The sequence below is a fragment of the Hassallia byssoidea VB512170 genome (assembly GCF_000817785.2).
GTDB lineage: Bacteria > Cyanobacteriota > Cyanobacteriia > Cyanobacteriales > Nostocaceae > Hassallia > Hassallia carrinoi.
This window is the reverse complement of sequence record NZ_JTCM02000005.1, coordinates 57,672-173,014: the sequence shown is the minus strand read 5'-3', so window position 1 is coordinate 173,014 and position 115,343 is coordinate 57,672. Positions and strand designations below refer to the sequence as shown.

The 115,343-nt window shown below is 40.7% G+C and carries 100 protein-coding genes and 7 pseudogenes (2 of these 107 cut by a window edge); 50 read left to right on the top strand and 57 right to left on the bottom strand.

Going from position 1 to position 115,343, the window contains the following annotated elements; genetic code table 11:
* The 14 genes and pseudogenes from PI95_RS04465 to PI95_RS04405 all read right to left on the bottom strand — a co-directional run.
* Positions 1-252: the 5' portion of a hypothetical protein gene (locus PI95_RS04465; protein ID WP_163518602.1), read on the bottom strand. 201 nt of this gene lie to the left of the window's left edge; the window shows 252 of its 453 coding nt (coding positions 1-252); it begins with the start codon at positions 250-252; the stop codon falls past the left edge of the window.
* Positions 253-355: 103 nt separating this feature from the next.
* Positions 356-703 (bottom strand): annotated as a pseudogene (locus PI95_RS37420) (relaxase/mobilization nuclease domain-containing protein); the annotation flags it as partial.
* A gap of 2 nt (positions 704-705) precedes the next feature.
* Positions 706-2,475, bottom strand: a complete 1,770-nt coding sequence (locus PI95_RS04460) for a type IV secretory system conjugative DNA transfer family protein (RefSeq protein ID WP_039744467.1) — start codon at positions 2,473-2,475, stop codon at positions 706-708.
* 131 nt (positions 2,476-2,606) lie between these two features.
* Complete coding sequence (locus PI95_RS04455; RefSeq protein ID WP_039744465.1) at positions 2,607-4,010, bottom strand: hypothetical protein; 1,404 nt, start codon at positions 4,008-4,010, stop codon at positions 2,607-2,609.
* A 6-nt stretch (positions 4,011-4,016) separates the two neighbouring features.
* Entirely contained in the window at positions 4,017-4,838 is an 822-nt protein-coding gene (locus PI95_RS04450) for a hypothetical protein (RefSeq protein WP_052324939.1), read from the bottom strand.
* Positions 4,835-6,619: a TrbI/VirB10 family protein gene (locus PI95_RS04445; protein WP_039744462.1), complete on the bottom strand. Its 1,785-nt coding sequence runs from the start codon at positions 6,617-6,619 to the stop codon at positions 4,835-4,837. Before PI95_RS04445 ends, PI95_RS04450 begins: the two co-directional genes overlap by 4 nt.
* Before the next feature lie 26 nt (positions 6,620-6,645).
* A complete protein-coding gene (locus PI95_RS04440; protein WP_039744460.1) occupies positions 6,646-7,428 on the bottom strand; it encodes a hypothetical protein in 783 nt (260 codons plus the stop codon).
* A gap of 12 nt (positions 7,429-7,440) precedes the next feature.
* Entirely contained in the window at positions 7,441-8,619 is a 1,179-nt protein-coding gene (locus PI95_RS04435) for a hypothetical protein (protein ID WP_052324938.1), read from the bottom strand.
* Between the two features lie 70 nt (positions 8,620-8,689).
* Entirely contained in the window at positions 8,690-9,442 is a 753-nt protein-coding gene (locus PI95_RS04430; protein WP_039744762.1) for a hypothetical protein, read from the bottom strand.
* 72 nt (positions 9,443-9,514) lie between these two features.
* Complete coding sequence (locus tag PI95_RS04425) at positions 9,515-12,376, bottom strand: putative type IV secretion/conjugal transfer ATPase (RefSeq protein ID WP_039744459.1); 2,862 nt, start codon at positions 12,374-12,376, stop codon at positions 9,515-9,517.
* Between the two features lie 6 nt (positions 12,377-12,382).
* Positions 12,383-12,748: a hypothetical protein gene (locus tag PI95_RS04420; RefSeq protein WP_039744457.1), complete on the bottom strand. Its 366-nt coding sequence runs from the start codon at positions 12,746-12,748 to the stop codon at positions 12,383-12,385.
* Between the two features lie 71 nt (positions 12,749-12,819).
* On the bottom strand, positions 12,820-13,494 hold the full coding sequence (locus tag PI95_RS04415) for a hypothetical protein (protein WP_236116928.1): 675 nt from the start codon (positions 13,492-13,494) through the stop codon (positions 12,820-12,822).
* Positions 13,495-13,820: 326 nt separating this feature from the next.
* A complete protein-coding gene (locus PI95_RS04410; protein WP_039744455.1) occupies positions 13,821-14,348 on the bottom strand; it encodes a DUF192 domain-containing protein in 528 nt (175 codons plus the stop codon).
* 153 nt (positions 14,349-14,501) lie between these two features.
* Positions 14,502-16,139 (bottom strand): ATP-binding protein, encoded by a 1,638-nt coding sequence (locus PI95_RS04405; RefSeq protein ID WP_039744453.1) that lies wholly within the window; start codon positions 16,137-16,139, stop codon positions 14,502-14,504.
* A gap of 265 nt (positions 16,140-16,404) precedes the next feature.
* Between PI95_RS04405 and PI95_RS04400 the strand changes: the two genes are divergently transcribed.
* A complete protein-coding gene (locus PI95_RS04400) occupies positions 16,405-16,980 on the top strand; it encodes a hypothetical protein (protein ID WP_039744450.1) in 576 nt (191 codons plus the stop codon).
* A 182-nt stretch (positions 16,981-17,162) separates the two neighbouring features.
* Here the strand turns inward: PI95_RS04400 and PI95_RS04395 are convergent, their stop codons facing one another.
* The 3 genes and pseudogenes from PI95_RS04395 to PI95_RS04385 all read right to left on the bottom strand — a co-directional run.
* Positions 17,163-17,468, bottom strand: a complete 306-nt coding sequence (locus PI95_RS04395) for a hypothetical protein (RefSeq protein WP_039744448.1) — start codon at positions 17,466-17,468, stop codon at positions 17,163-17,165.
* A gap of 613 nt (positions 17,469-18,081) precedes the next feature.
* Entirely contained in the window at positions 18,082-18,381 is a 300-nt protein-coding gene (locus PI95_RS04390; protein WP_039738403.1) for a hypothetical protein, read from the bottom strand.
* A gap of 125 nt (positions 18,382-18,506) precedes the next feature.
* Positions 18,507-19,214 (bottom strand): annotated as a pseudogene (locus PI95_RS04385) (RNA-guided endonuclease InsQ/TnpB family protein); the annotation flags it as partial.
* Positions 19,215-19,469: 255 nt separating this feature from the next.
* On the opposite strand from PI95_RS04385, the pseudogene PI95_RS04380 reads away from it, so the two are divergent.
* Positions 19,470-20,641: pseudogene (locus PI95_RS04380) on the top strand (transposase); the annotation flags it as partial.
* Here PI95_RS04380 and PI95_RS35570 read toward each other — a convergent pair.
* The 10 genes from PI95_RS35570 to PI95_RS04330 all read right to left on the bottom strand — a co-directional run bounded on the left by PI95_RS35570 (position 20,618) and on the right by PI95_RS04330 (position 29,201).
* Positions 20,618-21,013, bottom strand: a complete 396-nt coding sequence (locus PI95_RS35570) for a transposase (RefSeq protein WP_236116931.1) — start codon at positions 21,011-21,013, stop codon at positions 20,618-20,620. The pseudogene PI95_RS04380 and the gene PI95_RS35570 overlap by 24 nt on opposite strands.
* A gap of 1,087 nt (positions 21,014-22,100) precedes the next feature.
* Positions 22,101-22,475 carry a hypothetical protein gene (locus PI95_RS04365; protein ID WP_039738407.1) on the bottom strand — a complete coding sequence of 125 codons (375 nt, stop codon included), beginning with the start codon at positions 22,473-22,475 and terminating at the stop codon, positions 22,101-22,103.
* 535 nt (positions 22,476-23,010) lie between these two features.
* Positions 23,011-23,610, bottom strand: a complete 600-nt coding sequence (locus PI95_RS04360) for a siphovirus Gp157 family protein (RefSeq protein WP_039738408.1) — start codon at positions 23,608-23,610, stop codon at positions 23,011-23,013.
* Between the two features lie 87 nt (positions 23,611-23,697).
* A complete protein-coding gene (locus tag PI95_RS35030) occupies positions 23,698-23,844 on the bottom strand; it encodes a hypothetical protein (protein ID WP_201280292.1) in 147 nt (48 codons plus the stop codon).
* 117 nt (positions 23,845-23,961) lie between these two features.
* A complete protein-coding gene (locus PI95_RS04355) occupies positions 23,962-25,200 on the bottom strand; it encodes an AIPR family protein (protein ID WP_039738409.1) in 1,239 nt (412 codons plus the stop codon).
* 468 nt (positions 25,201-25,668) lie between these two features.
* Complete coding sequence (locus tag PI95_RS04350) at positions 25,669-26,586, bottom strand: DUF5131 family protein (protein WP_039738411.1); 918 nt, start codon at positions 26,584-26,586, stop codon at positions 25,669-25,671.
* Positions 26,587-26,662: 76 nt separating this feature from the next.
* A complete protein-coding gene (locus PI95_RS04345) occupies positions 26,663-26,914 on the bottom strand; it encodes a DUF3155 domain-containing protein (RefSeq protein WP_039738413.1) in 252 nt (83 codons plus the stop codon).
* Between the two features lie 32 nt (positions 26,915-26,946).
* On the bottom strand, positions 26,947-27,270 hold the full coding sequence (locus tag PI95_RS04340) for a GIY-YIG nuclease family protein (RefSeq protein ID WP_052324701.1): 324 nt from the start codon (positions 27,268-27,270) through the stop codon (positions 26,947-26,949).
* A gap of 47 nt (positions 27,271-27,317) precedes the next feature.
* The gene (locus PI95_RS04335; RefSeq protein WP_039738414.1) at positions 27,318-28,502 is read right to left on the bottom strand and encodes an Alr2735 family protein; all 1,185 of its coding nucleotides are present in this window, start codon (positions 28,500-28,502) and stop codon (positions 27,318-27,320) included.
* A gap of 105 nt (positions 28,503-28,607) precedes the next feature.
* Positions 28,608-29,201: a hypothetical protein gene (locus PI95_RS04330; RefSeq protein WP_039738415.1), complete on the bottom strand. Its 594-nt coding sequence runs from the start codon at positions 29,199-29,201 to the stop codon at positions 28,608-28,610.
* 305 nt (positions 29,202-29,506) lie between these two features.
* Between PI95_RS04330 and PI95_RS04325 the strand changes: the two genes are divergently transcribed.
* From PI95_RS04325 to PI95_RS04225, 21 genes and pseudogenes are all read left to right on the top strand, one after another.
* Positions 29,507-30,502, top strand: coding sequence for a hypothetical protein (locus tag PI95_RS04325; protein WP_039744757.1), 996 nt, complete (start codon positions 29,507-29,509; stop codon positions 30,500-30,502).
* 20 nt (positions 30,503-30,522) lie between these two features.
* A complete protein-coding gene (locus tag PI95_RS04320; RefSeq protein ID WP_039744755.1) occupies positions 30,523-31,317 on the top strand; it encodes a hypothetical protein in 795 nt (264 codons plus the stop codon).
* A 14-nt stretch (positions 31,318-31,331) separates the two neighbouring features.
* Entirely contained in the window at positions 31,332-32,183 is an 852-nt protein-coding gene (locus PI95_RS04315) for a hypothetical protein (RefSeq protein WP_039744752.1), read from the top strand.
* Between the two features lie 150 nt (positions 32,184-32,333).
* A complete protein-coding gene (locus tag PI95_RS04310; protein ID WP_039744749.1) occupies positions 32,334-33,578 on the top strand; it encodes an AAA family ATPase in 1,245 nt (414 codons plus the stop codon).
* 302 nt (positions 33,579-33,880) lie between these two features.
* Positions 33,881-34,178: pseudogene (locus tag PI95_RS04305) on the top strand (four helix bundle protein); the annotation flags it as partial.
* 16 nt (positions 34,179-34,194) lie between these two features.
* Positions 34,195-34,782, top strand: coding sequence for an HNH endonuclease family protein (locus PI95_RS04300; protein WP_039744747.1), 588 nt, complete (start codon positions 34,195-34,197; stop codon positions 34,780-34,782).
* A gap of 391 nt (positions 34,783-35,173) precedes the next feature.
* Positions 35,174-35,572, top strand: a complete 399-nt coding sequence (locus tag PI95_RS04295) for a hypothetical protein (RefSeq protein ID WP_039744745.1) — start codon at positions 35,174-35,176, stop codon at positions 35,570-35,572.
* Between the two features lie 22 nt (positions 35,573-35,594).
* Positions 35,595-36,146 (top strand): hypothetical protein, encoded by a 552-nt coding sequence (locus tag PI95_RS04290; RefSeq protein WP_039744829.1) that lies wholly within the window; start codon positions 35,595-35,597, stop codon positions 36,144-36,146.
* An 8-nt stretch (positions 36,147-36,154) separates the two neighbouring features.
* Entirely contained in the window at positions 36,155-36,415 is a 261-nt protein-coding gene (locus PI95_RS04285; protein ID WP_039744742.1) for a hypothetical protein, read from the top strand.
* 61 nt (positions 36,416-36,476) lie between these two features.
* The gene (locus PI95_RS04280) at positions 36,477-36,722 is read left to right on the top strand and encodes a hypothetical protein (protein WP_039744739.1); all 246 of its coding nucleotides are present in this window, start codon (positions 36,477-36,479) and stop codon (positions 36,720-36,722) included.
* Positions 36,723-36,732: 10 nt separating this feature from the next.
* On the top strand, positions 36,733-37,575 hold the full coding sequence (locus PI95_RS04275; RefSeq protein WP_039744735.1) for a phage terminase large subunit family protein: 843 nt from the start codon (positions 36,733-36,735) through the stop codon (positions 37,573-37,575).
* Positions 37,576-37,579: 4 nt separating this feature from the next.
* Complete coding sequence (locus PI95_RS04270) at positions 37,580-38,149, top strand: hypothetical protein (protein ID WP_039744732.1); 570 nt, start codon at positions 37,580-37,582, stop codon at positions 38,147-38,149.
* Between the two features lie 22 nt (positions 38,150-38,171).
* Positions 38,172-38,663: a hypothetical protein gene (locus tag PI95_RS04265; RefSeq protein ID WP_039744729.1), complete on the top strand. Its 492-nt coding sequence runs from the start codon at positions 38,172-38,174 to the stop codon at positions 38,661-38,663.
* Positions 38,660-39,004, top strand: coding sequence for a hypothetical protein (locus PI95_RS04260; protein WP_236116927.1), 345 nt, complete (start codon positions 38,660-38,662; stop codon positions 39,002-39,004). Before PI95_RS04265 ends, PI95_RS04260 begins: the two co-directional genes overlap by 4 nt.
* Positions 39,005-39,008: 4 nt before the next feature.
* Complete coding sequence (locus PI95_RS04255) at positions 39,009-39,659, top strand: M23 family metallopeptidase (protein ID WP_039744724.1); 651 nt, start codon at positions 39,009-39,011, stop codon at positions 39,657-39,659.
* 7 nt (positions 39,660-39,666) lie between these two features.
* Positions 39,667-40,470 (top strand): glycoside hydrolase family 24 protein, encoded by an 804-nt coding sequence (locus PI95_RS04250; RefSeq protein WP_039744721.1) that lies wholly within the window; start codon positions 39,667-39,669, stop codon positions 40,468-40,470.
* 5 nt (positions 40,471-40,475) lie between these two features.
* Complete coding sequence (locus tag PI95_RS04245) at positions 40,476-42,440, top strand: DNA translocase FtsK (RefSeq protein ID WP_052324953.1); 1,965 nt, start codon at positions 40,476-40,478, stop codon at positions 42,438-42,440.
* Positions 42,430-42,852 carry a RusA family crossover junction endodeoxyribonuclease gene (locus tag PI95_RS04240; RefSeq protein ID WP_039744715.1) on the top strand — a complete coding sequence of 141 codons (423 nt, stop codon included), beginning with the start codon at positions 42,430-42,432 and terminating at the stop codon, positions 42,850-42,852. Before PI95_RS04245 ends, PI95_RS04240 begins: the two co-directional genes overlap by 11 nt.
* Positions 42,853-43,026: 174 nt before the next feature.
* Positions 43,027-43,524, top strand: a complete 498-nt coding sequence (locus PI95_RS04235; RefSeq protein ID WP_336507021.1) for an ATP-binding protein — start codon at positions 43,027-43,029, stop codon at positions 43,522-43,524.
* 556 nt (positions 43,525-44,080) lie between these two features.
* Positions 44,081-45,391: a hypothetical protein gene (locus PI95_RS04230; protein ID WP_039744707.1), complete on the top strand. Its 1,311-nt coding sequence runs from the start codon at positions 44,081-44,083 to the stop codon at positions 45,389-45,391.
* 384 nt (positions 45,392-45,775) lie between these two features.
* A complete protein-coding gene (locus PI95_RS04225) occupies positions 45,776-46,252 on the top strand; it encodes a hypothetical protein (RefSeq protein WP_039744703.1) in 477 nt (158 codons plus the stop codon).
* Between the two features lie 294 nt (positions 46,253-46,546).
* Here PI95_RS04225 and PI95_RS04220 read toward each other — a convergent pair whose 3' ends face one another.
* From PI95_RS04220 to PI95_RS04210, 3 genes are all read right to left on the bottom strand, one after another.
* Positions 46,547-46,768 carry a divalent metal cation transporter gene (locus tag PI95_RS04220; protein WP_336507023.1) on the bottom strand — a complete coding sequence of 74 codons (222 nt, stop codon included), beginning with the start codon at positions 46,766-46,768 and terminating at the stop codon, positions 46,547-46,549.
* Between the two features lie 217 nt (positions 46,769-46,985).
* Positions 46,986-47,753: a TIGR03943 family putative permease subunit gene (locus tag PI95_RS04215; RefSeq protein ID WP_039744698.1), complete on the bottom strand. Its 768-nt coding sequence runs from the start codon at positions 47,751-47,753 to the stop codon at positions 46,986-46,988.
* Between the two features lie 247 nt (positions 47,754-48,000).
* Entirely contained in the window at positions 48,001-48,174 is a 174-nt protein-coding gene (locus PI95_RS04210) for a hypothetical protein (protein WP_163518600.1), read from the bottom strand.
* A 42-nt stretch (positions 48,175-48,216) separates the two neighbouring features.
* Here PI95_RS04210 and PI95_RS04205 point away from each other — a divergent pair, with 42 nt between their 5' ends.
* Positions 48,217-48,384: a hypothetical protein gene (locus PI95_RS04205; RefSeq protein ID WP_163518597.1), complete on the top strand. Its 168-nt coding sequence runs from the start codon at positions 48,217-48,219 to the stop codon at positions 48,382-48,384.
* 468 nt (positions 48,385-48,852) lie between these two features.
* On the opposite strand, the gene PI95_RS37415 is transcribed toward PI95_RS04205, so the two are convergent.
* From PI95_RS37415 to PI95_RS04190, 4 genes are all read right to left on the bottom strand, one after another.
* Positions 48,853-49,545 carry an IS630 family transposase gene (locus tag PI95_RS37415; protein WP_373695677.1) on the bottom strand — a complete coding sequence of 231 codons (693 nt, stop codon included), beginning with the start codon at positions 49,543-49,545 and terminating at the stop codon, positions 48,853-48,855.
* A gap of 14 nt (positions 49,546-49,559) precedes the next feature.
* The gene (locus PI95_RS37410; protein WP_039744693.1) at positions 49,560-50,000 is read right to left on the bottom strand and encodes a helix-turn-helix domain-containing protein; all 441 of its coding nucleotides are present in this window, start codon (positions 49,998-50,000) and stop codon (positions 49,560-49,562) included.
* Positions 50,001-50,160: 160 nt separating this feature from the next.
* Positions 50,161-50,598, bottom strand: coding sequence for a heavy metal-responsive transcriptional regulator (locus PI95_RS04195; protein WP_039744691.1), 438 nt, complete (start codon positions 50,596-50,598; stop codon positions 50,161-50,163).
* Positions 50,599-50,649: 51 nt separating this feature from the next.
* The gene (locus PI95_RS04190; protein ID WP_039744689.1) at positions 50,650-50,925 is read right to left on the bottom strand and encodes a thioredoxin family protein; all 276 of its coding nucleotides are present in this window, start codon (positions 50,923-50,925) and stop codon (positions 50,650-50,652) included.
* A 442-nt stretch (positions 50,926-51,367) separates the two neighbouring features.
* Between PI95_RS04190 and PI95_RS04185 the strand changes: the two genes are divergently transcribed.
* The 8 genes from PI95_RS04185 to arsC all read left to right on the top strand — a co-directional run bounded on the left by PI95_RS04185 (position 51,368) and on the right by arsC (position 56,762).
* On the top strand, positions 51,368-51,538 hold the full coding sequence (locus tag PI95_RS04185; protein WP_236116925.1) for a TniQ family protein: 171 nt from the start codon (positions 51,368-51,370) through the stop codon (positions 51,536-51,538).
* 456 nt (positions 51,539-51,994) lie between these two features.
* Positions 51,995-52,141, top strand: a complete 147-nt coding sequence (locus PI95_RS35565) for a hypothetical protein (protein WP_039744825.1) — start codon at positions 51,995-51,997, stop codon at positions 52,139-52,141.
* A 363-nt stretch (positions 52,142-52,504) separates the two neighbouring features.
* A complete protein-coding gene (locus PI95_RS04180) occupies positions 52,505-52,834 on the top strand; it encodes an ArsR/SmtB family transcription factor (protein ID WP_039744685.1) in 330 nt (109 codons plus the stop codon).
* Positions 52,835-52,950: 116 nt separating this feature from the next.
* Positions 52,951-53,991 carry a PstS family phosphate ABC transporter substrate-binding protein gene (locus PI95_RS04175; RefSeq protein ID WP_039744682.1) on the top strand — a complete coding sequence of 347 codons (1,041 nt, stop codon included), beginning with the start codon at positions 52,951-52,953 and terminating at the stop codon, positions 53,989-53,991.
* Between the two features lie 29 nt (positions 53,992-54,020).
* Entirely contained in the window at positions 54,021-55,088 is a 1,068-nt protein-coding gene (arsB, locus tag PI95_RS04170) for an ACR3 family arsenite efflux transporter (RefSeq protein WP_039744679.1), read from the top strand.
* A 31-nt stretch (positions 55,089-55,119) separates the two neighbouring features.
* Positions 55,120-55,578 (top strand): phosphatase domain-containing putative toxin, encoded by a 459-nt coding sequence (locus PI95_RS04165; RefSeq protein ID WP_039744676.1) that lies wholly within the window; start codon positions 55,120-55,122, stop codon positions 55,576-55,578.
* Positions 55,523-56,326 (top strand): arsenical resistance protein ArsH, encoded by an 804-nt coding sequence (gene arsH / locus PI95_RS04160; RefSeq protein ID WP_268896638.1) that lies wholly within the window; start codon positions 55,523-55,525, stop codon positions 56,324-56,326. The genes PI95_RS04165 and arsH overlap by 56 nt, the downstream gene beginning before the upstream one ends.
* A 40-nt stretch (positions 56,327-56,366) precedes the next feature.
* On the top strand, positions 56,367-56,762 hold the full coding sequence (gene arsC / locus PI95_RS04155) for an arsenate reductase, glutathione/glutaredoxin type (RefSeq protein ID WP_201280291.1): 396 nt from the start codon (positions 56,367-56,369) through the stop codon (positions 56,760-56,762).
* A 685-nt stretch (positions 56,763-57,447) separates the two neighbouring features.
* Here arsC and PI95_RS04150 read toward each other — a convergent pair.
* The 3 genes and pseudogenes from PI95_RS04150 to PI95_RS04140 form a co-directional block, all read right to left on the bottom strand.
* Positions 57,448-58,083 (bottom strand): hypothetical protein, encoded by a 636-nt coding sequence (locus tag PI95_RS04150; RefSeq protein WP_039744671.1) that lies wholly within the window; start codon positions 58,081-58,083, stop codon positions 57,448-57,450.
* Positions 58,084-58,443: 360 nt separating this feature from the next.
* Positions 58,444-59,628: pseudogene (rppB, locus tag PI95_RS04145) on the bottom strand (two-component system sensor histidine kinase RppB); the annotation flags it as partial.
* A gap of 140 nt (positions 59,629-59,768) precedes the next feature.
* Positions 59,769-60,805, bottom strand: a pseudogene (locus PI95_RS04140) (IS701 family transposase).
* Positions 60,806-60,932: 127 nt separating this feature from the next.
* Here PI95_RS04140 and PI95_RS04135 point away from each other — a divergent pair.
* The 7 genes from PI95_RS04135 to PI95_RS04110 all read left to right on the top strand — a co-directional run bounded on the left by PI95_RS04135 (position 60,933) and on the right by PI95_RS04110 (position 66,108).
* Positions 60,933-62,714, top strand: coding sequence for a copper-translocating P-type ATPase (locus PI95_RS04135; RefSeq protein WP_236116924.1), 1,782 nt, complete (start codon positions 60,933-60,935; stop codon positions 62,712-62,714).
* A gap of 11 nt (positions 62,715-62,725) precedes the next feature.
* Positions 62,726-63,247: a cupredoxin domain-containing protein gene (locus PI95_RS04130; RefSeq protein ID WP_236116923.1), complete on the top strand. Its 522-nt coding sequence runs from the start codon at positions 62,726-62,728 to the stop codon at positions 63,245-63,247.
* 135 nt (positions 63,248-63,382) lie between these two features.
* Positions 63,383-63,796, top strand: coding sequence for a heavy metal-responsive transcriptional regulator (locus tag PI95_RS04125; RefSeq protein WP_039744668.1), 414 nt, complete (start codon positions 63,383-63,385; stop codon positions 63,794-63,796).
* A gap of 354 nt (positions 63,797-64,150) precedes the next feature.
* Positions 64,151-64,531, top strand: coding sequence for a helix-turn-helix domain-containing protein (locus PI95_RS35560; protein ID WP_039744666.1), 381 nt, complete (start codon positions 64,151-64,153; stop codon positions 64,529-64,531).
* A gap of 32 nt (positions 64,532-64,563) precedes the next feature.
* Positions 64,564-65,049, top strand: a complete 486-nt coding sequence (locus PI95_RS35555; RefSeq protein WP_063842342.1) for a transposase family protein — start codon at positions 64,564-64,566, stop codon at positions 65,047-65,049.
* A gap of 171 nt (positions 65,050-65,220) precedes the next feature.
* Positions 65,221-65,421 (top strand): hypothetical protein, encoded by a 201-nt coding sequence (locus tag PI95_RS04115; protein ID WP_052324949.1) that lies wholly within the window; start codon positions 65,221-65,223, stop codon positions 65,419-65,421.
* Positions 65,422-65,466: 45 nt separating this feature from the next.
* Entirely contained in the window at positions 65,467-66,108 is a 642-nt protein-coding gene (locus PI95_RS04110; protein WP_163518595.1) for an IS630 family transposase, read from the top strand.
* 144 nt (positions 66,109-66,252) lie between these two features.
* Here the strand turns inward: PI95_RS04110 and PI95_RS04105 are convergent, their stop codons facing one another.
* The 8 genes and pseudogenes from PI95_RS04105 to PI95_RS04070 form a co-directional block, all read right to left on the bottom strand.
* Positions 66,253-66,732, bottom strand: coding sequence for a hypothetical protein (locus PI95_RS04105; protein WP_039744659.1), 480 nt, complete (start codon positions 66,730-66,732; stop codon positions 66,253-66,255).
* 138 nt (positions 66,733-66,870) lie between these two features.
* Positions 66,871-66,948: pseudogene (locus PI95_RS04100) on the bottom strand (hypothetical protein); the annotation flags it as partial.
* Between the two features lie 437 nt (positions 66,949-67,385).
* Entirely contained in the window at positions 67,386-68,759 is a 1,374-nt protein-coding gene (rppB, locus tag PI95_RS04095; protein ID WP_039744811.1) for a two-component system sensor histidine kinase RppB, read from the bottom strand.
* Positions 68,749-69,450, bottom strand: coding sequence for a two-component system response regulator RppA (gene rppA, locus PI95_RS04090; protein WP_039744657.1), 702 nt, complete (start codon positions 69,448-69,450; stop codon positions 68,749-68,751). Before rppA ends, rppB (PI95_RS04095) begins: the two co-directional genes overlap by 11 nt.
* A 31-nt stretch (positions 69,451-69,481) precedes the next feature.
* Complete coding sequence (locus PI95_RS04085) at positions 69,482-69,967, bottom strand: DUF2808 domain-containing protein (protein ID WP_039744653.1); 486 nt, start codon at positions 69,965-69,967, stop codon at positions 69,482-69,484.
* A 465-nt stretch (positions 69,968-70,432) separates the two neighbouring features.
* Complete coding sequence (locus tag PI95_RS04080) at positions 70,433-71,356, bottom strand: cation diffusion facilitator family transporter (RefSeq protein ID WP_039744649.1); 924 nt, start codon at positions 71,354-71,356, stop codon at positions 70,433-70,435.
* A gap of 45 nt (positions 71,357-71,401) precedes the next feature.
* Positions 71,402-71,938: a hypothetical protein gene (locus tag PI95_RS04075; RefSeq protein WP_039744648.1), complete on the bottom strand. Its 537-nt coding sequence runs from the start codon at positions 71,936-71,938 to the stop codon at positions 71,402-71,404.
* A gap of 135 nt (positions 71,939-72,073) precedes the next feature.
* Positions 72,074-75,193, bottom strand: a complete 3,120-nt coding sequence (locus PI95_RS04070; RefSeq protein ID WP_039744645.1) for an efflux RND transporter permease subunit — start codon at positions 75,191-75,193, stop codon at positions 72,074-72,076.
* 193 nt (positions 75,194-75,386) lie between these two features.
* Here PI95_RS04070 and PI95_RS04065 point away from each other — a divergent pair, with 193 nt between their 5' ends.
* Both PI95_RS04065 and PI95_RS04060 read left to right on the top strand, forming a co-directional pair.
* Entirely contained in the window at positions 75,387-75,806 is a 420-nt protein-coding gene (locus PI95_RS04065) for a XisH family protein (RefSeq protein ID WP_039744643.1), read from the top strand.
* Positions 75,794-76,129, top strand: coding sequence for a XisI protein (locus PI95_RS04060; protein ID WP_039744642.1), 336 nt, complete (start codon positions 75,794-75,796; stop codon positions 76,127-76,129). The genes PI95_RS04065 and PI95_RS04060 overlap by 13 nt, the downstream gene beginning before the upstream one ends.
* A gap of 32 nt (positions 76,130-76,161) precedes the next feature.
* On the opposite strand, the gene PI95_RS04055 is transcribed toward PI95_RS04060, so the two are convergent.
* The 4 genes from PI95_RS04055 to PI95_RS04040 form a co-directional block, all read right to left on the bottom strand.
* Positions 76,162-79,332, bottom strand: a complete 3,171-nt coding sequence (locus PI95_RS04055) for an efflux RND transporter permease subunit (RefSeq protein WP_039744640.1) — start codon at positions 79,330-79,332, stop codon at positions 76,162-76,164.
* A gap of 247 nt (positions 79,333-79,579) precedes the next feature.
* The gene (locus tag PI95_RS04050) at positions 79,580-81,280 is read right to left on the bottom strand and encodes an efflux RND transporter periplasmic adaptor subunit (protein ID WP_039744638.1); all 1,701 of its coding nucleotides are present in this window, start codon (positions 81,278-81,280) and stop codon (positions 79,580-79,582) included.
* A gap of 231 nt (positions 81,281-81,511) precedes the next feature.
* Positions 81,512-83,464, bottom strand: coding sequence for an efflux RND transporter periplasmic adaptor subunit (locus PI95_RS04045; RefSeq protein ID WP_039744634.1), 1,953 nt, complete (start codon positions 83,462-83,464; stop codon positions 81,512-81,514).
* A 452-nt stretch (positions 83,465-83,916) separates the two neighbouring features.
* The gene (locus PI95_RS04040) at positions 83,917-84,321 is read right to left on the bottom strand and encodes an ArsR/SmtB family transcription factor (RefSeq protein ID WP_039744632.1); all 405 of its coding nucleotides are present in this window, start codon (positions 84,319-84,321) and stop codon (positions 83,917-83,919) included.
* 148 nt (positions 84,322-84,469) lie between these two features.
* Between PI95_RS04040 and PI95_RS04035 the strand changes: the two genes are divergently transcribed.
* A complete protein-coding gene (locus PI95_RS04035) occupies positions 84,470-87,010 on the top strand; it encodes a heavy metal translocating P-type ATPase (RefSeq protein ID WP_039744809.1) in 2,541 nt (846 codons plus the stop codon).
* A 544-nt stretch (positions 87,011-87,554) separates the two neighbouring features.
* Here PI95_RS04035 and PI95_RS04030 read toward each other — a convergent pair.
* From PI95_RS04030 to PI95_RS04020, 3 genes are all read right to left on the bottom strand, one after another.
* Complete coding sequence (locus PI95_RS04030) at positions 87,555-88,454, bottom strand: transposase family protein (RefSeq protein WP_039744629.1); 900 nt, start codon at positions 88,452-88,454, stop codon at positions 87,555-87,557.
* Between the two features lie 95 nt (positions 88,455-88,549).
* The gene (locus PI95_RS04025; protein WP_039744807.1) at positions 88,550-89,539 is read right to left on the bottom strand and encodes a GntR family transcriptional regulator; all 990 of its coding nucleotides are present in this window, start codon (positions 89,537-89,539) and stop codon (positions 88,550-88,552) included.
* Between the two features lie 1,020 nt (positions 89,540-90,559).
* Positions 90,560-91,039, bottom strand: coding sequence for a helix-turn-helix domain-containing protein (locus PI95_RS04020; protein ID WP_039744622.1), 480 nt, complete (start codon positions 91,037-91,039; stop codon positions 90,560-90,562).
* Between the two features lie 510 nt (positions 91,040-91,549).
* On the opposite strand from PI95_RS04020, the gene PI95_RS04015 reads away from it, so the two are divergent.
* The 6 genes from PI95_RS04015 (at position 91,550) to PI95_RS03990 (ending at position 101,197) form a co-directional block, all read left to right on the top strand.
* Complete coding sequence (locus PI95_RS04015; protein WP_039744620.1) at positions 91,550-92,734, top strand: ParB N-terminal domain-containing protein; 1,185 nt, start codon at positions 91,550-91,552, stop codon at positions 92,732-92,734.
* 4 nt (positions 92,735-92,738) lie between these two features.
* Positions 92,739-96,356, top strand: a complete 3,618-nt coding sequence (locus tag PI95_RS04010; RefSeq protein ID WP_236116922.1) for a hypothetical protein — start codon at positions 92,739-92,741, stop codon at positions 96,354-96,356.
* A 1,227-nt stretch (positions 96,357-97,583) separates the two neighbouring features.
* Positions 97,584-98,567, top strand: a complete 984-nt coding sequence (locus PI95_RS04005; protein ID WP_039744616.1) for a hypothetical protein — start codon at positions 97,584-97,586, stop codon at positions 98,565-98,567.
* 56 nt (positions 98,568-98,623) lie between these two features.
* Positions 98,624-99,511 carry a nucleotide-binding protein gene (locus tag PI95_RS04000; RefSeq protein ID WP_236116921.1) on the top strand — a complete coding sequence of 296 codons (888 nt, stop codon included), beginning with the start codon at positions 98,624-98,626 and terminating at the stop codon, positions 99,509-99,511.
* A 299-nt stretch (positions 99,512-99,810) separates the two neighbouring features.
* A complete protein-coding gene (locus PI95_RS03995) occupies positions 99,811-100,566 on the top strand; it encodes a hypothetical protein (protein WP_039744615.1) in 756 nt (251 codons plus the stop codon).
* A 25-nt stretch (positions 100,567-100,591) separates the two neighbouring features.
* Positions 100,592-101,197 carry a DUF6753 family protein gene (locus PI95_RS03990; RefSeq protein ID WP_039744612.1) on the top strand — a complete coding sequence of 202 codons (606 nt, stop codon included), beginning with the start codon at positions 100,592-100,594 and terminating at the stop codon, positions 101,195-101,197.
* A 151-nt stretch (positions 101,198-101,348) separates the two neighbouring features.
* Here PI95_RS03990 and PI95_RS35025 read toward each other — a convergent pair whose 3' ends face one another.
* The 3 genes from PI95_RS35025 to PI95_RS03980 form a co-directional block, all read right to left on the bottom strand.
* Positions 101,349-101,729, bottom strand: coding sequence for a transposase (locus tag PI95_RS35025; protein WP_201280290.1), 381 nt, complete (start codon positions 101,727-101,729; stop codon positions 101,349-101,351).
* Positions 101,730-101,946: 217 nt separating this feature from the next.
* A complete protein-coding gene (locus tag PI95_RS35020) occupies positions 101,947-102,444 on the bottom strand; it encodes a helix-turn-helix domain-containing protein (RefSeq protein ID WP_236116920.1) in 498 nt (165 codons plus the stop codon).
* 193 nt (positions 102,445-102,637) lie between these two features.
* Positions 102,638-103,348, bottom strand: coding sequence for a response regulator transcription factor (locus PI95_RS03980; RefSeq protein ID WP_163518593.1), 711 nt, complete (start codon positions 103,346-103,348; stop codon positions 102,638-102,640).
* Between the two features lie 1,166 nt (positions 103,349-104,514).
* Between PI95_RS03980 and PI95_RS35550 the strand changes: the two genes are divergently transcribed.
* Positions 104,515-104,814, top strand: a complete 300-nt coding sequence (locus tag PI95_RS35550; RefSeq protein WP_039744610.1) for a hypothetical protein — start codon at positions 104,515-104,517, stop codon at positions 104,812-104,814.
* On the top strand, positions 104,811-105,074 hold the full coding sequence (locus tag PI95_RS03975; protein ID WP_039744608.1) for a hypothetical protein: 264 nt from the start codon (positions 104,811-104,813) through the stop codon (positions 105,072-105,074). Before PI95_RS35550 ends, PI95_RS03975 begins: the two co-directional genes overlap by 4 nt.
* A 12-nt stretch (positions 105,075-105,086) precedes the next feature.
* Here the strand turns inward: PI95_RS03975 and PI95_RS03970 are convergent, their stop codons facing one another.
* Together PI95_RS03970 and PI95_RS35545 are read right to left on the bottom strand one after the other, a co-directional pair.
* Entirely contained in the window at positions 105,087-105,827 is a 741-nt protein-coding gene (locus PI95_RS03970; protein WP_039744607.1) for a restriction endonuclease subunit S domain-containing protein, read from the bottom strand.
* 1 nt (position 105,828) lies between these two features.
* On the bottom strand, positions 105,829-115,343 hold the 3' portion of the coding sequence (locus PI95_RS35545; protein WP_236116919.1) for a YpsA SLOG family protein. It continues 481 nt past the right edge of the window; only the last 9,515 of its 9,996 coding nucleotides appear in the window; the start codon falls outside the window, past its right edge; its stop codon occupies positions 105,829-105,831.

The window sequence follows — 115,343 nt, the reverse complement described above, 5'->3', positions numbered from 1 at the left end:
TTGTTTGACCTCTGTTGATATCAATAGTTCTCTTATGAGAATAATTTCTTGACTTAATTTTTGATGCTTTGTATTAACTTCTTCACAAGTCTCATGCCATTTCTCTAAGAACTTGCTTAACTCTATTAATAGCGTTGTTGAGTTGTATGCAGTAGTTTGAGAGTCGCTGAGAGTCTTCAACAACCAATCTAATTTTTCGGTCAATATTTCTTCTGTACTCAAGTTTTTCTCTTTCTGCTCTGTAGTATTCATTGATAATTGCCTCGTAGGAATATTTTACTTGATATTCAGAGTTACAATAGCTGTATGACGGATATTTGCAATCAATTAAGCAAATTGTGTGTTCAATTTTTTTGATACGATTGAAGATAATATGCAGGTGTTTTTTCTTTAAGCAACGTAGGTATGCTATGTATTGACAATCTTTTAATCCCATTATTTTTACATGAATTTCTATTAATTTTTCATATCCTTCTTGTGTTATTTCTATTTCGATTTCATTAATTTGAATATGCCTATATAATCCAGCATATTTGATTCTAAGGTTGAGATTCCATTGTCTCTCAAATGATTCAATTATTAAACTTGCATTATTTATATTTACATTATGACTCCCTATGATAATTGCTTCTTGTGAAAAACGTTTGAAAAAATTGATTGTTTCTGAATGACTGATATTTTTGTCTGTTACCTTAGATTTCATATTTAGAAAAATGATTTATATGCATCAACGGGTAAAGGCGCATTACCTGCTTGTACGGGTGCTTGTGGGATGGGGAAGCGCTTGTTTACTTCCGACACTCGCATATCCAAATCGTCTTGTGTGGGTTTTTTCTGGGTACTTTTACGAGCGAGTTGCTTGATGAGTTTATCCCAATTATGACCATTTTCTGACTCTAGTCCGATGAGATATTTTGGAACTTTAATATTCTTTAATAGGGGAACTGAACCCTCATTTTTATTACTATAAGCAGGGTTAATAAATAAACATTTACCAGGTGGTAATTTGAGGAATTGAGCAGGCTCGAACAGCTTGCGAGTGCGTTCCTGCTCAGAAATACTTGTGCTGGCTTTACCGCCTCCCGTTGACCGAGATTTTTGCTTATACTTAATTTCTTCTTCACCGAGGTAAGCAGAAAATAATCGTGCAGATTCTTCTTCACCAGGATTAAATACAAATTTTGTACCACACGCACCAAGAATTGCTTTGGAGATTTCTTTACCGTAAATTTTCTCTAACTGTCCCATGTTTTGCCATCCAAGGATACCGCAGAATCCTTCACTTCGGGATTCGTTTAACCATTTAAATAGGTCAGGTAGGAAGATTGAGGGTAATTCGTCAACGCTAACTACCAACGGACCAGTCTCAAACCGCTTTTTAGCAATACTTCTGGCGACAGTCATGTGCATTATAGAGGTCATCAAGGGACCAACTGCATCGCGGCGTTCCCTATCCAGACCAAAGATAATCATTTGCTTGCGCTTGATTTCAAGTGGTAAGGTGGTTTTACCGATAAAGCAGCCCAGTGTACCCCTTGCCATAAACCGGGTGAACATTAGTGAAGCAGTACCGGCGATACCTGCTATAGTTTTTTCAGAGCCGGATGAGCTAAATAATTGACCAAAAGCAATCCGTATCCAAGGGTTTAATTCGGCAGCCATTAAGCGTTCGACCATCTTTTCACTTGACAAAATTGCCGCAGCAGTCATAATATCTGCTAGTTCACCGAATTCCTTAGTGAGCATGAGGATTGCTTGGGTTAGCTGGTCGCCCGCAGGACCGAAGAATGCGTCTTCCGAACCGCCGCCAAGCATACGGAAGTTCTTGTTGATCACAGTAGCCAATTGACGTGCCGTTTCAGCATCGCTACTATCGCGTAAGAAATCGATTGGATTGCATACCTCAGATTCAGGAAATCCCGGTGCAAATACGTGTACTTCGTAACCTTTAGACTTTGCGTAACTGGCTATCTTAGCCTGTGACGGGTACTTAAAATCATACAGGCAAATCCCAAACCCCTGGTCAATTGCCGAATAGAGCATAGGGTTGATAGCCGAGAATGATTTACCGCTACCTGGTGCGCCAATTACGGCAGTTCCACGTTGAACATCGGGTACGTAAACTGGGACTCCCCCACTTCCCTTGGGTAATTTTTGACCTTGGTATCTGTGTACTCCAATATACAAGCTGGCGCTATCGCACTTAGGAGAGGTAATTTGTTTCAAGGCTTTTTTCTTGGCTTGGGCAGTTTCCTTTGCTCCGCCCCAATAGCTAGTAGCAAGTTTGCCCTTCTTCCCCCCAGATAACATTTGCAGGAGAAATAGTGCTAATATCCCTCCTGCGAGTGCTAGTCCTTGAGGGGACATCAGTTGCTTGGTATACTTGCTGAAATCTAAGCTTGAAGTAGAGGGTTGAGCTTCTTGGGTTTGTTTAACTCGGACGGTCTTAGCTGTAGCAAAGTATAAATTATTCATAAAAGTTGGTGAGAATAAACATTGTTGCGATAAGCCGGAGGCTTGACGCGCTCGTCCTTCGGACACGCTGCTTGATGTGCGTATCGCATACTTCACGCCGAAGTGTGGTATCTGAGAAAACTTGATCCGGCTTAAGGGATTACCTTTTTAGGTACAGTCAGAGGTGTACCAAGGATGATGGGGTCCATTTCTTTGTACGTAAAAAATGGCACAGGACCAATGAAGTAGGGCGAGCATCCCAAATCAATAAAGCCGCCGCGCTTGCAGATGCGGAAGAACATAGCTGTAGTAATGCTACCGGATGCTTCGTTAATGTCCCAGATTACTTGCTTGAAAGCTTTGCCAAAGGGGTGGCGACCAGTAGGTTCTTTGCCGCCGTTGAGGTTGCCAAGTATCCCGAAGCCCCCCTTAACTTTTTGGAACTTGCCGGACATCCACTGCGCCCCGGTAAGGTTATCACTGCCTGCAACTTCTATGTGAGCGCAATTTTTGGTACAGGGAACGTTAAACCCTTCCTGGTAGCTGCCCGAAATTGACTTCCATCGGTTGGCTTCTACTTCCCGCAATGGTAGGTCAACCTTGCCAACAAAGCTCATGTCGGGGATGAGAATGCCGGGGAATTGATCAAAAGGCACATCAGCTAAACCTGGAACTAGACCAATTGTTGTATTCTGCCAGTTGTAAAATTTTTTGAGAGGGGCTGACTCGATGCCGGGGATGTCTGTAAGATTGTAATCGGAAAGTTTGATGTATTTGCCCAGTTCTGCTTGTTCCAGTTCGGGAAAAGTTTCAATTGCACTGCTGATTGTGCCGGAATATGGGCTTCCTGTTATTTCTTGGATGGCATCGTTAATAGGTGGGACATCGCTAACAAGCATATCGCCCAAGTCTGGAATGGAATCACTCAAGTTGGCGATAGTTTGCCAGTTGGTTAATTCCAGGCTATCTAATTTTAACTCTTTAAGGTCGATGCCAGTAATTTTTGCAATGTCTTTAAGAGATAGCTCTTCTATTTTGAATTCGGTAGCTTCAAAATCACCAAGTTCCATAACATCAGCCAAGCTTTGTCCTGCTTCCCAACTGCGTGTTTCCTTCATGCCTGGGTTTTTGATGTTGGGGAATTCGACGCTACCAGCTTCCCCAAATTTCATGTCTTTGAATGTTATGTTGATCCAATCAGGGGTTGGTGTGCCGTTAACGTATTTAGTTGCAAGGGATTGAGGCTTATTGGTTTGTTTTGTTTTATTTGTCGAAGTATTCAAATTTGAATACTTCGTGGGCACTGTTTGGGCTACTACTTTCTCTCCAAATAGGAGACTACCAATATTGTAGCTACCTCCAAACCGGATTAGTCCGTGTAGGGCGAGTCCTGCAACAAGTCCTGCTGCCATTAGGTAGCGTAAGGTGTTTAATTTTTTTATTCGATACTGAAGCGCTCGGTTGGGGACACCTGTGGTAATTTGCCCCTTTAAGGATACGACTGGTACGATTGCAGTTACTTCGGTTACTTCTGAAATTGAATTCAAGTTATCCATAGTTAGTTACTTAAAATTTTGATTTGAAATAAAGTCTGTTTCGGCTGTGGTTGGTGTTGTAGGTGGGTTATCGCGTCTTGCTGGTGGTAGTTCCAATCTTGCTTTTCCACCCAGTGACATGAGTTTTTCAACCAATTGCATTGATACTCCGGCGGTGCTGGCGGCGACGACAAGTTCCTCTCCAGAGGAACGTAACTCAACAAGTTGATTTAGCCGTTTCCAAAGCTTGCTATCAGTAGTAATCCACTGTTTTGAAACGGCAACTTGCATTCCTTTGGAAATATACTTGCTGTCGGATCTCGCTGCGTAATCAACTTTTGGTCTGACAATTTCTTCTTTAACTGCAGTATCATTAATAATTTCTAGTTCGCTGTATTCTGGTGTGCCGTTACCCAGTACTATGCGAAAATGATAGGTTTTTCTTTGCGACCCAGATTCTGTTATTACCGTCATGTGTGCGCCGTAGGGACTCTCAGGCAGACCTGGAATTTTTACTTTCTCAATTTGCCGGATATGAATGAGTCCTGCGCCAGTGTTGTTCTCTGAACACCTGCCTAACCCTTCGAGACATCCATCTACGTCAAAAACAAACCTTGACGGGTCATCTAACCAAATTTTTTTGATAATTTCTCTGGTGCTCAAGAACGAGATAGATACTCCATGTCCGGGCCACACCTTCACTGAAAGCAATTGAGCAGTTTCTCCCGATACCTGAGAAGCTGCGATTTGACGGACAGTATTTGCCAACACAGCTTGGTTTGGTGTAGCGAGTTGTGCGATTGCGCAAGGGATGATTAGACCGAAACAAACTATATATTTAGATTTCACAGTTTTAACGACCTATCGACTTTGACGGTGATTTTGGTATTTTTAGGAACATACCAGACTACAGTCCGGTTCATAATTTCATCAGTGGCACGCTCTGTACGCTTGCCAATTGTTTCGCCTAGTTTGCCGAATGCGCCTTGAACAAAAGCAGCTCCAATGTTACGTCTGTTATTACTGCTGCGTGTTACTGTTCCACCAAAAGGTATGTATTGTGTTACCTGTTCATCTGGCTTGTTGATGATTTCTCCTACCTTGGCAATTCCTGCTATTGCACCAAGAGTGGTATCGTACTTTGCGATTTCTGGCCCTTTGTCCTTATAAGGTCTGGCAATTAAAGGTTCACCACCTTCACCCAGGACAGAAATAGTTCCAGGAGATACTGGATATTCAGTTTCATCTTTGATAATCGCTGTAACTTCAGCATTGACACTGGACGACCCATCTACTGAAGTTATGGTTACAGTAAGAAGCGTACCTTTCTCAAGTGCGATTTCATCAGTATTGCTGTAAATTGGTTCGTCAAGTTGAGCGACAAAGCGCTGTGAAAGCTGTTGACGGCTGCCAGCTAATGTCTGGGGTAGTACTAAGGGGGTGACTAGCGTAGCACGGGCGAAAGAACCAATTACTAGATATTGTGCTTTCTTCTCCTCTAAAATTTGGGATTCTTCGGAGAGGTAATTATGTGCTACTTGCTGTCTGCCCTGATTTTCAGCTTGGCTTGTTGGTTGCCAACGGGGACGCAACTCTTCTACTTGATTGCTTGTATCGTTGCCATTGTTAATATTTTCCTGGTTAAAAGAGCTATTTCGGCGGCGACGGGGGGAGGGAGATGAGAGGGGGCGAGAAGTACTAGTATCATCTTGTGCAACAGTTCTTTCAGTTGTTGAAGAAGCAGTAGTTGGTGTTACTTCTGTATTTTTAGTGCTTACATACTGTACTCTACCCACACTGCCGAGATTACGCAGGCGTTCAATTTCTGCCAGTGGGTCTAATGCGACTTCTTGATTTTTTGTTAATTGAGGGTTTATTGTAGAAGCGACAAGTCTATTAGAACGGTTGCTGACATCACTTGCTGGTTGAGGACGCTCTTGTTGAACTTGTTGAATTGGTCGAAATGTCACCTGACCGTGCCTGGAGGAAGTAGCTATGGCAGGTTCTCGGTAGATGGTGCGTTGCTGTCTTGGTGGTGGTTCTGTGACTTTCGCGACGACAACGCGCTGGGAGGCTTCTCTTGGGGGAGCCGAATTTTTAGTTGTTTCTCTGGTTGGGTTATCTTTTCCTTTAACAGTAGATTTTTCTGTTGGTAATTCCTGTTCTGGCTTCTTCTCTTCTTTATTTTTTTCCTTACCATTGAGAGCCTCTAATTCTTCTTGTTGTTTAGCAAGAGCCAATTTAGCGTAGACATCCCCATCTTTTTGCTCAAAGGTGGTACTGGTGGGAGTGGGAGTGGGGGTAACTTCTGGTTTTTTGGCGGTTTGATTACCGCCGTTCATCATGCCGTTGAGGACAATGAACACGACTAGGAATGCTACTCCAAATGCGCCACCAATGATTCCTAAACGCGACCAAGGTGAAGTAACAAAATCGTGTTTATTGTTAACTGTTGCGGGGTCTTCTTCAGTTTCTAACTCTGGTACATCGGTATTTTCAGGATTTTTTAAATTTTCTTCTTGCTGTAAAAAAGTACTATTTATAGGCAATAATTCATCAACGTATTGAACTTTATGTTCGTTATGATTATTGCCATTGCTATTACCATTATTTTCTAATACTTGTGACATGGTATGAATATTTATAGAGGATAAAATTATTTTCTATTTTTCCCAAGGTCTAGCTCGACTATTTGGGTAATTTCCAATCCAGACTCTCTAGCAGAGTAAATTTTTTCTGCTAGCTCGGTTGTTTTTGGTGGTGATTGGGGAGTATCGATTGCTTCAACAGTAATCGTTTTATTAAAAGTAACGCCCCCACCTTGATTTTTATCGCGGTCAAATGTAACTAACGTAGCGATGAAATCTACTTCCCATTTACCATCACTAATTTTTCTTGGTTCAGACATGTGTCTGGGTATAAGAGATACTTGCGCGTTCCCATTAAATATTCCTTCTGGTATCATTAGAGCAAGCTTTTTGAGGAAGCTAGCGCGAAAGTCTTGACGTTCGGATAATGCAAATGCTGCTGACCAAGTTAGAGTTGGAATTCTTTTCCTAACGCCTTTATCAGTTTGAATCTCGATACCTTTATCAGGTTTGGTGAGAATTTCACCATTTTCTTTTGTTTCAATAAGTCCATTCCAATTGAAGATTTTTATCAGGCTGCCAGAGACAAACGTTTTAATTGTTTTGTCTGTACGTTCGTTAGGACCAAGTGACTTAGCTCTTCTAGTAGAACCGTCTTCTAGTTGTACAAAAGTCATTCCTTTGACATAACGGTTAATGCTAGATATCATTCCGAAGTTAATAATTAGTATTAAAAAAGTTAAAATTTGAGCTGATAGTAATCCAACAATTGCAATAGCAACTAGTGCAGGAACTGTCTCACCGTAACTAAGAAGTCGTGCAGGTTGGGATTTAGATCTTGATTTGAGCATAATAACTATTTATTATTTTTTAAGACTTTTAATGGCATCGACTATTTGTTGGGTTTGTGCGGTTTGAGTGGCTTGTGCGGCTTGAGCTTGTCTAGCGTTTACGTATGAGCTTGCAGTGGCGCTAAGTGTGTTGGCAGTGAAAATAGCTGTTGCAGCAGCTGCTTTACCTAGTCCAGTCCAAACAGCGAGTCCACCACCTGCAGCTAATGCGGATGCAAGGATGGGGGATACCAACCCAACAAAAAGGAGAAATATCATCGGTTGGTTTTCTTGGGAATTAGCAATTAACTGTCCGCACAAACCGACAATAATGTTGAAGCAGAGTTTTGCCATTCCGACTGAGAAATAGCCAGTTAACCAAGCGAAAATAGGTTTAGCTCCGAAGGGGAGTAGGGAACCGCCGACTGCCAGGGGACCAAGTAGGGCAGTTAGCAGCATGGTGAATTCTATTCCCCACTGGTAGGCGTTATTGAGGGCAAGTAACAGCGCGGCTACAAACCCGGTTATCATCGCACCGATCGCACTGGTGATAGAATTACCTATTTTTTCAGCGATTTGTCCGGGGGAAAGATTTGAGAGCGATCCTGCTGCATCTGATAGACTTTTGAGGGGGTCAAACTCCCAACTGTTGCTATCGGGTGCCTCTCCTTTAAATAGTTTAGGTGCAGAGGATTTGAGTTCGGCTTCTGCTTTCTGCAAGCACGTTATTGAGTCATTTGTGCTACCTGGAATTGAGCGGCATCTTTCCATTGCTGCTCCAACTTGTTGCTGTAGGGCAATATTGCCGACTGCTCGATTAAATGCTACTTCTAGGTTGGCTCCGGCAGCAGTAAATTCTAAAACATCATTATTGACAGTATTGATATAACCTCGTATGGCCAATGTCCCGCTTCTGAGGAAGGTGCCATTATTGGTTAGCAGCCCGATAACTATAATGGGCCATATCCAACTGGATAGGGCTTTCATGTCCTCTTGATTGATCCAGTTTTTACCCAATTCCACCATGTACAAGGTGAGTGTAGCGACTGCAAAGAACTGACCAACCTTGCACATTGAGCCATACAAGTTGCCGTTGAGCGTTTGTTCCCAGAGATTCTTAAATCCTTCAGCTGTTAATTGCGCTCCGGCGGCGGCATTTTCTAAAATGTCTTTTCCAAAATACGGGTCTGTTGCAATTACGAGGTCTAACATGTCATGCGTGGTATACCAGATGGAGGTTTGGTCATCTCTGTAATTGAGATGACCAATTGGTTAGGGTGAATTATTTATCGGCAGTAGTTTTGAGAGAGCTAAAGCCAGCAATTTCCATGTACTGAGCAGTTATACCGTCCAACATTAGGTTTTGACGGCGGCGATCGCTTGCCCCTTGTTCTGCAATTTGACTTAGCATCAAGTTAGTCTGCTGCGCGTCGTGTCGTTGTTGCAGTCCATCAGTACGCGATTGCCCAAGCATCGAGACAATTTGGGCGTTTTGGGCGGCAATTACCTTAAGGATGTTTTGCGAAGCATCCATGTCTTGAGCGCCCTTAGCTAAGTCTTGTGCATCAGCTACTGTTTCTTGGGTTGCTTCAATTTCATTTTTGGTACGTTCCTGACCTGCTTCTCCCAAAATGCTTTCAACTGTAGCCCGAGTGGTTTCGCGTTCCAGTTTGTTACCTGCTGCAACTGCACCCTCAACAGTATTGCTTTCGTTCCAACTACCCTTGTCTTTAAGTTGGTCTTTTAGTAGGTCTGCACCGCTAACGGGGTCTGGTAAACCCATAGTTCCGGTCGAGGTATTAGTAGCAGTTTTAGCTTCGTTTTTTAGTCCTCCCCACTTTTCATTTATTGCTGCGGTAAGTTCGCTTTTGGTTTCTTCAAAGTAACTGTTGAACTTGTTTAATACAGAGTTAAAGAAGCTGTTGATATTAAGCGAAATGGCATAACTAGGGGTTGCACTTAGTAGGGAAACCAGGACAATTGTTGACCCGATTATTACTCCCTTTTTTGGTGGAAATTTGAACAATGATTTCATACTTTTATCTGGAAAAATTAACCAATGTGGCAATTGAAAATAAGCCACTTATTTATGAATTATTGATAGTTGTCATGTTGATACTTTACTTTTTGTTAATATTCCTTCTTTACTAGGTACTAGTTTTAATTGCTTATTGTTATTTTTATCCAGTAGTTCTTTAGCTTCTTCGCTTAGTTCATCCCCTCGAATCATCTGTACGTAGCTTTCTGAAAATCTCACCATTCCCAGCATTGGATTAGCAGCATATTTATTGAGGAACAGAGTGCGTAATTCTTGCTCGTTCGGGTTGTTTGCTACTGCGGCAAGTAAGCAATAAGCAGGGTAATACCTACAGAAAGTGAGCTTGCCATTGTCATCAAGTAACCACTGAGAGTAGATACTTTCGCGTTTGGGGAAAAATGCTTCGGTTGAGTTGCATGAGATAATTTCATAGGGATACTTAAATCTAGCTACAAATGGGTCAACAGCTGATGTTTGAATTCGACCAATAAGTCGAGTGGTGAGGTTAGCAAATATTTTGGGAGCAGACTTACTTTGGAAAATACTTTCAGGTTCTTGAGCAGATAAAATCACACGAATACCAGCTTTAGCACCGTTAGCGCAAAGTCTACCAATTAGCTCGGCTATACTCTCGAAAGAAAAGAGAATCGGTGCTTCATCCAGGAAGAAGATACTTACTTTAGATGACAATGCTCTACGTAAAGCTGCCGCATAGGCGCTTAGTGCGAGAACTGCTGCATCGGCTTCGCTACCAAGTGAACGTAGAGCAAATACGAGTAGTCGAGCATCAGTTCTAAAACTAGAAGGACGGGCGATTGATTGCCCTACTCGTGAGTTTAACCAGAACTTTAATCGTAAACGTATTTGGTCTAATGCGTCAAGAATCTCTTTACTATTATTTGTAATTGAATCAAGCTTGATAAATCCAGGTGAACAGTAGTTGTAAAAATCTTTGAGTGTTGGGATATCGTTCCACTCGCTTGTACCTACACCATTTTCTAGGGCAAGTTTGTATCTGAGTTTGATGTCCGAGTCGTTAAAGAAAGTCTCTATGGTTATAGTGATAATACTTTCGATATTTGAGATCATTATGGGACTAACACCAATTGGATTAGTGCCTAGTACCATTGTCATAAGAGTAGATTTTAAGAATTCCTTAAAATCTGTCATTCTTTCCTTAATAACTTCTGGTTCATACCCCCTTAAATCAGGTAACTCAAATAGGTTATTCGACTCTTTTGAAATATCAAAATACGCCCCTTCAGATCCCATAAATTTGGTATAGTCGGTAAATGTGGAACTACCATCAGGTTTGGGATAATCGAGCGCAATCACGGGAATACCCTGAGCAAGAGCTGGTGTTAATAAACCTGCTACCAGTACAGATTTACCAGCCCTAGTTGTACCAAATACGGCTAGGTTTTTATGTTGGTTGTAGAGGTCGATATGTACGGGGGTACCACCTTCTTTTGCAATGAGTTCAAACCCGTGTTTATCTCCTGTTGCTGTTCGTACCAGGGGCGCAAGTCCTGGTACTTCAGATGAGAAATAGGGAAGCCTGCGATTGAAGGGTTTAGTAAGCAAGTTTTCCCATATAATAGGAGTAGTTTGCAACCAAGTTTTCCAGGCGTATTCGAGTTCTCTATCAACAACGGCGGGGCGTAAGAAGCAGCTAGAAAGATATTTGCAAGCTTCGTCAAGTGAGGATCGGCTATCTCGGTGTACGCAAAAAACGACGGCGGTGTGGATGGGGATGTTACCTCTGAGGATGGTTTCTTGAGCCCGCACTGCTTCCGAGATGTTCATGTTAGCCTTTACATCGATGCTGCCTTTATCACTGGACATGGCGCTTGATGTAATTGACTGTTTGGTGATGCGCTGGAGGGCAGTTTTGGCAAGTGCCTGGTTAGCTTTTGTAAGTTGGCAGATGATTTCGGTGTCGGAAATTTTCTCTTTGGAGAGAACTTCCCAGAGATAGCGTAGCTGGGCATATTCATCTACCCAGCCTTGGGGCTTCTCGCTAAATTGGAGTACGCCGGTATACTTGTCTTGTAGCTTTACCCAATTGCGATGAAGAAAGGGAATAGATTTTTCGTTCAAGAGCATCAAATGACGAATGTGGAAATCGCTAGTTTGAATTTCTCGAAGTCCCTCTTCATCTAATATTAGAGGGTTAGGAACTTTGGGGGCATCGCTACGGTTAAACTGATTCCAAAGAATTGACCATACTTCCTCACTTGTGACTGGTTGTACTGAAAGTCCCATTGAGTTGGTAAAAAGTTGCTCCCACCTTTGGAACCCGGAGGTAAAACTATCTCGTAGGATTGTTTCGATTCGTTTTTGCCGGACATCGTGAATTTGACCTGTAAACTGGAACCAAGCGTTTTGCAACTGTTTGATAGTTTTTTCAATCGCGTCATTTGAGCGACTGTCAAGAGAAGCGAGAACGCTATAGGTACACCAGAAGCGTAAGAACTTATTTTTACGGGTTCCTGTTTTGGTGAGTTCTTTTGCTCGCAGGCGTTCCGATCGCACTAGCAGGGTTAGTTGCTCTAGGTCACATTTATCTTCTATTTTCTTGAGTTCTTGCTGGCGGAGGAAGTCATCAGTAAACGAGCCAAGGTGAATTGTCAAGGTTTCGCGTTCGGGTAGTTCCTTGAGTCCTCCTTCAATATTTTCAAAAATGGGGATAATTTGTTCTTCTGGCAGAGATGGGTGAATTCCTTGTACGTCGAAGCAAAACTTGATTTGGATATCTTCTTTTTTTTGTAGGATGAGTGCGCCAATATCCTTGCGTCCACCCAGCGAAATGCTTGCTATTCCTGCTATGTGGGTGATATCTTCAAAGGGTGTAAGGTTTTTGACTACTCCTAATTGTTCTGTATCTAAAGACTTTTTGCCAACTTTGTTTTTGGGCTGAGTCGAAGTCATAGCAGTCTATCTGCGATAATTACTGGAATTGATTAGGGTGCGTTTTTTGGGTTTACGCTTTTTCTTGGGTTCAGACCGTGGCGGGTTAACTAGAGACTCAAAGGGTTTATAACCGCGAGATAGTCTAGGAGTACCAACAAATTTACCGAAGAAGGCTTTATTGGAACTTACAGTCCACCAGGTTGCCCATCCCCAGGCGATCGCTATTCCTGTAGCAAACCAAGATTGTTGCATAAAGCCCTTGACTACCATGTACATGATTAAGGCAATGGCGGACCAAGGGACAATTTGATCGGCAGGAAACGGTCCGAGGCGCGGCTGTTCTCCAAGGATGCGGTTGACAGTACGGAATTCGTATCGTGGCTTGTCCATTTTTGTTTTTTTTATAGGAGCGATCAAGCGATCGCTCCTATCAATTTCAAATAGACGTTTCGTTGTTTTGCTTAACCGCCAGCACCGCCAGTGCCGACTACTAATCCAGCAAGAATGTCACCAACTACAACAGTTATAGCCACAATAATTGGTGTTCTAGCTATGGTTTGCCAATCTTCATCGTTTCTTGCTGCTTGCACAACCCTTACTAAACCGATTCCCAAGTAAATGAGGAACAAACCTCGTAATACAGCAAAGATAAAACCGATAACTTGGGTGTCAATGTTCGGAAAGTAGGAAGCGTTTTTGAAAAACGTTTCTGCGTTATTCATAAACTGGGCATTGGCGGGAGCAGTTGCAAAATCTAACATGAAGATTGTACCCACCAAGCAAAATAAAACGGTGTAGATATTCACGCCGTATTTGCGCTGCATACGCTCGAAATTGGTAAGCAGGCTGTTTGCTTCTTTCGGTAGCAGTGCAATGATTGCAGTTCCAAAAGCCAGTGATGCCATTAACATATTGTTGATGGAAATATCGACAATCATCAAGCCAGTGCCAACTACCATTAATCCGGCAATTGTACCACTTTCTTTCCAAGTTCTCTTGCGGCGAACGGGAACAGAATAACCATATTCTTCTTCATAGCTAGGTACGCGATCTGCCTTTGGCAGCAGCGCTTCCGCAGAGCGGACGCTATCGCGAACGCTATCGCGTTCAAAATCTGGTTCGTAGTGCATTTTCATAGGTAAGTGCTTCTAAAAAAAGAGTGCTTCTTCTGCTGAAAGAACTATTTTCTAAAGCTTTGAAGCTTGTGTGTTTATTCTATGTGTTTGATACTCGTGTATACATCTAATCAATTTCTGATTTTTAGTAATTTTTAGGTTATAAAAAATCTCAATACTTATCAGAAAAATGTTGATATATAATCAATAAAAACTAAAGCAATACACTTTTTTTAAATGTTTACCCCCGGTAGAATTCCTACCGGGGGTTATATTTACGCTTTTATATTTGAAGGTGAGTAAAATGCAGTAATTTTTACCTTGCACTAAGTAGTACTGCTCTTGATTCACTTAACAAAGGTCAAGTCAATTTTTTTACCTACTTGTAGATCGAGCGTTTTGATACTACCTGCTGGTAACTCGATTACCTGGTTAATTGGATGTATTGAACTATACTTTTGACATTCTTTATGACAGGGAGGAGCGTTGGTGACAATGTTTTTAACTACTCCATCTTTTAGAAATATCATATCTAAAGGTACGTAGGTATCTTTCATCCATAATTTTACTTCTTCTGGTTTATTAATTACAAACAACATTCCGTGATTTTGCGGTATATGGGAGCGAAATTTTAGTCCATATGCAAGTTCCTTCTCACGACGAGCTACTTCTAATTGAATTGTTTGGTTTTTGGCTTTGAAGATTGCGCTAATGGGGAGTTTTTGTGGTTGGCAAGACCAAAAGTGCAGCGCTAAAGGTAAAGCTGCAAGGGCTATGCCAGCTACAGGACCAATAAAATTGAGTGTTTTGAGAAATATTGGAATATTGTTTTTAAAGACTGCTTGTTTGCCAGTCTGATGATTTGTTGTTTGCATGATTTAAAATTAAAAATTGTTACAATTACAGGTAAATAAGTTGAGGAATTAAGGTGTTTTAGAGTTGTTCTAATGGATAGCGTTTGGTCAACGTGAGGCAGTAGAGTTAGTAAAGAACTTTACAAGCCAGTAGAACTCTTTTGGTGGTGAACACTAACTGAAAATATCGATGTTTCCAACAGCAAACTTGCTTTCATCAAAGGGGCTAGATGGTAAGGCTTGCTGGTCTGCTTTGTTACGCATAGATTCGACTCTATCAGCTTCTCTAATGGCAAGTGGGTTAATCTGCCGACGTTCTTCCAGTATTGCTTCAATAGTAAGTTCTAAGGGTGGGATATCTTTATTGGCATAGGTGTCTTCGGCTACTGTATCGCAAAAAATGGTGGCTGCGGCACGCTCGACAATTGTTTGGATTTCTGCTCCCACACAGCGGTTGGTGGCTTTGAGGATACGCCGCCATTGTTCTTCATCCCAAGGGTCGCCGTCGTTGTGGAAGCGCTTGTCGAACCGAGCAGCATGAAGCTTAAAGATGGTATGGCGTTCGCCGTTGTTTGGCAAATCAACTTTGTATAGGTAGTCGAAACGTCCGGCGCGGGTAAGTTCTGGGGGCAACCATTCCATGCGGTTGACGCTGGCAATGACGATCGCATCGCTCGTGCGCTCCTGCATCCAAGTTAAAAGCTGACCTGCAAGGCGTCTTGCTAAGTCATCGTCTCCGGCAAAACCCTTATCAAAGTCGTCAAAATAAAGTATAATTTGATTTAATCTATCAACTAAGTGTAAGAGGCGTTTTAGTTTAATTTCTGCTTGGTTGCCAAAGCTTCTGAAGTTACCCCAATCGACCATGATCAGGGGAATGCCCATATTTTGGGAACAGGCTTTAGCCGAGTGTGATTTTCCCGTCCCTGGTGGTCCTACAAGCATGATACCCTTGGGTACGCGTAAATTGTATTGTTTGGCACGCGGGGAGAGGAGGCGCTTGAACTTCTTGAATGATTCCTGCATGAGTTCTAAGCCTCCTAACTGGACTTTTGGCGGTGGTAAGAACTCAATGTTGTACAGGCGATTAAGTAGTTGAACTTTTTGCTGGAGGAGTAATTTGCCTACTTCTTCTGAATTTGAAACCGAACAGCTTTTTTTGATTTTTTTAAGGCAGGAAATAATATCTGATATATAGAGTCCCATTCCAGATTTGGCAACCTGTAACCAATCTTGCGCTGTACAATTTAGGTTTAGTATCTTGCTGTCTTTTAAAGCTTGAGTAATTTCTCCTACATCAGGTAATTCCTGTATCCACAATGGGATTTCTGCTGCTATTTCGCTTGCTATCTCGGCGTTTGGTCCCAGCATTATAGTAGTTTTACCGCTATCTTCGTTATAAAGCTTGAGGTTAATTAGCGACGACTTAATCCACTCCGATACAATAAAAAAATCGGTTTCTTGATGATTATTTTCTTTTATCCAAGGGTAGATATTCTCAACGATTAATATCCCTTTACCAGAATAATCCTTCCAGAAATTGAGTACTTTAAAATAGTCTTCTTTATTTTGTTTGACGGTAGGTTTGTAGTCGTCGAACTCCCGCAAAACGAGATTTTCTTTCGTGTTGACGGTTAATTCTTTAATACTGTCCTCATTTAGATTCCATATGTAAGCTTTTTTACCTGCTTGCTGGCAGTAAGCAGCGAGCCGGGTGAGGAGGCGGTAGCGTTCTTGGAGAGGGGATTCACAGGCGATTAGTGGGTAGTTGTCTCCAAGGAGTTCTTCAAGGTAATTGAAGCTTGATTGCATTAACGGGTTTGCATAACGTGACTATCCGTGCATCTTATATAAATGACACTGAAAATGCATCGAACTCAATTCTGATTTTTAACTTCATAAAAATCAGAAAAATGTTGAGGGAGATAAGCAGTAGTTAGTAACAAAAATCTAAATCTAGTTAGTTGTCTTGAATAATGTTGAGATGGCAAGATGATGTGACTAAGAAGTAAAGTGTATCAAGCTTTAATAAAGTTTTTTCCTTTAGATGTAAAGTTTTTTATTTTGGAAGTAGCAAATGGCGGTAACTCCTATATTCCCTATCTTGATAATTCCTGAACTAGTAACTACTCGTTCTGAGTTTGCACCTTTAGTGTACCCATCCGGTACTGGTAATGCTCCTATCGGCGCGAGTGAGGGGTTGTTTGGTAATGTCCTAGCTCATTACTTTGGACAGATAGTTTTCCCGCAGCAGCTGATGCTACCACCAGGACACGAACTTGCATATACGGCTGATTTCCTGGTAGTTGAGCCATCTTTGGGATTGCATCTGGACATTGAAGTTGATGAACCTATCTCGTTTGCAACTGGTAAACCCACCCATTTTATTGGGGACGACGATTACCGCAACAAGTGCTTCAAAGAAGCTAATTGGGTTGTTGTTCGATTAGCGGAAGAACAGGTTTCCAGTCAGCCGGAGCGATGCTGTCGTTTCATCGCCAACGTGATAGCTCAATTAACCGGGAATAAAACTTATTCCTCAAAATTCAAAGATATCCCGAAGTTAGATACTATCAAACAGTGGTCGTACCGTCAAGCTTTGAATCTAAAGAAAGGTAACTACCGCCAAGGTTACTTAGCAGCGAGGAAGTAGTAGAGTTTTTATTTTTTATCTTTGGATTTGAAACATGATTCAATATTTTGCTGGAGCGGAAGAAAACTGCAATCTTCTGTGCGATCGCTCTTAAGCCAAAGGTAGCCTTCCGTAAGGAAAGGCTCTTCGGCTGTGTGCAAGAGCGATCGCCTGTAGTGCGGTATCTTTTTGGTAGCGGAGTTTCAAGATAACAATCCTACTTCTTTTAGTTTCAATTCATAATTGGTAATATTTTCCTTGCTTTCCCATAACTTTTGCATTGCCAAGTAAAATCTTTGGAACATTGCGGGATTTTCTTCTTGAAGTTGATTTAGCTTTGTTTCTAGACTATCTGCTAAAGTGTCTGTATCTATATTTTGTAGTTCAATAGTGTTGAACCCTACGCCACAAACTATTTCCCTAATTAGAGAGTTCAATGAAGGAAAAGTTTCATTATTTTTCAAACTTAGACCAATTATACTTAATTCTTCTCTGGTAAACTTTTCCATATTTTATGTTATTGATATTACTTTATAATATATTCGATAAGTTTTCCTTTGTCATCGAAAAAAAAATAAAGTATCGTGCATATAATCTGATATAAACAAACCGTTGAAATAGTTGAGTATTTGAGGAATGGTTGCTTTTTGCTTGGGCGTGAACGGGTGGTAGGCTTTTGCAGTTTTCTGTTTGCTCATACCTGTTAACTATACGCAAAAATCAGCTTTGTTGCTTTCATCAATAAAGAAAGCTACCCCGGAGGCGAGGTAGATGCGTGGAAACATTAGTTAGCCTAAGAAGGAAAGCATATACTCCCCTACTCTGTCAAAATCTTGTTCTTCTAACAATGGTTCACCGTTGGGACAAGTGGTAGAAACATTATTTCTTTCTTTGTAGTGGTATTGTGATTCATAACTAGCTGTAGTACAAAGCGACTCAAAGTCTTTACATGGTGTACTACAAGGCGTACAGTAACTAGGATTAACAGCACAGTAAAAAGCAAAATCATTAGAGAAGAATTTACAGCAACTACAAGTCAGCATAACTTTACCTAACAACTACGTCTTGAGGAGCGAATCAAAGCTTTAATTTCATCCAATGTGACTGCTTTATTATTTCCCATCATGAGAATCCTTGTCCTGCTTTAATACAAACCCACTTGTTGTCAGAGTGCCTTTCCCAAGTTGCATCCCATAAGGGTGCTTCCATTACTAGTTTCCAATTTCCTGGTTCTTTCTGGGCAATTTTCTCAAACTCGGCAAGTGTTTTTGGTTCACAAACTTCAATCTCACCATCGTAGTAAGTTTTCCCGTTTTTAATGATTTTGGCTGTTCCAAATCCTACTTGAATTACTGTATCTAGGGGGCAAATACTACCGATTGGATTGCGAGAAGTGCCAGTTGTGTTTAGATGATAACTCATTGTAAAAAACTTATGAACGTTTCTTTATAATGAGCATTAGCTATTGGTCGTGGTCTAACTATTTGTGCATACTTGAACTACCGTGACCAACAAGAGTCGAGGTATGGACACGGATTCCAAGAGTCTTAGCTAGTTGACTCTTGGACATCCCGATCAAAGCTATCAAACAAGTTCAACTGCGTATATGATGGTACTTGAGTCTTGCGTTTTGGTTTAGCCTTTGACTTCACCTCTACAAGGACACTTTTCACCGTCAGTAGTCGTAATTGTCGATGTTTGACTGTTGAATTAGCTGGGTTGCTAGGCTCATCCCTCGATTCGGATGATGCTTGCGGTTTTTCAACCGTTTCCTTAGCCGTTACTTCCGGGCTGACCACCCGTAGGGAGTCGATTCCAAGCTTTTCTTTGCCACGATGACCCTGATTAAGAGCGCCCGTGGTGTCTGCGTCGGCGGAATATGAGCATTCCTCGCATACAAACTTTTCTTTGTCCCGGTTATCCTTTGAAGTGTGGTGGCATTCAGGACATTCAAGCGATGTGTACTTGGGGTCAACCTCAATAACATGGTTGCCCAACTTTGCTGCTTGATGCTTCGTTTTTTGACGTAGCGAATACCACGAGGCATCACTAATCGCTTTATTCAAACCTGCCTTTGCCGCCTGCCCATTTTTAACGTACCTACCCGTCTCTGGGTCAATTTTGGGCTTGCAGCGCAACTTCATCGCTTTAATGTTTAAGTCTTCAAATGCTGTAATATCAGCGTTTCCAGCTATTTTTTTGGCAGCCTTCCACTGATAATCTTCGCGTTGTCTGCGTATTTTTTGATGAGTGTGCGATAGTCGCTTAGCTCATATCTTGCACCTCACAGGAAAAACCACTAATACCCAAATAGGTGTGTAAGAAATTAACACTGTTATCAGGAATGAGCTTACGCCATAAAGAGTAGTTTTTATTACTTAATTAATGATGGTATTACGGAAAAGAGAAGAACACGGGCGATCGCCAACTTGGGAAAGTACCTGGATTTGCACTCATGACCCGAAATATGAGAAAAAAGGGCGTGAAAAGCATATAGAAAAGCAAGAACAATGGAATCAATTCTTGCCCACGCCCAAGGGCTAGTTTACACCCTGCTATCGTTGATGCCTTCTACATACCAACAACAAAACCTAGAAGCGATGTTGGGGCTATTTTTGGAGGCGCAAGGACATCCGCTACCTGAACATAGTAAAAGTAAGTCACCTAGCGCATTAAGCCGATTTCTTAATGTCTACGATTGGTCAACTACGGATGTGATTCGCACCGCTCGCAACCGTGTCCCTCGCGGAGATTTTATCTGAGCGAACATTGGGGCGCAAACCATTTTTGCAAGTGATTATTGACCTGACAACGAGGCGAGAAGTTTGGAAAATTTAAGGAATTTGAAAATTTAATCCGCGTATACAACGGAAAACGAGGTTTACACTTGGTTGTGATGTATTTGGTTGTTGGTCGGTGGCGAATTCCTTCTCCTTACGGAGACGCTACGCGAAGGAATTTCCGTGTATGGAGAGGTAAAGGAACTTCTTCCCCAGCACAATTGGGATTAAAGTTGGTCAAATGTTTGCCTAAAAAACTAACCAAACACTTCCAGGTAATGATTCTTGTAGATACAGCCTTTGGGAGTGTGCAATTTATACATGGTGTCCGAAAGCGAAAATACCACGTAATTGTTGGCATTGCTTGTACCCGTAAGTTGGTTGATGGGCGCTCTGTTGCTCAATTACACAAGCGAGGACAACAGCTTCGCCTTCAGGGTTTGAAGTTTCCTGTCTACGTATCCTGGTACTATTTTAAACGTCATGATGGCAAGTATAAAAAACGATTTGTCATTTCAACCAAAGCTCTTAAAGCCAGCACCATTTCTTGGTGGGGCAAACGACGTTGGCAAATAGAGGGTTGGTTTAAAACTGCAAAACACCGTTTCGGCTTGCACCGTTTTGGTGAGTCAGCGCTGCAGGAGGGTTTCCCTCCGTAGGCGACTGCGAACCCGAAGGGACAAGGAACACTTTTAGGTGTTTATCGTTGGTTGGTATTGTCCCTTATTTCTTATGTTTTAGCGCATTGGGCTTATTTATCCACAGCGTTGGCGGAGCGTGCCCAAAGGGCATTCGCCTCTACAAATCTACCTGATTGGGGACAAGCCGCAGAAATCGCGTTCCAAACTATATTTCCACACTTCGTGGTGTTACTTCTTTTACAAGACATTGAACGCCTGAGAGATTTGGCACTTAGTCAAGGAATTGACATTCAACTGAACAGGTGCAAGATCTGAGTTAGCCGCCTTTTTGCGATTGTTGGAGCCTTTCTTTTTACGAGACACGCGACGCTGCCTAATCCTAAGAATGCGCTCTGATTTCTTGAGAAACTGGGGATTCCCAATCATTGTCCCATCACTTAAAGCGACCAGCTTCTTGATACCTACGTCAGCCCCTTGAATTGTCTGGCATTCTTGTAAGGGTTTGACAGGAATATCGGGGACAGTCTCATCTCTAAGCAACACCGCAACATACCACCCATCGGCATCACGGCTAATAGTTACTGTTCTGACTTCCCAACTATCAGGAATTTCACGAGACTTAAAAAACCGCATTGTTCCCAACCCAGGAAACTTAATATAATTATTATTAATTACAACAGTTCCAGGCGGAAATTCAAACGTCACATCCTTATGTGGCTTGAAGTTTGGGTATCCAGCTTGACCCGAAAAAAACTTGTTAAAAGCCGCATCAACATGCCTTAAAGACTGTTGCAATACATTGGCGTTGACCGCTTGATACTCCAGATTTTCTTGCTTAAACTCTCTCAACCAATTGCTGTGCATTTCAAAAGCACTTCTTTTTGGCTGAAAGGGCTTCAACTTTCCATCCTTCCCTGGTTTAGCTCGGCGGCGAGAGGGAATATCCTCTTTCCAAGGATTGCCCAGTGATGCTGATTTACTTACGGAGCAATGTAATGGGCTGGTTAAAGTCAGTGTTGTTAAATCACAGTACAGAAACTCAGCACTAATTTCTCGTTTGGTGTACAAGTCACAGTAATTCCCTTCAACGAAAGTATTGCTATAAGCCGCTATTCTGTCGCCTAAAGAGCGGTTTTGGATATAACCAATTTTGTACTGCCAAGAGTCCATTGTTGATTCTTGCTCTTTATTGGGACGCAACTTAAACTTATAAGCTATCTGCAACTTGCTCACCTACTTGAATTCTTACTTAATATACTATTTAGTATATCAGTATCTTCTATTTTATGGAACCAGGAATCGGAAAAAAAAGAACAAGAGATCAGCCCGTCTTCTATGACGAGAAAAAGCAGAAATATACAATAACCCTAACCCCAAAGACTTGGAAAAAATTGCAGGCATTGGCTGTTGATACGGGAGTAAGCGCCAGCGAGTTTATAGAGCGCACCATTCGAGCGATTGACAGTGATGACTCGGAGATTTGACCTAAGCTAAGCTGCCTCATTACCTGTTCGACCTGGGGTCAAAATTGGTAATGAGGCGTTTCGTTTTTGTCTCGCAATTCACCTACAACCACAGCGATGCCAAGGTTGCAGGTGAATTGCGGCTTCCAAATAGGCGACTTGCCGACTAGTAGTTCTAGCTGTCCAACAGTATTTGTTCATTTATATCCCTCTTTAGACTACTGGTAGTAATGTATTATACTACCAGTAATAATTGTTTATGCCGACTGTTTAATTTGGGTTAAAGCTATTAACATTTCTTGTCGGTTGAGATGTCTTTTCTTACCTGATTGGGGTTCTTGTATGGCATAACTCCATTTTATTCCTGTCTGCGAACATTTTTTTCTTAGTTGTTGAACAGTTGGTTGTTTGCTTGTATGTGGTAGATTAACGTTGGATTTGGATATTTGGGAATTAGATTTTTTAGCTACTGTTTTGGTTGTTGCTACTGCGCGTGATGTAGATGTACTATAGTTGCAGTGTTTCTCAAAAGCAACAGAGATTTCTAGTAGGAATAGGAAAATAAAGATAGTAGAAAAGCCATAGATAAGGATGTAGAGAATTTCTGTTAGGATCGATTGTGCTAATTCCATTGTTTTTACTCCTGTTAATATAACTTTAAACTGGTGATTAATGAAGCGATATACCAGTTACTGCTGCTTGTATTTAACGTTAGCTTTTGTGTTAGTTGTCAAGGTTGCCGTTGGTGTAGAACTTACCACTATTTTTGAAGTAAATGAGGCGGATTTTTGAAGAAGTTTGTATGTTTGAATTCATCTCTAATGCGTGAATTTAATTTTATCCTCCTTGAAGGTGTAACCTTCGTTGTGGGTTGCTTTTTGGTCAATTGTTTGAATAATTTTGTCACCTGTGGAGTCGCGAACACTTGTACATGGCGCTGCACCAAAGCGACTGCGAGTAACCCCTTCACTGTCGTGGCACTGCTTTTTATGAAGTGTGCTGTTGTGAAATAGTCTGAGCTATTTTATAGAGTGCAGGTGATTTTCTTTCAACCCAATCAAAAAGTAACCTAAGTCGTTATAAAATGACTTGGGTTATTTTATCTTTCATGTTGAGTGTTCAATAATAATGCCGCCAGGTTTTGAGATAGACGGCTGAATGTTGCTGTTAGCTGTTTTTCTTACTACGAGTTTTTCTGACTGATTTCACCTTAAACCGTACCTGCTTCCCAATAGTTACAGAGGCAATATTGCTGACATCCTTACCAGATTTGTATGCTTCGAGGATTGCCTTGTTATTAGCTTGGTACTTGATAGTTCTGAATTCCGAAGGGAAATCTTCATCATCTACCTCTACTAATAAGTTAGCCACTTTAGGCGGGTTGTGCCTAATTTCGATTTCTCTTTCCCTGCCGATATTTCTGTCGTTAATTAATCCTATTTCATGTAGGTGAATTAATGTGCGCTTAATTTCCTCAAGTTGAGTTTTGCGTCTAGTGATAACAGAGTCGTGAAGTTCTACAACTCGTGCTTTCCTCTCCTCCCAGGTTTCGATGTCCACGTTTAACTGATCAACAACCCAGGCGATCGCATCGATTTTGTTTTCAATACCATCCTGGACGGACATTAGCTGTTGGACGAGTTCTTCTACTTTCCCTTCTTCTCCTAATTCTGATAACTCTTCAATAAGAGACCAGAGTTTAGCAGCGTCAAGGCATAATTCTCTTAGGGAAAGTTGGTTGATTTCTCTTTCGATTGCTTGAGTCATGATTTACTCCTAATATGAAAAACCAGTCTTCAGTAACAGAAGACTGGTTATTGACAATGAAGAATTGATGCTGTGAGGAAGATTGACTTAGTACCCATACTGCATATGGTAGTAGTCTTGTTTTTCTTGCGCCAGTTCTGCCTCGTAGTCGTAGTATTGTGCTTCAGTAACTATTGGTTGCTGTTTTTGTTTTGACATTTGAGGAGTTGTTGTATAATTAACTGATGTATTCATGTTGCAACTTCTAATTAGGTCATAGAAGTTGTGCGTAGCACTTGATGCTATTTAAAAATAGCCGAGGGAAATGTGTTAATTTCCTTCGACTATTTAGGTTTAATGGGATAAGGGTTTTTACGTTAGAATCAGTTCTTTGGGCTTAGTTTTAGAGTTGCGATCGCTTGCTTTCTCGTTGATAATTTTCCTATATAATTCGTTAAGGTAAAGAGAAGCGCAAGTATATAGATTTTCCCACACTTCAATATTGCGGCTTATTTTGGCACCTACCGAGTTACCAGCTGCTTTTTCTTCTTTGAGGTAGTCTAGGAAGTGTTTTTTCCATAAGTGTTGTAGAAGGTTTTCGCTAAATTCTTCAAAAGGTAATACCCACTTGTATTCCTTGTCTAGGAAGACGCGAAATGCTGCTACTACAGGAAGAGCCAAATCAGCTGGTGCGCCAAATCCGAACGAGTATTGACTGTCAGGAAGAAGGGTGTTTTTTTTGGTGTCGATGGATGCGAGGTTATTGTTACCTTTTCTTTGGGGATTGCTTAGATATTCGTAAATGATTTCGTAGAGGCGCTGTTCTACCCACAAGCTTTGGGGTAGCAGGTGCAAAAGTCTGCTTATCCTCTCCTTTTCAGAGTCAGTTATTTCAGTTGGAATACTAAGACTTGTAGGGTGTTTTCCTCTTTTTTTCTCATTATCAGGGTTGTAGCGGTTACAGTCCAAACACGTAAGAAGCTTGTAGATGTGGTTGACCGAACAGTGCGAATCTTTGGGAGCGCTACTTTGGTTTTGGTAGTAAGCGATGCGGAATTTTTTCTTTTCTGTACGCTCCAGCTGGGTGATATAGTGTTTAATAAAGTCATAATCACCTCGGGCGTTGATTTTAGACCGTGCGTCAACAGGGGAGTTGGTATTGGCGGCCAGACTAATATCTCGTGCCTCCTCTTCGCTTAAACCAACATGGATAATTACTTTGACCTTTGCGTTTTTGAGTTTGTAATCGTACCTTATAGCATTCTCAAAGGCTAAAATGGAATGCCCACCGTTTAAAATGCCGTGGTGGGTATAACCTTCCGAGTACTCTAAAATTTCTAGTTCCAGTTCTTGTTCGTTTATTACCTTGATCTTGTTAACTGATATTGTAATACCACTGTGTTTCTCTACGAATTTTTCTGGAGCAACAAAGAGCGAGTCAAGTATTTGCTTGTAGACTGAGCTTTTGCGATTTGGCTCTCTAATGTTAGGTGTAAGAGGTAATTCGTAGGGGAAGTCTTTTATATGTGCACAGGCTATGATACACTGCGGTTTGGGTGATGATATTAAGTATGAATAGTTGTCTACCTTAAGTTTGTAGGTTTTTGGCATGTTCCTTGTTAACTAATAGTTGGGACTTTGTTGGTTAGCTTTATATTTTTATCATTTTTACTAGTATCTCAGTACAATTGTTAAAGATTGTTACTTTAAATGCCGATTTTTTGATTTTTTATCTTTGAGGCTAAGGCTCACTAAAGCTTTAGACAAATAACGCAGGGATACCGTACCACTGGTATAATAACTCTAGAAAGCGCTCCAGGCGATCGATTGCGTTACCGAACTGATAAGAGTGGGTTGTTTATTGGCAGCATTTGTGACAGGTTAAGACAGTGATACGTTTGTCAATAAGCATTATTGCTTAAATATTTAGGGCAAGCTGAGGTGTCAAACTAACCGAGGAGGAGTTTGATTAACACCATGCCCAAGCGCACAAACCGCAATCAAGATCGCGTACAGAAGCACAACCGACAAGCGTCCTAATGATGAGGCGCTGATTTAAACATGGGCAAACTTAAGGATTTAAGGCAGGAGAGCGTCAACAAATGGAAACTCTCTAACTTTAAGTTGTTTGGGAAATTCATTGATATCTCCCCCTTGAGGATGTTTTGTTTTCCAGTTGCTATTTTTTCCTAACTGTTTAACAAATACTGGAACATTGTATTTGTGGCACTGGTTGACAATATCCTCAATCCATTCAAAGTTACATGAACGCGATCGCAATCCAGATTCACCGCCGACAATTACCCAATTGATAAGGTTTTTACCTTGTTCATCGCGCCAACCTAAGTAATGGGTAATATCAATTTTCTCAAGCAGCGGTTCGCAACTGAGGAAGCGTACAGCAGCTTTTGTATTAATAAGGGTAGGAATTGCGCTATCAGCAGCTTTTTGATTTTCTACCGATACTCCCATCCAGACATTTGAAAGTGGTATTGTAGGGTTTATTCCATCAAATGTACTTTCAATCCGCCTGCGGATAATATTGCTCTTTGAATCATCTAATTCCCACTGTAATCCGTATTGTCTTGAGATAGCCTTATACCATTTTTCCAGTAATACCAAACGTGGTTGATTTAGGTATTCTTGCATTCTGGCATCACGTTTGGTGATAATTTGAAAAGTGTGTTGCGGACACATTGCCATGATTCCAAACCCCATGTCTATCCATTCTTCAGGTACATTTTCGTGGTATAAATCGCTCATTGAATTAACAAAATAAACGCACGGTTTTTTACGGAGGAGTGGGAGATCAATTGCTTTGTTAACTAACACTACAGTTCCATCCCATTCTTTGACGGCTTGATATTGAGGGAACTTAGCAAGACGTGGTGATTGTGCCAATTGTTTGGCATAACAGTTATTACATCCAGCCCGAATTTCTGAACACCCGACTATATAATTCCAAGTTTCGGTTGTCCATTGAATTTTAGTGGTCATACTATTCCAGATTTTGGGTACGAAAGTTTTTAGCCTGCCATGTTTGACAGGCTGTGATGCAAGTTGTACGCCTTTTTTAACTAGCGACTGGTAGTATTTCTGGAAGGAAATGTTTGTAGTTCATGACGGCGTATTTGTAGTCCCATAAACCGATTTGGGAAAGGAAGAATTTGTCCTCAATGAGAGATGGTTTAATAACTGTAATTACTGCTGGTGCAGTGATTTTGTTAGATGTTATATACTTTCTGGCTGTTGTACAGGTTTTCTGTTTTGGGTTTGTGTGAACTACGCGCTCATTGCGGTATTCTTGATAGAGTTTTCTTTCCATCTGAGCGAGTTCTCAGCACAAATCTTATTTTTTTAGCTCTTGGTAGTCTTTCCATCTTGCACTCTCCTTAATAATTTGGCGTGGTTTTTCTGACGTTTAAGTTGAATTTCAAGCTGGCGTGCTTCTTGTTTGCTTGAGGTCCTCCAAATATGGACAATTTTGAATTGAATACCCCTCTTTACTGCTGCGCGGGTAAATGCGGCTCCTGTCCCCTGTAAGTGCTGCTGGAACCTTTTCTTAAGATTGGCGCACGAACCTAAGTAGTAACGAGCCGAATGTTTCTCATTACCGAGTTTTTCGGATAGCTCGATGAGATAGCAGCACGGTAGTCCGGGTATTTTCTCTCCTAATTCCATTGTTTTGGTTGATTTTTGGGGTTGAAGCGTGAGTTATTAGTGGTGGTTTATACGATTACAGAGGTAATACTCTCTTGCTCTTTCAACCAATCAAATACATTCGACTTACTCACAATAATTGGCGTATCTACCCCATGTATAAATATTTGAAACCAGCCAGTTTCTAACTCATAAAAATCTACAATCAACCCTGAATTTCTTGCTTCGTTTAGGGCTAATACTTCTTGTGGGAGTAGTTTCTCAATTCTTGATTTTTCTTCGGGAGAAAGTAGCTCCCACGCCTGGTCTTTAACGTTGAAGTGTCTGTATAAAGAGCAACGGATTTGATAGTAGCTATCTACGGAGCGGAGTTTCTCTGCTAGTATGAATGCTTCCTCTACTTCAACTGGCTGCTGTTCGGTAGCACTACTGGTGGGGGAGTTGCCGTCCTGGCGGTTTCCGTCAGTGGCAAACTCCCGAACCTGGAGGGTGATGGCTTGCTCGTTTTGCTCTACGCTGGAGATAACTTCTTTTTTAGTTTCTTCACTGTCTATAGGGGATATTTCCACTTGTGGGGGTATCTCCGAATCAACCACAACCATTTCAGATTCAGCAGTCTCTTGGGACTGCTCTTTTTCCTGGGTAAGTTTGGCGTGGTAGTCTGCGATCGCTTCACGCAGTATAGCTTGTGGGAGTAGCCCGTATTCGTCAATTAGTTCCTGTGCCAGTACCCCTGTCTGGTGATTTTCTTCCCACAGGGGTGGAAATTGCACAAATCTCTCCCCTCTGGGGGTTCTGCGCCAAATTGATGGTTTTTCTTCAAAGCTATTTTGAGAAGTTTCTTTCTCAGCTTTAAGTAAGGCTTTGCGTTCCTCAATCAATTCCAGTACCACTTCGCAGGTTAATCCACCGATAGGGTAATCCTGAAGTTGGTTGATAATTGGTTGGTATTTTTTAGAACATAGTTTCAGAAGTATCGTGACTGGAATGGGTGCTAAATGCTGCGGACAAGTTGCAAATTCTTGAAAGTTTTCGGCTATCTTGAGCGCTCGTCTCTCTTCCGCAGTACCCTTATCCCATCCGTAGGTATCAAGTAATGTTCGGTACTCTCTCTTGCTGTAAACACATTTATACTCCCAGAGTAGGAAAACAACGTGCAAATACTCCAGAGTGCTGGTTTCGATATGTGCAGTTGGATTTAGGTCTAGTTGATGTTTTTGGGAGTAGGGGGTTGCTGTGAGAGTAGTTTCCATGATAAAATCCCATTTGCTTTAATTTAGTTGGTCTTGATAGACCATTATTTCTTGGTCTTGAGAGGCTACTTCTCTATTCGAGTCAGTATGAATAGTTGCAGTAACTCAAGCTGCTTGTTTGTCCCATGTTTTTGGTTGGGATTTTGAAATGGCAGCGAGGGCATAGCCCAAGGTGTGTTTGTGAATTTTGGGCATTTTGCGAAACGACATATCCTGACCCCAGTCTTGAACTGACTTGCTGCCAATATGCAAAACTTGTGTGAGAGTTTTGACACAAGTTGCGCGAAAATTAGCATGGGAAACAGTTTGTAGTACTTGTTGTTCGCTTAACCCCTCAAGAAGTATTTTTTCTAGAAACGTTTGGGCATCTACTTCCGGTGCGTTGTATTCTCCTGTGAGGATACTTCTTAGCTGCTGTGGCACGATTTCGGCGGCGTGAATGTAAGCAAGTGCAATTTTGCAGTAGTTGGGCATCCCGTCAAAGTTGAGATCGCTTCCCCATTTGCGAACTGTTGGTCTTTGTACACCTAAGACTGCACATAGTACAGTGATACATTTTTTGCGGTATTGCGAGTCAGTTTCTTCTTCGAGAAGTTCTGGGGGACTGAGTTCAGCGATATCAAAACAGTGGCGTAAAAATTGCCTTGGTTCTAGTCCTTGTTTTGGTAGTACTTCTAGTATTTTGTAGTTCTTTTGCATCTTTATTAGCTCTTGGACGATTTTTACCGAGTTAGCTCGATTTATCTCAAGCCCTTCTTTTGTGCTTTTTAGGTAAAGTTTACAGATTTGCCGAGTTAGTGATGCATTAAATTAACATTATTTAATATTTAGTGATGCATTAGTTTTATTTAGTGCATCACTAAAATTACAAGGTTTATTGATGGTGAGGTGTTTATTTGTTCTAGCGATATAGGTTTTGATATAAAACTTAAGGTTTGTAACTAAAACCCCTGTTGTTTCTATAAACTGAAGAGAAATCTCTATAAACCAAGTTCAAAAAACGTGTGTCAAATCAGCGCGAACGCTTTTCTGGAGGGGATACTGACCGAGTATCTTTTACCCTTGCGCCCGGTGTGCGGCAAAAGGTAAATGATTTACTGCCGATATTGGGTGGCACTTTGGCGAAAGCTTTAAGGCGTTTAGTTGATTTGGGTTTAGATTTAGTTGACCTAGCTCAAAAAAGTGGTAAGCCAGTTCCTCAACCGGGTAGTTTGGAGCAGATGTTTTCTGGTTATACCTCTTTGGGCATAGAACTGATATTTGCGTGCGAATCCTTGGGTTTATCAGTACCAGAAGTGGGCCAGGTAGGGGTTTGGTTTGTAGATAATCTCTCCCTTGGCTTGGGTGATATTGAGGGTATCAAGAAAGACAATGATTTTCCGGCATCACGTATATTTCGCTTAAGTCGAGAAATTCAAAAGTTTTTTCAGCAGCAGCTTAATGTCTTATCGGAAGACGAGTATGCTGCATTTCTGAAAAATTTGCATAGGGAAGCTGTTATTGGACAAGAGTTTGTAGCTGCTTGTCAGACGCTGGGTTGGCGACTGCCAGAGACAGGAAAGCTACAGGAGTGGTTGCAGGATTTGGTGGTGCGATCGCGCAGCGTCTCCGCAGGAGAATCGCCTTTGGCGGCTCCTCAAGGAGCATCGCGCAGCGTCTCCGCAGTAGAATCGCAATTATCAAACGAGTTATTAGAAGAATGCGATCGACTGGGGATAGAGCCGCCAAAACCTGGTGAGGTTGTAGCGTGGCTGCAAAATACCCGCCCTGCGGTATTTGAGCAGTCAATGCACGAACATAGGTTACCTTTTACGGATGATGGTTTGCCTTTAGGGGGGTCGCAACCTTTTTTGGAGCATTTACTTACACTAAATGCACCGCCAACTGAAGATGAGGAGTACGACATTGCTCATAGGTTTGGTGTAGACCCAGCGCATCTTAAGGATTTAATATCCCGCATGAGGTTTGACAAGAACGGACAGACAAATAATTGTCATTAATAAGCTTGGGGCATAAATGCATGGATGCCATTGAAGATTCTTCTGCGTTATGGGCTTTACTATGCAAGCCTGGATGGGAAATTAAACCCAATCCAGTAAAGCATCTACTCAAAATTAAAGCTCCTGATTACCAGGAAGCATTAATGCTTTATAACAACTATCGAAAATTTCTAGCAATGTGGGCGGCATCCCTCGATTGTACCTGTGCTTTGATTGGAATTCAGGGAATGCGTGGGTCTGCATTTAAAATTATTGCAGCAACGCCAGCATCGCAGCAGAAGTTATATGAAGACTTGATTTTTGCAAGCTTACGAAAGTCGGTTAGTTGTGATTCAGAAAGACTAGTTAATCGGGAATTTGAGAATGATATCAGCAAGTATTCAGGGTTTTACATTGCCGAAACTTGTTTGCACCCTGAGCTTAGACCAATTGTTGATGAAATATTCTCAAACCCAGACAAGAAACTTGCTTTAACGCGAATGTCTGACAATTTGCAATTGATCGTGTCCGCATCAGCAGCACGGGCTATGAGTTCTGACTCACAAGATGTGGTGCGTCGCCGAACAACTGATTTTTGGCACGCTAGAGACTACGAATTTTTTTTGCGGATGTTCAAGCAAGATGGGGGAGCGGGGTTTGAAATTACTTACCAAGCAACAACCAATCTCCCAAAAATTAATCCTTTGGCACCGTGGGCGCGGTTTACTACAAGCTATCGGTTTTTTGAAATTGATGTTGGCGGGCGCACAGAAGTGTACCGTTTGGGCGAAGGTAAAGATATCACCCTAATCAGTCGTCCCAAGGTTGTTTCATAATATAACGAGGTTTTATGGCAGTAAGATTCCTAGAAAACAAGGGCAGTGGCAATATCTTAGAAATTAGTCGAGCTAGGCTTTTAGAACTTACCCCCAATGTTTATCCCCTCACCTGGGAAGCAATTCTTTCAGGTAATGGTGATAGTGCAGCTATCTTGGGTGCAGGTTTTGCCGAACGTGAAGTTTTTTTTGGTTTTGAGGGAGTTGACTTAACGCGCTACCAACTTCCGACAATCGACTGTTACGACATTGCTACTAATCCGCCAGAAAAGTTTTTAGCTTTACGCAGCCAATATCCAAACCTACAGTTAAATTATTTTTGCGATCGCAATTTAACGAACTTAGAATTGACAAAGCTTTATCCTCCTAAAACTCTGCGGTTGGTTTCGGTTCATGGGGTGTTAGATTATTTACAACCAGATGCCGTTATACGGTCATTGTATGATATTGTAATGGTACAACCGGAAGCAATATCGGTGCGGCTATTTTTAATTGGCAACCCGTGGTCGTGGAATTTTGCTACTGTAGACCAGTTGGCTACGGAACTAAAATCGATTGAAATAGCAACAAGTGGTTCAATTGAGCCGATTGATTTTGATGTATTTTGTCGTACAGGTATTATTCAATTAGATATTTCATCTGAAGATAAGATTGCACATAATTTGTTACCAACTTATGGTGCATCCCATGTAATGCCTGATAAGTTAGTTGGATATTTAACGAGTCAGGGATATCAACTTATAGCAAGCGATGTATACTCACTTACTAATCAAGATTTACAAGGAGATAAATTACACAACTATAATATGAATGAAGATGCATATATGAATTATCCACACGGAATACTGTTATTTTTTAAGCAATGAAATAGCTGGTTGGATAAAACTCATAGGCGTAACTAGGTGAATTCATCCATCTAAAAGCGCAGTTGAAGAAATAATGTTAATAATTAAGGTAACGGTTGTCTAATTTCTAAGAGGTAATTTGATAAGTATAAATTTGTTTGGGAGAGCCAAATGTTAAAAGAACTTCACCTCCAGCAAGTTGGTCCTGCTGCCCATTTTGATGTTGCATTTACCAACAGGCTCAATATATTTACGGGTGATAATGGTTTAGGTAAAAGTTTTTTACTCGATATCGCTTGGTGGATGATGACTACAAATTGGGCAGAGCAACCAGCGTACCCACAGCAAGTTAGAGGTGAAAATCCACAAATTACAGGCGTAGTTAGCACTAAAAAAAATATAAGAGAATATCAGAGTTACTTTGATTTTTATGAACAACAATGGCGTAGTTTACAAATGCCTCCTTTATTAAAAGAGGTAGTTATTTATGTGCGGGTTGATGGTAGTTTTTCTGTTTTTGACCCGGCTCGCCAACGCGATATTGCTTATAATTTTAATCCAAATACACTTTGGAATGGATTAAAGTCAAAAAATAAAGTTCTTTGTAATGGTCTAATTCAAGATTGGGTAACATGGCAAAATCAACCAAATAAATATCCATTTAAACTATTTTCTCATGTCATTAAAAAACTTGCACCTCACCCCTCAGAATGGATAGAAGTGGGAGAACCAACGCGAGTTTCTATTGAAGACGTGCGCGATATTCCTACAGTTAATCTGCCTTATGGGAATGTTCCTGTCACTCAAACATCAGCCGGAATGAAGCGTATTCTGGGACTAGCTTATTTACTAGTTTGGACTTGGTACGAACATAAAAAAGCTTCGGAATTACGGCAACAAAAGCCAGTAAATCAGATAATTTTACTAATTGATGAAATTGAATCTCATTTACATCCTCGTTGGCAGAGAGTGATTTTACCAGCTATTTTAGCTGTAGTGAAAGAATTACAACCCAGGATGAAGATACAGGCTTTAGTAACTACTCATTCTCCACTTGTTCTTGCTTCCTTAGAGCCAAATTTTAATGAGCAAGAAGATAAACTATTTTTATTTAAATTACAAAATAGAGAGGTTAGCCTTGACGAAGTACCTTGGTCAAAACAAGGGGATACAGTTGGATGGTTAACCTCAGAAATTTTTGGTCTCAAACAAGCCCGTTCCAAAGAAGCAGAAATTGCAATTGAAGCAGCAGAGGCTTGGATGCGTGATGATGATATGAATGCGTTTCCAGAAAATCTGAGAATACCAACACAAATCCAGACCGAACTTCAAAGAGTTTTACCAGGACATGACCCATTTTGGCCCCGTTGGATAGTTACAACGGAGAAAAGAAATTCTGGGTTATCAGAGGTATAACACAGATGATAAGTAAGGATTCAGAATTCAGGAGTCAGGAGTCAGAATAAATGAGACAACAAGCCTTGCACATTCCAAGATTTGATAGTTTGGCAAAAAGCACACCAGTTTGTTTTATCGAACAGAATTCAGGAGTCAGGAGTCAGAATTCAGAATGAATTCTGTACGACTGGCAGATGAATAATCGGGTTTAAGACCCCCACCAAATTGAAAATTTGGTGGTCTTCAATCAGTCGCGGGTCTGAATCCCCGACTGATTGATTCTGACTCCTGAATTCTGACTTCTGAATTCTTCTTCAATGGTATATCAATTTACAGGCCAATTTCCTAAAACGGAAATCTATGGGCTTACCTCTCAGTTTAGACGAGCAGCAATTTCTATTCCAGCAAATATATCTGAAGGATTCAAGAAAAAGGGAGCAACAGACAAAGTACGATTTATGAACATTGCACAAGGCTCTGTAGAGGAATGCCGCTACTATCTAATTCTTTCACTCATACCTTGATTACGGTGACACATCAGGATTAATGCTTCAACTTGAGGAGGTTAGTAAATTACTAACAGGTTATGCTAATTCTATTTTGAATTCTGACTCCTGACTCCTGAATTCTTGCGATGATGCCATTTAATCCTCCTCCAGAACCGCCTGATTTTAATAAAAAAGTGCGACAACCAGGAAATACTTGGTTGAGAAAAAATCCAGATCCCAAAAAAGGAACCAGAGATTATTGGTCGCCTTTCAAAAGTTATTTAGCTGATGGATTTAATAATCTTTGTGGCTATAGCGTTATGTACGAACCAGTTGGTACGGTAGAGCATTATCGCAGCCGTGAAAATTATCGCAATCTCGCTTACGAATGGAGTAATTTACGCTTTGCTTCTGCTTGGATTAATAGTAGTAAAGGTACACTTGACGACCAGATACTTGATCCTTTTGATTTGGGAGAAGATTGGTTTGAAATTTTACTTCCTTCCCTACAATTAGTATTAACAGATAAAGTTCCTCCGCAACAACGTCAAAAGGCAGAATTTACTTTGAAACGGTTGCGGTTACGGGATGATGAAAGAGTCTTGCGTCAGCGTCAACAATGGTATCAACTTTATTTGGATGGGGATTTGACTTTACAAGGATTAGAAAAAAAAGCTCCTTTGATAGCGCGTGCGATAAAGAAACAGCAGCAGGCTATTTCTCAACAAGAATAAGCTTTGCAGTCATCAGATTGTGAAGGCAAGTATTTTCATAACACGATACTGCAAGATAAACGGGTAAAAGTCCGATGAACTTGTCATAGGCTATTAAGGCGCATATCTCGTTATATATTTCTGTTAGAGTGCTTTTTTAGTAAAAGAGTAATTTTTATATTTTTTTTACTCATATATATGAACGTGCTTGCATTCTTAACAGGCAGTATGTAACTTGGCAAGTATGCAGTTTAATAGGAGAGGAACTGAAGTTTAGTTGTATTTGAGTTGAGCTATACCTGTACTAAATTGACATAAATTGTAAATTACTTTTTAATTTGCAATAAATTTTGTAAGGTCTTAGTTTAATTCGCTTTCAATTGATGTTGTCTTTCAGTTGGAATTGAGTTTGATGATATGTGAGAACGTTATCTACACCCAAAAAACACTTGCCGAAAGATATAGGATTTCGATCGCCGCTTTACAACGGTGGTATCCCTATGCCGGTATAGTAAAACCGCGAAAGCGGGGAGGATATTTTGATGCAGCAACAGTTGAGATTGCTGACATTTTCTACGTTGCTATCAAAATTCGGCGATTGACTTGTGAAGAATACTTACAACAGGTAATTCCTGCTGGTGGCTTAGATGCTTATTTACAAAAAGTCAATGACATAACCCTTTATGATTTTTTGACCAAGCATATATCAGAGTCAGAAAAAAACAACCCGATTGTGCAAGCAGTTATTAGGAGAATTGAACGCAATGAAGCATATCAACAAAGTGGCAGAGACTTTGCAGGTGTCGCCTGATGTGGTACGTACCTGCTGTCGGTTGTTGAATTTAGCTTTGGAGCCAAATGATACGCTTGACGAAACTGTTGAGCAGCAGCTAGTTCAACTCAAAGAGATAGCTTCTCGTGAAGGTATGTCCCTTGAAGAAGCTGCCCAGCACTTGATTGCAATGCGCGATCGTAAATCAGAAGTAGGCGAACATAAGTTCGACAAGCGCGAGTATATCAAACAGCGATTTGGTGTAGACCCAGAACAAGCTTTGCCCGACAGCTTTGTAGGAATACTTTACCGGGATGCAGATAGGGGTATTCAGTTAGGGGAATTACGCCATAAGGTGGTGCTTGAATCTTCGACACTTGCTCTAGAAGAATTTGTTTTTCATGGCAGCAGTTCGCTTCCAGGAGGTGATACTTCCGTTCCGGCTGGTTACGACCAGGCGCAAGAGCGAATTAACTCGCGCATCGATAACGATTTTTTCGGCAAAGTGAACTGGGGGGAAGAAACTCATCCACTGTTGGTCGGTACATCGATACAACAGCCCTTGCAGTTGAAGTCCTCGCAGCCGAAAACCGCGCAATCTCCGAAGAAATAGTCAGTCAGATGCTACCCATCTGCTATCAAATACGGGATGAGAGTTTACTCAACTTGAGAAAGACATCCACCCAAGCAGTTGGTATAAATTTGCTTTCGGTAGTAGCTGGTACTGTTATTGGGACGTGGGTAGCAGTTCCCCCAACTCAAGAGAGACAGGAAATTCCGAGTATTCAGCCAATTTTGATTGGTGTGGGTATAGGTGAATTAGTTGGTTTAATTTTGGCACTAGTAATAATTTGGTTTACCAGGGACGAACAAAAAACCTAATCAACTTTTCTCTCATCAAGGTAATTACTCATTTTAGTCGCATTATTGCCAGGGAGCAGGTATGAGTGCAGCATTTGACTTTTTGGTTAACACAGCGGGTGGTTTGTTGATGAACCTGGGTGTTTCTGGGATGGTGGGACAACTGTTGGGAGTGGGGGCAACCCTTGCCTTGCATCCTCTGTTGCTACTAACCGGGATAGTTGTAGGTGGTGCGGGAATTGCGATGGCGCGGAGCGCCCGCCAAGAGGCGATCGCACGCCAATTAAACAAGCGCCCTCAGTTGCAGTTGGTTGTTAATAATACGTGAGGGGTAAATGATGTTTACTCCTACACCTGTACGAAATAAACAATCAAGTCGCAGAAAGAAAAAGGTAAATGTCACCTTGTGGACGGTTTGTTCGACTGTTAGTGCGCTGTCTGTTATTGGGGCGGTTGCATTGATGGTTGGGTGGAAGCAACAAGTTCCAGGTAATCAGATATCGGAGGTACAGCAGGTAAAGGCACAAGTTGCCCAAATTCGGGAGGTGTACTTAGAGAAGCTTTCCCGTACTGACTACAATATAGACCATTTTTCTAGTTACTCCTCAGTAGAGGGTGCGCCTACTCTTACGGGCTGGCGACAACTAGCGGCGGCGTTGTGGGGACAGCAACTGCGGGGTGAAATATCCAGGATGCAGGCTAATGAGAAATCTGGGTTTTACCGCCTTCACTATATGCCGGCACTGGAGATAGTTAAGTTCAACTCGCTGGATGTTCTACTAGAAGCGGCTTCTGGAAATAATACTTTTTATTGGGGATACCGCAAAACGGATGGTACGAAAGTTGAGGAGAAGATACCAACTGGGGCTGCTGCTGTTTTGATTTTGGGTAAATTAGAGGCAATTGATTACGCTCAAAACTTGGAATCTCAACCATCAGTTGATCTGAATCAAATGCTAATTCAGATTAAGAATGCTCAAGAACCATACTCACTTGCACAGGCGCAGTTATTACGGGCGCGGGGGTATTTAGATCCAGTAGAGCAGATGGCACAGGTGGCAGACATCCGCGAGAGAATACGCCAGAGGGAGGAGCAAAGGCGGATGTATATCCAACTTTTGAAGAAGCAATTACCTCAGCCAGTTCCTAATAAACAGCCTGTTAATAAATCGAGGGGGTGATGTCATGTATGTCAAGTTTGCTGCTGCGATAATTTGCATAGCTTTGTGTTCGCTCAATGTTGTAGCGGCAGTCAAACGTACCCCTATTCGTACTACCCTCTCAGGTTCAACTCGCACGACAGTTGAGATGATGCCATCTCCCAATACATCCGTGCATTGGATGAGTGCAGTTATATTTCTGGCTGGATTTGCTTGTTTTTTGGGCTGGGGAATTTCTGACTATAACAATGCAGTTGAAGAAACAGATGAAGTGTCTGATAAATTGCCTAATCCCGGCAATCAACAACTTCATGTTGGTGTTTCTGATACTGATATTCAACCTTCTTTAATCTCACCAGTTTCACCTACTCCTGGGATGAGATTAAATAGCGAGTTCTCTGCTAAAAATGTAGTCCAATTTTCTCCTCGTTCTAGTGTTTCTGGGTTAGGGCGAGTACATAGTAGCCAATTTGTTGAAGATGGAGTGCAAAATCAACCTGGAATGTTATCTCCAGAGGAGTTTTACGCCCAACTTCAGGATGAAGATTTCTGGGAAGATAATAACTCCCAGGTAAATGATAAACCTGCCAGCTAGTTACTTAATTTGAGATCATATTATGAGCAGAAATCAGCGCCGCAACTTTGATGTTGATTATTCTGAAGGTGGAGCAATTGTGCCTGCAAACCGCTTGCAAAATATGTTGCAGCAGGTACAGCAAGGAGGAATAGTAAATCAGCAACAAGGAAATGTTTCTCCCATGACTACTTATGAGACTCAGCCAGTAGAAGTTAGGTATATCAATGCACCTACTGCCTATAAGCCGAGGGTTCCTCAGATAGAGATTCCCTACATTGAGATTTGGAAAGCACATCGGTTGCACCCGCAAAACCCCTGGAGATTTGGCTGGTATCCAGTATATTTTTTATCTGATGTAATTAAATCTCCTGTGGGTGTAGCTGGTGTGGGAGTGTGGTTGTTAATAATGCTGTTGAATTTTTTCCTAAATGGCAGTTATACCGGGCCTGGGTATGCGTCTGGGAAGAAGATTGAAGTTGTACCCAAGGAAGTTCCTTCTTTTGCTCTGCCTGTGGTTAAGCAATTGGAATGATGTCGGTAAAGGCAATTTTTTGGTTCGTACTGCTGGTATGGATTGCAGATATTTTGCAACCGGGATATTTGCAATTTTATAACTGGCGTAATGCTGTGGTGTTGGCACAGAAACTTCAGTTTTCATCGCCGGCGGTTGTCCCTACTGCTGCACCTGGCGTGAATATATCTTCTACTCCTGTTCCTAAACGCTATTCTCCTCAAGTTAGAGAACTTGCAACATCTGGGGATGGCCTAAATTCTCCTGATTGCCGTGTGGCTAGGAATGATTTTGAGGAAGTATTGAGTACTGCAAAGATTGGTTGTTGGCAAGTTTCTCCTGCTAATACAAGAAGGCGTTGAGGCAATGCGAATAATCTTTGAAACTGACGGTAAAAAGGAGGTTAGTAATTCGACTGTAACTAGTTTGGATGAGACAGCCGATACTAGTTCGAGTGGAAATTGGAGATATGCGATCACAACCTCAGTTTTGATTGCAGCTATGGTGGTTCCCCAGATTTCTGGGTGGGTTGAATCTCAGTTATTAGTTAAATTTCTCCAGGGTTTGGTGCTACCTAGAACTGTTGGTACTAATAAGGTTTTAAATAATGGTTCAATTGCCTTTCCAACTGCGGCTGGTACTCCTGTAACTAGTGAGTTTGGTTGGCGAACCCACCCCATTACAGGCGATCGCAAGTTTCATACTGGTATTGATTTTGGTGCGGCGCAGAGTACACCAATTTATGCAGTTGATGCTGGCCGAGTGATTTTTGCTGGTAACAAGGGTGGTTATGGGAATGCAGTTGTTATCAAGCACAACGAAAAGTTATCTACTCTTTACGGTCATGCTAGTAAGCTTTATGTCCAACAAGGTGACTCTGTTGTACGTGGTCAAATGATCGCGGCAGTAGGTAGTACCGGTTTTTCGACAGGACCGCACTTGCACTTTGAGGTACGAGTTGATGACGTAGTGCAGAACCCTCGTCCTTACTTGCGGGAATATTTAGCAAATCGTTAATTTTGATATGCTAGGGCGTGTTTTAATTTCAGGTTTGATTGGTGCTGCTGTAACTGTTGCTACTTCCTACGGCATAGCTTCATTTCCGTGTGGGTTGGCTTCAACAGGTGCAGATGTTGTTTGCCATGCACGTACTTTTGGTAAGGTACTGGATAATTGGAAATTTGGTTTTATTATTGGTGGGTTAGTGGGATTGGTTGGTTTTTCTCGCCATCAGAGAATACCGCGCTTGCAACCAGTTCACTTGTCAGCAACTTCACTAATAATTTTGGGCATACATTTAGCAGGTACTCAGAGTAATACTTATGAAACTGCAAATAATAATCTTTCATTTGGTTTATCTAATAATTCAAGTCAATATTCTCCTCAGATGCAGGCTTTCTTAGCTACAATACGTTGGGCGGAAACAGGAACTTCTGGTAGTGAAAGCTATCGAAAGTTGGTTTTTAAAGGTAATTTTGATAATTTTTCTACTCATCCATTAATCAAACAATGTGCACCGATTAATGGTAGGAGAGTTTGTTCAACTGCGGCGGGTGCATACCAGATGTTGGATAAAAGCTGGTATGACCTTCAACCCAAATTACAACTTGAAGATTTCAGCCCGCGATCGCAAGATAAAATGGCTGTTGAATATATTCGCCGTAACAATGCTTTAAGTGATATTGAAGCGGGCAATTTTGATACTGCTGCTTGTAAAGTAGGGCGAGTTTGGGCAAGTCTAGTTTGCAATGATTATTCACAAAACCCAAAAACTTTAGAGCAGTTAAGAAAACATTATCAGCAAGAGCTATTAGCTATAAGGAAGTGATTTATTTGGATGAAACTCAATATAATAACGAGCAAATATATCAAGCACTTGTTTGTTTGAAAGCTGAAGGTTTATCGAATCAGGAAATTTCTGGTTATGCCAAGGAATCATTTGGTTTTGAGCAACAAAATTATGTTAATGCTGTTCTTCACGAGCTGGAGTTTGCAGAAAAGCTTAATCGGACAATTACTAGCTACGACCATCAATATTTATTTCAACTTATTTATCAAGCAGTTATTTCGGGTATGGGTGAAGCTAAGATATTAGAAGTATGTCAGAATTTCTGTAATTTATCTGATTTGGCTTTTGCTAAATTATGCCTAAGATATATATTAATTAATAGGATTCCTGGCGAATACGAAATTCAGGTTTTTGAGCAAGATTTATATCAAATGTATCGAGAGGGTAAATCCTACCTCGATTTTGTTCAATTAGCAGAAAATACAGAGAATATGCACTTCAAACAGTTGGGTTACCGTGCAGCTAATTTGGTTGCTAAGGCTACGGGAGAAAAAATCTCTTTACCAGCAGCCACTCAAATTCAGCAGCAAGGGTTATCAATCTCTAATGAGGCTTCAAACACCCAATCTACCTCAATTACTGGAAATGTTCTTGTGGGTGTTCTCCAGGACTTTGGAATTGATTGTAAATATGTTGATACGAAAACTGGACCTACTTTTAATCGGGTAAAGGTAAAACTAGCCAAGGGAGTAAGTTTCAAGAAAGTCCAGGGCTTGGGAAATGACTTGGTACAGCAGCTAGGGGATGAACTCAAAATAGAAAACCCTCCCATGATATCAGTAGTACCGGGGGCGGTTGTGTTTGACATCCCTCGTTTGGATAGAAAAAAAGCATACTTTGCTGATTACGTCAAGTTTTCAGAGGAATTTGATATTAACTTTATTGTGATTCCTGGTGGTGTAGATGTGGACGGTACTTATGTTGAAATACCCCTCTACGATGAAAATGTAACTCATATTTTAGGTGGGGGACGCACTCGTGGGGGTAAGAGTCAGTTTGAGCGGGCTGCTGTTCTGTATTTAGCGCGGCGGTATCCCCCAGGAGTAGTTAGGCTGGTTTTAAGTGATGTTAAGCGCGTGACATTTGGCTGCTTTGACAGGCTACCTCATTTGATTGCTCCGGTGGCAAAGGACGCGATCGCTACTTTAAAATTGCTGGAATATCTTGTGGCAGAGCAAGAATTTCGTTACCAGGAGTTTGAACGAGTCTCTGTGGAAAAGGTAGCGCAATATAACCAAATGTTTCCTGCTGCGCCAATGACTCGAATAGTTTGTCTGATTGACGAATGCTTTGACTTGTTGTCTGACCCCAATTGTAAAGACCAAATAGAACTGATGTTGATGAAGCTGCTGGCAAAGGCAGGGGCGGCAGGAATACACATTTTGCTATTCACCCAGCGTCCTGACAAGGACGTGATAAAACCCCTTATTCGGTCTAACTGTCCTGCTAAGGTAGCTTTTGCGACTTCTCGACCGGAAGATAGTGGAATTATTCTGGGCGACCCTGACGACAACCGGGCGGCTAGCTTGTTGGGTTTTGGCGATATGCTTTATAAGTCACCTTTGGGTGTAATTCGCCTTCAAGGGGTGTATTTGGGAGATGAGAAGAAGGATTTTGAGCAGTATTTAGAAGAAGCAAAAAATCATGCTTCTTCGGTTACTCCTTGGAATTCAGGATTAGATTTTGCTAGTTTTAATAGCTCCATTACACTGGAAAAATCGACTAGACTTGTTACCAAGGTTGATCAATTAGAAGAATTTAGTTCAAACATTACCTTTGATGAGGCGACTAAATCCAGCATTATTTCTTTGCACAAACGCGGGTATGAACTACATGAAATAGTTCAAGAATTGTTTGAGTTATCGCGTGCGGATGGTAGGAGATATAAGCGGTTGCGCGATGCTGTAGCTGAGTTTATATCTGGTTTGGAGTCAAGTGATGATATTTGAGCTCACACTAAGTCTACCACCGACGCTTAACGACAAGATAAATTTTGCTCGACAAGGTTGGCAAGTTAGTGCAAGACATAAGAAACATTGGACGGATATAATCTGCCAGTTTGCTTGTACTTGTGATGTGAAGTTTAAAGATAAAGTTTGGTTGGAATTTCACTGGTATTTGAAGACTTTTGCCCGCGACCATGATAATGTTGCAGCAGCTAGTAAGTACATCATGGACGGTTTAATACAAGCAGGGGTGATTAAAAACGATAATTTGTGTACCATCCAGTCGCCCGTGCTTCATTACTACTATCGCAGTAAAAAAGATGAAGCATGTTTACGGATGGCAGGAAGTCCTGAGTTCTTGCTAGAGAATTTTTGTAAGTCAAATCAGTTTTATGATAGGCGCGTATGTACATAACAGCTCTGGTTTTCATAGCAGTTTTGTATGTTTCGTTTGCGAGCGCGATCTTTGGAATGTTTTGGATATAACAAATACGATTATTGCTGCCGTGGTTGTGCATTATTTCTTTGATTTTGCTGGAGTAATTATCTATTTACCAATCAGTATTATTGTATTAATGATTGAGTATTTGTGAATCAAAAGCTGGTGAAAATGATGTTAAAATATCAAGATTACAAACACTTGCTATGTCAGACAAATAATGGTAAAAATTTCAATTTATGGGGGCGTAGCACAATAGGTAAAACTTACGTTATTCAGCAGGCTTTACTCAAAGATACTAGTTGCGAAGCCCTATATTTAGCTCTTGATTATCCTTTTGATATAGATAGTATTTTTTTAGCTATATCTATGGGTTTTGAGTTATATGCAAGTGCAAGTTGGCAGCAAATTGTACAAAGTTTGTCAAGTGGTTCAAATAAACTTTTAGTATTGGATGATTTTGATAGATTGCACTGTAGCACTGACGATTTGAGTAGTGACTTGTCCAAACTAAAAATGCTGGCTAACTTGGATAACTTGAGCTTGTTGACAGTATCTCGTCAACCCTTGCATTATTTTAATTTTCAAAGTTTTGCTGATTTATTTGAAGATTTTCAAATGGACGAGTCTAACACTCACGTTTTTTAACGAAACGAGGTTTTATGAAAAACAACTTTCTCAAAATGCGGACTGTATATCTACTGCAAAAAATTAATTATCACTCTTGTCTTATATTTTCGTTTACCATGATTTATTCGGTGGGGTTATTTCTAACAATTTTAGTGGGGTTAAAAATGTTGATGCTGGAGTGTAAATAACTAATAAACCTGTCTACAAATTTATGACCAACTTTATAGCTATCATTGGATTTGTTGGATTAGTTGATACCGTTTCTACTGCTACTATTGCTGGTTTGGTTTTGGCTGATAGTAAAAAGTCCTGAGTTAATAATTGAATTTTTATTACAGGATATTTCCTGATTTGGCAGTACCACGGGTGTGGTTTAAATAATTAAGTTCGAGTCTTTGCTACTGCCATTGGGAATTGTGCTGAAGCCGAATCCGAACGTCTAGGTTGTTTGGAACTTTTAACAGTGTCTCCGAAACAATTGAATGCAGTAGGGCAGTAGGCAAAGTGCGGTTCCCATAATCCCCTACAACGCTGGGGCTACTTACTGGTTGTTGTAATCAAAGGGGAGTTCATAATGAACACAAACATGAAGAGAAAATTGCTCAAAACAGTACAACGCATTAATTCAACTGCTGGTTGTTTGGCTTTATCTGTCGTTTTTGCTAGCGCTATATCTGCTTTATTGAGCGGTGGAGCAGAGCAACTGATTGGTGGTGGTTTTAATATTGGCGATAAACGTGCCTACCAGCGGCTGAGTAGCTTAAGTTATGCTAGCGTACTTTTAGGTACGGCTGCTATCGCGCTTACATCCTGCGTTGGTGCTTCTTTGAGCTATCTTGATGAGGAGGAAAAAGATAAACAAGAGAAAACTGTTGATCTGCTTGAAGAATCTGCAATTATTCAGTTGTCTGATGAATCGGCTTTAGTTGAGAGTGAAGAAATTCAACAGATGTTTGTAGTGGAAAAACCATCAAGAGTATTTTCCTACTACATTGTTAAAATTCAGGGTTGTCCTTCTATTGGAGGATTACATTTATTTCGCTTCAGTTCTCACAAAGGACTAGGCGAAGATTTGAATACAGTAGTTTCTGCCAGAATTGATAATAGCCAAATTCCAGATTTAGCTGTGATTTTTGAGGTTCGGTATCCTAAACAAGAAAATTTAGTTGGCAAATCCTTTAGCTCAGATTGTGCTGATCCAAAACAAGCACTTTCTAGATATTTGCAATTCCACTATAAGTGGATACAAGCAAAGCGCCACAGTCGTTTTCAGGCATCAAAAATTGATGACTGTAAGGGATGCTGCTATTTTCACGGTGATAATCGTGTTGTCTGCGGCATACACGCCGACGGCTGGGACGGATTGGATTGTCCTGACAAACAGCTGATTGAAGGTTTGGTACAACGAAAGTGGGAAGATTGGAAAACAGTTGAAGCTTTAAACGAGGGCTTGGTTGAAGCTGAAATTTCTAGACACGAGACTAGTATCTTTCTTAAGGACAAGTATTCTGGTCGCCACTTTAGCTTTGATTTTGATGGCAATTTGCTGCCGTATTCAGACTCTATTCCTGGGTTTATTAACAGTCTGTTGGCATATGTGACTTATTTCAAAACTCGCGTGATTGAGGAGAAAGATTTTAGTTCTCCAGAAAAGATTGCTGAACTAAATAAGGGTTTAGTGAATGCATCGGTGCGTGTTGAAGGACCAAATATTGTGGTGATTGACCGAGATACACGTAAAGACCATTTTTTTCGACATGATGGTTTTCCAATTAACCCTTATTGCAGTGAAAGACCATTAGTACTTTGTCATCACGACTATAATTTAGTACTTTTGGTTGATTATCTAAGAACTAAGAATTCCAATAATATTTCGGAGGTTTGAAATGAATTACGCCCAACTAATTCAATATCTCAGATATTTGGGATGTAAAGCTATGAGGTCGGGGACTTGGATAGTGTTGTCTCAATTCCTTGTACTGTCGAGCATAAAATCCTACCAAAAATCAGAAACCTGTTGTTTTTGCAGATACAGGCTGCGGTAATTTCTGACAATCTTTTTCAACCAATAGAAATACCAAGAGTCTCTCTTATTTGGTTCATTTGGTGTCACAGCCAGATGCATAGTTCATAGAACTTCCTGCTCCTAAAAGTGGGTATTGTTTGGGTTTGGAGGCATTCGTTTAGTACGGGGGAGTATTCCCCCACTACTGGGCGAATCGCTTCTAAATAATGCTCAGACTTTACTTATAACATTAGGAGAACTACGATGTCTTCGGGAATTGAATTAGTTTCCACAGTTATTAATTTTCTGTTTCCCATTTACTTGTTTAGTGTCATTTTCTCTTTTATCTGCTGGCTTTTCTATATTCCTGCTGAAAAGTCTCTACCTGACGATACAGTATTGGAAGAACCTCCTATTACGGTATCAGAATCGTTGTCTACATCTAAACTAGAAATTGATAGTACGCAACAGTTGGAAGAAACCCTATTGCCTGAAAGCTGGGCAGATGTAATACTGTCCTCAGCAGTAGAAGAAGTACAAAAAGCACAATTGGTATTAGTAGGCGTGACTGAGACAGAGAAAATGATGGGAATAGGTGCTGCGAAGCTGCGAAAATACTGCAAAAAAAATCACATTAAGCGGTACTCTGCTATCTATAACAAAGATGGTAAAGCAGGTCTTGTGCAGTATTTGATAGGAATGGGAATTACATCAAGTAAAATCGTGGATTTGACAGCTTAATACTTATGTCAGTAGTCCTGGTTCGTTTGGGGACAAATAATGCATATAAGGGTTTTCACATGATATAATTAGTGTGAATTTTTATTTTTAGTATAGTTATCTAGCTCCGTATAAAGGGACTTTGATGAAGGCGATCGCTTATAGTTTTGTTTCCTTAGTCGAACTACTTATCCAAATTGTATATCGCATAAGCACAAATGCTGAAAAACGTGTAGATAGAGAGCTTTTAAAAGATTTTAAACGGGTTCATGGGAAGAATAATCTGTTATGTCAAATGGCAGAAGCTTCTTGAAATCAACTTGCTGCACTCTGACAGTCACTATGACTTAAATTTACGAGGCTTTGTAATAGTAACCAAACATTTAGTCCAACGATAACAGAAGCAACTTCCCAAGCTAAAGATTTGAGCCATAACGGATTTACAAATTCACCCATGAAGCGACGCTTACTTGTAAATATCACCAAACGAATCACTGCAAACGGTAACTGCAAACTGAGGATAACTTGACTTAGAATTATGAGGCGGCTTGTACTATGTTACCCAGGCCCAGCATAGGCAAGCATTTTGCGCCAAAACCTGCTGCCATTGGGGACTTTGATGCTGCGATGGACTTCCGGCAAGCTGGGTCGATTTTTTCGGTTAGCCATTCTTTTTTTTGTTCAGTATTCTCATAATGTGGAAATGAGCGTAGAATTCTCTGTCAGACAAGTCGCACCATTTTGTTCTCAGTACTCAATACTCGTAAGGATTCTTGGGTGCTGGAATTGGTTTAATAGACTTGGCTTGAATCGTCAGTTCGCGCTTACCTTCCAATTCTGCTGTCATCATTTCACCTTCGATTTCCAACCAAGTATCTGGTGGATAGGCTTGACGGCTAGTAGTTAATTTAACAGGTAATCCCATTGGAGTGGCATCTATGGCACAATGGGTAATCACAAAACGCGTAATCATCAAAAAGTCATCTGGCAGTGATTTTAGGTGAATCACAAATCCTTGAACTTTAGCTTTCTGACCTATATAGCTATCTGGTTCAGCATAGGTTGTCAGTGTTTTCACCCAATCAACCAGCGAACGGTCTTCTGGTCGAGTAGAAGCGCGGAATGCTTGAGGTTTAACGCGGCTAGTGGCAATCGAAAAATCAGTAACTTCTTGTTGGGTCGCGGCTTGGCTTGTTAAAGGTTGAGGACTTATTACTAGACCCAAAAGAGCAATGACCAAAAGCAGCCCACTTCCCCAACCTGGGGGAAACAGCGACAAATGCTGAGTCTTTGGTAGAGTAGGATGCTTTCGCCAAAGTCCCCAAGCTTTAAAAAGGGCAACAAATAAGAGTAAAAACCCGTTAGTAATGACTAACCAAAAGTATTTAGGGTGAACTAGCAAGACGAGTTTCTCAGTCAGCCAGTATTTTAGTAGTAATACTGCCCAAGCAGTAATTCCAAAAACGTCTAGCCAGTCTAGAAAATGGGAAAACTTAAAAAAGTGAGGTGATTTTTTGGTCATTTAATGTACAAAGTAAAAACTTGTTTACTGAAACTAGTAGTCCACCAAGCTAAAGAACGCCTGGTACTAGCCGATGCTGGTAAGCTACTTAATATAGAAGGAATCAGGGTAGCATCATGGCAAAAAAATACCGAAGTGGATTTAAACTTGATCGGAGTTATCACATTTACAATCGCGCTCCTAAAACGGGTAAGCATAAGGCACGAACTATTACCCGTGCGAACATTCTTCTGATGGCGAGTGAGAGTTATCCAGATAACGCGATCGCTTCGACCCTAAGAGTTAATGTTTCGACCGTCGAGCGTGCATAATGTGAAAAATTTGTGGTTGGGGGACTGGAGTATGCACGCTTATGACCGTCCCCATCCCCCAAAGCCTCGTAAACTTGCAAGTCTAGCAATGCCGCTTTTTTGGTAGCCACCGCTTGTTCGACTGCACCCTTTATGACGAACTCGCATTTTCAATGCAGCATGAGCGCAGAGCAGTTGGTAAATCTTGGTATCGGGGAATTCGATTTAGTAGCGAAACAGTACGTCAAACTTTAAAAAAAAACGCTCGTTTAACCGTGGTTAAAGGAACAGTGGTGCATACAAAGCGCGTTGATTGGATGTATGTTTTGCGATCTGGTTGATGTATTGGATTTATACAACGAGCCCTGTGCGTTCCCAAGCGTCCAGTAATTTGTTTTGATGAGACTCCATACCAACTCATAGAGGAAGTTAGACAACCATTGCCTCCAGAACCTGATCAACCAGAGCGTTACGACTATGAGTATAAGAGAAACGGAAGTGTTAATTAGAATGCGTATTTCCAACCATTGGCGGGTTGGCGGCACATCGAAGTAACAAAACAACGCACGCTCGTTTGATTTTGCAAAACTTCGGAAGGACTTAGTAGATATTTATTGCCGGGAGGCAGACGTTATTCTATGGATAGTTGATAACCGCGCACATACACAATCCTGCCGCATTATATGAAGTTTTTGATCCGCAAGAAGCTCGTAGAATTGTTCAAAAACTAGAGTTTCACTATACCCCTAAACACGCGAGGAACGTTAAATCAGGTTGAAATTGAATTTTCTATTTTATCTCGCCAATGTTTAGACAGACGAATTAGCGTTCGCGCAGCGTGTCCCGAAGGGACTCTCGCTCGCAGTTGGAGGCGCGAAATTTCCGCTTGGGAGAAACAGCGTAATTCCCTGTCCGCAAGTGTAGACAGCATTCCGTTGTCGTTCCCAAGTTGCAATTTCAGAGCATAATGTTTGTACGTCTTTTATCCGTCGCTCTAAACACTGTCGGGATAAAACAGAGATTTCAATCTCAACTTGATTTAACCAAGAAGCGTGTTTTGGTGTGTAGTGAAACTCTAATTTTTGGACAATTCGACGAGCTTCCTCAGGGGAAAAAACTTCGTACAAAGATGCTGGATTATGTGTGTTCAGGTTATCAACTACTAGACGAATCACTGTTGCCTGTGGGTGATAAATATCTACCAAATTCTTCATTTGAAGAGCAAAATCTACTTTTGTCCTTTGTTGTGTCACTTCCATATGTCGCCAACCCGCTAATGGTTGAAAAAAAGCAAATATATTGACACTACCGTTTCTTTTGTACTCGTAATCATAACGAAGAGGTTGTTCTGGCTCGGCGGGCAATGGTTCCCTAACGTCTTCTAACAATTGATACGGGCGTTCATCGAAACAAACTACCGGACGTTTTGGATCGTAAGGTTCGCCGTATAAATCTAACAAGTCTTCCAACCGTAAAACATACTCGGCATCAACCTTGGGGATACACCACTGTTCCTTTAACCACGGCTTGACATCGTTTTTTTTAATGTCCTACGTACCGTTTCATAACTAACTGAGTCTACAATTCCTAAATGTACTAATCGCCCTGCTAACAATCTCAATGTCCAACGTGTGTTTCCTTCCGGTGCTTTTGAACACGCTGTTGCAATTAAGAAAGCTTCTTGCTCACCATCAATTTTGCATGTCTTGGGTGGGTGTGGACGCTCGTTTAGTACTAAATCTATACCTCCGGTTGCTAATCTGTGTCGAGCGCGTTCTACTGTTGAAACATTGACCCCAAGGTTGTGTGCGATCGCTTTATCTGTTTTGCCTTCAAAGCTCATCAGGATAATACGGGCACGGGTTATAGTTCGCGCCTTGGTCTTTCCTGACCTGATAACTGTTTGCAGCTTTTGGACTTCTTCCGGTGTCAAACAGACAGTATATTTTTTTGCCATGATGCCACTCTCAACCCACCTAAAAGTAGCTTATCAATAACTGGTTAAACTCGGCAAAGTTGCTGTGACAGAGTACTAGTAGGGAACAGACCGTACCGAAACGGGAAACTTATAGGCGTTTGGCTAAAAAGTAGTCTCTTGTAAGCTTTCTGGTTAGACCTCATCCCCGCTCAATGAATTTGCAGATTTTGCCGTTATAAGTAGTGTCATTTGGGACAGCGGGTGAATCTGGGAGCCAAACCTCAATCTGCTCGTACCGCTTGACCAATTCCAGTTGAAACGCAATCAATTCCTGGATACGGCGCTCCAATTCATCAATGTGCTGCTTCACCATTGTCTTGAGGCTTCCACAGGGGGGAACGCCCTCAGCACTGATGTCAATCAACTTTTTGATTTCATCCAAGGAAAGCCCGAAGCGCTTGGCTTTCTGAATAAACTGCAAACGCTCTGCATCCTCGTCCGAATAGACGCGATATTGCGATTCCGTTCGCTTAGGTTGGTTGAGCAGCCCTAAGCGTTCGTAATAACGTATGGTCTGAGTAGAGATACCCACTTGACGGCTTAACTCGCCTATGAATAAACCTTGTTTCCCTTTCATATCGTCTCCTTGAACGGGAGGAGAGAAGTAGCTCCCCTCCTCTCATATGCTTTATCCTTGCCCGATACCAGCAGCTATCAGTGCTTCGCGGGACACTGGCTGTTGGTTAGAGCAGCACTCAGCTAGCTTGCTATTGACAACAACAGCAGGAATGCGGTGGATGCCATATTTAGTAGTTTTCTCAAGGCACTCGTTAGTGGCACACCCCTCGCGCAGGTCGTAAATCTGTATTTCACAGTTTTCACAGGCTAACTCCCTCACCAACTTAACAGTTTCATCGCACAGGGGACACCCAGCAGTAAAGACTTCAACTAGATGTTTTGTCATCTCAAATCTCTCCAAATGAATTCTGAGACTAGCCTAAACCTTATACCTGACTTCAAAGTCAAGGGGTTGGGATATAAGTAGGGAGACATTTTTAAGCTTTTGAGGACAATTAAAATTCGAGCGCGTACAATGCAACCCGTTTTGGCACGGTCTCCCCTTCAACTTTGATAACACGCGCAGGGGAGAATCAGTAGAAGTCTCAGGGCTGATGACGACTCAAGTATAATTTGGTACTGTTAGCTCGGAATCACAGTTGCTAAATCCTGATGAGTAGTCGAACAGCCCGCTCCTACGCTTTCCTGTCGATTGCAGCGGCAATCGTAACCATTGTTCTGAAGTTTGGGGCTTACCTGAAGAGCGGGGTCAGTGGGGCTGCTTTCAGATGCTATTGAGCCAATTGTGAATCTCGTGGCAGCATTGGTAGCTCTGTGGGCATTGACCTATGCTGCAAAAATCCCCGATTCCACCAAGAAGCCGTTTGTATAATCTAGAACCAATTGGTATAGGAACTCCTTATGTAGAAAGTTTAACTGGCTATGTGATTCGACTAGCTGAACAACATTGCATTACTACTAGACAACTACTCCTAAATGAAATTGCCCCACTTAAGTAGGTAAGCGGGAAAATTTATAACTATGTCATTGCGAACGGAGCGAAACGAAGTGAGGCAATTGCAAGGGTTTCAAGCGTTTTACATTTTGTAACATAGTTAGGTTTATTTGTGCCTACCTACTTATGGGTAGAGAAAGAAAATTATCAAACTCAAGAAATGAAAGTATCAGCAAAATTCTTGGAATTAATAGAGATAGAACAGCAACTAATGGAACGGGCTTAACGGCGACTAATTTAGTACATGCAATGTCCATCCTGACGAAACGAACAGACTTACACTTTCTTACCCTCAGACCTTGGGTAAAAGTGCTTTCTAAAAGGGGTTTACTTCGCCATGAGCGTGCTTGGTGTCCTTTTTGTTACCAAACAAAAATTTTTAGAAATTGTAATCTTTTCTCTTTACTCTCTAGTCTACTGGAGAGTTTATGCTATAAACAGTTTCGTACAGGTTGAATTCATGGTAATAACTAATCAGATTAAAAGACTCTCTCTAGCAGCAGTTGCAGCACTCGCTCTTACCACAGTTACTGGTTTAGCAGTCTTGGCAGCAACCCCTTGTACTACTCCTACTCCTGACTGTCCCCAGATAAATTGTGACAAATAGCTTGTCCTTAATTTATGTAAGTTCCTTTACAGATTTTAAGTAAGAGAAAGGTACTAACTCAAAACTGAGTTAGTACCTTTTGCTTTAAGATGTTTTCTTAGTAAATGTACTTACCGATAGCAAGCCTTTCCCCAAACTATCGAGTTTGATAAGTGGACTAGGAAAAAATATTCCACCTTGAAATCACTTCGCACCCACATGACCCCTTATAACAAAGTCATCAAAACCATTCCCTTGGTAGAAGGTGAGAACGCCTACTACTACGAAAAATATAATGGTGAATGTGCAAATGTATCTAATTGAAGTCTAAAGTAAATTTAGCCTAGTATGGTTAGCATGAGACTGATATTTCAATAATTCTTGATGAATTCTATTTACACCCTCACGCCAAATACCATCGTTGCTGGTTTTCACGCCTTGTCCGACCCCTTGCGGATTCAGGTCTTAGAACTGTTACGCTCTCAAGAGTTATGTGTGTGTGACTTGTGCGACCATCTGGGAACCAGTCAATCCAAACTGTCTTTTCATCTCAAAACCCTGAAAGATGCTGGCTTGGTGCGCTCTCGGCAAGAAGGACGCTGGATTTACTACAGCCTAAATCTGCCCCAATTTGTTGCCCTAGAGCAGTATCTTGCAGAGTTTCGCCGAAGAAGCCTGATGTTGCCTAGTCCGCCCTGCGCTGACGCTAAATGATGCATCAATTTTTTTTGTAACGAAATGTTAGTTTTTCGCGTTATACGGATTGATAAATCAACTTTTTTTGAAATGATGGAGATATACTTTTGATATGACCCATAGGGGTGAGGTCAATGAAAACTTTGAAATTGGCTCTCGCACTCTTGTTGTTAGCTTTTACAAGCAGTTGCACATCAACATCCAACACATCGGCTGAAATTCAGCGACCACAGAAGGCTGCTAATGTTGCGAAAACAACAATTAAAATTGATGGTTCCAGTACGGTCTATCCGATTACCCAGGCGATCGCTAAAGAATATCAAGCTGATTCAAACAATCAGGTACAGGTTACAGTAGGGATTTCCGGTACGACGGGCGGGTTTGAAAAATTCTGTGCAGGCGTTACGGATATTAGCAACGCCTCTCGACCGATTTTGAAATCAGAGATGGAAGTCTGTAAGAAAAACGGTGTGGGATATATGGAATTCCCCATTGCCTTTGATGCCCTGACCATCGCCGTTAACCCCCAAAATACTTGGGCAAAAGACATCACTGTCGCTGAATTGAAAAGGATTTGGGAACCTGGGGCTGAAGGGAAAATCACCCGCTGGAACCAGATACAAGCGTCTTACCCTGACCGCCCCCTGAATCTATATGGTGCTGGTCAAAAATCTGGTACTTTTGACTACTTTACCGAGGCGACTGTCGGTCAAGTCAGAGCCAATCGTAACGACTACACCGCCAGTGAAGATGATGAGGTTTTGGTTGATGGAATTAGCAAAGACCCTAATGCTTTAGGTTATTTTGGCTATTCCTATTACGAAAAACATCAAGATAAATTGAAAGCCCTGGCTGTTGATAACGGTAAAGGTCCCGTACTGCCCTCACGTCAAACTGTCGAAAAAGTTCAGTATCAGCCCCTTTCCCGACCTTTATTTATCTACGTGAATACCCGGTCTACGCAAAATAATAGTGCAGCATACCAATTCGTCAAATTGTATATCGAGAATGCCCCGAAAGTAGTCAGTACTGTGGGTTATGTGCCTTTACCGGAGGAAGTCAAACATCTCAATTATGTTCACTTTTACAAGGGGAAGGCAGGAACGGTGTTTGACGGACAAACGCAACTAAACCTGACCATTGGTGAGTTATTACGGAAAGAAGCCAAATTCTAACGCTTTTTAATCTACCAGCGGAATAACTGATGAAAAATAAACCTCTTTCCAAACAACTTTCTTTTCTTGACCGCTTCCTGACCTTGTGGATTTTTTTGGCAATGGCTATCGGGGTCGGTTTGGGCTATTTCTTTCCTGGTGTAGAAGGGTTTATCAACCACTTCCAGGTAGGAACGACGAACATCCCAATTGCCATTGGGTTGATTCTGATGATGTATCCCCCTCTAGCCAAGGTACGATACGAAGAGTTAGGGGATGTCTTTCGTAACGGAAAGATTCTCGGTATATCGCTACTTCAGAATTGGATCATCGGACCTATTTTGATGTTTCTCCTGGCAATTACCTTCCTGCGCGACTATCCAGAATACATGGTGGGACTAATCCTGATTGGGTTAGCCCGGTGTATTGCAATGGTTGTGGTGTGGAGTGATTTAGCGCGAGGCAATACCGAATACACGGCGGGACTGGTTGCTTTCAACAGTATCTTCCAGGTCATTTTTTACAGTCCCTATGCCTGGTTGTTTATCAGTGTGCTGCCACCACTGTTCGGGTTGAAGGGGAGCGTCGTCAACGTGAGCATTGCCGAGATTGCTAAAAGTGTTTTCATCTATCTTGGGATTCCCTTTTTAGCTGGCTATTTCACTCGTTTCTTTCTGGTCAAAGCCAAGAGCAAACAGTGGTATCATGAAAAATTTGTTCCAAAAATCAGCCCCCTGACGCTGGTTGCGTTGCTCTTTACGATTGTGGTGATGTTCAGCCTGAAAGGGAATTTGATTGTCCAGATTCCCCTCGATGTGGTTCGGATTGCAATTCCGCTCATCATCTATTTTCTGGTGATGTTTTTCATCAGTTTCTACATGGCATGGCGGATTAAAACGGATTATTCCAGAGCCGCAAGTGTTGCCTTCACTTCAGCAGGTAACAATTTTGAACTGGCGATCGCTGTGGCTATTGCCGTGTTCGGGATTAATTCAGGGGCAGCATTTGCCGCTGTTGTCGGTCCCTTGGTAGAAGTACCCGTGTTGATTGGTCTGGTAAATGTTTCGTTCTGGTTTCAGAGACGCTATTTCAGATCATCTGAATCAGAAATGTTTTAGCGCTAACAACATGAGATGAGGATTTCAATTGATGGAGCAGCAACCGATTCAGCCAATTGAGGAAAACTTGTGGTGGGTGATTCCTGACAAACTGGCAGGTGTTCGCAAGCCAATGGCAGAGGAACTGACCGCGCTACAAACTGCGGGTGTTGGGGCAATTGTCTCCGTTATGGATGACCCCTCAAACCTGGATTTGTACGAGCAGGCAAGCATCCCTCACCTCTGGCTGCCAACCAAGGGAGGCACAGCACCAAGCCGGGAACAGATTCAGGAATTACAAAACTTTGTTGAGAGCCAGAATCGCCTTAGTCATGGTGTTGCAATCCATTGTACCAGTGGCAGACGGCGAACGGGAACGATGTTGGCTTCTTACCTGATTCATGCTGGTTCGTCTTACGATTCGGCGATCCAGATAGTCCAGAAGGCAAACCCTGATGTCGAACTGCGAGAAGCCCAAAGCACCTTTTTACGAAAGTTGGCAGAAGAATAAATCTCTTACTGCTACAGATAAACCTTCAACCTGGCATAAGACAGTTCTCAAAATTTCTCACGCCAAAGATACCATTACTTTCATGATGACATTTGACCATCCGCCCCGAATTTTATTTTTGTATGGCTCCTTACGGGAGCGTTCCTATAGCCGCCTTTTAGCAGAAGAAGCCGCCCGGATGATGGAGGGGTTCGGGGCAGAAGTCCGGTTTTTCAACCCGCGAGAGCTACCGATTCACAACAGCGTACCAGATACTCATCCCAAGGTGCAGGAGTTACGGGAATTGAGCCAGTGGTCAGAGGGTCAAGTCTGGTCAAGTCCTGAGATGCACGGCAATATTACGGGTATCATGAAAAACCAGATTGACTGGATTCCCCTTAGTATAGGAGCGGTCAGACCGACACAAGGAAGAACGCTAGCGGTGATGCAAGTCAGCGGTGGTTCTCAGTCTTTTAACGCCGTGAATACAATGCGGATTTTGGGGCGTTGGATGCGGATGTTTACGATTCCGAATCAGTCTAGTGTTGCCAAAGCCTACCAAGAGTTTCACGAAGACGGCACGATGAAAGATTCGCCTTATCGCGATCGCGTGGTCGATGTCATAGAGGAACTTTATAAGTTCACTATGCTGTTACGCCCCCAGGTGGATTATCTCACAGACCGCTATAGCGAACGCAAGGAAAAAGCAGCGCAAGAAACAATCAAGATAGCCACCAGTGCGCTAGAAACAAATGCCTTACTTGGTTGATAAAAGTTCTACCAGCCATCTACCAATAAAGAATAATATCATGAAAAAAGTCATGTTTGTGTGCAAGAAAAACTCTCGCCGTTCCCAAATGGCGGAAGGATTCGCCCGCACATTAGGAGAGGGCAAAATTGCTGTTAGCAGTTCGGGGTTAGAAGCAAGCCATGTAGACCCCAAAACTGTTGATATCATGTCTGAAATCGGCATCGATATCAGCAATCAAACGTCTAAGCCATTAAGCGATTTTCAGCCCGAAGACTACGACGCTGTGATTTCTTTATGCGGCTGTGGGGTAAATCTACCGGAAGCATGGGTATTACGCTCGGTGTTTGAGGATTGGCAGCTTGATGACCCAGAGGGACAACCGATAGAAACTTTTCGCCGGGTTCGAGGCGAAGTTAAAGAACGAGTAGAAAAGTTGATTAAAGCCCTAAGTTAAGTTGTTTCTTTTGACATAAGGCACTGTATCCTGGCGATATCTACAATCGTCAGGTATTTTAAAATACTACCGGAAGACGAAAGATGAGGCACCATATTTTTATCTGGGGCTGGCTAAGAATTTTTCTCGGAATAACGCAAACCGTCCTAGCTGCCACTGGTGTTTTGATGTTTCTCACGGTCGGCTCCCGTCCGATGACATTAATAGTGGTCGGGGGCGCATTGACCGCCACTATTATTAGCCGCCTTCTCTACAAAGGAAAGTCAGACAACATGGGGTCAGAGCCAACAGATAAAGCGGTTGATGATGTTAAATGATGTAAAGTTTGAGGCAGCTTAAACGGTAAGTCCCACTGGTTCTTGGGCAGGTCGATTGCTCAAGTAGGTCAACCGTAACAATACCTTTGCCAAAAATAGTAGCAGCAAAAATTTTGCCCGTTTTGCCAAGATTGCGAAAAACAAGGGTTTGGTTGACGCGAAGGCAAAAGCTCAAAGCCTTGCTAATGCGTAAAAAACAATTAATCCTTCAGCCTGTCAATTCTGGCAGGCTTGAATATTAATTGATTTTTTGGTTAAACTTATGCAACAGTCACTATCTCTGGTGATACCAATTCTCCATGAAGATGCACTAAATTAATAGAAGTAGAAACAGGGTGTAGGGGTATGGGAAATAACTTTCGAGATCCTCACCCACCTTCTATTACTAATTGTGCTAATTGCTTAAAAATACTGAGAACTGCGTATAAATCATTCCCAGGATTAAAAATGTAGAAAAGTCGAGATAAGGCATATTTTGGAGTTTCTTGCTTGATTAATTTAACAAACAGGAAACTAGCACCATTCGTAATCAATCCATACACGGGCTTATCAGGATTAGCAATAGCCAGCATATAAGATAGAAGCTGCGGTTTACCTACCTCCACAGAAAAAGCTGCTTGCTTAGACTCGATAGCCACAACAGCTAGCCGATTAAACAAAACCAAGACATCAATATTACCTTTAACAGTCACTCCCTCGTCATCGGCAGAAATTTGTACGGATTTTTCGGATTTGATATGAAATGGAGATAGATAAAAGTCAGCTAAATCTAACAGTGGTGATAAAACCACCATTTTGACAGTGTTTTCAAGTAAAGGAGGATATTTAAGCAAATTTGAGTAACTTGCCTTAACTCTGTCAAGTCGCTGTTTTTCCACATCTGTAATTGCTGGTAAATTATCTTGCCACTCGCAGAAAAAGAAAGCATCCTCAATCATTTGGATTCTGAAATTGGTTTCCAGTTCCAGCAGAGTAATTTCCCTAGCTTGTATAGTTTGAGTCATAGTTGATATTTCTTCGATAATTGGTCGCACAACCAAAATGTTTTCATTCGCCGCTTATATTCTGCTCTTGTTGAGCGATCGCTCTTTTTGAAAACTTTTTATAAATTTTATTTTTGAGATTGAGTCAGAAAACATGATTGCAAGCATAGTCACTGTAGATGCATGAACATATATAGTTTACATTTTATGCAATTTCTGGAATTAGAGAAATATTAAACGATTTAATATCTGCCTTAGGAGCAAAAAGTGGGGGTGACTTAGTAGATGATAGTGACCCAAAGTTGCTGAAATTTTTACAGCAGCTGCATAACCGTTCACCAGAAACAAACACGGTTATATATGATTTCTTATACAAAAATATTATTTAATAATACGTACAAAGCGATGTAATACTTTAAAGGAGTAGATACGTTCGCGTAGCAGCTTACCTGAAGCATCGCTTTTCATGTGAGTCGCATTCAAAGGTAATTGAACTGTAAAAGTGCTACCTTTACCCAATTCACTTTGCACGCTCAACTTACCTTGGTGTGCTTGGACAATTGCTTGGGCGATCGCCAACCCTAAACCAGAACCGCCCATGCTGCGAGAGCGATCGCTCGAAACGCGGTAAAACCGATCAAAAATGCGAGGAAGTTCATTTTGCGGGATTCCAATCCCTGTATCCTGAACTTTAATTACAGCATAATAGTCAGTTCTATTTAAGAATACTGTGACCTCTCCACATGAAGGTGTGTATTGAATTGCATTAACAATTAAATTATAAATCAAACGATAAAGCTGGTCGGTATTGCCAATAATATTTAATGGTTGATGCACCCGCATTACAGATGTCAGCATTATTCCTGCGGCAGTTGCCATTGCTGCAAATTCTTCGATTAAATCGCTGATAATATCATTCAGGCAACATTCTTCCCGTTGTTTGATAGGTTGTTTATCTAAACGCGCCAACATTAGCAAATCAACGACTAAAGTCGTAAGTCGCTGATTTTGACGGTGTATAGTTTGCAAAATATCTCGTGTTTCCTCCTCCTCTAATTGCGGCATTAAAAGCGCTGATTCAACTGTTGCACCTGTAGCAGCTAAAGGTGTTCGTAATTCGTGTGCGGCATCGGCTGTAAACTGTTGAATTTGTCTGTAGGATTGGTAAATTGGTTTCATCGCTAATCCTGATAACCACCAGCTAGCAGCAGCAATCATTCCCATTGCAATCGGCAATCCCAATACTAAAATTAATTTCACACTATCGAGATAACCATTAAACTCTGACAAACTTCGTCCAACTTGCATATAACCCCAATCTTGATGATTTTGGGTATGCAAAACTACAGTAATTTGATGGTAATCTTTCTCCTTTGTGTCTTTGATGAATTGCCAAGTTTTTGGATTAAAAATAGTGGGTAGTCCTTGTGGGTAAGAACCAGCAGTAGCAATCAATTTTCCAGAAGTATCAAAAAAACGCATATAGTAATTTGTTTTGGTAACTATACCTAGTAAATGACGTTTAAAATCTGGTTGCTGTTGAATACAACTAACTCCACTACTACAATTACAGGACTTACGCAACTGGCACAGTGCGATCACTAACTTTTAGTACATATGTATTGCATAACTGACGCAACGGCACAGCGCGATCGCCATTTTCTCAAGCAATGGCGATGGCTGAAGGCAGCGCCTGCGCCAAACAACTAGACGATAAACATGGGAACGTCCGGACGCTTGAGTTGTTGAACTAAATAATTTGACAGCAATCCATGCTTGATTTGATAAATTGTTTGACCACTATAGTAAGCTAAATTTTTTAGTCGAAGCCAGACTAAAATAGCGCAGGCAATATGGTTTCTTTGAATACGACCCTTGCGACACTGGCATGATTCAATACCAGTCAATTGTTTTAGTTCTCTATGAAACTCCTCAACCTTCCAACGTTCGCGTTAGCGTGCCGAAGGCATACTTTACACACTTTTTGTACAACGTCCGTAGAGTCTTGAGATAAATCGTTTGTAGCGATAAAATCCGTTCTGTCGGTAGAGACAGTCACCCGGAATAGTTTCACTTTTTTTGCGCCAGGAAACTTCTTTATTTTGACTATTTTACCTGATTTTAACTCCTGTTCATTCCAAGATAATAACTCGATTTTTTGATAACCATTTTTATCTCTTGTATCATCAACAAGTCGATTACGTTTCAGAGGACAATAATAATATTTACCTAAATCATCAATAGATAACATCAATTTATTTGTTGCATACCAACTGTCCATCAAGACAGCTTTGAACGGTAAATCTTTATGGTAGACAAGGTTTTGCAGCATCTCCGTCACATGGTCTATCTTCGTTTTTCCATCTCTAGGAGGGTCATAAATACGATAGTCAACTACCCAAAACTTCCCAATTTCGTGATTGACATACAGACAATTTACTAACCCAATCCCTTGGATGACACCATGTTCATTACCACTATACTGCCGTTTAGTTGTCTCTATTTCTATTGCATATCTTTTATCAATTACTGTGTCATCAAAAACTAGATATGCGTTCTCATTTATTTCGATGAAATCTTTGACATTATCCCAAAGTAAACGTGGTGTTAACTTTTCATTTTTAAGATAGCGGTTAATTTTGTCATGGCTAATCTCTTCTAAATGGTTTGCCAAATTTGTGAGAGTATAATTAATTTGACTACTCAGTAAATATTGGCAATAGTTAAGTTTAGTAAATATCATCGCCTGATTCTTATTTTTAATGCCCCCTTCACTAATTTTCTCATGAAATTCAGACAACTTCACACAATTGATCGCTATTACTAATTTGAGCAAGAGCCTGTTTGGACTTTCCCCCTTAATAATACATATGTACTACAAAAGAGCGATCGCACTGTGCCAGTTGCGTAAGTCCTGTTTCTATTCGCTATTTCCCACTTTGTTTCCCAGCTTTTTCATCAATCAAGGTTTAATGCCAGATGTATATTATGAAACTGCTGCTGTTGTTATTACCCTAATTCTACTGGGACGGTTGTTTGAGAATCGCGCCAAAGGACAAACCTCAGAAGCTATCCGTAAGCTGATTGGTTTGCAAGCTAAAACAGCGCGTTTGATTCGCAATGGACGAGAAATTGATGTTCCGATTGCAGAAGTGCAAATTGGAGATGTGGTACTAGTTCGCCCTGGTGAAAAAATTCCCGTTGACGGGGAAGTGGTTGAGGGGACTTCCACAATTGATGAAGCGATGGTGACAGGAGAAAGTTTACCTGTCAAAAAGCAACCAGGTGATGAAGTTATTGGAGCCACCATCAACAAAACTGGGAGTTTCAAGTTTCGAGCAACACGAGTTGGAAGTGACACCGTGCTAGCGCAGATTGTCCAATTAGTCCAGCAAGCACAAGGTTCTAAAGCCCCAATTCAAAGATTAGCAGACTCTGTAACCGGATGGTTTGTACCTGCGGTGATTGCGATCGCTCTACTCACTTTCATTATCTGGTTCAATTTCATGGGCAACATTACCCTAGCACTGCTGACTACAGTTGGAGTGTTAATTATCGCTTGCCCTTGTGCGTTAGGTTTAGCGACACCAACTTCTGTGATGGTAGGAACTGGTAAAGGTGCAGAAAATGGTATTTTAATTAAAGGTGCTGAAAGTTTGGAATTGGCACACAAAATTCAAACAATTGTGCTAGACAAAACTGGAACCATCACTCAAGGTAAACCAACAGTCACGGATTTTGTCACAGTCAACGGTACTGCCAATGGCAACGAAATCAAGTTGGTGCAACTAGCAGCATCTGTGGAACGTAATTCCGAGCATCCTTTAGCAGAAGCAGTTGTCAGATACTCGCAATCTCAAGAAGTCCAGTTAGCAGATGTTAAAGATTTTGAGGCAGTTGCAGGTAGTGGTGTACAAGGTATAGTTTCTTCTCGTCTGGTACAAATTGGTACGCAACGCTGGATGGAAGAATTGGGGATTGACACAATAGCTTTGCAGCAAGATAAAGAGCGTTTGGAGTATTTGGGCAAAACAGCGATTTGGATTGCGGTTGACGGAAAAATTCAAGGATTAATGGGTATTGCTGATGCAATTAAACCCACTTCCATCCAAGCAGTTCGCGCTTTGGAAAAACTGGGTTTAGAGGTAGTGATGCTCACAGGAGACAATCAACGCACCGCAGAAGCGATAGCGAATGAGGTTGGTATAAAGCGCGTCTTGGCAGAAGTCCGCCCTGACCAAAAGGCTGCTACAGTGCAAAAACTACAATCAAAAGGGCATATTGTGGCAATGGTTGGTGATGGTATCAATGATGCACCAGCTTTAGCACAAGCCGATGTGGGAATGGCAATTGGAACGGGGACAGATGTAGCGATCGCATCTTGTGACATCACGCTTATTTCTGGTGATTTACGAAGCATAGTTACCGCCATTCAATTAAGCCGGGCTACAATTCGCAACATCCGGCAAAATTTATTTTTCGCCTTTATTTACAATGTTGCTGGAATCCCGATTGCTGCTGGTATTCTCTTCCCATTTTTCGGTTGGTTGCTTAACCCGATTATCGCAGGTGCTGCAATGGCATTTAGTTCGGTTTCAGTGGTTACGAATGCCCTACGTCTGCGTAACTTCAAAGCCAAAGCGATCGTATAAGGAAGCAGCAAATGTTGATTAAAAAGGCAGTTATTGGCAGTTTAGTCAGTCTGGGATTTGCGTTTGCTGTCGCATCTGGAAAAGCAGATTCTCAGATGACTCATTCTATGCCAAGCAGCGAAAATTCACAAACAAACCAATTCTACCGCATAGAGCAACCTCTGTGGGTAAAAGGTGCAGTTACAGCAGGAGGTTTGGGATTAATCGGACTGGAGATATGGTGGTTTCTCCTCAGTAAACCCAAATCGCAAAAAGCAAAAACTTATCAAAGCATTCAAGAAGTTACTATTACCGTAGATGGAGGCTATGAACCAAGTAGAGTAGTGGTTAATGCCGGTCAACCAGTGCGGCTTAAGTTTTTACGTCACGACCCTAGTGGCTGTTTAGAACAAGTTGTGTTGCCTGATTTTCATATTGCTTCATATTTAGAACTCAATCAAGTCACTCCAATTGAGTTTACACCTCAACAACCCGGTCAATACACTTTTGCTTGTGGTATGAATATGTTTCGCGGTGTGGTGGAAGTGAGGTAACGCGCACTTATAGGGAGTTTCCACGCGGCGTTTGCTACAAGCAGAGTTCTGGATGCTGTTTTCTCTTGACTCTCCAGTTAGCTGAAGAGTTTAAAATAATATTAGGAGTTTTATCTAGCCAAGGAGCATCTGAGTATGTTAGTCCAAGAAAAGTCAAAACTCATTGGTTCAGTTGCGAAGGAAAGCGGCGTATCAATTAAAACTATTCGTTATTATGATGAGCTAGGTTTACTTAAAGTTTCTGGTAGAACTGAGGGCGGATTTAGGCTTTTCGACTCCGATGTTTTTGCTCGCTTGAACTTTATCAAACGCGCCCAAAATCTTGGATTAAGCTTATCAGAAATCAAAGATTTTTTGGATGTTTACGATGGGGGTGAATTACCATGCGAACACATAAAACCAAAACTGGAAGATAAGCTGATGACTATTGATGAGCAAATTCGGCAACTATTCATCCTTAGACAAGAGTTACAAGGACTACTTTCGGGTTGGGAAACAATACCTGAAAGCTCTGAACAAACAATTTGTCCTATTATTGAACGAACTTAAATAGTTAATGCTTTCGGCGTTGCTATAGTTTCAATATCCTTCTTTAGCTGCAATTAACCAGTATTTGAAAGGATAGTAAAAAAAATAGTTTCTTGTGGGTACTGTATTTTACTGATGAAGAATCTTTTGTAAATTTTGTGGAATAGACAAGTGAAAAACTTTATACACCCTATTCCAGGTAAATGTAGTACAGTTAACTGAGTCACTCTTTAAAAACCATGAAATCTTACTCAATTGACTTGCGTCAGAAAATCATTAAGGTTTATGAACAAGGTGAGATATCAATTAGACATCTCCACAATAGAAGTGTTTTGTGGTAAAAGAGTATAAAATTGTCTTTTTTAGCACAAGAACATGAGTGAAGTATTAAGTTACATTAAAAATCATCCAGAGCAAACGCAGCGATTAGTTGGTTTAAAGCATGAGCAACTAGAACAACTAATTCATCTGGCAATCACCTTACATACCCAAAAGCAACAAGAAGTCGAAGCACAGAAAATTAGAATTATAAATAAAGGTGGTGGTCGTAAGGTAAAGTTATCGCCGTCAGAGCAAATTCTATTAACATTGGTATACTTGAGGCATTTGACAACGTTTCAATTGTTAGGAATTCAGTTTGGGGTGAGCGAATCGACTGCTAACGATACATTTAATTACTGGTTTCCTCTTCTACAAGAACTCTTGCCATCAAGTTTACTTGAACAGGTAAAAAAAACGCTTCAGATTACGAGATAGTTCAAGAAGTTTTAACCGATTACGAACTCATAGTGGATAGCTCTGAACAGCCAAGAGAAAGACCAGGGGAGTATAAAGAACAGCAAATTTATTACTCTGGGAAGAAGAAAACTCATACATTTAAGAATCAGATTACTGTTCTACCTGGTGGTCAAGATATTGTTGATGTAATCGCGGGAGAACCAGGGCCAAAAAGTGACATAACTTTGTTTCGTGAAGGTCAAAAAGACTTTGACGAGAATCAAAAATTTCAAGGGGATAAAGGTTACCAAGGAGAGCTATCAATTAAGACTCCCACGAAAAAACCGAAAAAAGGAGAATTAAGCATCTCACAAAAATTGCAAAACAAAGAAATGGCTTCAGACAGAATATTTGTCGAACATTTGATTCGTATATTAAAAATATTTAGAGTAGCCTCTGAAAGATTTAGATTAGATACAAGTAAATATGAAAAAATAATTATGACGATATGCGGACTTGTAAGATTCCGAATAGGAGCATTAGTTTTACCAATATGAAATAGTGAGAATTTACAAGGGTGAAATTAACGTGTATATATACCTATTTCTACCTTGTTACCAATAGTAACTATCTCAAGCGCTAATTTTTACGTAGATAATGGCTGATGTTTGAAGTTGGCGATCGCTGATCCGAACCCAGCCACAGAGAGGTATTGGCATTTTTCGGAGATGTCTATTCGGAAAGTAGCTGCCCAATTTAATGTCAGCAAAGCTTTTGTTCAGAAACTCTTGAAACAGAAGCAAAGTGTAGGTCATGTCCGACCTCAAAAACAGGGTGGGAATCTTAAAAGTGTTTTATTCGCTTATCGAACCCAATTAACACAAATGGTAGAAGAACAACCACTAGCAACGAAGAGTGGAGTATTGTGAGTATTGGCTCGATAAGTACAATCAATCTGTAAGTCCTAGCATGATGTGTCGGGAATTGAAACAACTCGCTCTGACTCAAAAAAAAAGACAATCCGCAACAGCAACAACGATACAGAGCGAGTCCGAACTTTGAGATGCGAGTATTGGGAGAAAGTCAAAAATATTGACCCTGAACAGCTAGTATTTTTGGATGAAATGGGGGTGTTGCTAGGGTTGACTCGAACTCATGCCCGTTCACCCAAGGGAAGACGGGTCTACGATTTAACTCCCTTCTATCGAGGTGAAAAAGTGACTGTTATTGGCGCTATTACTTTAAAAAAAGTAGTGGCGGTAATGACCCTAAATGGTTCGATGGATTCCCAAGCTTTTGAAGTCTTTATTAAACAGTTTTTAGTTCCCCAATTATGGTCGGGTGCGGTGGTCGTGATGGATAGACTACCTGCCCATAAACTGTCGAGTATTGAACCGTTAATTCAATCTGTTGGAGCTAAAGTTCTCAATTTATCTGCCTATTCTCCTGACTTTAATCCCATTGAATTGTGGTGGTCACAACTGAAAGCCTTCTTACGTCAATTTTCCCCAAAAACTAGCAAGATGGTTGATGTTTTATTAGCAACTGCCATCGATTTACTTGATCCTGAGCATTTACGAAATTGGTTTACTTATTGTTGTTACTGTACTGCATGAACCTGGAATAGGCTGTATACCTTGGCTTGTTTAAGGCGAACATATTTTACTCAATAACTGTATGTACTAACTACAATTATTAGTTTGACAGGTATTGATGAAATCTAGATAAAATTTTTCGTGTTTACCGTCCAAATCCCAAAATTAAAATGTCTGGAACTGAGCTTGTCCAATGGGAATCTCAATATCACTCCCAACAACTCTAACGAAAAGGTTATAAATTGAATCAGAACTACTTGTTGGTTGTTGCACTTTATTGAGTGAAATCAATAGTTTCTTTGTAGTTGCGAAAGTGACTGTTTCCGGAAAATTTAAAGTTATTCTCCTGTCATTTACCAAAACATTGATGTTTAGCTTTTGACCATTATCATTAAGTACATCAATGTCACTGCTTACTGCTACAGTGGAAGGTGCATCGATAATTAGCTGAGAAAGAGGCTTACCATTCTTAGGAACGTGGAGTCTGAAAATATGTTTAACAAATCGCTGATTTGAGGAGAATTGAAAAGAATTATCAATTTGATGAACCCTGTTATTGTCTGTTTTTGCTGTTGCATTACCAGCGAAAATTGTAACTGTAGATGCTATAGTGAACACAGTTAGGTAAATTATTTTTTTCTTCATCTTACCTTTTAATTTTTAAGCTATCTCAATAAGAAAGGCTAGGTAGATTGCGAATTCATCGGAAGTGAATCAAGCTTTATTTAACAATTTTGGCAGGTCACGATGAAATTTGGGTGAAATTTTGCCAGTTTGATAAAATTATTTATTCATGTTACGATAGGTAGCCACGGTTGAAGGAGAGTTGCGGTTTAGATAGCGAAAAATCCAATATTTGAAATTAGCAGAGTTTTAGTGTGAGTTTTAAAAAGCATGATAATCCTCCTATTTAGCGTTTTGCAGAACAGGTTCAAGTTCTATTTATCTACCTATAATTAGTTTTACATATAGTTATAAAATTCAGATTAAATTTTAAAATTGCTATTACACATTCATGCATAAATCAGTCTTAACAATGTTACGATTACGGTTGATCTGTGGCGATAGTTTATATTTTATAGGTTGGGAAAAGTAGTCATAAAATGAACTTAACCCTTTTGAGTATTTTTCATAACATGAGCATAAATGTAGTCTGCTTCTGTCAAGGGTGATGACTGTTTGAGGAGAACTAAATGCCCTCTTTATCATAAATAAGCTTGTAAACATTAAACTAATACTGAGTAGTAATAAACCCCTTAATACGACTTTAGTTTAAGGAAATGAAATTAGGATGAAATCTATGAAATTGGCGTTCTTATCGTAGGTAAACGAACAATAAAGGTAGTACCTTTATTTAGTTGACTTTGTACCTCTATACTACCCTGGTGCGTTTGGACAATTGCTTGCGCGATCGCTAAACCTAACCCCGAACCACCAGTACTGCGAGAGCGATCGCTATGTACGCGATAAAATCGGTCAAAAATCCGCTTTACATCTGGTGCTGCTATCCCGATACCTGTATCTTGAACTTCAATCACCGCATTACCATTGATGCGTTTGAGGATAACGTTTATATAGCCACCTGCGGGAGTGTATTGAATCGCATTCGCAATTAAATTAGTAAGTACGCGCAAAAGTTGGTCTTCGTCCCCCATCACGTACAGAGGTTGATGATACTCCATTGAAGATGTCAGTTGTAAGTTTGCAGCACTAGCTAAAGCAGAAAATTCTTCAATTAGGTCATTAACTAAAACATTCAGACAGCAAAGTTCTTTTTGTGTAGCTAGGGTTTTTTGCTCTAACCGAGACAGCAGCAATAAATCCTGAACTAGTTCCGCCAACCGATTATTTTGTCGTTTAATAGATGCTAGAGTATCTCGCGCTTCCTGTTCAGAGAGATACTCCATATCAAGCATAGTTTCTACTGTAGCATTAATTGCTGCCAGTGGTGTGCGTAATTCATGGGAAGCATCAGAAGTAAACTGTTGCATTTGTTTATACGACCTATCAATTGGTCGTATCGCTAACCCTGCTAACCACCAACTCGAACCACCAACTAAAAGTATGGAAATTGGCAATCCCAATCCCACAATCAATTTTAAACTAGCAAGACGATTATCCAATTCTTTGAGACTGCGACCTACTTGTATATAGCCCCAAATTTGATTATCTTGAGTATGTAGTGCTAAAGACTTTTGACTGTAGCGATCGCCTTGTTTATCTTTAACTGTTTGCCATACATTTGTTCGCACAATTGGCGGTAATTCTTTGGGTTCAAAACCAGCAACAGCAATTAACTTTCCCGAAGCATTAATAAAACGGATGTAATACAGTTTATCTTTGTAGACATTACTAAAAATACCGTGTACCGGATGGAAAATTTGATGGTGGTTGGGTTTTATTTGGTTAGGACAGTCAGGGTCAGGCAAACAAAGATTGGGTATAACCAACTGAAAAGCAGGTGACAACCGACTAGGTTGTTTTAAACTTGGTTCAATTACATTATGTAATGTGCCAGTGACAGACTCCAGTTCTCGGTCGATAGAAACTAAGTAAGCTTGAATCATCACCTGGTAAACAACTAAACCGCAGAGAATGAGAATTAAGCCCATAACTGCTGCATACCAAGCTGCAAGTCGCCAACGAGCTTTATTAAATAATTTAATCTGCATCATCAGGATTAAAACGATAACCCATACTGGGGACAGTTTCAATTAACCCATCACAATTATATTCTGATAATTTGCGTCGCAACAGTCGTACCTGAGCCGCTACTACATTACTAACTCGTTCCGCGCTAAAACTGTAAAGATGATTCAATATTTGGTCGCGGGTAACAATTGTATTGGGACGATTCATCAAATATTCTAGTAAATGAAACTCTTTCTTTGTTAAATGAATTATCTGCTTATTACCATTAGGTTGCTGATGCGAAACAGTACAAGCAGCGTAGTCTAAAATTAGATTTCCTACTTGTAGTTGCGGTGCTTTAAAATTAGGATAACGTCGTTGTAAAGCACGCAATCTTGCTAACAATTCCACCATTCCAAACGGCTTTACTAAATAATCATCAGCCCCAGCATCCAACCCAGCAACTTTATCTTCCATGCTATCTCTTGCTGTCAGCATTAGCACTGGTAATGAATTGTTGCGAACCCGCAGACGCTTACACAAGTCTAAACCCGATAATCCTGGTAGCAACCAATCAAAAATTCCTAATGTGTATTGCGTCCAATTACTTTCTAGACAACTCCATGCTTCATCTCCATCTTGAACCCAGTCAACAATATATTTTTCTTGATGCAATTTACGCTTAATTGATGCACCTAAATCTAATTCGTCTTCAACTAGTAAAACTTTCATGGCAAGCGGATATAGTTCTATAATTTATTTATCAATTCACACGCAGTCGAACCACACCAATTGGTAATTCGGCATTTATTCCAACTAAAAATGCAGAAATATTGTACAGTTTTTCTCCAGAAGTAACTCTAGTTTTTTTGACATTATTCATCTCAATGGTAAGCATAGTTCCAGGAGCCACTGGTTCGGCAAATAATAATATAACTTTTTTATCATTAATAGTAATTTTTGTATCAATCTTTTTACCTGATTGGTCAGACACATCAATATTATTCCTGACAACTATATTCTCTGGAGCTTCGATATTTAGTTGATAAACAGCCTTACTTTGTTGGGGAATTTCTAACTTTAATGTATGTCTAAGAATTCGCCAGTGTTTTATACCTTGGGGAAATTCTGATAAGTTAACAATATGAGGAAAATTACCAGATTCTCTTGTATACTTGGCATAAGTACCTGGCATAGAAACTGCTACAGTCAAGGTAAAAGCTGCTGCACAAATTAAAGCTTTCTTCATTACTACACTCCTCTAGCTAGTTAAATAAATCAACCATCAACATCTTCTTGGCTGAACAACACATTTATTTAATAGTTTGGCAGAGCGATATGAAATTAGGATGAAATTTGATAGTATCCCCGAAAAATTATCATAAGTAAATTTGCTTTATATTTATCTTATTTTAAACAATTCTCAATTATAATCAACTTGAGCGAAAGTAATTTATTGTTACGTATTACTAATTCAAAGCTGTTAATAATAAATTAAATCATTAGCTTCTCGATATCCATTATTATTTAACCTGACAGTAAAACTACTTTTTTCTGCTAAATTTTCAAGTGCATCAATAGCATTGTGCTTAAATGCAATCGCAACTCCGAGGTTTATTCTTTATAGTAGATTTACTAAGTTTTACAGGTAGTCTTTAGAAGCCAAGTCTAAAAATAATAAATACTTAAAGCAAAAAAATTAAGTTTAAATACTCTAAACAACACCTTCATTTGCTAGAACACAAGGATAATTGGGGTTACCAAACTCTATTTGAATTGTGGTATGTTCAATACTAAAATGGTCGTGAAGCTGTTTATTCACTTCTACTAAAAAAGCATCGCCTGGATGTCCATTTGGCATTATTAAGTGAACGGTGAGTGCTGTTTCTGTGGTACTCATCCCCCAGATATGTAAGTCGTGGACACCAGTTACACCAGGAAGTTCCGTTAGATATGTGCGGACAGCCAGCGGTTCAATTCCTGCTGGTACGGCATCTGTAACCAGGTTGACAGACTCTTGCAACAATTGCCAAGTTCCGACAACAATCACGACAACAATAATTAAGCTAACAACAGGGTCAAACCATAACCAACCAGTTGTAACAATGGCAATACCAGCTAGGACTGCACCCAAAGATACCACCGCATCAGCAACTAAATGTAGAAATGCTCCCCTAATATTTAAATCGTTTTCCCGTCCAGACATAAACATCAAAGCGCTTACCGTGTTAATAATAATACCTATTGCAGCAACGCCGATAATTGTACCACCTGATACTGGGCTAGGTTCGATAAAACGGCGGATAGCTTCCCAAGCGATCGCGCCTGAAGCAACAAGTAGTAGAATAGCGTTTAACAGCGCAGCCAAAATTGAGGAACGACGCAAACCATAGGTACGACGAGGTGTTGGGAGACGACGAGCGAGAATGCTGGCTCCCCAAGCAAGTAGCAAACCTAAAACATCACTGAGATTATGACCTGCATCCGCAAGTAGAGCAAGGGAGTTTGCAACAATGCCGTAAATTGCCTCAATCAAAACAAAGCCTGTATTAAGTGCAACACTAACCACAAAGGCGCGATTGTAGTTTACAGCACTGTGATTGTGTCCGTGTCCTTCGTGGCTGTGGTTATGAGACATTACTCCCCTGCTTACTATCGTTCATATTTTCTAATTGCTTTCTAATTACTGATTAAAGCTAAACCGACCGTTTAGTTTTTCACCACCAACTTCAGCATTAATTCTCACCTGATACGGTCCCGTTGCTTTGTTTGATATTTCCCCTTTGTAATACTTACCTTCAGCATCATAAGTAAGAGGAATTGTCGTTTGTTTTCCATCTGGTGACTGAATATCAGCCGTTACTTTAGCGTTAGGTACTGTTTCATGTTTATCTCCTGTTTCTAAGTACAAATCTAAGTGAGTTCCTTTATCTTCTTTTTCGGCAACAAACTCTAAATGATATTTACCTGTTTCAACAACTTGACCGCCATGTGAATGTTCTTTACCTTCTTCATGTTTTTCGGAATGACCTTTTTTGTCATCATCTTCTTGTGATGATTCACCTGATTTTGCAGTACCAGTTTTTGAAGTATTTGCTGCTGTATTAGTAGTTTCTGTCTTGTCAGTGGAAGCATTTTCTTGACTTCCACCGCTACAAGCACCCAAGAAAAGTAATCCAGTGCTTGCTAAAATAACGAAGCCTAATTTAAAATTTTTCATTAATTTACTCCCCATCAGTTGTTAGTAATCAACGTAAGTTCGACAGAATCTCTTCCCATAAACCTTTGTTTTTCACACATCGTGAGTATGAAAAACTACCAGGGGGTATTTTAGGAAGAATTAATAAATTAAGTATCATATTGCGGAACCTTGAGTAAATTGTATGTTTTGTATTTGTGTCGTCTTTTTCGGAACCAAAAACTTACTAAATTGCATATAGCAAGCTGGAAGCACCAATAAAGTCAAAGTAGTAGATGTAAACAAACCACCTAACACTACCACTGCCAGGGGCTGGAGGATTTCTTTACCAGCACCACTGCCAATTACCAAAGGCACCATACCCAGCGCAGATGCTAAAGCTGTCATCAAAATTGCAACCAATCTTTCCATCGAACCTTCAATTAAAACCTCCCGTAAAGGTTGCCCTTCTGCTAACCGAGCATTATAGTTTTCAACTAATAGCAATCCGTTTCTGGCTGCAACTCCAAATAATGTAATAAATCCGACCATTGATGCAACTGAAATAATGCCACCAGTTAAAGCGATAGAAATAACGCCACCAATTAATGCTAGAGGCAAGTTAATTAAAATCATAATAGTAGCAGGAATAGATTTGACGGCAAAGTAAAGTATAACTGCAATAGCGAAAAATGCTAAAATTCCCGCAAATAATAAAGTTTTTGTGGCTCCTTCTTGCGCTTCAAATTGACCACCATATTCAATAAAATATCCAGGAGGTAACTGCACCTGCTGCTTTACTTTTTCTCTGATATCTTTAATCACAGAACCTAAATCTCGTCCAGCGACGTTGCTCGATACAACAATATATCTAGAGACATTTTCGCGGTTAATCGTGTTGGGACCAGTACCATAATCAATTTTGGCAACTTGAGCTAAAGGAATTTTTTGTCCGTTGGGAGTATCAACAAGCAAATTACTGATAATTTCGATATTATGGCGATATTTTTCTTGCAACCAAACTACCATATCAAAAGTTTGTTGCTGTTCTAATACTTGAGAAACAACTCGTCCATTGAGAGCAGTTTCTACCTCTTCCGATAATTCACCAATTGTCAAACCATAACGTGCTGCGGCATCGCGGTCAAATTGAATTTGCACCTGTTTCATCGGTACTTGCGGTTCAAGTTGCAAGTCAGCTAAACCCTGAATTTGACCCATTGCTGACTGTACTTGTTTGCCAAGAGTACGCAGTTGTTCCAAGTCGGAACCGAAGATTTTGACTGCGATCGCACTCCTCACCCCTGACAACACTTCATCCATCCGGTGTGAAATAAAACCACCAATATTCGGTACAACTCCGGGAATTCTCTCAAATTCCTTGCGGATTATTTCTATGGTTTTTTCCCTATCCTTTGCTCCCTCTTCGCTGAGTTGCACGTCCAATTCCGCAGCATTTACACCAGCCACCTCAGTATCTCCCTGAGCGCGTCCAGAGCGTAATTGAGCCGTTTCCACTCCAGGATTGTTCTTTAAGGCTTCCTCGATTGCCAAGCCAACTTGATTGGTAGCTGACAGCGACTCCCCAGGCATGAGAACTGCGGCAATTACTAAGGCACGGTCTTGAAATTCTGGTAAAAATACTTGCCCTAATCCCGTCATAATTACTAATACTGCTACAAAACCCGCCATTGCTGTTGTTAAAACAACTTTGGGACGACGCAGAGAAAATTTCAAAGCTGGACGGTAAAGTTTATGGGTTTGTTTCTCTAACCAAGTTTCCGTACTAGGTAATTTTGTATTTACTAACAGCAACGCACACATTGCTGGGGTTAATGTCAGTGCAACCAAGGTGGAAGCAGCAATTGATAGTAAATATGCTAGCCCCATCGGCGCAAAAATTTTCCCTTCCACCCCAGAAAGGGCGAAAATTGGTGCAAAAACGACGGCAATAATAATAGTGGCGAAAAGCACGCTTACCCGCACTTCTACCGAACCGTTAAAGACAACTTGCAACGGTGGGACGGGGTTTCCTGCAAGTTGGTTTTCTCGCAAACGACGATAGACATTTTCCATATCCACAATTGCATCATCCACCACCGAACCAATGGCTACCACCAATCCCCCTAAAGTCATGGTGTTAATACCTTGTCCCGTCCAGTTGAGAATCATCATCCCTAGCAACAAAGATACCGGAAGGGCGCTTAAACTAATAATTACCGTCCGCCAATTCATTAAAAATAAAATCAGGATGATGCAGACGATAATAGTACCATCGCGCAAAGCTTCTTCAACATTCTTAATGGAGGCTTCGATAAAGTCTTCTTGGCGGAAAGTAGTCGTAATTTTGACATCTTTGGGTAAACCAGCTTTAATCTCCTCTATTGCGGCTTCAACTGCCTTTGTCACCTTAGGTGTATCCGCATCTGGCTGTTTATTGACAGTGACAATAACTGCTTTCTTACCCCCAAAACTACCGTCACCGCGTTTGAGTGCTGCGCCAATTTGTACATCTGCAACTTGTTCTAATAAAACAGGTGTGCCATTTTTAGCTTTAATTACTGATTTTTTTAATTGTTCAATAGATTCAATCCTTCCCACCCCGCGCACCAACGTTTCTTGGTCGGGAGTTATCAAAAATCCTCCCGGTGCATTGGCATTAGCAGCTTGTGCGGCTTTGGTGACATCTGCCAGGGTGACATTAAATGCTTTGAGTTGATCTGGGTTAACCAGCACTTGGTACTGACGCTCATCCCCACCAAAGACAACAATATTACTAACACCGGGAACAGCCAAAAGACGGTTTTTTACTTGCCAGTTGACGATACGCCACACCTCCACGATCGGTGTAGTATCGGAAGTGAAAGCATATTTAACAGTCCATCCCAGAGGAGAACTGACAGGAAGAATTTCTGGCTCTTCGACACCCTGCGGAATTTGGCTGCGTGCTTGCTGCAACCGTTCGGTGACTAATTGACGAGCGCGATAAATATCTGTATCCCCACTGAAAGTTGCCCGCACAGCCGAAAGACCAACAGCTGAGGAGGAACGTAATGCTTCAAGTCCAGGGGTTCCGTTAATTGCACTTTCGATCGGACGAGTAACTAGGGACTCGACCTCCTCCGGTGCAAGTCCTTCGGCTTCGGTCATAATTTCAACTTGCGGTGGGGCAAAGTTGGGAAATACGTCTAGTGGCATTTGGGTGAGGACACGAAAGCCCCACAGGCTAATAATTATAGAAGCAATGACGACTAGCCAACGTTGAGCAATAGACCATTTAACTACAGAATTAAGCATTTTTAGACCCTTTGAGGGATATTCGTACTCTTAATGCAGCTAGTAAATTTAAATATTGGGTACTTTATCTACTTTCTCAGATGAAGATGAAATTGGGATGAAATTTCTGGGAGAGGTATGGAGTGCATAAAATTCTATTTAAGCCACGAATTTATTTAAAATGAACGACTTAAAACCATCTGAGTGAGAATAGATGTCAGCCAAAGACCGATTTCATGACGTAGTTAAAAAGGCTCTTCAAAGAGAACAGTGGGCAATTACACATGATCCATTGAGAATTGAGTACGGCGAAGAGGATGAAGTTAGAATTGATTTAGGTGCAGAGCGGCTATTGGGGGCTGAAAGAGCAGGAGAAAAAATAGCAGTCGAAATTAAAAGCTTTTTAAGTGACTCAGCCTTATTTGATTTTCATCTGGCATTGGGTCAATTTCTAAATTACCGCTTAGTTTTAGAAGCCAGTGAAAAAGAACGAATTTTATATTTAGCTGTGCCAATTGCGGCTTATGAGTCATTTTTTCAACGCGATTTAGCAAAAGCATCGATACAACAGTATCAAGTTAAATTAATAGTGTACGACCCTGTAGATGAGGTGATAGTCAGATGGATAAATTAATATTTTACCGCCAGTGCATTCAAGAACTCTTGACCGAATATAGCAAAGGAAAGCCGATACATGGCGAACTTGAGGTACAAACGATTTTTGATATCGAACGCGAGCATTATCAAATAGTCGATTTGGGGTGGGATAAACATCGCCGTATTTACAATTGCATCATGCATTTAGATATTAAAGATGGGAAAATTTGGATTCAACGCAACCAGAGCGATAAATTGATTGCTGATGAACTGGTCGCAATGGGAGTATCGAAGGAAGATATTGTGTTAGGTTTGCAGCCTGTTTATGCAAGAAAGTATACGGGGTACGGTATGGCTTAGGGACTATATATACCATTTCCAAAATAATTTTCCTACATATGCATGAAAAATTGCCCCTCTTTAGCTGACTCCACTTTCTTCGGGAACAAAAATTTACCAAACTTCGCATACAACGCAGGTAAAACCACTAAAGTTATTGCAGTAGAAGTAAACAAACCACCAAATACTACTACAGATAACGGTTGCAAAAGTTCCTGTCCTGGTCCACCTTGAATGACCATCGGTGCTAAACCTAATGCGGAAGTTAAAGCTGTCATCAAAATCGCATTTAGTCGTTCCATTGACCCTTTGGTAATAACTTCCTTTAATGGCATTCCTTCGGCATATTTACTATTATAATTATCTACCAATAACAAACCGTTGCGAGTTGCTACCCCAAACAAGGAAACAAACCCAACTAAAGACGCAACCGAAATTATCCCACCAGTTAAAGCAACAGCGATTACACCACCTACCAACGCAATTGGTAAGTTAATCATAATCATTGCGGTAGAAGGGATGGATTTAACTGAAAGGTACATTAATACTGTAATCGCAATGAATGCGATCGCGCTAAAAACGAGAATATTTTGGGTTGCGCGTTCTTCAGCTTCAAACTGACCTGCATACTGAATAAAATAACCCGCAGGTACTTGGATATTACTTTTAACTTTGCTTTCAATATCAGTGACAATCGAGCGTAAATCTCGACCTTTAGCATTTGCAGAAACCACAATTAAGCGGGAAACATTTTCACGGTTGATTGTATTTGGTCCCGTCCCTTCTTCAATTTTGGCAACGCTACCTAAAGGTACTTTCTGTCCATCGGGAGTATCAATCAACAAATTACGTATGGTTTCTAAATTTTGCCGTGCTTCGGGTTTTAACCATACAATCAAATCAAAAGACTGTTGGTTTTCTAAGACCTTAGAAACAACTTTACCATTAAGTGCAGTTTCAATTGTATCTGCCAAATCACCCACCGTATGACCGTAACGACTAGCTGCATCGCGGTCAAATTTAATTTGAATTTGCGGTACTGGAAGTTGGGGTTCGAGTTGTAAGTCAATGACACCATTAACTGTTGCCATTTGTTGCTCTACTTGCTGCCCAATTTTCCTTAATTCTGTTAAGTCGGAACCGAAAATTTTCACAGCTATGGAACTACGAACCCCTGATAAAACTTCATCCATCCGGTGCGAAAGAAATCCACCAATATTAGCTACCGAACCTGGTATTTTCTCAAATGCTTCTCGCATTACTTTTAAAGTTTTTTCCCGGTTCTTCATCCCTTCTTTGCTTAATTCAATATCAACGTGAGCAACATTGACACCTGCTGCTTCCGCATCACCAGAAGCTCTTCCCGCACGAGTTTGAACGAATTTAAATCTGCGGTCATTTTTTAATGCTTCTTCGATTACATGACCTGCTTTAGTGCTAATTTCGAGAGAACTTGTTGGATAAGACGACAAAGTATTGACCATTGTTTGCTCTTGAAACTCTGGTAAAAATGCTCTCCCAAAAGAAGGAATAATCACAATTGATGCGACTGTTAAAACTGTGGCGATACCCATAATTAAGAACGAGTTTCGCATGGAAAAGCTTAAACAAGAGCTGTAAATTCCCTTACAAAATCTAGCTAGCCAAGGTTCTCGCTTTGTCACCTTTGTATTTGGTAATAAAATTGCACATAAAGCTGGAGTAACCAACAAAGATTCTAAACTAGAAACAACAACTACCACTAAATAAGAAATACCCATTGGAGTAAAAATTCGACCTTCGATACCCGGTAGGGTAAAAATTGGTGAGAAAACAATAATGCCGATAATCGTTGCACCAACGAGCGAATCACGTACTTCTTCAGAACCTTCAAAAATAATTTCTAACGGTGATAATGGATCGTCCGAAGTTTTATTTTCCCTTAGTCGGCGATAAATATTTTCACCGTATACAATTGCATCATCAATTGCAGTACCAATTGCAACTGCTAAACCACCCAAGGTCATTGTATTTAATCCAATTCCCAACCATGAAAGTGCTAGCATCCCAAACAGTAATGTTAAGAAAAAGTTTAACAAACATACTGCTAGGATGCGCCAATTCATTAAAAAAGGAATAAGAATAATTGCGGCAATAATACTACCTTGAATCAAAGATGAACGAACGTTGTCAACAGAAGATTCAATATAACTGTCTTGGCGAAATGTAGTAGTAACTTTAATATTTTTTGGCAATCCGGCTTTGACTTCTGCCATTGCTTTTTCTACCGCACGGGTAACAGTCGGAGTATCAACTATTGGCTGCTTATTCACCATGACAATAATTGCGGGTTTGCCATTAAAACTGCCATCACCCCGTTTTACTGCTGCCCCAATTTGAGCATTGGCTACATCTTGCAATCTCACGGGAATGCCATTACGCGAAATAATAGTTGATTTCTTTAAATCTTCAATTGATTCGATTCTACCGATACCCCGAATCAACTTTTCTGTATCTGACGTAATAAAAAAGCCACCAGAAGCATTGACATTTGCTTTCTGAGTCGCTTGCGTAACTTGATCTAAAGTAATATTAAAAGCTGCTAATTTTACTGGGTCAACTAGTACTTGAAATTGACGTTCGTCACCACCGAAAGTTAAAACTTGGCTGACTCCGGAGACAGCTAAAAGGCGATTTGTCACTTGCCAATCGACGATTCGACGGGCTTCCATTAAGGAGTTAGGAGTTGAGGATGTAGCTTGCTTTCCCTCCAGAGTAGGATTGGAAGAGTTTTCCCCATTTTCAACGGTAAAAGCGTACTGGACGACTAAACCTACTGGAGAAGTGGTGGGGGATATTTGCGGTGGTTCAATTCCTGGAGGTAGCTTACTAACCGCTTGTTGTAGTCGTTCGGTAACTAGCTGACGCGCTTGATAAATGTCAGTTGACGAATTAAATATCACCCTCACCGCAGAAATACCAGCCGCACTCGACGAACGGACTGCGGTTACTCCCGGTGTGCCGTTAATTGCACTCTCTATTGGTAAAGTTACTAGCGATTCGACTTCCTCCGGCGCGAGTCCAGGGGCTTCGGCTTGGATTTCCACTTGCGGCGGTGCAAAGGCTGGCAGTACATCCAACGGCATCTGAGGAATGACGTAGAATGTCCAAAACGAGACAATAATTGTAGCTAATACGACGAGCCAGCGTCGGTTAATTACCCACCTAACAATGTTTCCAAGCATTTTTGATTTTAGTGATTTGCGTTCTGCACTCTTCGTAGTTACTTTCTAGTCTTTCATGCTCAGATGAAATTAGGATGAAATATTCGATGGGACTGTGTTGGGAAATCTAGTAAAATTGAATACATTATGCAAATACTCTTATAATTTGATTGAGTTATTTCGCAAGGGTTTACAATCAAATAAATACTGAAAATTGCGTTTAATGATATAACTTGAGATTATTTTTGTTTCCCGAAACTTTTTACTCCTACTCATTATTGTTATGCTTTTCAACCTGCACCGAAGCACCTGAAAAACTTGGATGCTTATGATTATTATCCACATGAACCTCGGTTTCCAAATTTAAAGCCTCTTCGCTAGCAACACCCACTGTTGTTGCCAAACCCCGATGCATTCGACGACTCGACCAAAAACTACCAGCCGCGAAGGCACCAGCAGCAATTACAGCTCCCCCACCTGCTGCTAATAACCACGAAGGTAAAGCAAAATTATTACTTTTAACCTGTGTCTCTTCTTCGTGGTTATCTTCCTCTTCGCCGTGATTATCACCTTCTACTTTTTTACTACCACCCCGTAAGGACTGTGCGTATAATTGCGTAGCACGCTGAGTAACAATCATATCGCCATCAAATAAACCTGTTTTCACCTCCGCTATATCCCCAGAGGTTTGACCCAATGTGACTTCAGCAGCTTGGTAGGCATTACCATTTTGGACGTAGACAATTTTTTTACCATTGGCATCAACCATTGCGGAGGTGGGAATCGCCAAAGTCGGTGCAGATTGTTGACCTGTCAATACTTCCAGTTCGGCGAACATTCCGGGTTTGAGTTGTCCACCTGGGTTATCTACTGCGGCTTGTACAGGTACTACTCGTGTTTCTCCTTGTACAGATGTGCCAATTCGGGCAATTTTTCCTGTGAAAGTGCGATCGCGTAAACTCGCAACTTTCAAATTCACCCTTTCACCAATTTTTACCTTACTTAAATCTTTTTCGTAAATATTCGCTGTCGCAAACACCCGACTATCGTTAACAATAGTCATCAATCTACCACCTGCATCGTTAAAAGTTTGACCGATGGTTACTTCGCGGTCAGCTATTTTTCCAGAAATCGGAGCCGTCACTGTCACCAATCCCTTAGAATTAGGGAGGTTTCCTAATTGTTGCAGCCGAGTATTATAAGTATCTCCACTGATGCGGAGTTGTTCTTGTGCTACCTGAAGGGCAGATTGAGCGTGTTTAACTTGTGCTTCGGCTTCGATTACATCCCGTCTGCTATTGGCTGAAATGAGTTTAGCTTTCGCTTCTGCTAATTGGGTTTGAGATTCCAGAGCGTTACGACGCGGTAAAGCACCAGCGGAGGCTAACTGTGTATCTTTAGTATATTTTTCTTGAGCAAACGCGACTTGGCTTTGTGCTTGCGCTGTCTCCGCTTGGGCTATCTGTATGTATCGCTCTCTATTTTGTTGAGCTAATGTTAAATCGGCTTGTGCCTGTTGCAAAGCTGCGATCGCCGAAGCACGTTTTTCTTGAGAAGTAACGCGCAAATCAACTAAGTCGGGACTTGTGACCACGGCAAGAGGTTGACCTTTTGTGACTGTTGCACCAGGCTCTACCAATAACTCTACTACTTTCGCCCCTGTAATTGGAGTCGTGACTTCAACTTTTTGGCTGGGTAGAGTTTCAATTTGTCCGGTGGTTTTTATCCCAAGAGCGAGGGGCTGACGTTTTACGGGTTCGACTTTAATTCCTAAGCGTTGGGCTGTTTCTGCATCAACATTTACTGGACTATTTGCGTCCCCTCCAGCTTGAAACGAACTTGCACCACTGTGATCGTGTCCAGCACCAGCAAAAACGACGCCTTGAGTAGTTAACAACAGCAAGCTCAGTATTGCAGAAGAAACATGGAGGAGTGATGCAGTTTGATTTTGAGAACGGTTAAATCGCATCGCCTAGAGTTTCCTTTAATAGAGGGGAGAGTCACACCTATGTGTATTTGGCACATTTGCTACAAAATAGCTACATAGCTTTTGGAATATATTTCAAAAGCCTGCTTGAGCTTATTAGTTAACATTCTTTCACACTGAAATGAAATTAGGATGAAATATAGGATAGATGGAAGCATTCAACCTCATAAATTTATAATGCCTGAGATAGTTTAATTGGCAACAACACTGCTACTAAGAGTTTTCCTGCTTCTCAATTGATATAGGGGTGGGGGATACATTTGTTTGTTTATGGTTATCTAAATAAATCTGAGTATCTGTTTCGTAAGTTACAATTTCTTGTCCATAAGCATTTACTGTTACTAAATGGGAACCTTTACGACGAGATAATAAGTTACTAGTTGAAAATGCGATCGCAGTAATTACAGAACCTCCCCCTGCTGCAATTAACCACAAAGGTACTGGAAAATTATTCGCTTTCACCTCAGTTTTTTCTCCTTCTGCATGTCCTTCTTCTTCTGCATGTCCGTCTTCTTTTTTACTACCACCCCGCAACGACTGTGCATATAATTGTGTAGCACGTTGGGTGACAACCATATCGCCCTCAAACAAACCTGTTTTCACCTCCACCATGTCCCCAGAGGTTTGACCAAAAGTGACTTGAGTTGATTGGAAAGCATTACCATTTTGCACGTAGATTATTTTTTTACCATTGGCATCCACTACAGCAGAAGTCGGAATTGCTAGTAGAGACGAAGCCGTTTTATCTGTAATTACCTCTAATTCGGCAAACATTCCCGGTTTCAGCGAACCTCTAGAATTATTTATCTCCGCTTGTACGGGTACAACTCTTGTTTCTCCCTGTACAGATGTGCCAATTTGTGTAATTCTGCCTTCAAAAGTTTGGTTAGGAAAGGAAGCGACTTTTACTCTTATTCTTTGACCATTTTTTACTATACCTAAATCTTTCTCATAAATATTCGCCGTGGCAAATATCCGACCGTCGTTTATGATTGTCATCAGCTTACCACCTGCATCTTGCAGCGATTGACCAATACTTACTTCTCGGCTGGCAACAGTACCGGAAATGGGCGCGGTTACTGTCACAAGTCCTTTTGCGTTGGCAGTGCTTCCCAATTGTTCGAGCCGAGTTTGATAAGTAGTATTACTGAGCTTAAGTTGAGATTGTGCTACTACTACATCTGATTTAGCGCGTTTCAATTGCGCTTGTGCTTCCAAAACGTCTTTACGAGTTTCTGCGCGTTTCAATTGTGACTGCGCTTCGGCTACGCGAGATTGAGAATCCCGCAATTCTCTTAAAGGTAAGTCCACCTCCGCACGTTTAACTTCACTTTCGGCTTGGACAACTTGGGGGAGACTTTTTGCTTTCGCCAGTTCAGCTTTTGCCCTTTCCAATTTAGCTTGCGACTCTAGCATCTGCCGTCTTGGTAATGCGCCTTTTTCCACCAGTTCTTTATCTCGGTCATATTGCTCCTGGGCAACTGCAACCTCCGTAGTCGCTTGCGCAATTTCTGCGTTGGCGATTTGCTGCTGACGTTTGAGGTTTTCTTGGGCGACTTTCAAAACTCCGCGCTGATTGACTAGAGATAAATCCCGATTATATTGTGCTTGAGCAGCATTTAATTGGGTGCGGGCTTGTGCTATTTCCGCGTTATAAATTGTTTGCTGGCGGTCTAAATTTTCTTGGGCTAATTGTAAATTAACTTGTGCTTTTTGCAAAGCTCCTTGAGCATCGGCTTGTTTTTCTTGGGAACCTACGCGCAAATCAACCAACTCAGGCGAAGCAACAACGGCTACAGGTTGACCTTTTTTAACTTTACTACCTGGTTTTACTAGTAACTCAACTACTTTACTTGTCAGGGGTGCAGTCACTTCAACTTTTTGGTCGGGTAAAGTTTCAATCTGTCCGGTAGTTTTAATACCAACATCTAATTGTTGCTTTTTTACTGACTCAACTTTAATTCCCAAACGTTTTGCCGTTTCCGCGTCAACAGTTACAGAACCGGATACTTCACCTCCAGCCTGAAATGAATTTGCACCACTATGGTCATGTCCAGCACCTGCTAACACAACTTTGGGAGCATTGAGTAGTAGTAAACTCAGTATTACGACAGAAGTATATTGGAGTAGCGAAGTTTTGTGTTGATAACGGCTAGAGATTCGCATTGTTTACAATTTGCTTGGGTAAGGCAGCATTTGAGTTTTTGGCTTCTTCTCCAGTTTTTCACATGGATATGAAATTGAGATGAAATTTTATACCCAATGTATGGTAGAAATTTCCTGCTCGTCAAAAAATGCTCTCCTCACGAAAACCCTACCCTCTTTCCACGCGATCGCCTGAGTCAAAAGATAATCGGTCACAGTTTTTTACTTCTTCTAAGAAAATTATTCATATCCTTTTTACTGTCAATCAACTTTCAATGTTCGCAAGCTATCTTGAATTAAGAAAATTGCACTTAAGCCCAGCAGCATAGCCATAAACAAACTTGCTACAAATCGCTATATAACCGATACCAAAAATATATGAAAAAATCATCTTAAGTCATCATTTAGCTTATTAATACCTTTTTTTAATATTGCATAACTACAATAATTATGACTTGAATATAGGTAAATAATTAAACATTTGAGTCCTCTAAACTTTCTGCTAAAGCGCGATAAAGATTGAGAATAGTACCGTCTGCCAAACTATAGAAAATCTTTCTCCCTTCGCGGCGATATTTGACAAGACGTATCACTTTTAATAACCGCAGTTGATGACAAACTGCGGATTCGCTCATTTTTGTCAGTGCAGCTAAATCGCAAACGCACAACTCCTGCGAAGCTAAAGCCGACACCAGACGCAAGCGATTTGCATCCGACAGTACCCCAAAAACTTCCGCCATGTGCTGCGCCTTATCCATTGGCAAAAGTTGCGTCATTGAAGTACGCACATTATCTAAATGTACCAGATGGGTGTCGCACTTTGGGGGTTGGGAGTTTTTAGACGAATCTAAATTTTGCTGGGAAGCTTGTTTTTTCATAGTTTTTAACTTGAGGTCAGCAATGATAATTATTCTTATTTTAGCAATCTATAACAATAATTGAATATATTTAACAGTTGAATTATTATTCAGATGTTGTATTAGAATGTATGGCAAGGTCTTATATAAACTTTTTCATTTACTGGCTATGAGTGAAAATTCTTCTCTCAAAACTCAGCAACTACAAGTTGCAGGAATGGATTGCGGAAGTTGCGCGAAGACGATTGAAGTAGGTTTGCAGCAGTTAAAAGGAGTCACACAAGCGTCAGTGAGCTTTGCTACAGGCAAAGTTAAAGTATCCTATGACGCGGCGCTTTTGAGTGAAAAAGCTGTTCATGACCAAATTAAAGCTTTAGGTTACACCGTTGAGCAAAGTCATGAGATAAATTTTCAAGTGCAGTATAAAGTTAATGACCATGACCACAAGGATAGTCACGTTTATACTTCTGCTTGTGACAATGATCGTAACCACGACAACCATCATCAAGAAAACAACCACAACCGCGTTGACGTAATTTTTGCAAAAACTCTCCAAGCAAAAATTGGCGGGATGGATTGCGGGAGTTGTGCAAAGACTGTGGAAGTTGGTTTGCGCCAACTTGATGGTGTTGCTGACGTGTCGGTGAACTTTACAACAGAACGGCTACAATTAGCCTACAATCCGCAGCAAATCCAGGAAGAAACAATTTATGAGCGAATCAAAGCTTTAGGTTACACGGTTGACCAACTTGATGAGATTAATTCTGAACACGATCATCACGAACACGCATCAAAAGCCTCCACACTAAAGCTGAAAGCCAACCCGTCAAATTGGAAATTCTGGATTGCTAACCGTCGGGGACAAAGCGTTATTTTTGCCGGAGTTGGCTTAATTTTAGGTTTACTCGCTCAGTCTTTTAGCCTACCTATTTGGATAGGGCGGGCTTTTTACGGGATTGGAATTATTGTTGCAGGTTATCCAGTCGCACGAGCTGGTTTATTTGAGTTGCGCTTGCGTCGCGCAGACATGAATCTGTTAATGACCATTTCGGTGATTGGGGCGCTGATTTTGGGCGATTGGTTTGAAGGTGCGCTGGTTGTCTTTTTATTCTCTTTAGGAACAACGCTGCAAATTTTCAGCTTCGGTCGTACCCGCAATGCAATTCGCGCTTTGATGGATTTGACTCCACCAACTGCAACTATAAAACGCAACGGTCAGGAAGTGACAGTGGATGTCGAAAGCATTCAAATTGGGGAAATTTTGACAATTCGCCCCGGACAGCGTGTAGCTTTGGATGGTGTAGTTGTTTCTGGTAACAGCGCTATTGACCAATCTCCCATTACCGGCGAATCAATACCCGAAGATAAAGCGCCTGGTGATACCGTTTACGCAGGGACGTTGAATCAAGGGGGATTTTTGGAAGTAAAAGTTACCCATCAAGTCAGCGACACTACTGTAGCGAAGATTATTCATTTAGTTGAAGATGCTCAACAAAGTCGCGCTCCTTCACAGCAGTGGGTAGATAAATTTGCAACTATTTATACACCAATTGTAATTTTGATTGCCTTTGCGATCGCCTTAATTCCACCTTTGGTATTTGCTCAACCCTACGATGTTTGGCTGTATCGAGCGCTGGTGATGTTGGTAATTGGTTGTCCTTGCTCTTTAGTAATTTCCACTCCAGTTTCTATTGTCAGTGCCATTGGTGCAGCTACTCGTCAAGGAGTCTTATTTAAAGGCGGTCATGCGTTGGAAACAGCAGGACGTTTGAATACGCTTGCTTTTGATAAAACTGGTACAATTACACAGGGATTACCCGTTGTCCAAAAGGTTTACAACTTCGGCGAAATCAGTTCAAACCAGATTTTTCAGATTGCAGCATCTTTAGAACAGCAATCAGAACATCCTTTAGGGAAAGCGATTGTAAGTAGTGCAAAAAATAAAGGAATCGATTTACAGACACCCTCTAACTTTAAATCATTCCCAGGACAAGGAATTAAAGCAACATTAAACAATCAAACTTACATAGTTGGCAACCGTCGTTTGTTTAAGCAGGTTGGGATTTCAATATCAAAAGAAGCCGAATCTTTATTAGCCCAAATCGATCAACTCGGACAAACCCCTGTTTTGGTGGGAACCGAAAAAGAATTTTTGGGAGCAGTGGCACTGGCAGATGGTTTAAGGTTAGAAGCAACGGAAGCCATACACCGATTAAAGCAGGCTGGGTTAAAGCAGTTAGTAATGCTGACGGGAGATAGAAGTGCGATCGCACTTCAAATTGCTCAACAAGTTAATATTACTGAGTATCGTGCCGAGCTGTTGCCAGAAGATAAACTGACGGAAATTCAACAACTTCGCCGTACTGGTGTTGTCGGGATGGTGGGAGATGGTATAAATGATGCCCCAGCTTTGGCGGCGGCAGATATTAGCTTTGCGGTGGGTGGAATTGATATTGCACTGGAAACAGCAGATGTAGTGTTGGTAGGAAGTGACTTAAGACGGTTAGCCTATGCAGTTGATTTGAGTCGTCGTACTGTGTCAGTGATTCAGCAAAATGTCGTCTTTTCCCTGGTAACAAAAGGACTATTTTTATTGCTAGGGACTTTTGGTTTTGTGGGGTTAGCGGTTGCGGTATTGGCAGATACGGGAAGTTCGCTGCTGGTGACAGCTAATGGGATGCGGTTATTTCGGGTTAGGGGGAAAAAGTAAATTAGGCAACGGACTAACGGGTAAAAAGTTGGGTTAGTGGTGCTAAGACAAATTGCGATACGCTGAAAGTGGCTGACTTGCCTACTTCTTACCACTTCTTCTTGCACTTCAGGATTATTCTACTGGACTAGGTATTTAGTAGTCCAGTAGAATAATCCTGAACGAGAAATCGTCGTTTTGACGTTCACTAATTAGAATTTATCGCTTGAAATGAACTAATCTACTTTTAGTGAACCGACGCTTTAGTACCACTGCACGAAGTCAAAAATCAAAAGACTTTTATTTTAAGCCTTCTACAAGCCTCAAAGAGACAAAAGAATAACGAAATAAACTTAGAATCCTGAAGTGATTTAGTTTCGATCTTTTTGCGCCTATCATTAGACCTGTCCGAAAATTTACAAGCGAGTCTGTGCAAAGCTTTGAAAGCCAGCTTTGATATCTTCATAGAAACGGAGTAATCAGGGTTAGAGATAGTTAGCGATAGTTTAGACTAAAAAATATACACTCCCTTTATCTTGTGTAGCCGTGTAATTATCACTTTTGATTAAGTTGGTAAAACTAAACTGCCAATTCTTAATCTAACTAACCCACAAACAGTAAAAATTATTTGCTCATACACCGGAGAATGAAGTCGAAATCGTAAAGAGGCGATGCGGAAAATCTTGATAAGCCGAATTATATGTTCAATAAAAATCCGATTACTAGAGAAAACTTTATTTTCGGCTTTTTGTTCTGAGGTTAACTTGCCTTGACGTGGTTTCTTCTGAGGTGTACTAATGTTTTTACCACCTTGATAACCTTTATCACCTTTAAATGATTGTAGGCGCGAAAATCTTTGTTGTTGATTACGAAACAATGAAATGTCACTGGTTGGTCCTTTTGCTCCTACTACTATATCGACAATATCTTTCGCCTCTGGTAGTGAAACAACTTGGCTTTTAAGAGTATGGCGTTTCTGCTTACCAGAAAAGTATTCTTGTTGTACTTTTTTATCTGATGGTCTTTCTCTAGGCTGTTCGTAGCTATCCACAAGTAGTTCAAACTCCATTAACATTTCTTGTACAATTGCATAATCACTTTCTTGACTTTCTACCTGTTCTAGTAAACTAGAAGGTAAAACGAGTCGCAACACTTTTAGCCAATAATGGAATGTATCATTCGCCTCAGTCTTCGATATATTGAAGTGCATTCCTAAAATTTCAAATGTCGGCATTTGTCTTAAGTAAAAAAGACACAGGCATACTTGTTCTGCAATCGTTAGTTTTGGTTTACGTCCTCCCCCTGGTGCGTTCACTCTAATTTTTTTCCTTTCCCACAGAACTTGTCTTTCTTGATGCTTGTTTTCAGCTTGCTTTACTAGCTCTAGAAACTGTTTATAGTCAATCCCCAGTATTTGCTTGCTACGATGTTGATATTTATGAATATAATGAAGTGGATTTTTCATTATGGTAGACCCAAGGTAGACGCTCAAATCTTCCTTCTACCATTTTTTTGTACCCAAATTTATATTTCGGACAGGTCTATTAATCTCATAAAACTCTAAACAATTGATTTTCCCAACCCAATTGTAGCAATTCGAGCTTTTAAAACAGACATATTACTCTCATCAAGTCTAAAATTAAAAATTAATACTTTATCCAATTGAAGGCTATATTGAAGTACATACTCTTCAACTACTTTTGAAACGCAAACAAGCTCAAATTGTGACACAAATTGAGGACTTTGCTCAAGACTCTTTAATTCTATTGTTTGAAAATTTATATGGGAAATGCCAGCCTGCACTAGAATCCGTTTCATATCCTCGCTATCGGTTTCCGAAATACTAATAAGTAGTACTTTTGTGTTACGAGGTTTTGACGAAATTTGTGTCAGAAGTTGTATGTCAGGCTTGAGATTGATGGAAATTACTTCTTGTTCAGGAGCAGTTAATTGAATAACCTCCCATTGATGTTGCGCTGTCGTAATCACAAGGTCAGCAGTTAATATTTCTTCTAAAGTGTTTGGCTTAGTAGGATTTAGGTCTGATAAACGAAGAAATGATAAAGGAATTTTTATTTCTGATTTGATAGCTTCATATATATCTGCGCTCTGATGCGAACATCCGACAAATACTAACTTTAAGGAAGTAGAGGAATACCGATTTAACATTACTGCTTGTGCATAAGCGGCTCCAGCAAATTCAGATGGAGATAATCCAACTGTTGCCGCAGCACTAAAAGCTTGACCCAGTAAATTGTAGAACTGTTTGTTAGTAATAATATTTCGTACAACTTGGGTATTAGCGACGAAAGTTCCTTTACCTCTTTGGGCTATTAGATAGTTGGAAGATATTAAATCGTTATAGACTGCTGCAAGGGTATTGTGATTGACACCTACTTGTTTGGCTAATTGAGTAACAGTTGGTAAAGCATCACCTGGCTGTAACTCTCCCATAGCAATTAGTAGTTTAATTTGTTCAGCAATCTGAGCATTAATTGTTATTGGCGCTGAGGGATTGACAACAATGGGAAGAAAATCCGGAACAGGCATTATCATCTATCTCGATAGCCAGAAGTTATTGTACATATTTTCGGAAAATTATAATTACGTAAGTTAAACATTATAAAAAAGCATTCAAGAAAATGAGTATCTAGAAATTTACAACTATTGGATACTTACAATAATTTATTGAACTTTCGAGCAGATTATTTGCCAATCGTGATTTAGCAATACAAGAAAACATCCAGAGTCTTCCAACATATTTTTCTTCTAACCATTGCGGCTGCGAATGTCGCTCAAATATTCGACCATCCTTTAATTGAATAGTGTCATGAATCTCCAAATGCTGCTGCATGTATATCTCCTTAACCAATGAAAAAAAAGCTTTTGGGATATTCAAATTGTTTAGAAACAAACTTCAACACCTGCTCATCGTCTCGTGACATGAAAAGGTGTTTAGAGAGACTCCACAAATCTAAAAAGTTTCGATTCAGGCTCACCATCGTCCTATTACTATCGACTACGAGAATGCCAGCTGCGTTAGGTTGGATTTTACCTTTATTTAAATAATCCATAAAATTACGTATAAAACATTACTAAATATCAGACAATCTCTGCTTAGAAATGGTCACGATTCTTGTTTGATTAAGTTGTATCGCATGGCAAAACTGCAAATGGTATCTTACCATACTTGTATCCAAAGTATTCTAACCAATTATGTTGGCTGGATAGCTAATTTTAACTAACATTGACTCCCATTAAGTAGAATTGCTTATCGATTAAATAAACTACATCCTGGATTGCTGTCAATACCGACAATATCTACGTAACAACACTTAGCAGCTTTCAATCCCCCTTTATTCGTTAAGATTTTTTATACTACTTAACTAGCTTTATTATACTCAAGCAGCCTGTTTACCTTAATTCTGAAGAACTGGTAGTGTTAGAATTTTTTGAACAATATTATGCTGCTAGGAACGCTCTCCATACTCGTGATTTGCTGTTATTAGAATCACGTCAACAACCCAGCACTGACTGCCTCCGGCAGTACAGTGTGGGCTTGAGTGCGACTTAAGCTCCCGCTGTTTCTCTTTCGTACTGTTCTAGCAGTCGCCCTATACTCCGAGGTGATATGTCTGAAACAATTCCTTTACTTACTGCTTCGGTGGCAATCAGCTCATTATACGCATGCCGCGAGCGATCGCCTCTTTCTCTCCTGGTACCAATTTCAATGATTTTGTTTATTTGGGGCTGTTTACACTTTTTAGGCCTACCCATTCCTGCCCCTAGTGTTTCTTCAATTTTTTCAATGGCTTCAACCCAAGATTCCGCTACAGTAGTATGTGAATTCCACGCTTTTCTCCATTTCACTACCGAGCTGGGGCTGATCCCCATTTCTCTGCTTATTTTTGCAGTGGTTTCTTCTGCTTGCGATCTCAGCAGCACTTCTGCCTTAGTGGCAAGTAGCTTATTACCCGTTGTTAGTACGTGTACAAGGGCTTTTTTCTCTATATCTGTTATTTTTACTGAAGTAGCTTTAGGACCTGGCATCTTTTATCTACTTCCCATCCTTACAAAGTTTTGCCAAAAACTTATTTACGTGTTATAGTCTTTTCATATAAATATTCTCTCACTCCTTAAGACCTTGTTGCAGCAAGGTCTTAAGGGACAAAGCAATCCAACCTGTTACGAGCAGGCTGGACAGATGCTTCTTGAGTTTTTTCCTTGAGTCAATCATAACATGAATTTACCTCTCTATGCACGTCTATCTTTTGATAGATGTCTTTTATCCCCCAATTGGTACTTCGCAGATTCATTAATCCTACTTAAATTATTAAGTGTAATTTTATATAGATTTGTACCGAATTTTACTTATTTCCATAGGGTACATACAATAAACCTGTGGTCTTAAAAAAACTTAAGAATTTAGGCATTTGGGTCGAATTTAATTTCCTAAATGCTTTTTTGGTATGGGTTTGAGCATTTTGAGGACAAGTTATTCAAGGCAGTGAGAGTTTAGTTGTGTTCGATATATGCCTTTAAAGATGTCCGAGGGTAAATATGTACTATTCAGACCATCAGCAAGTTGTTTATCTTCCCCCAGATCAACTAGTTGTTCATCCAAGGTTAATAGAAATTTACGGTGAAAATGAGAATCGTCCTCTCTTGTCATCGAGTATCCGGCGTGAGATGAGGATTATTGTTCCTCTACAGGTTTCAGCGCGTACAGGTGTAAATGTAGTACTTTCGGGTAAGTGTCGGTTGCAGATAGCCAAACAACTTGGTTTTGCGACTGTTCCAGTATCTTTTGGTGAATATTCAAGCTCAGAAGAGGAGCTGAACGTTCTATACGATTTGAATATTCATCGAGAAGAAAAAACCCACTTCCAAAAGTTTCAGGAGGGTACTTACTGGGAACCCAAGCTTAAGCTCAAGGCCAAAGAGCGACAACAGGAAAATGCTCGTCGGCTAAACGAGCGCAAGCAATCAACGAAGTATTCAAATTTGAATACTTCGATAAATGACAATAATTATCAAAAAATAGAACTGCCAGTCATAAAAGATGTGGCGGGTAAAGTAAAGCTCAGTGTTGGTAGTTACCACAAAGGCAAAAAAGTATATGAGTTGATTTCTCAATTAACAGAACAAGGCAAACTACGTTCGGCAGAAGCGTTGCGACAGGAACTTAACCGTTCTATTGACGCGGCTTACAAATTTATATGTGACGATAGTCGGCACAAGGTATTAAATGTGATTGAGAGCAGTGAGGTAAATACTATTCGAGAAGGTTTAGGACTTGTGCGTACAGGTTCTCGTAACCCATTTAGAAAGTTTGAAGTTGGGCAGGTTTACCAATTTAAGAAGGAACAACGATCTGGTTTAGAAAGGTCTGGTCGAGTGATTAAAATTACTAACGAGTTTATTGAGTTTGGTTTTCGGAATTTTAAAACTAACGATTTGGAAACTATCAGTCTTAGACCATCAAATGTTGATGCCACATTACAAGAGGAGCCTTCGATGCAAGAGAGAGAAAGAATATTTCGGTTGTTGCACTCGTTTGGGTCAATTTACCCGGTGCAAGTCGGGCTAACTGAAATGCTTAATTTCCCTAATTTGACGCTGGAAGAGGAGCGGTATTTGACATTTCTGGAAACTGGCAAGCTTGAAGAGATGATTGACCAGCGCAAAATTGAATTTGGAATTCAAGCTAGAGATGAAAACACTGGGGATTTTCGTGCTGCATAGGATCATGATAAAATACATCCCCACCTCCCGTAATAATCCTTGTCCTGTTTGTGGCGATACTAGCAGGCGCTGCCGTCACTTAAGCGATAGTCCTGACACCGTGTTGTGCATGACCGCGACGGATGCATATTCAGCACCTCCCCCTTGGCAGTTTCTCAAACTTACCCGTGATGGGTTATGGGGAATAGTACGGCGCGATACTGTGTATGTTGATGATGCTTCGAGGCGCGAGTGGGCAGAACGTTGGCGGAGTATGCGTATTGAACGCCTGCAACAAGAAAAAGCTCACCATGCTGCCAGCCTTTGTGAAGGCGATCGCGATACGCAAATTCGAGATATTCTTGGGCAACTAGGGTTATCTTCCCACCACCGAGAGGATTTAAAGCGCCGAGGATTAAATGATGAGTTGATAGCCGCCGGTTCGTTTAAATCGGTTGAGCAATGGCAAAAACTCAATCTTGAGGTTTCGTATAGATTAGCAGGTGTTGCACTTGGGGGGCGAAGTCTTATTACTCCTCAGTCTGGTTATCTATGCCCGGTGTGGAATCCTCTTGGACAAATTGTTGGTTGGCAGTTGCGAGTTGATAACGATTCACTTGAAGATGTTCCCAAGTACTTTTGGGCGACTTCGCGCACACGTAAACGCCCTCAGGGTGCAACTGTTCACCTGAAGAACGGCGAATTGCCCCTTACGTTTTGTACTCCTGCTAACGATGTACATCCCCTGACTCAATATATCGGACTTGCCGAGGGTATTCTTAAGCCCTGGATTATCGCCCAATTGCGAAACCAAATCACTATTGGTGCGGCGGGTGGTAACTTTGCGGGTAGTCCTGAAACTCTTAAAAGGTATCTTACTGCTGCAAAGGAGAGGTTGGGTGGTACTCAAGATGTGCTTTTATGGGCGGATGCGGGTGCGATCGCTAATAAGAATGTCATGCGTCAGTACCGCCGTACTTATGAGTTAGTTACCCGCTGGGGTTACACTTTACAAGTTGCTTGGTACGGACAGCTTGATAAATCTTGTGCTGATCCCGATGAGTATACTGGTGAGTACGAGTTGCTCACTTGGGCGCAGTTTGAAAGTTTATCGCGCAATCCCCTTCGGCTTTGGGATGATGTTACTCATCAGTTAAATAAAATTAAGCGTCTGTTGCGTCCTAGGCGCGGGTTTGCGCGACGGGTGAGACGAATAGTCCAACGTTCTGCTCCAGAGGCGATACTGGTATATACCCCAACGGATTTACCTACCCCTGAACAGTATAAAAAATTGGGCTGTCCTAAGATTATTTATTTGGGTGACGAACGGGTAAGTATTTGGAAAGAAGCTGTAGAATTGGGCTGGCAGCATATCTTGGATAAATCTGCACCGGGGTTAGGGAAATCTCACACCGCCGGGAGCATGACGGCAAAAGAATTTGGGAGTCGCCAACTGTGGTATCTGGCATCTGACCATCGCAACCCGACTACTTTAACAGTAGAAACTAACTTTGTTGATTTACACCCTCGGCATAGTGGGTTTGCTCGTGATACTACTCGACTGACACCCCTTGGACAACCTTTTTTGGTTCATCCAAACGGCAAAGAAAATTTTGCTACCACTCCAGGTAACTGCCACCGTGCGAGTATGTTCCGCGTGTTCGCCGCGAAAAATATTAACTGCACTGAAGAATCATCCAACCCGATTTGTCTTAGCTGCCACAAAAATAATGCTTGCCGCAATAGTATAGGACTAGGATTTGGTTATCGTAAACAACGACACTCTGTCTTACAATACCCTCAAGTAAGAGCGCATCCAGACAGTCTTCCTTCTCCAGAAGATTACAAATTTTCTGATTGTGGAATTTTTTGGGATGAGGCTTCACAGATAATGCGATGCAAAGACAAAATCTCAGTTACCATAAGCGATTTTAATCAAACGGTGGGGGAATTATCACTCTTATCGCCATCCTTGTATGAGAAATTGAAAACAATTTTTGAGCTGTTGCGCTTAAAGTTGTGGGGTGATACTTACGGTCAAGGTTCTCTATCTAAGAGTGATACTCTCCCACCCGAGCCTACTCGTTATGGCTATAACGATACTACCATTCGCCAACTACTGGGTACGCCACCAGATGATTTAACTGATATTATCAATCAATTGGTAGTCAAACTTTCCCCCAACTTGGAGTTTTTAGCCCAAGGTGCGGATAGTGTAGATGCGAGTGTTGGTACTAAAGCAGAACGTGCTACGAGTAGGCGAATAAATAAACTATTGCGCTCTACTGCGAATTTCGAGATTAAACAAGCTCTTGAGGTAGTACCTCTTAATTGGTTAGTCCCACTGTTAGAAGTTTGGGGAAGGTATTTTCGTGGGGCAATGCATTTTGATAAAGGTGTACTGGTAATTCATCGGGAGGATACACGTCATCGGGATGTGGCTCAAGCCGCACGGTACAACATTTATTTGGACGGTACCTTAGATGTGCGGTATCTTGCTCTCAAGTTGGGTGTGGGAGCTGATGATGTTCTTGTAATTGAGCAGGTTACTCCTCAATATGAAAATTTAACGGTGGTGCAAATCACCGACATGGGTGTTTTGGGACGCTTACGCCGCGAGTCGATGCACCAACGTGTGGCTGCGCTGCGGTCTCAAATCGAAAAGTTATCACCCTCCGTAGCATTTATCGAACGCAAGAGCTACGCTCAACCGGGAGATGGATATCACTTTCGGGATGGTAGGGGAGTTAACCGTTTTGCGGGTGCGACTGCTGTTGCAAGCGTTGGCATACCATACCCAAATATTGGAGAGTTGGCTGCCGAGTATCAAGTATTGACTGGCGTCGTGCCGGATATATCAGTTGAGGAATCACCCTTAAGAGAAGAAAACCTGGCGGCGGCAAAGTTCCCTGACATCGACTTCCAAGAATTTGTTGATGGTTTAGTGAGTGCTGAAATTCTCCAAGAAGTCGGTCGTTTACGATCGCACCTGCGTCCCAAAGAGAAATTAATCTATTATTTTGTTGGGGATTTTGATGTGGGGTTCCTGCAAGAGGAATTACCAGGGTGCAAGTTTCAAAGGGTGCGGGCAATTGAGATAGATTGGCGGGCTGCCCCCTGTTGTGAACAAACCAAATTTGCTTTAATCAAGGCGATTGGCAAACATATATTATCGGGGAATGAAAAACCGACGCAGCAGGATGTCGTTGATGAAATTGCGGCGGTGTTACCGCTCGAGAAGGTAATCAAACAGCCTCGGGTAAGCCAGATTGCAGCTGGGATAATTATCGGAGGATGGGCTAAACTGCTTGGAGCGGTAGCATCCATACTCGCTCCATTGCTGGAGTCAAATTCTATTCCAGACGTTGATGACGATCAAGCTTGGGTTGCCCTAGTGTACTTACCCTTGGTAGCTCAAGAAACACCGCTTTTACCTGTTGTTAACTTAGTCCAGACTGCCTCTATCGTTGGTAATCGCTTCAAAGTGATACTCCAGCACGTTGCATTTAATGTGCGATCGGTTCTGCTGCTGCCCCAGAGGCAATCGCAATTGTTAGAACGCACCTTTAGTATCATGACACATATTATTAAGGGTATGGCGTGGATAATTGAGCAGTTTACTTCTTTATTAGATAGTTCTTAAATCAATCGCTAATCGTACTCAGTCTGAGCTTATTTTTTCAGATGCAACCTATTGGTTGAATCTGGCAATACGGATTGCATATTAACTTAAAATTTAGCTATAGTACGGTATTTTTAACCCAGCAGTTCGCATGAGAACTGAAAATTTCCTACCAAAGTTTATAAAGTTAAATTCTCCGTTTCTGCCTCCCGTATGAGAACAAGAATTTCCAAGTAAGCTGTTGTGCATTAATAATACACAACTTATCAGCGATGCTAGCGGTTCAAGTGAAATGGGTTGGGGAAGAGGTTGCTGTGGGCAGTTTTCCCTAGCCACTTTCCACGAATTGTTGGGAACTTCCGCACGAATTGTGGCTCCTTAAAGTGATGCACTTGTAAGGCGGCGCACCCGTTAAGTGGAACCACTGCGTTTGGGAGTGCTAACCATGTGGGAGAGTTAGCTCGCTCTCACGTTGACTAGTTTTAGGCAATGCCCTCCACTCTTGCAACTAGTACTGTCCGTTGAGGATGAACTTGTTGAGTTCCCTTTAGGAAGGCTTCTGCCATACAACTAACTGTTGGGAAAATAGGACATGGGGAAAGAATAATTTTTCTACTAGTTGACAATATGTAGCGTTATTAAATGTGTGACAGCCAACTAAGAATTTCATCCTTTTTCACTTAATATTTTACTCTCTAAAATTTTCAAGCTTTGTACAAATTGACATTTGAAAATACAACCATTTGTGGCTTATAATTATTAGTTTTGTATTTATATATTATTTTACTAAATTAATACATAAAGCGTTTACAGCAAAAAAAACAATAAATTATAAACTTATTTGTTATTTGTGAAATGGCAACACGAAATAGCAACTGGCAAAGTACGTGTATTTTTTCTAGATGAATGCCATTTTCTTTGGGGTAATATTTGTAGTTATGTCTTTTGTTGTTGATTACTTAAAATAAAAGCCAGTGTGCAAACACTGGCGTACACCAATTTCTATTTATGAATGTTTGCATGATTTTGAAATGTCAAGTTCCCGTATACTTTGTTAATGCTCTGGTCTTTTTAGTCTCAACTCCAGATAGTTTTCAAGCGGTGGTAAATAACTTGAAGAATTATCTTGCTTTAGAAATATAACTTGAGTTATTAATTTAATCAGAATTTTGTTAGTTTTCATATCTTGTCTAGTTGTGCATACTGGAGATTGATTCTAATAAAACCAAATGCACTAATGATTAAAAGATGGATAATTTATGGTCGTTACAGGTAGTTAAATTTGAGCAAAACTCAATTAGGCTGCTGAACATTGATACTGGAGTTGAGTTTTTTGCAGAAGACATATTCGTGCTTGTTTGTCCTGTGGCAAGTGTTTCAGATATAGCTACCTATATTGCAGACTTGCCCCCAAAACTTCGGCGAAGGCGATACGTACAATCTGAAAATAATGAAATACGGGAAGTTGATACTTTATGCTGGTTGGCTCTTAAGTATATTTTTAATATATTTGCTTATCAGCGTCAACGTGAATTTGTTCGCTGGTTGCGTAAGGATATTGCTAAGAAGTTTGGTGATAGACAAAAGTGTAATCTAGTTAAATCAAAGTCTGCTACACACTCCTCGGGCTTAGAATTAGTAGTAACCAAACTTAATTCTTTACACTGGTTTAATTCAGTTAATAATACTCAGCTTGATGCGCTTTCTACAATGTATTTGCAGTCTGAGTTTTCATTTTTTAGCGCACCGCCTATGTTATTACCAGCTATTAAGATGTATTCAGACAATACAAATTTAAGCAGTAACTCTGATAAGTCGATTACACAAACTACTTATTTGAATTTTTTGTATAAAAAAGTTGACATACCGCAATTGACAGCAACTGTTGAAGTTAATTTGTTCAACCAATTATCGCGTAAATGTTATTTAAGCTGTTGTCAACTAATTCTGGAAAATGAAAATATCTCATATTACGATTTGTATCAATCCTTCGTAAGAAATGCTAATGATTTGCTTTTAGCTCAGGAACTCGATGTAACGATAGTTTTTCATTATTCAGCCAAAGCTTTACCATTTTCTATTTGTAATGTCTTAAAAGGAGGGATTTTTTTACAAGCTTTAGAGTTGTGTGGTACACATCAAATTTTTGATATTCAAGCAGTTCTTAATTTTAAATTAGCTTATCTTACTTGGTTGATGAAATTGGCAAATAAAATACTTGTGTTGGTTTAACTTATAAACAACTAACATAAAACCAAAGTTCTTATCTGGCTTTTTTGAGGATAGTTATGTCTGTTAGTAGAAATAAAACTGATAAAAGGAATAAAAAAATGTCTGAGGCAAATAATACAAATAATAATCCAGATAATCAAAATAATCATGATAGCACTTTTCCGAATCGATTGGCAATTGTTACTGGTGATAAGGGTGGGGTAGGTAAAAGTACATTTTCTAGAGGATTGTTACAGTTATACCTTAATAAAAATCTTCCCTGCATTGCTTATGATGCCGATAAGAGGAATCCTCAATTAAATCGTTACTTTAAGACTTCATATGAGGGTAGAGTTCGGTTCTTAGACATTTTTACACGCGGCGGAACCGATCTACTCTTAACTGATTTAGAATCTAATCCTTTTCCAATTGTCCTTTTAGACTTGCCTGCTCAATCTGGTGAGTTCATGGAGAATTTTTTCAAAGAAATAGCATTTTTTGAAATGCTAGCAGATTTAGATTATCGGGCGACAATGGTATCTGTGATTAGCCGTGTACTTGACTCTGTTAATGTTTTAGAAAAACTGTACAAATTGTGTAAAAACCAAGTTGATTATGTGGTAGTCAAAAATCTATTTCATGGTGAAGAAAAAAGCTTTGAGCGTTATAATGATTGGTCTTTACGTAAAAAAATGCTTTCTGAAGGGTTAGTTGAAATTGCTATGCCCGATCTATTTTACAAGCCGTATGATTTTATGGATCGCTATAGTTTGGCTTTTAGTGATGTGTATACCCATCCTAAATCAAATATTGTTTTTAAGGGAAGAGTTAAATCTTGGAGCGAAGATTTTGAGAAACGTGTAAAACCAGCAGCTAACCTTTTAGCCCTTGATAAATTACCATTAGATGCAAATGAAGTAAAAGAACTAGAAAAATCTACTATAGAGATCCTAAATGATTCGTAAACATGACTGTTTTGACCACTGACTGCTGAACGCCCTTATCGCGGAGATGCTGCGCGTTGGCGAAGCCTGCGCTTTGCGCTTACGGCTTGGTGCAGTTGCAAAGCGAGCCACCTGGAGTATCCCCCCGGCAGACTTTGCGCTCCCGGCATGGGTTTCCCGCCTGCAACGCTGCTCCGTCACACCGTGAGAGTGGGATCGCCGTCATTCGTGCTGGCTCCCGTTGACTGTCAACTGTTAACAGTTAACGGAACAAACGATATGTTCATAACTCAAATAGGACTGCTATAGTTAAATGAATTATGCTTAGAAAGCGAGTTGTAATTACAATTGGTGATGCTCGTGTTGGCAAATCTACAACTTCTAGATTACTGGTTGAATTGTATCTCAAGCACAATTTAAATATGCGAGTTTATTATCATGGTCATCGTAATAAATTGGATATTTACGCACAAAAAAATTTGAAGATTTGTTATTTAGGTTTTTCCCAAGGAGATTCAGATCAATTGTTGGTAGACTTGGAAATATTCTGTAACACAACAGATGTTCTTTTAACTGATATGCCAGGGCAAAATTTTCCCGAATTCAAGGTATTTGAAAAAAGTGTGTTTTTCTTAGAAAATTTAAATGGTTTGGGGTATCGTGTTACTTTTTTACATCCCTTGTCAAATCGAAAGGATTGTGTTGAATATTTACGAGAGTTGTATCAGTATTTTGGCAATCAAGCGGATTACGTTGTTTTAAAAAATTACTATTTCGGTAAGAATTTTAAGTATTATGACGGTGGTGAAGTGCAGGAGGAAATTAATGCTCTTAAGGGAATAGAGTTAGTTTTGGGTAAACTAAGCGATAATATTTATCAAGAATTAGAAGATAGTAAATTACCTTATAGTGAAGCTATTCAACCAACTTATTCTATTAATGTTATTTACCGTTCAATTATATTTAACTGGATGAATAAGTTTCACTCCCTTGTTTCTACTAATGAAACGGCTGCTAGTTATTTGGGATTGACTATGAGTCGCGTGGAGTTATCACCCGAACAAAAAGTTTTTTAAACTACTAAAGTATAGGTATTAAATTATGGTAGATGTGCGATCGGCACTCCAACAGCGTACTGAAGAAGAAAGAAAACAAATTGCTGACTGGATAGCTCAATCGGGTATAAACCAAGAAGATCCTTTGTTTAACTTGTACGCAGAAATAGGGCAAACACAAGCTCTTCTGCTGGCTTTGCCTGACAAGCTAAAGTCGGTAGTAGTAGGCTGGACTAACATGATAGATGATAAGTTAAACAACACTGCTGATGTGGCGTTGCAGCAACAAAAAACTGCGATCGCCCTCGCTGCTCAAGAATTGATTAGCAAGCGTTCTGCCACGGTTAGTTCTTCTCCCATTGGTAATTGGAAGCTAGCACAATTAGGTGCACTACTGGGGAGTGTGTTAGCATTAGGAACTTTTTTAGGTGTGTTCACTTACATAACAGTTGCCAGAACCTATGTTACTAGTAATGCTAATAAGGTTCCCCCGATACCCCCGATAACTGAGCAGGATAGGAAGCTGCTTCAATGGTTAAAATCTCCTGAGGGCAAATCAGCGCGGGATATATATATTAAGAATGCGGCAATTATCAAAACTTGTCGTTCTTCCAAAAAATATACTGGTGCTTGTATAATTGATGTTCAGTAGCTTGTCACACTGGTTTTGTCAAGGTGATTAAAATTGCATATTCAGCTTGAGCGCAAACTTTTTTCCGTTATAGCTCTCATCATTCTACTTAATCTTTCTTTACATACATTGAAATTTTTTTACTAACCTACTTAGCCGTTATACCATTTTGTTAAATACCTGCTACAGATATTGCTTGGATAATGTAATCCCAAGCTGCCAAAGAAGTGATGACATCAACAGTCAGCGCTTCGATAATTTTCACTACCCTAGTTTTTAACTCGTTGAGACTGTCAAAAAGCGGACTCGGTAGCTGGCGCTTGATATATCCCCAAAGTCTTTCAATTGGATTGAGTTCTGGACAGTTAGGAGGCTGAAATAGCAAAATAATATTATTAGGAATTTGTAAATGTTTGGCTTTATGGAAAGACCCATTGTCTAATTGTATGATATGTAAGTCTTGGGGAAAAGCCTGAGAAAACTGGTTCAAAAATCTCCCAAAACACTCAGTATCTAAGTGAGAAAATTCATAAAAGAAACTTTCTCCTTTCAATGGTTCTATGACACCATACAAATAATAGGCTTGCCGCTCCCACGCTCTCTAACCCTAAAGGTTTAACTCCCTGAAGCGTAATTTTTCGCTTTTCAATTGTTTTAAGTCCCAAACGAGTTTCGTCTTGACACCAGTATCGAATCGAATCAAACTCTCCTGAACTTAAACGAGTCTTTTCACTGGCTTTTATCGACTGCAACTCTTCTAAGAGTTTTTTTTAAAACTCTCTAATTCTTGCAAGTCTTGCACATAACTTTTTGGTAAGCGTGACTTTGAGTTTAGACTTTAGCTTATAACGTACTAGATTGTGAACTACATGATAATTTGCTTTGATTCCTAATTCCGCATAAAGCCAAGTTTGTACCTCCCCATAGCTAGAGAACCCTTCTGGATCTTTTAGCTCTTTTTCCAAGCAGGCGATCGCCTGCTTAGGAATCACCATAGGTCTACCCTGGCTCTTACGTACTTCTAATAGTTTAGGTAATCCGCCAACACGGTATTGACGCAACCAACGTTGAACAGTCACGCGATTGCGTCCCAGAATTACAGCTAAGTGTTGTACTGTTTCTGCTTGTCTACTTTTTAGCAAATATAATGCCTGTATTCTTTCCTTCCCAAAAGCTGTTTTCTGTTGTATTAATAATGTTTTTAGAGTTTCAGCGGATTCTGTAATATCTATTTTAACTACCCCAGACATTGTTAATCTCCTCAACATAGATGCTTCTTTACCATCTGTAGCATATTTAAAATAAAATAGTATTAGTAAAGCGATCGCCAGTACATTTCGGTATTTTTGCTACGGCAAGTGATGTGTCACCTGCCGTTTTTACTTGTCTAATGTTGATTTTGAGGAGGCGATCGCATCACTACTGTGACCCTTAACGAATGCCTTTTTCTTAAAACTAGCTTCATGCTGCAACGACGTTAATCTGGTTATTTAACACATTTTCTGTTGTGCAATCAGCTTTCAAGTCTTCGTAGTTGATAACCTTGTGCCTTATGGCTTCGCGGACGGCATTGAGCCTGTCTTTTACCCCTAGCTTGGTAAATATGTTGTGCATATGAGAGCGTATTGTGCCTTCTGATAAACAAAGCTTGTTGGCAATCTGCTCGTTTTTCATGCCGGCGGCTGCTAGCTTAAGGACGCTAATTTCCCGGACACTGAATTCGCACTGGTTTTTTTCTGTCAAAATTTCCTTACTTGTGGCTTTATCTATTAGCATCCGGGTTATCACTGGATCTATCCAAGACTCGCCGTTATAAGCAGTAAATACTGCTTCTATTAGTTTGTCTTTTTTGCTAGTTTTGCAGTAGTAGCAGTCTGCACCCTTATTGAGAGCAGCACTTACAGTTTCTTTGTTGTTGTTTCTTGTTACTACAACGACTTTAATGCGGTTTTCGTACCTGCATTTGATACTACCGATTACTTCTATACCGCTAATGTCGGGTAAGTTGATATCAACAATTACGATGTCTGGCTGCTCGTCATTGATAAGGTTTAATCCTTCTTTTCCGTATTTTGCTTCACCACATATCTGAATTTTTTGGGTTTCGGATAGTACTGTTGCTGTACCAATTCTAAATATATCTTCATCTTCGATAATAGTTACTCTTATCATACTCATTTGCTCTGATCCCTACTACCTTACGTAAGATCCCTTATAACATTGGTTTTTGCTGAATAGGTTTTATTTGCATAATTTATACATAAGCTTTGCACTCTTTACAATGTTTCGGTATATGAATAATTTCAATTATGGTTTTTTTTATGGTTATGATTAGTACTTATAACAAGGTATGATTTGTTGGGGGATCGCTTTAATGTACTTGTAGCTTTACATCTAAAGTAGTGTCTTACGAAGTACTAATTGTTAGCAAATAGAAAAGTTGTTGTGGGAATATTACTTCCTGCAAATTAAGCCATACAAGCACGCTGTGCGTTGGTGAAACCTGTGTCTGCTTACAACAAAGACGTAATGCAGCTGCTGTTGGCTTGGAAATATTACAGAGATTCGGTTAAAATGTGCTTCTATTTAATATTGAATCTGGGAATGTTTCTTAGATAATAGATGCAGATTTAATTATTGATGCGACATACTTAACTACAAATAACTTATTTTTTCTTCTTCCAGTCATTAAACTTATATTATCTATACAAAATGTAATCTTAATTATGATAATTTTGCTAATTTTATAGTTGTTAGTTTTGAGTAAAAAGAGTTAATGTTGAGGGTAAATTTATATTTAAATAGCTCTAGTGAATATAATAATATAGCAGTCCTAAATCATTCGTGAGAAACAAGACCCTAAACTTCTCCAAAAAGTCGGGGGTCTGAGTCTTGCAATTCTCATAAATCAGATAGGATTGCTATATTAAGCAATCCAACATAAGGATTTAGGTCAGACAAAAGAGGAGGAGGCAATACAGTTCGGTTAAGGAATTTATTCGTTGAGGCTGGCATCGGGGAAGGGTAGTAGAATTGCAGGGGGGGAAGAACTGCTTGTGATCAACTATGAACCTCAAGAGCCTCAAGAGCCGTCATGTGCTTATCCGAACCGTATTGGGGGAGGAAAGAGGGATACATATTAGTGTGCTCGACATGGGCGGATAACGCAGACGCAAAGAAGTTGATGACAGACCGTTGTTGACTTCGATAAGTCTGCACCACAGTTAAAAGACTCGCAGTATCCTCAAATCTTGTTAGCGATGTTTGGTGACAAGCCTTTCCCTTGTCTTGGCAACCAACCGCTGACCGCTTAGCCAAATTATTATCTGGAGGAACCTTTGGATAGTCAAGAAAATACCATCACTGGTCAAACTTGTCCCGTGCTAACAAAGGTTTGGTATGTTTTCCTTTGCTACTGGCAGGTTTGCACTTCTTTTTTCTTACTGGTAACGGCACCGGTATTGGTATTGGTTCTGCAAACGATGAAGTTAATAGCTGATAATTTTCAAGCGAAAGTATCTTTTGTTCAATCCGAGTTGGGCGTGGGTTCTGTCTTTCTGGTAAAATTTGATTTAAGGGAAAACCACAAGCGCCAAGCTACTGGGAGATTTCCTGACTTTTACCCCTTAGTTTTATGAAACCTAATAATAATAAAAAAATATTGGATATAGCTGATACTGTGGTTGCTTGGTTTATCACAGGGTTATTGTTTTTTTTAGGAGTTGGTACTTTACCTGTTGCGGCTTCTAATTCTACAGGTTTAGCTAATTATAGTCCACAGTTTTATTATTTTTTACTTGCTGCTATTATTTGTCCAAAAACGCCACTGCCCGAATATCAAAAGCTATTATTCGTATTTGTAGCTTTTTTGTTTGGTATTTGGACAGGGCTACTTTAGTAGGGTTATTTTTTAACTTTCTATCTCGTAGTTAGATTTTATTTGCACGGGAAACTCAGCCTGCTGTTTTTCCTCCTTGCGTACTTGTTCCTCTTTAAATAAAACTTTAAAGCGCTCGAATTCCTCTTGAGTTAAGTTGTTGATGACAATACTATACTCCTGCTCATTAGAGTTTTTAGAGGCTAAAAGCGCTTCCCTAGCTTCTTCGTTCGTAGGAGAGTTACGGTCAAGGCTGAGAGTTTGATAATCTTTTTCCAGACGTAGAGAGGCAGTGTAATCCTGCCCCTCGTATACTATATTTTCTTTATCAGCTCTACCTAACTGAGCAAGGCGTTGTACTATTACAGGGATAACAAATTGTTGCACATTTACTGCATTTATAACAGCAACTTTCTTGCTTTCTTCTTTTAATTTTTCCCCATTATTGTTGCTATTATCGTATTTTTTCTCATCATCAAAAGTTGTACTATTTTGCTCTATCAGCTTCTCTGGTTGTTGATTGTGTAGTTGATCATCCTTCAATTCTCCTAATGCTAATTTATCTAACTCTTGAACTTGTTCGCTAATTTCCTTGCTAAATATAGTAAAGTTTTTTGCAGCATCTCTTTGTTCTTCGGCTGTAGGAGGATTGCGTCTTGCTGACTCAAAATTCTCTTTGGATATGTTTAACTCTTTAATGGCTTCGCGTGCTATGTATGCAATCATTGCCAACGAAACTTTTTCTTCTCTAGCTGCTTCTATCAAGGCGTTCATATTATTTCTCCACAAGTTCTTTTTTGACGTTATTTAGACTATTTTCAATGCGATAATTCATGAATCTAAAGTCCAGTAATGTTTCATTACTGATATTATTTCTCTGAGTTTTACCCCCTTTAACGTATAGTACTACATTATCATCTTTGTCTTTAATTAAATAAGTCTGCTCCTGAGCCTTAGTAGCTATCTGATAGTTTTTATAATTTTCCGTCTTTACACTCATGATGCCATTGATATCTTCAGTACCAACTGTTTTAACTATCCGTTGGGCAAGACTAGTTACCTCATTGATTTTTTCTAACTCTTTAATGTCTCTTGACATTGCCTTAAAGGCGTTTTCAAGGCTAACTCCCTCATTTATATACTCGCTTTTTACTGACTGAATTCTGTTAAGATATTTTTGTGATTTACCAAGCTTTTGAGCAGCTTCATACCAGTCATTAAGATTTTGGACGGTATTTTGTTTGATGCGTTCAAGTGTTGCATCCATAACTCCAACTTGTGACTTTGGTATTTTGGAAGTAAATGCTTGTTCGATATCCGTTTTTTGGGTAACCTCTTTGAGTGCTGCGGTAGTTGGTAATTTTTCCTTGGTTTCTATTTTTTCTTGAATGTTAATGTATGCTTGAGTTAGCGCTCTAATAAAGGGTGATTCTTGACCTTTGCCTTCCCAATAGTTGTTACCATTAGAGACGTAGTAGCTGCATTGGTCTAGCCATTGAGTACCTCCTCGTTCGGTTATTGCTTCAACAAGTTTGGGGTGTTGTTCAAGCTTTGCTTGTTGAATTTCTGCCATTAGCTGTATCCTGGGTTCTCCTAAAGGGACAGTTTCTTTGTAGGCGTAGAAAACTTGTTCGGCACAGAGGAAAGGTTCTCCTTGTGCTTTAGGTTGTGTGTAGGTTTCCGGACCGTATGTTCCGGCGGGCATTGCTTTATTGTCGCGGAACGACACAGGGTAATCGTTGACAATGGCGTTTACTTGTTTGGATTTGACAGTTGTGCTGGTAAGTGCAGCCCCTAGTGGGTCTTGACTGCGAGAGTTGAGGTTGATTCCTAGGGCTACTTCAGTTAAGCTTTTTGTCTTATTGGTCAAAGAAGAACTTGCACTTTGGTTATTTGTTTGTGCCGATCGCTCACGTTCGTATGCGAGTCCCATTTCTACGATTTGGGCGACGGCGACTTGCAGCCCTGGTGCTTTGCTTTCTCGGTTTCCGGCAACATTGAGGACTTGGATATTATTGAACTCAACAAAGTTACGGAGTTGTTCTGCGGCTTGTTGTGGTTGATTGAGAGTGGTTTGGAGGGTGACGTGTAGTATTGGCTTGCCCGTGGACTGAGCAACTTTTGCTGTAAGCCGGGAGCCTGGGCTGTTGACATCTCCAAAGATGGCTGTACCATCCGAATTTCTAATATTTTCGATGGTACGCTTATCGTATGTTTCGGCTGCGGTATTTCCTGGTTCTCCTTCTTTTAGACCATATTTTTGCAGTTCTTCTTTTTTAGAACCAGCTTCAGTTATGTAACCAGCAGCAGCGGTGCCTCCAGTGGGCAGTCCTAAAGAAGCTGCACCAATAAGTCCTCCCATGTCTGCCCCGGTTTGTCCACCACTAATAACTGTAATTTGCCTAAAAGCAATATTGCTAGATGAAGTTTCTTTTCGCTCCGCTTTTTGTTGTTCGGTAGGTGTAACTGTTTCCGACTCTGAAGGTTGCACTTGCGTCGTCAAACTCTTGGGGTTGTGTTGTTGAAAGGTTACGTCGGCTTCTTGTTTTGCTTCAACTACATTGCTGTACGCTTCGGTGAGGGCACGGATGAATGCTGATTCTTTACCCTTACCTTCCCACTGTTTATCTTGGGCGTTGGTAATATTGGTGAGGCAGTGCGTTGCTCTGGTCGAGAGAGTTGTAGCAACTGCCGTGCAGTTTTCTAGCCATTCGACTCCACCCCTTTTGGCGATCGCATCAATTAGCCGGGGGTGCTGTTCGAGTTTAGCCTGCAATACCTCTACCATCAGTTTGTACTCATCAGCTGAGGGATTTAACTGCTTCTGGTGATTGAATGCGTGTTCGGCAGATGCGTATGCTACACATAACGGCTTCTGCAAGTGGGTTTCTACCCCATAGCGTCCGGCTACAGCTTCTGGGTTGTTATTGATTGAAACTTGATAATCGTTTTGTAGCTTGCCTTGTTTTTTGGCGAGTGCAGTGGCATTGGCGAGTGCTGCTAAGAGTCCATCGTTGGAGTCGGGGCTGATATGGAGAGACGCGGCAGTTTGTTTTTGTACGGGTGGGAACGGCACAATCTTGCCGTTGACGTAATCGCCCAGCGGCTCCATGAATAACCCATATACCTTACTCTTGCTTGCCTGGGTTTGGGTAAGTTCTTTTGCTGAATGCTTCTCCCAATTTGCCCAAGCTTGTTGGTAGTCGGGATTTTGAATCATCTGGGAGGTAATCTCATACTGCTTGCCCACCCGGAAAGCTACTTGTGAGCCATTTTTACCAAGAGCTACCGCAATATCTCCCTCTTTAATGCCATAAGTTTTTTGGTAGTCTACCCCCCTAGTCGTGTGTATTCTACCCTGTCCACGCATGGCATCGATGGTCGTGCTTACTGGTACTTTATCAGGTTCGCCGTGCATGTGTAACGAGTAAACCATTGGTACTGGTTTTCCAGATATAGTGGGGTTTTCTGGAATCTGAGGATTGGCAGCGCGCGCTGTAGTTTGATTCCCAATGGCGATAAGTTCTTCTACACTTGGCTGCTTTGCAGAGGATGCGGGTGTGTTTTGAGTCGCTTCTTTTAGGGAGTTATAACTACGTTCTACTTTAATCACTCCCCCTGGTGTCCATTCGTTACCCTTGATAGTGAGGTCATTGTTACTTTGGACTACTGCACGGGGAGGTTGGTTGGAGGCGAGGAAGTTTTCAAATTTGGCGCGAACGCTATTTTCTTTGCTATGGTCGTTTTTAATTGACCATATGTTGATTGACCATCTCCCGGCTTCGGTGTTGATAGCAGCGTGTTCGTTTTTGCAGTTAAACCGTGTTACTGTACCCGATTCGAGTTTAAATTCTTGGTAAGTCGCGGCTGTATTTTCCTCCTTAGTCCATGCCATTTGTTCCTTAACAGCGCGATACCCCCACTCTGAATTTCCAATATTAATGCTGCGCGCTTCGACGGCGGCGTAGGAGTCATCGCGGTGGTAGCTGATCCCAGTTCCTGGTTGTTGTGAGTAGGTGACGAGTGCGATGTTGGCATCAGGGTATACCTGCTTGACGAGCTGCATTAGCGCATCGTCTTGTACTCCTGGTTTAAAGTCTTTGTCTTTTAAATCCCACTTTGCGCCTACCCATGCAACCTGTCGTCCGGGCGCGTAGTTCGATTTATCTTCCTCAAGTAAGGGTTTGAGGTGGCTTTCCAGGTGGTATTTGAGTGTTTCGACTTTTTCTGGACTAATTTTACCCAGGATTTCGATAGCTTTTGTTTGATCAGCTTGGTTTGAAGAAGGCAAGCTTATTAATTGATTTCCGTTTCCTGGTGTTTCTATAGTATTACCTAGTGGTTTACTGTTAGTTTGTCCCTGGGGTTGCTCACCGAAACTGAGATTCCGGGAAGTAGGCGCTTTCAGTGTAGCCTTAGCTTGTTGAAGTTTTAACGCTTCAACTTCCCGTTCGCGTTCAGCATTAAGAACGAACACTTGCTCTTTAAACCGGGTCATTGCGACATAGCGCAGTTGGTTGTGTTCTTTGATACCTCGTGTGCGCTCTTCTGGGTCTTGTTCTTGGAGAGCTAGTTTTAGGCGGTAGTTGATGTTAGTTTCATCAACTAGTCCTTTTTTGATAGTTTTACCTTGAGAGTTGTGAACTGTTATTGCGTAGGCTGGACGAATATCGCTATATTGTTTTTGAAAACTGACTGGAATGCTGAAATTTCTATCGCTTACGGGTTTTGCAAATTCTTGCTTCCATAAACGGTCTGCATCTTTCTTAAAATCTTCTTTACTTTCTTGGGCAATTACCTTAAATTCTACAACAAGGTTTTCTTCGTTATTACCCTGAAGCTTCCATACTTTATATTTTCCTTCTTGAATTTGTTCGGCTTCAGTGATTGTCATTTCTTCCGAGTTATGTAGGAGAACTTCTACAGTTTCCCCATTGTCTTTGGTCACTGATTCACGGGCAATAATCCGCATTCCTGATACATATTCCGGGCTATCTTTACCAAATAATTGTTCTTTGACTAAAGCGTTAATTTGATCTACACGATTGTTGGTGTAGGCGATAACTTTGATGCTGCTGTTATCTTGTTTAAACTCTTCAGAGGAGAATAGCTCGGTAACTTTATTTTTGAATTCTTCTTTAGAAACAGCAACAATAGTACCGTCGCTACAAGTGCGAATGGGTTCGGGATTGTCGGTATCGAGGTTGTTGCGGATTGTTTCGGCGGTTTTACCGATATCGCCACCGTAGCGCATAACTTCAGTTAAGTCAGCACAGTTTTCGATTTGGAATATTGGGCTTTCAGGTTCGCCGACTGGAGGAAGCTGGGCTTTGTCGCCCATGTAAATAACCTTTACGCCCTGTTTTGCGACTTCTTCAAGTTTTTCGTACAGCGCTTTATTGACCATCGACCCCTCATCAACGACGATGATGTCATACTTGAGGTGCTGGTTACTTCTTTCTTTTTTATCACAGTCGTAGTATACTTCGCCTGTGAGTTCGTTGTATTTTTCCTTGAGTCCAAGGAGCGAGTGCGTAGTTTTGGTTTCGGCTTGAATTCCTTGAGATTCAGCCATTTCACGCAATACTTTTACCGCGCTGTTGGTAGGTGCGGTGAAGCAAATTCTTGTCTGGTGTCCGCTTTGTTCGAGTGTTTTGAGCAGCTGTTGAATTACGTAGGTTTTTCCGGTTCCGGCGTAACCTGTTAACAGGAACTCATTGTCTTTGACATGACCGCTAACAGGTTGCTGAGAAAACGCAACCATTTTTACAAGCGCTGCTTTTTGTCCTGAGTTAAGTGAGTCAGTGCTATTTTGAAGTACTGTTTCAACCTGCTTTCTAGTTTCTGCTGCTTTGGCTTGGGATGCACTATTCTCCGCAAGTTTTTTCGTTGCGCTGCTAGCTTGTACAGCAATATCAGGTTGAGTTGATTTGACTTCTTCTTCAATTGGTTTTGCAGGAACAATTGGTATTGGTGTTTCTGACTGACTGAGTTCTTTTGGACGGTTAGGTAGTGCTTTGAGCGCTTGAAAGTATTCGCTGTCTGGTGAAGTTTGGTTTGATGGAAGGAGACTGTCTTGAGTTTCAAGTTTCTGATTGAGTTCTGCACTTAGTTGTTTGTAACGGTCAAAGCCATCAATTTCGCCAATGTTAATAACTTCCCCAATTAAAGCATTTAATTCTTGGCTTAGTTCTTCATTAGTTTCAGTTTTAGTGATAATAAATGTAGCTGTATTATTTTCAAGAAAGTAATTATTTTCAGCACTTTTGGATTCTAACCAATTAGTTACAGCAATCGCATCTTGTGCGGGTACGACTATTCCTATAGCCTCTTTAGTCTCTACTTGTGACCCATCTGCGGAACTATACTGTTGGTTTTGGTTGTAAAAATATACAGTTTGTTCGGGAATAATCGGGCTGGGTTGTGAGGGAGTAACTGCACTTTTGATATTTCCACCAGCGCGTTCAATAAACGTTTGTTTTAGCTCATCACTGATAGTACTTTCATCTAACATGAATACAGTCATGCCTTTTTTGGCTTCTAGCCTTGCTTGTGTTGCGGGAAGCTGTTCGTATGATACTCCTACTTTGTCTAAATACTTTTTTGTTCTTTCGGCTAATTTTTTATCAACTGCTAGTCCTACTAATCCTACTAATTTTTGTTCTTCATCTTGGAACATTATTGTAGGACGTTCGTTAATTTTACTAAGTATATGGTTACTTTTATCCTGCTGTTCGCTTCTGATAGGTTGCTCGTTACTTATAAGCTGACTGCGCTTAATCCACTGATCAGGATACTGTACTTTTTCCGGATTGATAGTTATCTTACAGGTACTTTCATTGCTAGTAATCTGTACGGGAATAGTTACTTTCGTCTGGTCTTCTCTAAGATATCCTCTATCAATTAGCTGTTGTATAACGCTGCTAGATGAATCCTGGCGATTGTATTGGCTGTAGCGTGAGTTATTATTAAAAGCGCGTTCTAAACGTTCCTTATGCTGCCCGATAATTCCCAGAGGTTGTTCTCCGATTTTAGCAATATAAACGTATTTTTTATCAAAAGCTTTAACGGATATATTTCTATATTCTTGATCGTTAATCTCTTTTTTTTTATACTTTTGATTGGTAAGATTTATCCGTAGCAGTTTTCCTTCAGGTGTTTTGCCGATAGCGTATGCGTTTTGACCTGTAGTAATAGATTGAATTTTAAGTTGTAATTGTTGACCTTCGCCTGGTTTTTCTTTTAACCACCCTTGATTAATAGCTTCTTTCAGGGAATCTTTATCGATGTTTCCTAGTTTTTCCTGCTTATTTCCTTCTTGAATGTATATAGTATAATCTTCACGAGTTAAGTTGACTCGTTCAATAGTTAAAGCAGCAACTTCATTATGAAATCTCCTATCCTTGAGTTCAAATCGGTTGGCTTCTCCCACTTTAAATGTAAATTCAGGTAATCCAGGGATTTTGGTAGTGACAGAATTAGTGTATATTTCTCCCTTCTCTATAATGGCGCTAGCAGTGGTATCGATAGGTAATCTTCCGCTATTACCTTCTATATTTCCAAAAGTCTGGTACTCTCCGTCCTCATTCTTGATTTCCACAACGCTTTTTCCAGCTTCTGTAATGTTGAAGCGAATTTCTTGCGTTTGATTTTGATTTTCTTCATAAAATACTTTACTATTCCGTTCAAATCCGGTAATTTTTACTTCAGTAAATTGTAAATTCTCAAGTTGATTAATAATTTCTTTAGGAAAAGTAGCAAAAGCAAAGTTCGATACTTTTTTCTGAGTGGTATCATTATTGCTACTTTCCCGAGTAGTTGATACTGCCCATGTGGCAGCCGCCATTGCTAATTTTTGGTCTGAGGGAATCGAATTATAAAACTCTTCTGCTGCTTGGTAAGCTTTTTGGTAGAGAAGTTTAATCTGTCCTTCACTTAGTTCAGGTTGGAAGGATATTTTGTTAGAGGTTACTTCTTGTCTAGGCGTAATTCCTATCTCTTCCAGTTTGTTTTCCTGCTCTTTAGCAAGCGTTCCTAATGCTCTAAACTTGGGTTTGCCATTCTCAGTTTCATCGTTGATTTGAGCATAGACAACATACTTATGCGGGCGGCTGCTGTTACGCTTTTCTTCTGATGTTTCTGATAGCTTGAACGTAATTTTATTAGCATTCCAGATGGACTCGCTATCATACTGTAGAAGGTTAGTAACACTTACTTGGTTGCCATTAGCAAGGGTAATTTTTGCAGAGGGTCCCTTTTCTGTTTCTTTTTGTCTAGATATTTGATTAGCAAGGGAGAACGATTCATCAAATTCTTTCTTTGCTACGCTGCATTGTAAGCGCTGTGAATTAGAAAATTCAACCCCTTTAAATAAATCTTGAAACTGGACGAGTTCGCGTGATTCGAGTCGAGCTTTCTCAAAATATTGATTAGTTTTAGCAATTAGTAACTCAACAGGTGAGTATCCAGTTGGTTTGATGGTTTCATCGACATAAACATCTTTTTTTTTATCTTTAATGTAGTTGACCTCCCGGTGGAGAATCCGACTGTTACTGCGGATAATCTCCATTTCGGGTTTTTTAGCACTTTTGAAGAGGTCAACCGCAATTTGGTTTTGAAATGCTGCTTCGGCAATCATTTCCCGGTACATTTTCGTGTTGACGCTCATTGCCTTCAAGGCATTGTCCTGAGTGAGGGGTTCCTGTAGGGCGTTTTGGACAAACTCTTCCATGTAGCCGCGATACTTTTCGGGAACCTCCTTACCTTCGATCCCCTTAGATTTTGCCCAGGCTTCTGTTTTGAATAAATCTTCGTAGTGTTTAGCTACAAGCTGTACGTACTCTACTTGGTCTTTCTCACTACCAAAGTTTTTCAGTATGGGAATTTCTGATTCTAACGCCTCGATTGAAGTAAGGTGATTGTTGATAACACCGACGCTCATGCCATCGCTCATGTGGATGGCGATTTCTTCAAACTCAGGCTGGCTACCGTCTTCCTGGTAGAAAGATTGTTTCTTGAGTTTAACAGTTGGGTCGTAAGCGTTCTGGGGTAGGTTGCGCTCAAGAGCCTCGGCTGTGAGGTTGGGATACTTGCAAGCTTGCTCGAACCCGATGCAGTCACCATCGTAATCGCGGGCTTGGCGTTCCTGTTCGGACTCTTGGGGAAGAATTTCTAGTTCGTATCCAGCAGACTGAAGTTCTGTAATATACTCATTAAACTTGTTGGTAAACTCTATTTTGTCCCTAGTTTCAAGCTTACCGATATTTTGGTCTAAGTAATTTTCAATACCTTTTAGTTGAAGACTTTTCCCTTGGGCTTCGGGAAGAATAGATTTAATTTGTGAGTTTAAGCGATTGTAAATGCGATCGCTTGTTTCATCCGAGACAGCGATAACACCCGCGAGGGGTTTCCCATCTGGTCCAAGTATGTCATCTACAACTTTGTTGGTTGAGACGCACAAACCATTTGAGTTGAGAAAGGGGGAGCGGAAGTTAAGGACTTGTTCTCCATCCTGGTAATGGGGGATGGAGATTTCGCCGTTTTGCAGGTGTTTGGAGGGAATGACCATTGCCCGCGAAAACGTGAGTGTTTTACCGATGGCAATTTCCTTCCACTCGTTTTGGACGAACCTAGCAAGTTCCCGCTGTACCTTCTCGGTTTCGAGAAGTTGTCCAACTCCAAGCAGATCAGCTTTGATGAGTTTGTAAATGAACGAGTCATTAGTAAGGCGATCGCCTACGGCGGGCGCTCCCGCGCCATCGCGCAGTGTTTCTAATTCTTCTGCTACTGTTGAATCGCTTTCGGCTTGTTCCTCAAGTGTGGTAGCTTGTTCCTCTAGAAAGGCTTTCCGCTTCTCGTACTTTTCGCAATAAAGTTGGGCAAGTTGTCGGGGATCGTCCTGTGCTTCTTTAAGTTTTTTAGCTTCAAGTTCTAACTGTTCGGTAAAGTCTTTTACTCCATTTGGGAAGGAGGCAAGCAGCTGCGAGATAGCTGTTTTCCCGAGTTCAGACTGGGATTTTTCCCCTAACCAAATATTTTGCTGATATAGCCCTGGTTGAATTTGAGGTTTGGTTGGGCCATTGGGGTTATCTTTATCGGTTCCTTTGAAAGCAGATATAGGAAGAATTAAGTCAACTTTAGTTTGGTTATTGGGGTTTTGATAGTTAAGGATTTGGTCAAGATTAGCTGGGCGTAGTGTACCCTTACCGAAGCGGTATTTTGTGTCATTTCCATCAAGGTCAGTCCAGCCGAAGCGGTGCTGGATGACGCGGTATTTATCACCTTCAAAGT

Bases quoted from the DNA above. Each gene is read 5' to 3' on its own strand.
- PI95_RS04460 (WP_039744467.1), bottom strand. From the start codon at position 2,475: ATGAATAATTTATACTTTGCTACAGCTAAGACCGTCCGAGTTAAACAA.
- PI95_RS04455 (WP_039744465.1), bottom strand. From the start codon at position 4,010: ATGGATAACTTGAATTCAATTTCAGAAGTAACCGAAGTAACTGCAATC.
- PI95_RS04445 (WP_039744462.1), bottom strand. From the start codon at position 6,619: ATGTCACAAGTATTAGAAAATAATGGTAATAGCAATGGCAATAATCAT.
- PI95_RS04440 (WP_039744460.1), bottom strand. From the start codon at position 7,428: ATGCTCAAATCAAGATCTAAATCCCAACCTGCACGACTTCTTAGTTAC.
- PI95_RS04435 (WP_052324938.1), bottom strand. From the start codon at position 8,619: ATGTTAGACCTCGTAATTGCAACAGACCCGTATTTTGGAAAAGACATT.
- PI95_RS04430 (WP_039744762.1), bottom strand. From the start codon at position 9,442: ATGAAATCATTGTTCAAATTTCCACCAAAAAAGGGAGTAATAATCGGG.
- PI95_RS04425 (WP_039744459.1), bottom strand. From the start codon at position 12,376: ATGACTTCGACTCAGCCCAAAAACAAAGTTGGCAAAAAGTCTTTAGAT.
- PI95_RS04420 (WP_039744457.1), bottom strand. From the start codon at position 12,748: ATGGACAAGCCACGATACGAATTCCGTACTGTCAACCGCATCCTTGGA.
- PI95_RS04415 (WP_236116928.1), bottom strand. From the start codon at position 13,494: ATGAAAATGCACTACGAACCAGATTTTGAACGCGATAGCGTTCGCGAT.
- PI95_RS04410 (WP_039744455.1), bottom strand. From the start codon at position 14,348: ATGCAAACAACAAATCATCAGACTGGCAAACAAGCAGTCTTTAAAAAC.
- PI95_RS04405 (WP_039744453.1), bottom strand. From the start codon at position 16,139: ATGCAATCAAGCTTCAATTACCTTGAAGAACTCCTTGGAGACAACTAC.
- PI95_RS04400 (WP_039744450.1), top strand. From the start codon at position 16,405: ATGGCGGTAACTCCTATATTCCCTATCTTGATAATTCCTGAACTAGTA.
- PI95_RS04395 (WP_039744448.1), bottom strand. From the start codon at position 17,468: ATGGAAAAGTTTACCAGAGAAGAATTAAGTATAATTGGTCTAAGTTTG.
- PI95_RS04390 (WP_039738403.1), bottom strand. From the start codon at position 18,381: ATGAGTTATCATCTAAACACAACTGGCACTTCTCGCAATCCAATCGGT.
- PI95_RS35570 (WP_236116931.1), bottom strand. From the start codon at position 21,013: ATGCGGTTTTTTAAGTCTCGTGAAATTCCTGATAGTTGGGAAGTCAGA.
- PI95_RS04365 (WP_039738407.1), bottom strand. From the start codon at position 22,475: ATGGAATTAGCACAATCGATCCTAACAGAAATTCTCTACATCCTTATC.
- PI95_RS04360 (WP_039738408.1), bottom strand. From the start codon at position 23,610: ATGACTCAAGCAATCGAAAGAGAAATCAACCAACTTTCCCTAAGAGAA.
- PI95_RS35030 (WP_201280292.1), bottom strand. From the start codon at position 23,844: ATGAATACATCAGTTAATTATACAACAACTCCTCAAATGTCAAAACAA.
- PI95_RS04355 (WP_039738409.1), bottom strand. From the start codon at position 25,200: ATGCCAAAAACCTACAAACTTAAGGTAGACAACTATTCATACTTAATA.
- PI95_RS04350 (WP_039738411.1), bottom strand. From the start codon at position 26,586: ATGACCACTAAAATTCAATGGACAACCGAAACTTGGAATTATATAGTC.
- PI95_RS04345 (WP_039738413.1), bottom strand. From the start codon at position 26,914: ATGGAAAGAAAACTCTATCAAGAATACCGCAATGAGCGCGTAGTTCAC.
- PI95_RS04340 (WP_052324701.1), bottom strand. From the start codon at position 27,270: ATGGAATTAGGAGAGAAAATACCCGGACTACCGTGCTGCTATCTCATC.
- PI95_RS04335 (WP_039738414.1), bottom strand. From the start codon at position 28,502: ATGGAAACTACTCTCACAGCAACCCCCTACTCCCAAAAACATCAACTA.
- PI95_RS04330 (WP_039738415.1), bottom strand. From the start codon at position 29,201: ATGCAAAAGAACTACAAAATACTAGAAGTACTACCAAAACAAGGACTA.
- PI95_RS04320 (WP_039744755.1), top strand. From the start codon at position 30,523: ATGGATGCCATTGAAGATTCTTCTGCGTTATGGGCTTTACTATGCAAG.
- PI95_RS04315 (WP_039744752.1), top strand. From the start codon at position 31,332: ATGGCAGTAAGATTCCTAGAAAACAAGGGCAGTGGCAATATCTTAGAA.
- PI95_RS04310 (WP_039744749.1), top strand. From the start codon at position 32,334: ATGTTAAAAGAACTTCACCTCCAGCAAGTTGGTCCTGCTGCCCATTTT.
- PI95_RS04300 (WP_039744747.1), top strand. From the start codon at position 34,195: ATGATGCCATTTAATCCTCCTCCAGAACCGCCTGATTTTAATAAAAAA.
- PI95_RS04295 (WP_039744745.1), top strand. From the start codon at position 35,174: ATGATATGTGAGAACGTTATCTACACCCAAAAAACACTTGCCGAAAGA.
- PI95_RS04285 (WP_039744742.1), top strand. From the start codon at position 36,155: ATGCTACCCATCTGCTATCAAATACGGGATGAGAGTTTACTCAACTTG.
- PI95_RS04280 (WP_039744739.1), top strand. From the start codon at position 36,477: ATGAGTGCAGCATTTGACTTTTTGGTTAACACAGCGGGTGGTTTGTTG.
- PI95_RS04275 (WP_039744735.1), top strand. From the start codon at position 36,733: ATGTTTACTCCTACACCTGTACGAAATAAACAATCAAGTCGCAGAAAG.
- PI95_RS04270 (WP_039744732.1), top strand. From the start codon at position 37,580: ATGTATGTCAAGTTTGCTGCTGCGATAATTTGCATAGCTTTGTGTTCG.
- PI95_RS04265 (WP_039744729.1), top strand. From the start codon at position 38,172: ATGAGCAGAAATCAGCGCCGCAACTTTGATGTTGATTATTCTGAAGGT.
- PI95_RS04260 (WP_236116927.1), top strand. From the start codon at position 38,660: ATGATGTCGGTAAAGGCAATTTTTTGGTTCGTACTGCTGGTATGGATT.
- PI95_RS04255 (WP_039744724.1), top strand. From the start codon at position 39,009: ATGCGAATAATCTTTGAAACTGACGGTAAAAAGGAGGTTAGTAATTCG.
- PI95_RS04250 (WP_039744721.1), top strand. From the start codon at position 39,667: ATGCTAGGGCGTGTTTTAATTTCAGGTTTGATTGGTGCTGCTGTAACT.
- PI95_RS04240 (WP_039744715.1), top strand. From the start codon at position 42,430: ATGATATTTGAGCTCACACTAAGTCTACCACCGACGCTTAACGACAAG.
- PI95_RS04230 (WP_039744707.1), top strand. From the start codon at position 44,081: ATGAACACAAACATGAAGAGAAAATTGCTCAAAACAGTACAACGCATT.
- PI95_RS04225 (WP_039744703.1), top strand. From the start codon at position 45,776: ATGTCTTCGGGAATTGAATTAGTTTCCACAGTTATTAATTTTCTGTTT.
- PI95_RS04215 (WP_039744698.1), bottom strand. From the start codon at position 47,753: ATGACCAAAAAATCACCTCACTTTTTTAAGTTTTCCCATTTTCTAGAC.
- PI95_RS04205 (WP_163518597.1), top strand. From the start codon at position 48,217: ATGCAGCATGAGCGCAGAGCAGTTGGTAAATCTTGGTATCGGGGAATT.
- PI95_RS37410 (WP_039744693.1), bottom strand. From the start codon at position 50,000: ATGGCAAAAAAATATACTGTCTGTTTGACACCGGAAGAAGTCCAAAAG.
- PI95_RS04195 (WP_039744691.1), bottom strand. From the start codon at position 50,598: ATGAAAGGGAAACAAGGTTTATTCATAGGCGAGTTAAGCCGTCAAGTG.
- PI95_RS04190 (WP_039744689.1), bottom strand. From the start codon at position 50,925: ATGACAAAACATCTAGTTGAAGTCTTTACTGCTGGGTGTCCCCTGTGC.
- PI95_RS04185 (WP_236116925.1), top strand. From the start codon at position 51,368: ATGCTGCAAAAATCCCCGATTCCACCAAGAAGCCGTTTGTATAATCTA.
- PI95_RS35565 (WP_039744825.1), top strand. From the start codon at position 51,995: ATGGTAATAACTAATCAGATTAAAAGACTCTCTCTAGCAGCAGTTGCA.
- PI95_RS04180 (WP_039744685.1), top strand. From the start codon at position 52,505: ATGAATTCTATTTACACCCTCACGCCAAATACCATCGTTGCTGGTTTT.
- PI95_RS04175 (WP_039744682.1), top strand. From the start codon at position 52,951: ATGAAAACTTTGAAATTGGCTCTCGCACTCTTGTTGTTAGCTTTTACA.
- arsB (WP_039744679.1), top strand. From the start codon at position 54,021: ATGAAAAATAAACCTCTTTCCAAACAACTTTCTTTTCTTGACCGCTTC.
- PI95_RS04165 (WP_039744676.1), top strand. From the start codon at position 55,120: ATGGAGCAGCAACCGATTCAGCCAATTGAGGAAAACTTGTGGTGGGTG.
- arsH (WP_268896638.1), top strand. From the start codon at position 55,523: ATGTCGAACTGCGAGAAGCCCAAAGCACCTTTTTACGAAAGTTGGCAG.
- arsC (WP_201280291.1), top strand. From the start codon at position 56,367: ATGAAAAAAGTCATGTTTGTGTGCAAGAAAAACTCTCGCCGTTCCCAA.
- PI95_RS04150 (WP_039744671.1), bottom strand. From the start codon at position 58,083: ATGACTCAAACTATACAAGCTAGGGAAATTACTCTGCTGGAACTGGAA.
- PI95_RS04135 (WP_236116924.1), top strand. From the start codon at position 60,933: ATGTACTACAAAAGAGCGATCGCACTGTGCCAGTTGCGTAAGTCCTGT.
- PI95_RS04130 (WP_236116923.1), top strand. From the start codon at position 62,726: ATGTTGATTAAAAAGGCAGTTATTGGCAGTTTAGTCAGTCTGGGATTT.
- PI95_RS04125 (WP_039744668.1), top strand. From the start codon at position 63,383: ATGTTAGTCCAAGAAAAGTCAAAACTCATTGGTTCAGTTGCGAAGGAA.
- PI95_RS35560 (WP_039744666.1), top strand. From the start codon at position 64,151: ATGAGTGAAGTATTAAGTTACATTAAAAATCATCCAGAGCAAACGCAG.
- PI95_RS04115 (WP_052324949.1), top strand. From the start codon at position 65,221: ATGTCTATTCGGAAAGTAGCTGCCCAATTTAATGTCAGCAAAGCTTTT.
- PI95_RS04105 (WP_039744659.1), bottom strand. From the start codon at position 66,732: ATGAAGAAAAAAATAATTTACCTAACTGTGTTCACTATAGCATCTACA.
- rppB (WP_039744811.1), bottom strand. From the start codon at position 68,759: ATGCAGATTAAATTATTTAATAAAGCTCGTTGGCGACTTGCAGCTTGG.
- rppA (WP_039744657.1), bottom strand. From the start codon at position 69,450: ATGAAAGTTTTACTAGTTGAAGACGAATTAGATTTAGGTGCATCAATT.
- PI95_RS04085 (WP_039744653.1), bottom strand. From the start codon at position 69,967: ATGAAGAAAGCTTTAATTTGTGCAGCAGCTTTTACCTTGACTGTAGCA.
- PI95_RS04080 (WP_039744649.1), bottom strand. From the start codon at position 71,356: ATGTCTCATAACCACAGCCACGAAGGACACGGACACAATCACAGTGCT.
- PI95_RS04075 (WP_039744648.1), bottom strand. From the start codon at position 71,938: ATGAAAAATTTTAAATTAGGCTTCGTTATTTTAGCAAGCACTGGATTA.
- PI95_RS04070 (WP_039744645.1), bottom strand. From the start codon at position 75,193: ATGCTTAATTCTGTAGTTAAATGGTCTATTGCTCAACGTTGGCTAGTC.
- PI95_RS04065 (WP_039744643.1), top strand. From the start codon at position 75,387: ATGTCAGCCAAAGACCGATTTCATGACGTAGTTAAAAAGGCTCTTCAA.
- PI95_RS04060 (WP_039744642.1), top strand. From the start codon at position 75,794: ATGGATAAATTAATATTTTACCGCCAGTGCATTCAAGAACTCTTGACC.
- PI95_RS04055 (WP_039744640.1), bottom strand. From the start codon at position 79,332: ATGCTTGGAAACATTGTTAGGTGGGTAATTAACCGACGCTGGCTCGTC.
- PI95_RS04050 (WP_039744638.1), bottom strand. From the start codon at position 81,280: ATGCGATTTAACCGTTCTCAAAATCAAACTGCATCACTCCTCCATGTT.
- PI95_RS04045 (WP_039744634.1), bottom strand. From the start codon at position 83,464: ATGCGAATCTCTAGCCGTTATCAACACAAAACTTCGCTACTCCAATAT.
- PI95_RS04040 (WP_039744632.1), bottom strand. From the start codon at position 84,321: ATGAAAAAACAAGCTTCCCAGCAAAATTTAGATTCGTCTAAAAACTCC.
- PI95_RS04035 (WP_039744809.1), top strand. From the start codon at position 84,470: ATGAGTGAAAATTCTTCTCTCAAAACTCAGCAACTACAAGTTGCAGGA.
- PI95_RS04030 (WP_039744629.1), bottom strand. From the start codon at position 88,454: ATGAAAAATCCACTTCATTATATTCATAAATATCAACATCGTAGCAAG.
- PI95_RS04025 (WP_039744807.1), bottom strand. From the start codon at position 89,539: ATGCCTGTTCCGGATTTTCTTCCCATTGTTGTCAATCCCTCAGCGCCA.
- PI95_RS04020 (WP_039744622.1), bottom strand. From the start codon at position 91,039: ATGCCAGGTCCTAAAGCTACTTCAGTAAAAATAACAGATATAGAGAAA.
- PI95_RS04015 (WP_039744620.1), top strand. From the start codon at position 91,550: ATGTACTATTCAGACCATCAGCAAGTTGTTTATCTTCCCCCAGATCAA.
- PI95_RS04010 (WP_236116922.1), top strand. From the start codon at position 92,739: ATGATAAAATACATCCCCACCTCCCGTAATAATCCTTGTCCTGTTTGT.
- PI95_RS04005 (WP_039744616.1), top strand. From the start codon at position 97,584: ATGGATAATTTATGGTCGTTACAGGTAGTTAAATTTGAGCAAAACTCA.
- PI95_RS04000 (WP_236116921.1), top strand. From the start codon at position 98,624: ATGTCTGTTAGTAGAAATAAAACTGATAAAAGGAATAAAAAAATGTCT.
- PI95_RS03995 (WP_039744615.1), top strand. From the start codon at position 99,811: ATGCTTAGAAAGCGAGTTGTAATTACAATTGGTGATGCTCGTGTTGGC.
- PI95_RS03990 (WP_039744612.1), top strand. From the start codon at position 100,592: ATGGTAGATGTGCGATCGGCACTCCAACAGCGTACTGAAGAAGAAAGA.
- PI95_RS35020 (WP_236116920.1), bottom strand. From the start codon at position 102,444: ATGTTGAGGAGATTAACAATGTCTGGGGTAGTTAAAATAGATATTACA.
- PI95_RS03980 (WP_163518593.1), bottom strand. From the start codon at position 103,348: ATGATAAGAGTAACTATTATCGAAGATGAAGATATATTTAGAATTGGT.
- PI95_RS03975 (WP_039744608.1), top strand. From the start codon at position 104,811: ATGAAACCTAATAATAATAAAAAAATATTGGATATAGCTGATACTGTG.
- PI95_RS03970 (WP_039744607.1), bottom strand. From the start codon at position 105,827: ATGAACGCCTTGATAGAAGCAGCTAGAGAAGAAAAAGTTTCGTTGGCA.